General features: G+C 64.5%; 105 protein-coding genes and 1 pseudogene. 57 read left to right on the top strand and 49 right to left on the bottom strand.

Translation table 11 applies throughout. From position 1 onward, the window contains the following. Window positions 1-232 precede the first annotated feature (232 nt). The 3 genes from FJ546_RS27990 to FJ546_RS27980 form a co-directional block, all read right to left on the bottom strand. Window positions 233-715: a DUF2852 domain-containing protein gene (locus FJ546_RS27990; RefSeq protein ID WP_032932633.1), complete on the bottom strand. Its 483-nt coding sequence runs from the start codon at window positions 713-715 to the stop codon at window positions 233-235. Between the two features lie 120 nt (window positions 716-835). Further along, window positions 836-1,975, bottom strand: coding sequence for a benzoate/H(+) symporter BenE family transporter (locus FJ546_RS27985; RefSeq protein WP_140892261.1), 1,140 nt, complete (start codon window positions 1,973-1,975; stop codon window positions 836-838). A gap of 2 nt (window positions 1,976-1,977) precedes the next feature. Further along, complete coding sequence (locus FJ546_RS27980; RefSeq protein WP_140892260.1) at window positions 1,978-2,763, bottom strand: alpha/beta hydrolase; 786 nt, start codon at window positions 2,761-2,763, stop codon at window positions 1,978-1,980. A gap of 220 nt (window positions 2,764-2,983) precedes the next feature. Here FJ546_RS27980 and infC point away from each other — a divergent pair, with 220 nt between their 5' ends. The 8 genes from infC (at window position 2,984) to FJ546_RS27940 (ending at window position 9,955) form a co-directional block, all read left to right on the top strand. Continuing rightward, the gene (infC, locus tag FJ546_RS27975; RefSeq protein ID WP_010912915.1) at window positions 2,984-3,520 is read left to right on the top strand and encodes a translation initiation factor IF-3; all 537 of its coding nucleotides are present in this window, start codon (window positions 2,984-2,986) and stop codon (window positions 3,518-3,520) included. 163 nt (window positions 3,521-3,683) lie between these two features. After that, window positions 3,684-4,310 carry an isoprenylcysteine carboxylmethyltransferase family protein gene (locus FJ546_RS27970; protein WP_140892259.1) on the top strand — a complete coding sequence of 209 codons (627 nt, stop codon included), beginning with the start codon at window positions 3,684-3,686 and terminating at the stop codon, window positions 4,308-4,310. 181 nt (window positions 4,311-4,491) lie between these two features. Beyond that, window positions 4,492-4,695, top strand: coding sequence for a 50S ribosomal protein L35 (gene rpmI / locus FJ546_RS27965; protein WP_006201248.1), 204 nt, complete (start codon window positions 4,492-4,494; stop codon window positions 4,693-4,695). Between the two features lie 92 nt (window positions 4,696-4,787). Further along, entirely contained in the window at window positions 4,788-5,189 is a 402-nt protein-coding gene (gene rplT / locus FJ546_RS27960) for a 50S ribosomal protein L20 (protein WP_006201247.1), read from the top strand. 147 nt (window positions 5,190-5,336) lie between these two features. Continuing rightward, on the top strand, window positions 5,337-6,434 hold the full coding sequence (pheS, locus tag FJ546_RS27955; protein WP_140892258.1) for a phenylalanine--tRNA ligase subunit alpha: 1,098 nt from the start codon (window positions 5,337-5,339) through the stop codon (window positions 6,432-6,434). Continuing rightward, window positions 6,431-6,853, top strand: a complete 423-nt coding sequence (locus tag FJ546_RS27950) for a GFA family protein (protein ID WP_140892257.1) — start codon at window positions 6,431-6,433, stop codon at window positions 6,851-6,853. The genes pheS and FJ546_RS27950 overlap by 4 nt, the downstream gene beginning before the upstream one ends. Then, window positions 6,850-9,258, top strand: a complete 2,409-nt coding sequence (gene pheT / locus FJ546_RS27945) for a phenylalanine--tRNA ligase subunit beta (protein WP_140892256.1) — start codon at window positions 6,850-6,852, stop codon at window positions 9,256-9,258. Before FJ546_RS27950 ends, pheT begins: the two co-directional genes overlap by 4 nt. A 94-nt stretch (window positions 9,259-9,352) precedes the next feature. Beyond that, window positions 9,353-9,955 carry a nucleotidyltransferase family protein gene (locus FJ546_RS27940; protein WP_140892255.1) on the top strand — a complete coding sequence of 201 codons (603 nt, stop codon included), beginning with the start codon at window positions 9,353-9,355 and terminating at the stop codon, window positions 9,953-9,955. A gap of 252 nt (window positions 9,956-10,207) precedes the next feature. On the opposite strand, the gene FJ546_RS27930 is transcribed toward FJ546_RS27940, so the two are convergent. Continuing rightward, complete coding sequence (locus FJ546_RS27930; protein ID WP_140892254.1) at window positions 10,208-11,203, bottom strand: aldo/keto reductase; 996 nt, start codon at window positions 11,201-11,203, stop codon at window positions 10,208-10,210. 96 nt (window positions 11,204-11,299) lie between these two features. Here FJ546_RS27930 and FJ546_RS27925 point away from each other — a divergent pair, with 96 nt between their 5' ends. The 5 genes from FJ546_RS27925 to FJ546_RS27905 all read left to right on the top strand — a co-directional run bounded on the left by FJ546_RS27925 (window position 11,300) and on the right by FJ546_RS27905 (window position 16,363). Further along, complete coding sequence (locus FJ546_RS27925; RefSeq protein ID WP_140892253.1) at window positions 11,300-12,190, top strand: LysR family transcriptional regulator; 891 nt, start codon at window positions 11,300-11,302, stop codon at window positions 12,188-12,190. Window positions 12,191-12,380: 190 nt separating this feature from the next. Then, entirely contained in the window at window positions 12,381-12,953 is a 573-nt protein-coding gene (locus tag FJ546_RS27920; RefSeq protein WP_140892252.1) for a cytochrome b, read from the top strand. Window positions 12,954-13,021: 68 nt separating this feature from the next. Continuing rightward, window positions 13,022-13,597 (top strand): YceI family protein, encoded by a 576-nt coding sequence (locus FJ546_RS27915; protein WP_140892251.1) that lies wholly within the window; start codon window positions 13,022-13,024, stop codon window positions 13,595-13,597. A gap of 80 nt (window positions 13,598-13,677) precedes the next feature. After that, a complete protein-coding gene (locus FJ546_RS27910) occupies window positions 13,678-14,664 on the top strand; it encodes a Gfo/Idh/MocA family oxidoreductase (protein ID WP_140892250.1) in 987 nt (328 codons plus the stop codon). A 40-nt stretch (window positions 14,665-14,704) separates the two neighbouring features. Further along, entirely contained in the window at window positions 14,705-16,363 is a 1,659-nt protein-coding gene (locus FJ546_RS27905) for an FAD-binding dehydrogenase (protein WP_140892249.1), read from the top strand. Window positions 16,364-16,401: 38 nt separating this feature from the next. Here FJ546_RS27905 and FJ546_RS27900 read toward each other — a convergent pair whose 3' ends face one another. The 7 genes from FJ546_RS27900 to FJ546_RS27870 form a co-directional block, all read right to left on the bottom strand. Then, window positions 16,402-17,340, bottom strand: coding sequence for an alpha/beta hydrolase (locus FJ546_RS27900; protein ID WP_140892248.1), 939 nt, complete (start codon window positions 17,338-17,340; stop codon window positions 16,402-16,404). Window positions 17,341-17,459: 119 nt separating this feature from the next. Further along, entirely contained in the window at window positions 17,460-18,242 is a 783-nt protein-coding gene (locus FJ546_RS27895) for a carnitinyl-CoA dehydratase (RefSeq protein WP_140892247.1), read from the bottom strand. Then, a complete protein-coding gene (locus tag FJ546_RS27890) occupies window positions 18,235-20,313 on the bottom strand; it encodes an acetate--CoA ligase family protein (RefSeq protein WP_140892246.1) in 2,079 nt (692 codons plus the stop codon). Before FJ546_RS27890 ends, FJ546_RS27895 begins: the two co-directional genes overlap by 8 nt. Window positions 20,314-20,396: 83 nt before the next feature. Further along, complete coding sequence (locus FJ546_RS27885; protein ID WP_140892245.1) at window positions 20,397-21,560, bottom strand: acyl-CoA dehydrogenase; 1,164 nt, start codon at window positions 21,558-21,560, stop codon at window positions 20,397-20,399. Between the two features lie 4 nt (window positions 21,561-21,564). Beyond that, window positions 21,565-22,659 carry a carnitine 3-dehydrogenase gene (locus FJ546_RS27880; RefSeq protein WP_140892244.1) on the bottom strand — a complete coding sequence of 365 codons (1,095 nt, stop codon included), beginning with the start codon at window positions 22,657-22,659 and terminating at the stop codon, window positions 21,565-21,567. Then, the gene (locus FJ546_RS27875) at window positions 22,656-23,288 is read right to left on the bottom strand and encodes an HD domain-containing protein (RefSeq protein WP_140892243.1); all 633 of its coding nucleotides are present in this window, start codon (window positions 23,286-23,288) and stop codon (window positions 22,656-22,658) included. The genes FJ546_RS27880 and FJ546_RS27875 overlap by 4 nt, the downstream gene beginning before the upstream one ends. A 13-nt stretch (window positions 23,289-23,301) precedes the next feature. Next, window positions 23,302-24,225: a 3-keto-5-aminohexanoate cleavage protein gene (locus FJ546_RS27870; protein WP_140892242.1), complete on the bottom strand. Its 924-nt coding sequence runs from the start codon at window positions 24,223-24,225 to the stop codon at window positions 23,302-23,304. A gap of 136 nt (window positions 24,226-24,361) precedes the next feature. Here FJ546_RS27870 and FJ546_RS27865 point away from each other — a divergent pair, with 136 nt between their 5' ends. Further along, window positions 24,362-25,342, top strand: a complete 981-nt coding sequence (locus FJ546_RS27865) for a GlxA family transcriptional regulator (protein ID WP_140892241.1) — start codon at window positions 24,362-24,364, stop codon at window positions 25,340-25,342. Window positions 25,343-25,357: 15 nt separating this feature from the next. On the opposite strand, the gene FJ546_RS27860 is transcribed toward FJ546_RS27865, so the two are convergent. Continuing rightward, window positions 25,358-25,561, bottom strand: coding sequence for a hypothetical protein (locus tag FJ546_RS27860; RefSeq protein ID WP_140892240.1), 204 nt, complete (start codon window positions 25,559-25,561; stop codon window positions 25,358-25,360). 321 nt (window positions 25,562-25,882) lie between these two features. After that, window positions 25,883-27,208 carry a xylose isomerase gene (gene xylA, locus FJ546_RS27855; RefSeq protein WP_140892239.1) on the bottom strand — a complete coding sequence of 442 codons (1,326 nt, stop codon included), beginning with the start codon at window positions 27,206-27,208 and terminating at the stop codon, window positions 25,883-25,885. 113 nt (window positions 27,209-27,321) lie between these two features. On the opposite strand from xylA, the gene FJ546_RS27850 reads away from it, so the two are divergent. Beyond that, a complete protein-coding gene (locus FJ546_RS27850) occupies window positions 27,322-27,684 on the top strand; it encodes a nuclear transport factor 2 family protein (RefSeq protein WP_095771506.1) in 363 nt (120 codons plus the stop codon). Between the two features lie 197 nt (window positions 27,685-27,881). Here the strand turns inward: FJ546_RS27850 and xylB are convergent, their stop codons facing one another. Continuing rightward, window positions 27,882-29,336 carry a xylulokinase gene (gene xylB / locus FJ546_RS27845; protein WP_140892238.1) on the bottom strand — a complete coding sequence of 485 codons (1,455 nt, stop codon included), beginning with the start codon at window positions 29,334-29,336 and terminating at the stop codon, window positions 27,882-27,884. Between the two features lie 82 nt (window positions 29,337-29,418). Continuing rightward, window positions 29,419-30,741, bottom strand: coding sequence for a tetratricopeptide repeat protein (locus FJ546_RS27840; protein ID WP_140892237.1), 1,323 nt, complete (start codon window positions 30,739-30,741; stop codon window positions 29,419-29,421). Between the two features lie 103 nt (window positions 30,742-30,844). Between FJ546_RS27840 and FJ546_RS27835 the strand changes: the two genes are divergently transcribed. After that, window positions 30,845-32,176 (top strand): autotransporter outer membrane beta-barrel domain-containing protein, encoded by a 1,332-nt coding sequence (locus FJ546_RS27835; protein WP_246686988.1) that lies wholly within the window; start codon window positions 30,845-30,847, stop codon window positions 32,174-32,176. A 35-nt stretch (window positions 32,177-32,211) separates the two neighbouring features. On the opposite strand, the gene FJ546_RS27830 is transcribed toward FJ546_RS27835, so the two are convergent. Then, window positions 32,212-32,835 (bottom strand): LysE family translocator, encoded by a 624-nt coding sequence (locus FJ546_RS27830; protein ID WP_140892236.1) that lies wholly within the window; start codon window positions 32,833-32,835, stop codon window positions 32,212-32,214. A 518-nt stretch (window positions 32,836-33,353) separates the two neighbouring features. On the opposite strand from FJ546_RS27830, the gene FJ546_RS27820 reads away from it, so the two are divergent. From FJ546_RS27820 to FJ546_RS27810, 3 genes are all read left to right on the top strand, one after another. Further along, window positions 33,354-34,121, top strand: a complete 768-nt coding sequence (locus tag FJ546_RS27820) for a L,D-transpeptidase (protein ID WP_140892235.1) — start codon at window positions 33,354-33,356, stop codon at window positions 34,119-34,121. A 164-nt stretch (window positions 34,122-34,285) separates the two neighbouring features. Then, on the top strand, window positions 34,286-35,452 hold the full coding sequence (locus FJ546_RS27815; RefSeq protein WP_140892234.1) for a diphosphate--fructose-6-phosphate 1-phosphotransferase: 1,167 nt from the start codon (window positions 34,286-34,288) through the stop codon (window positions 35,450-35,452). Continuing rightward, on the top strand, window positions 35,452-36,168 hold the full coding sequence (locus tag FJ546_RS27810) for an MBL fold metallo-hydrolase (protein WP_140892233.1): 717 nt from the start codon (window positions 35,452-35,454) through the stop codon (window positions 36,166-36,168). Before FJ546_RS27815 ends, FJ546_RS27810 begins: the two co-directional genes overlap by 1 nt. A 41-nt stretch (window positions 36,169-36,209) precedes the next feature. Here the strand turns inward: FJ546_RS27810 and FJ546_RS31370 are convergent, their stop codons facing one another. Then, window positions 36,210-36,368 (bottom strand): hypothetical protein, encoded by a 159-nt coding sequence (locus tag FJ546_RS31370; RefSeq protein WP_181168116.1) that lies wholly within the window; start codon window positions 36,366-36,368, stop codon window positions 36,210-36,212. On the opposite strand from FJ546_RS31370, the gene FJ546_RS27805 reads away from it, so the two are divergent. Further along, window positions 36,367-37,911 (top strand): DegQ family serine endoprotease, encoded by a 1,545-nt coding sequence (locus FJ546_RS27805; RefSeq protein ID WP_140892232.1) that lies wholly within the window; start codon window positions 36,367-36,369, stop codon window positions 37,909-37,911. The two genes, FJ546_RS31370 and FJ546_RS27805, sit on opposite strands and share 2 nt — an antisense overlap. 71 nt (window positions 37,912-37,982) lie before the next feature. Here the strand turns inward: FJ546_RS27805 and coaA are convergent, their stop codons facing one another. Genes coaA through hisB form a run of 8 tightly spaced genes read right to left on the bottom strand, consistent with a single transcriptional unit; the run spans window position 37,983 to window position 43,451 of the window. Further along, the gene (gene coaA / locus FJ546_RS27800; RefSeq protein WP_095771496.1) at window positions 37,983-38,942 is read right to left on the bottom strand and encodes a type I pantothenate kinase; all 960 of its coding nucleotides are present in this window, start codon (window positions 38,940-38,942) and stop codon (window positions 37,983-37,985) included. Window positions 38,943-38,966: 24 nt separating this feature from the next. Then, window positions 38,967-39,290: a phosphoribosyl-ATP diphosphatase gene (locus FJ546_RS27795; protein WP_140892231.1), complete on the bottom strand. Its 324-nt coding sequence runs from the start codon at window positions 39,288-39,290 to the stop codon at window positions 38,967-38,969. Between the two features lie 35 nt (window positions 39,291-39,325). Then, the gene (gene hisF, locus FJ546_RS27790; RefSeq protein ID WP_181168118.1) at window positions 39,326-40,120 is read right to left on the bottom strand and encodes an imidazole glycerol phosphate synthase subunit HisF; all 795 of its coding nucleotides are present in this window, start codon (window positions 40,118-40,120) and stop codon (window positions 39,326-39,328) included. Continuing rightward, on the bottom strand, window positions 40,117-40,953 hold the full coding sequence (locus tag FJ546_RS27785) for an arginase family protein (protein WP_140892229.1): 837 nt from the start codon (window positions 40,951-40,953) through the stop codon (window positions 40,117-40,119). Before FJ546_RS27785 ends, hisF begins: the two co-directional genes overlap by 4 nt. Continuing rightward, window positions 40,950-41,693 (bottom strand): 1-(5-phosphoribosyl)-5-[(5-phosphoribosylamino)methylideneamino]imidazole-4-carboxamide isomerase, encoded by a 744-nt coding sequence (gene hisA, locus FJ546_RS27780; RefSeq protein ID WP_140892228.1) that lies wholly within the window; start codon window positions 41,691-41,693, stop codon window positions 40,950-40,952. Before hisA ends, FJ546_RS27785 begins: the two co-directional genes overlap by 4 nt. A 26-nt stretch (window positions 41,694-41,719) precedes the next feature. Then, on the bottom strand, window positions 41,720-42,370 hold the full coding sequence (gene hisH, locus FJ546_RS27775; RefSeq protein WP_140892227.1) for an imidazole glycerol phosphate synthase subunit HisH: 651 nt from the start codon (window positions 42,368-42,370) through the stop codon (window positions 41,720-41,722). Between the two features lies 1 nt (window position 42,371). Then, complete coding sequence (locus FJ546_RS27770; protein WP_140892226.1) at window positions 42,372-42,848, bottom strand: DUF2628 domain-containing protein; 477 nt, start codon at window positions 42,846-42,848, stop codon at window positions 42,372-42,374. Window positions 42,849-42,851: 3 nt separating this feature from the next. Continuing rightward, window positions 42,852-43,451 carry an imidazoleglycerol-phosphate dehydratase HisB gene (gene hisB / locus FJ546_RS27765; RefSeq protein WP_140892225.1) on the bottom strand — a complete coding sequence of 200 codons (600 nt, stop codon included), beginning with the start codon at window positions 43,449-43,451 and terminating at the stop codon, window positions 42,852-42,854. Window positions 43,452-43,688: 237 nt separating this feature from the next. Between hisB and hslV the strand changes: the two genes are divergently transcribed. From hslV to FJ546_RS27735, 6 genes are all read left to right on the top strand, one after another. Then, complete coding sequence (gene hslV / locus FJ546_RS27760) at window positions 43,689-44,240, top strand: ATP-dependent protease subunit HslV (protein ID WP_019862614.1); 552 nt, start codon at window positions 43,689-43,691, stop codon at window positions 44,238-44,240. Beyond that, entirely contained in the window at window positions 44,230-44,745 is a 516-nt protein-coding gene (locus FJ546_RS27755; protein ID WP_140892224.1) for a GNAT family N-acetyltransferase, read from the top strand. The genes hslV and FJ546_RS27755 overlap by 11 nt, the downstream gene beginning before the upstream one ends. Beyond that, the gene (locus tag FJ546_RS27750) at window positions 44,742-45,902 is read left to right on the top strand and encodes a hypothetical protein (RefSeq protein ID WP_181168115.1); all 1,161 of its coding nucleotides are present in this window, start codon (window positions 44,742-44,744) and stop codon (window positions 45,900-45,902) included. The genes FJ546_RS27755 and FJ546_RS27750 overlap by 4 nt, the downstream gene beginning before the upstream one ends. 49 nt (window positions 45,903-45,951) lie before the next feature. Then, window positions 45,952-46,551 (top strand): DUF2585 domain-containing protein, encoded by a 600-nt coding sequence (locus FJ546_RS27745; protein WP_140892223.1) that lies wholly within the window; start codon window positions 45,952-45,954, stop codon window positions 46,549-46,551. A 4-nt stretch (window positions 46,552-46,555) separates the two neighbouring features. Further along, window positions 46,556-47,866, top strand: a complete 1,311-nt coding sequence (gene hslU / locus FJ546_RS27740; RefSeq protein ID WP_095771485.1) for an ATP-dependent protease ATPase subunit HslU — start codon at window positions 46,556-46,558, stop codon at window positions 47,864-47,866. Window positions 47,867-48,032: 166 nt separating this feature from the next. Then, window positions 48,033-49,007 carry a DUF1402 family protein gene (locus tag FJ546_RS27735; protein WP_140892222.1) on the top strand — a complete coding sequence of 325 codons (975 nt, stop codon included), beginning with the start codon at window positions 48,033-48,035 and terminating at the stop codon, window positions 49,005-49,007. 6 nt (window positions 49,008-49,013) lie between these two features. Here FJ546_RS27735 and FJ546_RS27730 read toward each other — a convergent pair whose 3' ends face one another. The 3 genes from FJ546_RS27730 to FJ546_RS27720 are packed head-to-tail and all read right to left on the bottom strand — an operon-like array spanning window position 49,014 to window position 51,690. Continuing rightward, window positions 49,014-50,252 (bottom strand): FAD-dependent oxidoreductase, encoded by a 1,239-nt coding sequence (locus FJ546_RS27730; RefSeq protein ID WP_181168114.1) that lies wholly within the window; start codon window positions 50,250-50,252, stop codon window positions 49,014-49,016. Beyond that, the gene (locus FJ546_RS27725) at window positions 50,249-50,563 is read right to left on the bottom strand and encodes a MocE family 2Fe-2S type ferredoxin (RefSeq protein ID WP_140892220.1); all 315 of its coding nucleotides are present in this window, start codon (window positions 50,561-50,563) and stop codon (window positions 50,249-50,251) included. Before FJ546_RS27725 ends, FJ546_RS27730 begins: the two co-directional genes overlap by 4 nt. Window positions 50,564-50,598: 35 nt before the next feature. Further along, entirely contained in the window at window positions 50,599-51,690 is a 1,092-nt protein-coding gene (locus tag FJ546_RS27720; RefSeq protein WP_140892219.1) for a fatty acid desaturase family protein, read from the bottom strand. 166 nt (window positions 51,691-51,856) lie between these two features. Between FJ546_RS27720 and FJ546_RS27715 the strand changes: the two genes are divergently transcribed. From FJ546_RS27715 to FJ546_RS27680, 8 genes are all read left to right on the top strand, one after another. Beyond that, window positions 51,857-52,888 (top strand): LacI family DNA-binding transcriptional regulator, encoded by a 1,032-nt coding sequence (locus FJ546_RS27715; protein WP_140892218.1) that lies wholly within the window; start codon window positions 51,857-51,859, stop codon window positions 52,886-52,888. A 299-nt stretch (window positions 52,889-53,187) separates the two neighbouring features. Beyond that, on the top strand, window positions 53,188-54,129 hold the full coding sequence (locus FJ546_RS27710; RefSeq protein WP_140892217.1) for a sugar ABC transporter substrate-binding protein: 942 nt from the start codon (window positions 53,188-53,190) through the stop codon (window positions 54,127-54,129). A 103-nt stretch (window positions 54,130-54,232) separates the two neighbouring features. Next, window positions 54,233-55,309: an ABC transporter permease gene (locus FJ546_RS27705; RefSeq protein ID WP_140892216.1), complete on the top strand. Its 1,077-nt coding sequence runs from the start codon at window positions 54,233-54,235 to the stop codon at window positions 55,307-55,309. 2 nt (window positions 55,310-55,311) lie between these two features. After that, window positions 55,312-56,079: an ATP-binding cassette domain-containing protein gene (locus FJ546_RS27700; RefSeq protein WP_140892215.1), complete on the top strand. Its 768-nt coding sequence runs from the start codon at window positions 55,312-55,314 to the stop codon at window positions 56,077-56,079. A gap of 120 nt (window positions 56,080-56,199) precedes the next feature. Continuing rightward, on the top strand, window positions 56,200-57,195 hold the full coding sequence (gene iolG, locus FJ546_RS27695) for an inositol 2-dehydrogenase (RefSeq protein ID WP_010912862.1): 996 nt from the start codon (window positions 56,200-56,202) through the stop codon (window positions 57,193-57,195). Window positions 57,196-57,232: 37 nt separating this feature from the next. Next, window positions 57,233-58,027, top strand: a complete 795-nt coding sequence (locus FJ546_RS27690) for an SDR family oxidoreductase (protein ID WP_140892214.1) — start codon at window positions 57,233-57,235, stop codon at window positions 58,025-58,027. A gap of 183 nt (window positions 58,028-58,210) precedes the next feature. Then, the gene (locus FJ546_RS27685; protein WP_140892213.1) at window positions 58,211-58,447 is read left to right on the top strand and encodes a type II toxin-antitoxin system Phd/YefM family antitoxin; all 237 of its coding nucleotides are present in this window, start codon (window positions 58,211-58,213) and stop codon (window positions 58,445-58,447) included. 190 nt (window positions 58,448-58,637) lie between these two features. Next, window positions 58,638-59,729 carry a 3-deoxy-7-phosphoheptulonate synthase gene (locus FJ546_RS27680; RefSeq protein ID WP_140892212.1) on the top strand — a complete coding sequence of 364 codons (1,092 nt, stop codon included), beginning with the start codon at window positions 58,638-58,640 and terminating at the stop codon, window positions 59,727-59,729. A gap of 115 nt (window positions 59,730-59,844) precedes the next feature. Here FJ546_RS27680 and FJ546_RS27675 read toward each other — a convergent pair whose 3' ends face one another. Further along, window positions 59,845-60,480 (bottom strand): LysE family translocator, encoded by a 636-nt coding sequence (locus FJ546_RS27675; protein ID WP_140892211.1) that lies wholly within the window; start codon window positions 60,478-60,480, stop codon window positions 59,845-59,847. Between the two features lie 129 nt (window positions 60,481-60,609). On the opposite strand from FJ546_RS27675, the gene FJ546_RS27670 reads away from it, so the two are divergent. Then, window positions 60,610-61,305: a YafY family protein gene (locus FJ546_RS27670; protein ID WP_140892210.1), complete on the top strand. Its 696-nt coding sequence runs from the start codon at window positions 60,610-60,612 to the stop codon at window positions 61,303-61,305. A 9-nt stretch (window positions 61,306-61,314) separates the two neighbouring features. Here FJ546_RS27670 and FJ546_RS27665 read toward each other — a convergent pair whose 3' ends face one another. Continuing rightward, a complete protein-coding gene (locus FJ546_RS27665; RefSeq protein WP_140892209.1) occupies window positions 61,315-62,427 on the bottom strand; it encodes a Gfo/Idh/MocA family oxidoreductase in 1,113 nt (370 codons plus the stop codon). A 156-nt stretch (window positions 62,428-62,583) separates the two neighbouring features. Between FJ546_RS27665 and FJ546_RS27660 the strand changes: the two genes are divergently transcribed. From FJ546_RS27660 to FJ546_RS27610, 11 genes are all read left to right on the top strand, one after another. Continuing rightward, window positions 62,584-63,429: a MurR/RpiR family transcriptional regulator gene (locus FJ546_RS27660; protein ID WP_181168117.1), complete on the top strand. Its 846-nt coding sequence runs from the start codon at window positions 62,584-62,586 to the stop codon at window positions 63,427-63,429. Between the two features lie 232 nt (window positions 63,430-63,661). Beyond that, entirely contained in the window at window positions 63,662-65,596 is a 1,935-nt protein-coding gene (iolC, locus tag FJ546_RS27655; protein WP_140892207.1) for a 5-dehydro-2-deoxygluconokinase, read from the top strand. 50 nt (window positions 65,597-65,646) lie between these two features. Further along, window positions 65,647-67,497 (top strand): 3D-(3,5/4)-trihydroxycyclohexane-1,2-dione acylhydrolase (decyclizing), encoded by a 1,851-nt coding sequence (iolD, locus tag FJ546_RS27650; protein WP_140892206.1) that lies wholly within the window; start codon window positions 65,647-65,649, stop codon window positions 67,495-67,497. A gap of 121 nt (window positions 67,498-67,618) precedes the next feature. Beyond that, a complete protein-coding gene (gene iolE / locus FJ546_RS27645) occupies window positions 67,619-68,536 on the top strand; it encodes a myo-inosose-2 dehydratase (protein ID WP_140892205.1) in 918 nt (305 codons plus the stop codon). A gap of 40 nt (window positions 68,537-68,576) precedes the next feature. Further along, complete coding sequence (locus FJ546_RS27640) at window positions 68,577-68,795, top strand: hypothetical protein (protein WP_010912852.1); 219 nt, start codon at window positions 68,577-68,579, stop codon at window positions 68,793-68,795. A 4-nt stretch (window positions 68,796-68,799) separates the two neighbouring features. Then, window positions 68,800-69,612 (top strand): 5-deoxy-glucuronate isomerase, encoded by an 813-nt coding sequence (gene iolB, locus FJ546_RS27635; protein ID WP_140892204.1) that lies wholly within the window; start codon window positions 68,800-68,802, stop codon window positions 69,610-69,612. Between the two features lie 240 nt (window positions 69,613-69,852). Beyond that, entirely contained in the window at window positions 69,853-70,560 is a 708-nt protein-coding gene (locus FJ546_RS27630; protein ID WP_140892203.1) for a DUF1045 domain-containing protein, read from the top strand. Window positions 70,561-70,595: 35 nt separating this feature from the next. Beyond that, a complete protein-coding gene (locus FJ546_RS27625) occupies window positions 70,596-71,750 on the top strand; it encodes an alpha-D-ribose 1-methylphosphonate 5-triphosphate diphosphatase (protein WP_140892202.1) in 1,155 nt (384 codons plus the stop codon). Further along, a complete protein-coding gene (gene phnN, locus FJ546_RS27620) occupies window positions 71,747-72,376 on the top strand; it encodes a phosphonate metabolism protein/1,5-bisphosphokinase (PRPP-forming) PhnN (RefSeq protein WP_181168113.1) in 630 nt (209 codons plus the stop codon). The genes FJ546_RS27625 and phnN overlap by 4 nt, the downstream gene beginning before the upstream one ends. Window positions 72,377-72,566: 190 nt before the next feature. Beyond that, window positions 72,567-73,322 carry a COG4280 domain-containing protein gene (locus FJ546_RS27615; protein WP_140892201.1) on the top strand — a complete coding sequence of 252 codons (756 nt, stop codon included), beginning with the start codon at window positions 72,567-72,569 and terminating at the stop codon, window positions 73,320-73,322. After that, window positions 73,319-73,534 carry a hypothetical protein gene (locus FJ546_RS27610; RefSeq protein ID WP_140892200.1) on the top strand — a complete coding sequence of 72 codons (216 nt, stop codon included), beginning with the start codon at window positions 73,319-73,321 and terminating at the stop codon, window positions 73,532-73,534. Before FJ546_RS27615 ends, FJ546_RS27610 begins: the two co-directional genes overlap by 4 nt. A gap of 67 nt (window positions 73,535-73,601) precedes the next feature. Here the strand turns inward: FJ546_RS27610 and FJ546_RS27605 are convergent, their stop codons facing one another. From FJ546_RS27605 to FJ546_RS27555, 11 genes are all read right to left on the bottom strand, one after another. Continuing rightward, window positions 73,602-74,483 carry an SMP-30/gluconolactonase/LRE family protein gene (locus FJ546_RS27605; RefSeq protein ID WP_140892199.1) on the bottom strand — a complete coding sequence of 294 codons (882 nt, stop codon included), beginning with the start codon at window positions 74,481-74,483 and terminating at the stop codon, window positions 73,602-73,604. A 1-nt stretch (window position 74,484) separates the two neighbouring features. Beyond that, on the bottom strand, window positions 74,485-75,453 hold the full coding sequence (locus FJ546_RS27600) for an ABC transporter permease (protein WP_140892198.1): 969 nt from the start codon (window positions 75,451-75,453) through the stop codon (window positions 74,485-74,487). Then, window positions 75,450-76,478: an ABC transporter permease gene (locus FJ546_RS27595; RefSeq protein WP_140892197.1), complete on the bottom strand. Its 1,029-nt coding sequence runs from the start codon at window positions 76,476-76,478 to the stop codon at window positions 75,450-75,452. The genes FJ546_RS27600 and FJ546_RS27595 overlap by 4 nt, the downstream gene beginning before the upstream one ends. 3 nt (window positions 76,479-76,481) lie before the next feature. Continuing rightward, window positions 76,482-77,984: a sugar ABC transporter ATP-binding protein gene (locus FJ546_RS27590; RefSeq protein ID WP_246686987.1), complete on the bottom strand. Its 1,503-nt coding sequence runs from the start codon at window positions 77,982-77,984 to the stop codon at window positions 76,482-76,484. Between the two features lie 67 nt (window positions 77,985-78,051). Beyond that, a complete protein-coding gene (locus tag FJ546_RS27585) occupies window positions 78,052-79,119 on the bottom strand; it encodes a sugar ABC transporter substrate-binding protein (protein ID WP_140892195.1) in 1,068 nt (355 codons plus the stop codon). A 57-nt stretch (window positions 79,120-79,176) separates the two neighbouring features. Beyond that, on the bottom strand, window positions 79,177-80,241 hold the full coding sequence (locus FJ546_RS27580) for a substrate-binding domain-containing protein (RefSeq protein WP_246686986.1): 1,065 nt from the start codon (window positions 80,239-80,241) through the stop codon (window positions 79,177-79,179). Window positions 80,242-80,503: 262 nt separating this feature from the next. After that, a complete protein-coding gene (locus tag FJ546_RS27575) occupies window positions 80,504-81,268 on the bottom strand; it encodes a GntR family transcriptional regulator (RefSeq protein WP_095773141.1) in 765 nt (254 codons plus the stop codon). A gap of 82 nt (window positions 81,269-81,350) precedes the next feature. Next, complete coding sequence (locus FJ546_RS27570; protein WP_140892194.1) at window positions 81,351-82,070, bottom strand: E3 binding domain-containing protein; 720 nt, start codon at window positions 82,068-82,070, stop codon at window positions 81,351-81,353. After that, window positions 82,067-83,077, bottom strand: coding sequence for a C-terminal binding protein (locus FJ546_RS27565; protein WP_140892193.1), 1,011 nt, complete (start codon window positions 83,075-83,077; stop codon window positions 82,067-82,069). The genes FJ546_RS27570 and FJ546_RS27565 overlap by 4 nt, the downstream gene beginning before the upstream one ends. Before the next feature lie 34 nt (window positions 83,078-83,111). Continuing rightward, complete coding sequence (locus tag FJ546_RS27560) at window positions 83,112-85,496, bottom strand: thiamine pyrophosphate-dependent enzyme (RefSeq protein ID WP_246686985.1); 2,385 nt, start codon at window positions 85,494-85,496, stop codon at window positions 83,112-83,114. A 138-nt stretch (window positions 85,497-85,634) separates the two neighbouring features. After that, entirely contained in the window at window positions 85,635-86,855 is a 1,221-nt protein-coding gene (locus FJ546_RS27555; RefSeq protein WP_140892191.1) for a mandelate racemase/muconate lactonizing enzyme family protein, read from the bottom strand. Window positions 86,856-86,970: 115 nt separating this feature from the next. On the opposite strand from FJ546_RS27555, the gene FJ546_RS27550 reads away from it, so the two are divergent. From FJ546_RS27550 to FJ546_RS27535, 4 genes are read left to right on the top strand one after another with little or no spacing between them, the layout of a single operon-like run. Then, a complete protein-coding gene (locus FJ546_RS27550) occupies window positions 86,971-87,765 on the top strand; it encodes an SDR family oxidoreductase (RefSeq protein ID WP_140892190.1) in 795 nt (264 codons plus the stop codon). A 4-nt stretch (window positions 87,766-87,769) separates the two neighbouring features. Beyond that, window positions 87,770-88,615 carry a transketolase gene (locus FJ546_RS27545; protein ID WP_140892189.1) on the top strand — a complete coding sequence of 282 codons (846 nt, stop codon included), beginning with the start codon at window positions 87,770-87,772 and terminating at the stop codon, window positions 88,613-88,615. Next, a complete protein-coding gene (locus tag FJ546_RS27540) occupies window positions 88,615-89,604 on the top strand; it encodes a transketolase C-terminal domain-containing protein (protein WP_140892188.1) in 990 nt (329 codons plus the stop codon). Before FJ546_RS27545 ends, FJ546_RS27540 begins: the two co-directional genes overlap by 1 nt. 9 nt (window positions 89,605-89,613) lie before the next feature. Beyond that, on the top strand, window positions 89,614-90,795 hold the full coding sequence (locus FJ546_RS27535) for a mandelate racemase/muconate lactonizing enzyme family protein (protein WP_140892187.1): 1,182 nt from the start codon (window positions 89,614-89,616) through the stop codon (window positions 90,793-90,795). 4 nt (window positions 90,796-90,799) lie between these two features. On the opposite strand, the gene FJ546_RS27530 is transcribed toward FJ546_RS27535, so the two are convergent. After that, window positions 90,800-91,831 (bottom strand): LacI family DNA-binding transcriptional regulator, encoded by a 1,032-nt coding sequence (locus FJ546_RS27530; protein WP_246686984.1) that lies wholly within the window; start codon window positions 91,829-91,831, stop codon window positions 90,800-90,802. Window positions 91,832-92,076: 245 nt separating this feature from the next. Between FJ546_RS27530 and FJ546_RS27525 the strand changes: the two genes are divergently transcribed. Genes FJ546_RS27525 through FJ546_RS27510 form a run of 4 tightly spaced genes read left to right on the top strand, consistent with a single transcriptional unit; the run spans window position 92,077 to window position 96,492 of the window. Further along, a complete protein-coding gene (locus FJ546_RS27525) occupies window positions 92,077-93,087 on the top strand; it encodes an ABC transporter permease (RefSeq protein ID WP_140892185.1) in 1,011 nt (336 codons plus the stop codon). A gap of 54 nt (window positions 93,088-93,141) precedes the next feature. Next, entirely contained in the window at window positions 93,142-94,116 is a 975-nt protein-coding gene (locus FJ546_RS27520; RefSeq protein WP_140892184.1) for a substrate-binding domain-containing protein, read from the top strand. A 55-nt stretch (window positions 94,117-94,171) separates the two neighbouring features. Further along, window positions 94,172-95,734, top strand: a complete 1,563-nt coding sequence (locus tag FJ546_RS27515) for a sugar ABC transporter ATP-binding protein (protein WP_140892183.1) — start codon at window positions 94,172-94,174, stop codon at window positions 95,732-95,734. Then, window positions 95,731-96,492: an SDR family NAD(P)-dependent oxidoreductase gene (locus FJ546_RS27510; RefSeq protein WP_140892182.1), complete on the top strand. Its 762-nt coding sequence runs from the start codon at window positions 95,731-95,733 to the stop codon at window positions 96,490-96,492. The genes FJ546_RS27515 and FJ546_RS27510 overlap by 4 nt, the downstream gene beginning before the upstream one ends. A 104-nt stretch (window positions 96,493-96,596) precedes the next feature. Here the strand turns inward: FJ546_RS27510 and FJ546_RS27505 are convergent, their stop codons facing one another. The 6 genes from FJ546_RS27505 to FJ546_RS27480 all read right to left on the bottom strand — a co-directional run bounded on the left by FJ546_RS27505 (window position 96,597) and on the right by FJ546_RS27480 (window position 102,620). Next, window positions 96,597-97,514, bottom strand: a complete 918-nt coding sequence (locus FJ546_RS27505; RefSeq protein ID WP_140892181.1) for an aldose 1-epimerase — start codon at window positions 97,512-97,514, stop codon at window positions 96,597-96,599. Then, window positions 97,498-98,076: an SDR family oxidoreductase gene (locus FJ546_RS27500; RefSeq protein WP_140892180.1), complete on the bottom strand. Its 579-nt coding sequence runs from the start codon at window positions 98,074-98,076 to the stop codon at window positions 97,498-97,500. The genes FJ546_RS27505 and FJ546_RS27500 overlap by 17 nt, the downstream gene beginning before the upstream one ends. An 8-nt stretch (window positions 98,077-98,084) precedes the next feature. Continuing rightward, window positions 98,085-98,864, bottom strand: coding sequence for an SDR family NAD(P)-dependent oxidoreductase (locus FJ546_RS27495; RefSeq protein WP_140892179.1), 780 nt, complete (start codon window positions 98,862-98,864; stop codon window positions 98,085-98,087). An 84-nt stretch (window positions 98,865-98,948) separates the two neighbouring features. Then, window positions 98,949-99,944: an ABC transporter permease gene (locus FJ546_RS27490; RefSeq protein ID WP_140892178.1), complete on the bottom strand. Its 996-nt coding sequence runs from the start codon at window positions 99,942-99,944 to the stop codon at window positions 98,949-98,951. Window positions 99,945-100,003: 59 nt separating this feature from the next. Next, window positions 100,004-101,542 (bottom strand): sugar ABC transporter ATP-binding protein, encoded by a 1,539-nt coding sequence (locus FJ546_RS27485; RefSeq protein WP_140892263.1) that lies wholly within the window; start codon window positions 101,540-101,542, stop codon window positions 100,004-100,006. A 115-nt stretch (window positions 101,543-101,657) separates the two neighbouring features. After that, complete coding sequence (locus FJ546_RS27480; RefSeq protein WP_140892177.1) at window positions 101,658-102,620, bottom strand: sugar-binding protein; 963 nt, start codon at window positions 102,618-102,620, stop codon at window positions 101,658-101,660. Window positions 102,621-103,226: 606 nt separating this feature from the next. Between FJ546_RS27480 and FJ546_RS27475 the strand changes: the two genes are divergently transcribed. The 3 genes and pseudogenes from FJ546_RS27475 to FJ546_RS31770 all read left to right on the top strand — a co-directional run. After that, the gene (locus tag FJ546_RS27475) at window positions 103,227-104,360 is read left to right on the top strand and encodes a LacI family DNA-binding transcriptional regulator (RefSeq protein WP_181168112.1); all 1,134 of its coding nucleotides are present in this window, start codon (window positions 103,227-103,229) and stop codon (window positions 104,358-104,360) included. Between the two features lie 79 nt (window positions 104,361-104,439). After that, window positions 104,440-104,568, top strand: a complete 129-nt coding sequence (locus FJ546_RS31950) for a hypothetical protein (protein ID WP_281405664.1) — start codon at window positions 104,440-104,442, stop codon at window positions 104,566-104,568. 2 nt (window positions 104,569-104,570) lie between these two features. Further along, a pseudogene (locus FJ546_RS31770) lies at window positions 104,571-104,835 on the top strand (integrase); the annotation flags it as partial. Window positions 104,836-104,889: 54 nt separating this feature from the next. Here FJ546_RS31770 and FJ546_RS27465 read toward each other — a convergent pair. Then, on the bottom strand, window positions 104,890-105,985 hold a 1,096-nt coding region (locus FJ546_RS27465), incomplete at its 5' end, for a calcium-binding protein (RefSeq protein ID WP_181168111.1).

The raw sequence follows: 105,985 nt of genomic DNA, 5'->3' as shown, positions 1-105,985 counted from the left end.
GACACCGAAATAACGAGCCCATTCAAACCATAAAAACAAAACCCCGCCAAAATTGACGGGGTTTGTCAGCAGTCTGACGGCGCCGCTCGCGCGACGCCGTTTTTTTCACGATCGGGCCTGCCCTGCAGCGCCGCGCGTGCTCCGGGACGCGCAAAGGACGCTGTAACCCTTTAAGTTGGCGCATGACCTTTTCCGAAAACCGGTTCCGGTTTTGGGGGTCATGCGCTCGGCCTCAGTCGTCAAGCAGGTTCGAGCCCTTGCCGCGCTTGGTGGGAGTGGTGCCGGTGTTCGGATCGGTCTTCGCCGGAGCGGTCGACTTGTTGCGCTTCGCCATGAAGCGGTCGAACTCGTCCTGATCCTTGGCGCGACGCAGTTCGCGGGCATAGTCGTCGAACTCGGTCAGCATGTCGTCGAGCTTGCGGCGTTCCTCGGCGAGGCGCTCAAGCTCCTTTTCGCGCCAGTCGTCGAAAGCGACGTTGCCGGTGCGGGCGGAGCCGTTGCCCCAGCGCGCGGCCTTGTCGGAACCGCGGCGGCAGCCGGCGAAGATGCCGTCGGTCGCACGGTTGACGTCACGCTTGAAGCCGTCGAGCCGGTCGCCCCAGATGATGTAGGCGAGCATGGCGAAGCCGAGCGGCCAGAACACCATGAAGCCGATCACCATCAACGCGATGGTTGCCGGCGTCCAGGCCGGGCGGATCAATGCAGATGTGTTCATTTTCTCCCATTCCTTCGGTTGGAGACAGCCAATACCGGCTGCGTGGAATCGAAATGGGAAGGCAAAAACGGCGATTCAAGACAATATCCGCCAAAACCGGACAAGGGTCTGAAATGATTATCACTTTTTGAGCCTGTCGAGGAAAAGCACGACCAGCCCGGCGATCAGCCCCCAAAATGCTGCGCCGACGCCGAACAGGGTCAACCCCGAAGCGGTGACGACGAAGGTGACGGTGGCGGCCATGCGATCGCCCTCGTCCTTCAGCGCGATCGCCAGCGCATTGGCGAGCGAGGCCATCAGCGCCAGACCCGCCACCAGCACGATCAGGCTCTGCGGCAGGACGGCGAAGATCGCCACCAGCGAAGCGCCGAAAATCGCGAAGATGAGATAGGCGAGCGCATAGAAGGGGCCGGTCTTCCAGCGCTCGGCGGGGTCGGGATGGACGTCCGGCCCGGTGCAGATCGCCGCAGAAATCGCCGCCAGATTGGTCGTCGAGCCACCGAATGGCGCCGACAGCAGGGAAAACAGTCCGGTGACGCCGATCAGCGGTCCGGGTTCGGGATGGTAGCCGGCGGCGCGCAGCACGGCCAGCCCCGACAGGTTCTGCGAGGCCATGGTGACGAGATAGAGCGGCAGCGCCAGGCCGATCATCGCCTTGGCGGTGAAATCAGGCGCGATCAGCGTCAGCGTCGACAGTTCGGGGGTCGGCAGGCCGCCGACACGGCCGGTGAGAAATGCGGCCAGACCGCCGCCGACCAGCACCGACAGCACCGACAGCGCCGGGTGGAACACGCGGATCAAGAAGAAGGCCGCGATCAGCGGCAGGATCAGCCAGGGGTCGACGGGAACGGTCTTGACCGCATTGAGGGCGAAGGTGACGACGATGCCGGCCAGCATGCCGGAAGCGACCGAGGGCGGTATCCTGGAGATCAATTGCGTCAGGGGCCGGAACAGGCCGGTGGCGATCAGCAGGATGGCGGTGGTGATGAAGGCGGCGACGGCCTCGCCGATCGAAAAGCCGGTCGACGCCGCCATCAGCGCCAGGCCTGGCGTCGACCAGGCGGTGATGACAGGCATTTTCGTGCGCCACGACAGCCACAGGCTCTCGATCGCCATGGCCAGGCAAATGGCCGTCACCCAGCTTGCCGTCTGAATTTGCGACGCGCCGACCGCGTGGGCGGCGGCGATGACGATGGCCAGCGTGCCGCCGAAGCCGACGATTGCCGCGACGAAGGCCGAGATCGGAATGGAAAGGCGCATCGTCACTTGCCCCGCCCGGCCATGTAGCCGACCGCCCGCACCAGCATGTCGAGGTCCTGCGGCCGCGACAGGCGGTGATCGCCGTCCGGAATAAGCGACAGCGTGACATCGTCGGACGGCAGCAGGCTGACCAGCTTCAGCGCGTGGCTCGACGGCACGTCCGGATCGGCCAGCCCTTGCAGGATGTGGACCGGGCAATGCGTGTCGATCGGACCGGTCATCACCCGGTTGGCGCGCCCGTCCTCGATCAAAGCGCTTGTATAAATGTAGGGCTCGGCTGAATAATCGGAGGGCTCGGCGAAGAAACCCTTCTCGGCGAGGCTGTGCTTTTGCGCCTCGGTCAGCGCTGGCTCGACCAGCTCAGAGGTAAAATCAGGCGCCGGCGCCAGCAGCACCAGACCGACGACGCTTGCGTCGCCCGCCTTGCGCAATTCCTGCACCATGCGCAGCGCGATCCAGGCGCCCATCGACGAGCCGACCAGGATCTGATTGCCCTTGGCAAACTTCCGGAACACCGCAAGGCTTTGCGAAAGCCATGTCGAAATCGTACCGTCGGCAAAGGCGCCGCCGGATTCGCCGTGGCCGGAATAGTCATGGCGCAGGAAGGCGCGACCCTCTTTCGCCGCCCAGTCCGAGAGCGTCTGCGCCTTCGTGCCCAGCATGTCCGACTTGTAGCCGCCGAGCCAGACGATACCGGGCGTCGAACCCGCGCTGTGGCGCACCGCGATGCGCGATCCATCGACGTTGACAAAGGTCGGGGGGAGAAAGGTTGGGGGCGTGACGGTCATGGCTTTTTCCTCAGGCCCCTCTTCTGGCTCGGGGTCTTGTGGCACAGCCGCGGGCGTGGCGAAAAGTGCTCGCGCTGTTTCTTTGTTTGGTGCAGGCGGCGATCAGGGTGATTTTCTGTCAACGCTGTGCTATTGACTCCGCCCGCGCGCTCACCACATTGGCGCGTCCACGCATCAAGACTGACAAATCCTGAACGAAACGGCCAAGGAGACCACGACCATTCGCAGACCTTTCAAAGCAGCGGCGCCGACCAAGGATGGGCCGCGCTCCAACCGTGACATCCGGGTTCCCCGGGTCCAGCTTATCGACGCCGAAGGCCAGAACCGCGGCGATGTTTCCATCAACGACGCATTGCTGCTCGCCGAAGAGGCCGGGCTCGATCTCGTTGAGATATCGCCCAATGCGGTGCCGCCCGTCGTAAAGATCCTCGATCTCGGCAAGTTGAAGTACGCCAACCAGAAGAAGGCGGCCGAGGCGCGCAAGAATCAGAAGGTCATCGAGATCAAGGAGATCAAGATGCGCCCGAACATCGACAGCCATGACTACGAGACCAAGATGAAGGCGGTGCGCCGCTTCTTCGAGGAAGGCGACAAGGTCAAGCTGACGCTGCGCTTCCGCGGCCGCGAGATGGCACATATGGAACTCGGCATGCAGCTTCTGAACAAGGTGCGCGAGGAAGTGGCGACCATCGCCAAGGTCGAGGCGGAGCCGAAGCTCGAAGGCCGCCAGATGATGATGGTGCTGGCGCCGCGCTAAGGTGTGCTGAATATCAACATCTGAGATCACGATAAAGTCAGGCGCGACCAGCGCTCCAAATCCGCCTGAATTGTCTTGCAGAGCGTCCCGGCGATCGGCGGGACGCCTGTTTCTTGGCTAAAGCTGCGATCGCCGGCTAAGCTCTTCGACGATCGGACACCCCTTGGACAACGAACTCAAATACGGGCTGGGCAATTACCAGCAGATGCGTCGGCTGGTGCTTGCCGTGCTCGTGGCGGTGCTGTTTCTGGCGCTGCTGTTCGGTCAATCGACCTTCCCACCCGACACGTCGGTGCATGAAACAATCGAGATGTTCGGCGTGCTCCTGATTTTCCTCGGCATCGTCGGCCGCCTTTGGGCGACGCTCTATATTGGCGGGCGCAAGTCCTCCGAGGTGGTGACGGGCGGGCCGTACTCGATCACCCGCAACCCGCTTTATGTGTTCTCGACCGTGGCCGCGGCCGGCGTCGGCGCGCAGATTGGTTCGTTCTCGGGCATTATCCTGTTCGCACTGCTATGCGCGGGGGCCTTCCACATCGTCATCCTGCGCGAAGAGAAATTCCTCAAGGAGGCGCTTGGGGCGCCCTATCAGGCCTATCTGGCGAAGGTGCCGCGCTTCTTTCCGAAGCTTTCCCTCTATCAGGAGGGCGACACCGGCAGCTTCAGGCCGCGCCTGCTGCTGACCACGCTGCTCGACGGCCTGGTGTTCCTGATCGCGCTGCCGGCCTTCGAACTGATCGACGGCGCGCAGCAGTCGGGCATGCTGCCTGTGTGGTTTACGCTGCCCTGATCGGGACAGAGCGCCGCACGGCTTCAGGTGTTGCGTACAGGCCGTCTTTGACGTATAGGACCGCCGTTCAAGAAAACCGCCCGGCAGGGCATGCCGTGGCGGTTTCATTTGCTTTTCGGGCTTTGGTCGGCCCGGAGCGAACAAGAAGCGCGATAGTGCGCCAACAAGACGGAGTAGCAAAATGCCCAAGATGAAGACCAAGTCGGCCGCCAAGAAGCGGTTCAAGATCACAGGTACGGGTAAAGTCCTGTCGGCTGCGGCCGGCAAGCGTCACGGCATGATCAAGCGTTCCAACAAGTTCATTCGAAATGCCCGCGGCACGATGGTTCTGGCTGAACCGGATGGCAAGAAGGTCATCAAGAATTTTCTGCCGAACGGCCTCTGAGCATTCGGTCTGGACACGCATTAGTTTTACGCAATCCGAACGGAAAACCGCAAGACACTTTTCCAGGGAATTGCTTTTAAGGAGATCATGACATGGCACGCGTAAAAAGAGGCGTCACCTCGCACGCCAAGCACAAGAAGGTCCTGAAAGCCGCCAAGGGCTTCTACGGCCGTCGCAAGAACACCATCCGCATCGCCAAGCAGGCGGTGGAAAAGTCGCTGCAGTACGCCTACCGCGACCGCAAGAACCGCAAGCGCTCGTTCCGCGCGCTGTGGATTCAGCGCATCAACGCCGCGACCCACGAGCATGGCCTGACCTATGGCCGCTTCATCGACGGCCTCAACAAGGCCGGCATCGAGATCGATCGCAAGATCCTGTCCGACATGGCCATCCATGAGCCGCAGGCTTTCGCAGCGCTCGTGGCCAAGGCCAAGGTCGCGCTCGAATATCTGAAGAACACCACGCCGAACGCTTTCGAAAGCGCTGTCGCCTAAGACCAGCGCTTCCCAAGCATTCGCAATTCTGATTATGGGGAACCCGCGCTGGCACGGCTGGCGCGGGTTTTTTTGTCTCTGATGCCTGAACTTTCAACTTAAAAGTGACTTTCACTTAAGTTGACTTCCAACGTAGCGAGTTTGACCGTGAACGACGCAACTAGTGCCCTGGATACGCTCGAAAATTCACTGCTGGCCGATATCGCATCGGCCGCCGATGAGCCGGCCATCGAGGCCGTGCGCATCGCCGCCTTCGGCAAGAAGGGCACCGTGTCCGAGATGCTGAAAACGCTTGGCGCCATGACCGCCGAGGAGCGCCAGCTCAAGGGCCCCGTCATCAACGGCCTCAAGAACCGCGTCACCGAGGCGCTGACGGCCCGCAAGGCCGAACTCAGGGATGTGGCGATCGCGGCACGTCTCGCCGCCGAGAAGGTCGACGTGACGCTGCCGGTGCGGCAGTCGCCGGCCGAGCGCGGCCGCATCCATCCGATCAGCCAGGTCATCGACGAGATCGCGGCGATCTTCGGCGATCTCGGCTTCGCCATCGCCGAAGGTCCCGATATCGAGACCGACTACTACAATTTCACCGCGCTGAATTTCCCGGAAGGACATCCGGCGCGCGAGATGCACGACACTTTCTTCTTCCAGCCGGGCGAGAAGGGTGAGCGCAAGCTGTTGCGCACGCACACCTCGCCCGTGCAGATCCGCACCATGGAGAAGCAGAAGCCGCCGATCCGCATCGTCATTCCGGGCAAGACCTATCGCCAGGATTCCGACGCCACGCACTCGCCGATGTTCCATCAGGTCGAGGGTCTGGTGATCGACAAGACAGCCAATGTCGCCAACATGAAGTGGGTGCTGGAAGAATTCTGCAAGGCATTCTTCGAGGTACCCTCGGTCAAGATGCGCTTCCGGCCGTCCTTCTTCCCGTTCACCGAGCCAAGCCTCGAGGTCGACATCCAGTGCGACCGCTCGCGGCCCGGCGAAGTGCGCTTCGGCGAAGGCTCCGACTGGATGGAGATCCTCGGCTGCGGCATGGTGCACCCCAATGTGCTGCGCGCCGGCGGGCTCGATCCCGACGAGTATCAGGGCTTTGCCTGGGGCATGGGCATCGACCGCATCGCCATGCTCAAATACGGCATGCCGGACCTGCGCGCCTTTTTCGACGCTGACGTGCGCTGGCTGTCGCATTACGGTTTCCGGCCGCTCGACATGCCGACGCTGTTCGGCGGCTTGAGCGCATGACAGCGCTCCACATCGGCGGCTGCCGCTGCGGCGCCGTGCGGTTCGAGGCCTCGGCCGAGCCGCATCACGTCAGCTATTGCCATTGCGGCGATTGCCGGCGGGCCAGCGGCGCGCCGGTCTCGGCCTTTGTCGGCTTCCTGGCCGATAAAGTGGCGTTCACCGGCAAGGCGCTGAAGATGTACGAGAACGGCCCGGTGACGCGCTCGTTTTGCGGCGTCTGCGGCGCGCCCATCGCCTATGTCGACGAGCGGCTGGCAGACGACATCTACTTCATGCTCGGCGCCATGGATGCGCCGGCCGATTTCAAGCCAACGCTGCATGCCTATGTCAGCGAGCAGCTTCCCTTCCTGCATATGTCCGACGATCTGCCGAGACATCCGAAATCAAGCGTCAAAAGACCAGACGGAACAGCCCCATGAAATTCACCCTCTCCTGGCTCAAGGATCATCTCGAGACCGTCGCCACGCTCAACGAGATCGTTGAGCAGCTGACGTCGATCGGCCTCGAAGTCGAGCATGTCGACGACAAGTCGAGCCTGAAACCCTTCGTCATCGCCAAGGTGCTGACGGCGGTGCAGCACCCCGATGCCGACCGGCTGCGGGTGCTGACCGTCGATACCGGCGACGGCAAGCCCCCCGTCCAGGTCGTCTGCGGCGCGCCGAATGCCCGCGCCGGCCTGATCGGCGCTTTCGCCGCGCCCGGCACCTATGTGCCCGGCATCGACGTGACGCTGGCGGTCGGCAAGATCCGCGGCGTGGAGAGCCATGGCATGATGTGTTCCGAGCGCGAGCTGGAACTGTCCGACGAGCACAACGGCATCATCGACCTGCCCGAGGATGCGCCGGTCGGCGCCAGCTTCGCGTCCTATGCGCATCTCGACGATCCGGTCATCGAGATCAATCTGACGCCGAACCGACCGGATGCCACCAGCGTTTACGGCATTGCCAGGGATCTGGCGGCAAGCGGGCTCGGCACGCTGAAAAGCGCCGCGGTCGAAAAGATTGCCGGCAAAGGCCAGACGCCGGTCAAAGTGGTGATCGAGGCGCCGGAACTTTGCCCGGGCTTCGCCTTGCGGCTGGTGCGCGGCGTCAGGAACGGCCCGTCGCCGAAATGGCTGCAGCAAAGGCTGATCGCCATTGGTCTCAGGCCGATCAGCGCGCTGGTCGACATCACCAACTACGTCACCTTCGATCGCGGCCGGCCGCTGCATGTGTTCGACGCCGGGAAGGTCGCCGGCAACCTCGTCGTGCGCCGCGCCAGGGACGGCGAGAAGGTGATGGCGCTGGACGGTCGTGAATACACGCTGACGCCCGACATGTGCGCCATCGCGGATGACAATGGCGTCGAATCCATCGCCGGCGTAATGGGCGGCGAGCATTCCGGCTGCGACGAGAACACGACGGAGGTGCTGATCGAATCGGCGCTGTGGGATCCGATCACCACCGCCCGCACCGGCCGCACGCTCGGCATCATCACCGATGCCCGCTACCGTTTCGAGCGCGGCGTCGACCCTGAATTCATGGTCCCTGGCGTCGAGCTGGCGACCAGACTGGTGCTCGATCTCTGCGGCGGTGAGCCGGCCGAGACCGAAGTCGTCGGTTATGCCGGCCACAAGCCCAAGATCGTCTCCTTTCCGCTGTCGGAAGTGACGCGGCTGACCGGCATCGAGGTGCCGAAGGCGGAAAGCCTCGACATCCTGTCGCGCCTCGGCTTCATGCCGCAGGGCTCGGGCGATGTCGTCGATGTGGCGGTGCCGTCCTGGCGTCCCGATGTCGACGGCAAGGCCGACCTGGTCGAGGAGGTTATGCGCATCCACGGTGTCGACAACATCGCCCCGCAGCCGCTCGGCGCGCATGACGCGGTCAATTCGAAGATCCTGACCACGCTGCAGGTCCGCACCCGCACCGCCAAGCGCGCGCTTGCGGTGCGCGGCATGATGGAGGCCGTCACCTGGTCGTTCATTCCGGCCAGGCATGCCGAGCTGTTCGGCGGCGGCCAGACGGCGCTGAAGCTTGCCAACCCGATCGCCGCCGACATGTCCGACATGCGGCCGTCGCTGCTGCCGGGGCTGATCGCCGCCGCGCAGCGCAATGCCGACAGGGGCATTGGCGATGTCGCGCTGTTCGAGGTCTCGGGCACCTATGAGGGCGACGGCGCCGACCAGCAGCGCCGCGTCGCCGCCGGCGTGCGCCGCGGCACCGCCAAGCTCGACGGCTCGGGCCGCAGTTGGGCCGGCAATTCCGGGCCGGTCGGCGTGTTCGACGCCAAGGCCGATGCGATCGCGGCGCTCGAAGCCTGCGGCGCGCCGGTCGAGCGGCTGCAGATCGAGGCGGGCGGTCCAGCCTGGTACCATCCCGGCCGGTCCGGCACGATCAAGCTCGGGCCGAAGACCGTGCTCGGCACGTTCGGCGAATTCCATCCCAAGACGATGGAAGGGCTCGACGTTTCCGGCCCGCTCTGCGGCTTCGAAGTGTTCGTCGACGCCGTGCCCGAGCCGAAGGCCAAGCCGACGAAGACCAAGCCGAAGCTGGAACTCTCCGCCTTCCAGGCGGTGAAGCGCGACTTCGCCTTCGTCGTCGACAAAGCGATCGAGGCCGGCACGCTGCTGCGCGCAGCACTTGCCGCCGACAAGAAGCTGATCACAGCCGTCACGGTCTTCGACATCTTCGAAGGAGCGTCGCTCGGCGCCGACAAAAAATCGATCGCCATCGAAGTGTCGATCCAGCCGGTCGAGAAGACGCTGACCGACGAGGATTTCGAGGCGCTGGCCAAGCGCATCGTCGAGAATGTCGGCAAGCAGACGGGTGGCGTGCTGCGCGGCTGAAGCAATTCCAGGAAAAGTGTATGGCTGTTTTCCGTCCGGAATTGCGCTGGAACCACGGCTTGCAGGCAGATGGCGAATCGTCCTCCAAAGGGCGATGGACCATCTGCGCTATTCCGGGCTGCCGTTCGAGGCACAGCGAAAGGCATTCCTCGACATCGTCTTGAGGGACCCGCTCGTCCATGAGGCGCTGGCGCGCGCCCGTACGCTTGAGCTGCCGGACTGGCTGGTGGTTTCAGGTGCGCTTTACAATACAGTCTGGAACCATCTGACCGGCAAGCCGTCGGGTTACGGCATCAAGGATGTCGACCTGTTTTATTTTGACGACAGCGACCTGTCCTATGAGGCCGAGGACGCTGTCATCCGCCGGGCGGCGCGGCATTTCGAGGGGCTGGCGATGCCGGTCGAGGTGCGCAACCAAGCGCGGGTGCATCTGTGGTATCCGCAGAAATTCGGGCAGCCCTGCCCGCGCTATACGAGCGCGAACGAATCCGTCAGCCATTTCGCTTCCAAGACGCATGCGGTTGGGGTGCGCTACGATGCCGGCGGGCAGCTTGATCTGGTGGCGCCATTCGGGCTCGACGACATTTTTTCGTTCCGCATCGTGCCGAACCGGGTGATGGACAACCAGCGAACGCATGAGGCGAAGGGCACGCGGGCGCGGGAGTGCTGGCCGGAGATATCGGTTGTGCCTTGGTGAGCGGACACAATTTTGAACGTTGGCGCGAGGCACCCCCCTCTGTCCTGCCGGACATCTCCCCCTCAAGGGGGGAGATTGATCGCTTCGCCGCCTCGCTCATCTTGTTAGCGGTTGGCGATTGGCGAAAGCGGAGGAGAGCTGATCTCCCCTCTTGAGGGGGAGATGTCCGGCAGGACAGAGGGGGGTGCCTCGCGCCGACCTCTCAACAAAAAGAGGCGCCCGAAGCCCCTCTTTCCGTCTCCTGCTGCGCACTTACCCATTCACCAGCGCCAGCAACTCCTCGGTGTAGCGCTTGCCGACCACCTTATCCGGCGACAGCGCATCGCCGATCGCCGCCACCTCGGCTGCGCTCAGTTCAATCCCGGCCGCCGCCGTGTTCTGCTCCAGGTGGCGGATTTTTCGTGCACCTGGGATCGGTACGATGAAATCGCCCTGATGCAGCACCCAGGCCAGCGCCAGCTGCGCCGAAGTCACGCCCTTTTCCGCCGCCATCCTTTCCAGCGTGGCGATAACCTTGGCATTGGCTTGCATGGCCTCGGCCTGGAAGCGCGGCAAGGTCCGGCGCCAGTCGCCATCGTCAAGCGTTTCGGGCCTGGCGATCTTGCCCGTCAAAAGACCACGGCCGAGCGGGCTGTAAGGAACGAAGCCGATGCCGAGTTCGCGGCAAACGGCGAAGACCTCCTCTTCCGGGTCGCGGCTCCACAGCGAATATTCGCTCTGCACGGCAGCGATCGGATGCACGGCATGCGCCCGGCGGATGGTCGCCGCACTTGCCTCCGACAGGCCGAGCGCGCGCACCTTGCCCTCGCGCACCAGCTCGGCCATGGCGCCGACCGTATCCTCGATCGGCACGTTGGGGTCGACGCGGTGCTGGTAATAGAGGTCGATGACATCGGTACCCAACCGCTTCAGCGAGGCCTCGGCCACCGCCTTGACGTGCTCGGGGCGGCTGTCGACGCCGGCCATGCGGTCGAGGCCGATGCCTTCCTCCAGAATCTTGAAGCCGAATTTGGTGGCGATCGTCACTTTGTTCCGCACCGACTTCAGCGCCTTGCCGAGCAGGATCTCGTTCTCGTAAGGGCCATAGACTTCCGCGGTGTCGAAGAAATTGACGCCGATCTCGACGGCGCGGTGCAGCGTGGCGATCGCCTCTGCCTCCGGCTGGCCGCCATAGGCGAAGCTCATGCCCATGCAGCCGAGGCCGACGGGATAGACGTTCAGTTCAGTTCCTAGCTTGCGGGTTTGCATCACGCGTCTCCTTGTTGTGATGCAGCAGAAATAGCGCCTTGCGTTGTGTTCGATAATCGGCTCTCATTTGCACGGGCTGTTCCAATAGATAGATCAATGAACCGAGCACATCTCTCACAACTGGCCGTGCTGGCGACCGTTGCCCAATGCGGCAGTTTTCGCGGCGCGGCCAGGGAATTGGCCATCGCGCCGTCGGCGGTCAGCCATGCGGTGTCAAGCCTTGAGGCGCGGCTCGGCGTGCGGCTGCTGGCGCGCAGCACCCGCAGCGTCGCGCCGACGGAAGAAGGCGCGCAGTTGCTGGAGCGGTTGCGCCCGGCCCTATCGGAAATCGACCTGGCGCTGGAGACGGCGATTGAGGCGCGCGACCGGCCAGCCGGGAATCTGCGGCTCAGCGTGCCGCGCACGGCAGCGCATCTGGTGCTGACACCACGGCTCGGCGCCTTTGCCGCGGCCTATCCCGATATCGTGCTGGAGATCGCCATCGAGGACCGCTTCACCGATGTGGTGGAAGGCGGTTTCGATGCCGGCGTGCGGCTTGGCGAGAGCCTGCAGCGCGACATGATCGCGGTGCGTATCGGGCCGGACATTCGCGGCGCTGTGGTCGGCGCGCCATCCTATTTCGCGGCCATGCCGAGACCGCATCATCCGCGCGACCTTGCCGATCATCGCTGCATCCGCTTCCGCTTCTCCAGCGGCGTTCTCTATCGCTGGGAATTCGCGAAGGGCGGCGAGGAAATCGAGATCGCCGCGCAAGGGCCGCTGATCCTCGACGAGGATCATCTGATCGCGCAAGCGGCGATCGGCGGCACAGGCCTCGCCTTCGTCTTCGAAGACTATGTCCGCGCGCCGCTGGCCGACGGCAGGCTGATCCGCGTGCTGGAGGATTGGTGCCCGCCCTTCGACGGGTTCTTCGTCTATTACCCCAGCCGCCGGCAGATGCGCCCGGCGCTCAGGGCATTTGTGGATTTCTTCAAGGTGAGTGGGTAGGGAACGCCCCTCACCTCCCCTTTGTGGGGACGGTCGGCTCGCAGTCGCAGCGAGGCGGAGATTGCGAGCCGGGGTGGAGGTAGCGCCTACGAGGCCCCCCACCCCGATCCGCTTTGCGGATCGACCCTCCCCACAAGGGGGAGGGTGAGGGACGCCGGAAGAAAGCCGACCCGGCATTCGTTCACTCGCCATGCAGACTTCTATCACAAACACGCCAACCCGCTATGGCTGGGCGACGATCCTCCTTCACTGGCTGATCGGCATCATCTTCATCGGGCAGTTCGCCCTCGGCTTCGTCATGGTGCGGCTGACCAGCCAGCGCACCGCTTTCGAGCTGATCCAGCTGCACAAATCCCTGGGCTTTCTGCTGCTTGGCCTCATCATCCTGCGCATCGCGTGGCGGCTCGGCAACGCGACGCCGCCTTTGCCCGCTTCGGTCGGCGCGCTGGAGCGGCGAACGGCGCCGCTCGCGCATCTGGCGCTCTATGCCTTCCAGATCGCCTTGCCCTTGTCCGGCTGGGCGCTGGTTTCCGTGTCGACGCTGGAAATCCCGACCATGCCGTTCAACCTGTTCGTGATGCCCAATCTGCCGCTCGCCGAATCCGATGCCGCCGAAAGTTTCTGGGCGGCCGCGCACTGGTATCTCGCCTATGCGGGCATCGCGCTGGTCGCGCTACATGTCGCGGCCGCCCTGCGCCACCACTTCGTGCTGCGTGACAGCGTGCTCACGCGCATGATCACGCCTTCGTCAGAAGGGGAATAGAGCGGGGACCTCGTGCGTTTGTGAGGTGAGGACGCCAAACGCGTTGCCTCCAGGAAAGGAACAATCCCATGCATGCGCGCATCCTTGGATTCGCGGCTTTTGCCGCATGCCTTGCCGTGCCCGCAGCCGCGGCGGTGGCATTGAGCGACGCCGCCGGCAGCTACACGGTCAGCCCGGCAGGCTCCAGCATCCGTTTCACCATAGGCAAGGCCGGCGGCGGCGGCTTCGACGGCGCCTTCGCCCGCTTCAAGGGCACGATCCGCATCGACAATGGCGATGTCGGGCGCTCGAAGGTCGATCTTACCATCTATCCGGAAAGCGTCGGCACCGGCCAGAGCCGCATCGATGCCTTCCTGCGCTCCGACGCGGTGTTCGATGCGGCCAACAGCCCGGAGATCCAGTTCCGCTCGACCAGTGTGACCCGCACCGGCGATACGTCAGCCCTTGTCACCGGCAGGCTGACGGCGCGCGGCAAGACGTTTGCGGAAAAGTTCACCGCCGAACTCGACGGGTTGAAGGGCGGCACAATCAAATTCCATGTCATCGGCAAGGTGCTGCGGTCGCGCTACGGCATGGATGTCGGCACGCCGCTCTATTCCAACGTCGTCAACTTCGACATGACGCTGACGGGGAAGCGGGGCTGAGCCAAGGACAGCCTCGGTCATTGGCTTTTCCGTCGATTTCGGGCAAACCTCGCCTGATGTAACCGACATGGAGAAGCGTGATGTTCCGATGGGGTGTATTGTCGACGGCCAAGATCGGCCGCGAGCAGTTGTTGCCGGCAATCGTCGAGGCGGAGAACGGCGTGCTGTCGGCGATCGCCAGCCGCGACCTGTCGAAAGCCAAGGCCTTGGCCGAGCGGTTCGGCGCGCGCCATGCGTTCGGATCGTACGAGGAATTGCTGGCCTCCAAGGATATTGACGGCGTCTACATCCCGCTGCCGACCTCGCAGCATTTCGAATGGACGGCGAAGGCGATCGAGGCGGGAAAACATGTGCTGGTCGAGAAGCCGCTTGCGCTCGACGCCAAGGATATCCCGCCGCTGATCAAGCTGCGCGATGCCAAGAAGGTGCTGGTCTGCGAAGCCTTCATGGTCATCTACCATCCGCAATGGATCAAGGTGCGCGATCTCGTCGCCAGCGGCGCCATCGGCCGGCTGCGCCATGTGCAGGGCGCGTTCTCCTACTACAATGTCGACCCCAACAACATGCGCAACCAGCTCGACCTCGGCGGCGGCGCATTGCCCGACATCGGCGTCTACCCGACCGTGTCGACGCGCTTCTCGACCGGCAAGGAGCCTAGCCGCGTGCAGGCGACGATCGAGCGCGACAAGAAATTCGGCACCGACATCTACTCCTCGATCCGCGCCGATTTCGGCGATTTCGAACTGTCCTTCTATTTGTCGACGCAGATGGCCGCGCGTCAGGTGATGGTGTTCCACGGCGAGAAGGGTTTCATCGAGGTCTTTTCGCCCTTCAATGCCGGGCTCTACGATCATCACCGCGTCGAACTGCACAACCAGAACCACACCGAGGCGCAGGTGTTCCGCTTTCCCGGCACGCAGCAGTACCGGCTGGAGGTCGAGACTTTCGCGCGCGCTGCACAGGGCGGCAAGGAGCGTGTCTTCACGCTGGAGGAATCCGTGCTCAACCAGAAGGTCATCGACGCCATCTTCCGCGCCGGCGGCAAGGATGGCTGGGAGGCTGTCTAGGTCTTTGCAATAAAGTAGTCGGCTAATTCTGGGAGGAAAAATGGCTGACGACGCGGACGTGATCATTGTCGGCGCCGGCCTTGCCGGGCTGGTTGCCGCCGCCGAGCTTGCCGAGGCAGGCAAGAGGATCATAATCGTCGACCAGGAGCCGGAGCAGTCGCTGGGTGGCCAGGCATTCTGGTCGTTCGGCGGGCTTTTCCTCGTCGATTCCCCCGAGCAGCGGCGCATGCGCATCCGCGATTCGCATGATCTGGCGCTCGAGGACTGGATGGGCACCGCCGCTTTCGACCGGCCGGAGGATTTCTGGCCGCGCAGATGGGCGGAAGCCTATGTCGGCTTCGCCGCCGGCGAGAAACGCTCCTGGCTGCTGCAGCGCGGCCTGAAATTCTTTCCCGTGGTCGGCTGGGCCGAGCGCGGCGGCGGCAATGCCGTCGGCCATGGCAATTCGGTGCCGCGCTTCCACATCACCTGGGGCACCGGCCCAGGCGTGATCGAGCCGTTCGTGCAGCGCGTGCGCGAGGCGCAAAAGCGCGGATTGATCAGCTTCAAGTTCCGCCACCGGGTCAACGAATTGACGCGGACGGGCGCCGTCGTGACCGGTGTGCGCGGCGATGTCCTCGAACCCAGCACCGTCGAGCGCGGCCACAAGAGCTCGCGCGACATATCGGGCGATTTCGAGCTGCATGCGCAAGCGGTGATCGTCGCTTCCGGCGGCATCGGCGGCAATCACCAACTGGTGCGGGAAAACTGGCCCAGGCGACTGGGCACGGCGCCCAAGCGCATGATCACCGGCGTGCCCGACCATGTCGACGGCCGCATGCTGGCCATCACGGAACAGGCCGGCGGTTCGATCATCAACCGCGACCGCATGTGGCACTATGTCGAGGGCATCAGGAACTGGGCGCCGATCTGGACCGAACACGCGATCCGCATCTTGCCGGGCCCGTCGTCGCTCTGGCTCGATGCCAGGGGAAAACGCCTGCCGGTACCGCTCTATCCCGGCTTCGACACGCTGGGCACGCTCAGCCACATCATGAGCACCGGCTTCGACTATTCCTGGTTCATCCTGACCAGGAAGATCATCCAGAAGGAGTTCGCGCTGTCGGGTTCCGAACAGAACCCGGACCTGACCGGCAAGAGCTGGCGCCAGGTGCTCGGCCGCGCGACATCAGGCATTCCGGGTCCGGTGAAGGCCTTCATGGAGAAGGGCGAGGATTTCATCGTCGAGGCCGACCTTTCGAAGCTGGTGGCGCGCATGAACGCGCTGGCCGGCGGCGAGCCGCTGCTCGAGCTCGCGCAGGTGGAACGCGAGATCGGCGCCCGCGATCGCCAACTCGACAATCCGTTCTCCAAGGACATGCAGATCACCGCGCTGCGCGGCGCCCGCGCCTATCTCGGCGACAAGCTCATCCGCACGGCCAAGCCGCACAAGATGCTCGATCCGGCAAACGGCCCGCTGATCGCGGTGCGCCTCAACATCCTGACCCGCAAGACGCTGGGCGGCCTGCAGACCGATCTCGACAGCCGCGTGCTGGGCGCGGATGGCCAGCCGGTCGCCGGGCTCTATGCGGTGGGCGAAGCCGCCGGCTTCGGCGGCGGCGGCGTGCACGGCTATGCCGCGCTGGAAGGCACGTTCCTCGGCGGCTGCATCTTCTCCGGCCGCAGCGCCGGCCGGGCGGCGGGACGCTCGGTGGCGTGAACGACGTCACCGTGGCCCGTCGTGAGACGGGAAACCGCTCACCGGAGCCAGGCGCCTCGTCCAAGAGCCGCGACCGCGTCGACAATCCGCGTGAAACTTTCACGGGCGCGACCGACCGTGTGGCGAGCCCTGAGATAGCCGTGCACCAGACCCGGTTCCTCGAACCAGGTGGCTCTCCCGCCCGCCGCGATGATGCGGTCACGATAGGCCTCGCCGTCCGAAGACAGCGGGTCACACTGCGCGGTGATCAGCACGGTCGTCGGCAGTTTGGCGAAGTCGGTATCGGCAAGCGGCGCCAGCGTCGCATCGCCGCTGCGGTCCTGCCCGCCGGTGCGGATGTGCTTGTAGAATTCGAGATCGCGCATGGTCAGCATCGGCGCTTCGGCGTGTATGACATAGGAGCCCTTCGAGCGGTCGCCGCCAAGGCCGGGATAGATCAGCACCTGGCCCGCCGGCCGTTTCACATGGCCGCGCGTGGCGTGGCTGACGGCAGCGCAGAGATTGCCGCCGGCGCTGTCGCCGCAAAGCAGGATGGGTCGGTCGCCGGTGGAGGCGGCCCATGCCAAGGCGCTCATCGCGTCGTCAAAGGCGGCCGGATGCAGATGCTCCGGTGCCAGCCGGTAATCGACGGAGACAGTTTCGTAGCCGGTGCGGGCGCAGAGCTCGGCGCAGACGTCGTCATGGCTGTCCAGCCCGCCAAGAATGAAGCCGCCGCCATGGATGTAGAGCACTGTCGCCGCCGGTTGCGGGGCGCTTCGGTAGATGCGGATCGGTATATCGTGCGTGGGCGTTGCAATGGCCGAGGTTTCAGCCGTCACGCCCTGGGGATAGCCGGCAAAGAATTCCCGGCACATACGGTCATAGATCTCGCGCTGCTGCGCGATCGTGTAGTCGATCGTATCGGGCGGATAATAGGAATTGGTCCGCTCGATGAAGGCCCAGGTCTCGGCGTCGATGAGGGTCTTGTAGTCGGCCATGGAACTCCTTTACCTCCTCCTTGATGGGGAGGTCGCCGCGGAGCGGCGGGCGGGGGTGGCGGCGCTTCACCCCATCCCGGACCTTCGGTCCGACCCTCCCCATCAAGGGGAGGGTAAAATCACTTCCCTTTCCACACCGGATCGCGCTTTTCGGCGAAGGCGCGGAACCCTTCCATATTGTCCTCGGAGCCGTAGAGCGCGTCGACCGTCGCCAACTGCCGGCGCGTCACCTTGTTCATGGCGTCCTGGAAGGTCAGCGCCTCGGCCACCCGCGCGGTCTCCTTGATCGCGGCGAACACCAGCGGCGGGCCACTGGCGAGCAGGCGGGCGACCTCCCAGACGCGGTCCTCGAGCTTTTCCTTGGGCAGCACTTCGTTGACCAGGCCCCAGCGATGCGCTTCGGCGACATCCATCCAGCGGCCGGTGAACAGGAGATCCATGGCGACATGGTAGGGGATGCGTTTCGGCAGCTTGATCGTCGCCGCGTCGGCCAACGTGCCGGCGCGGATTTCGGGCAGCGCGAAGGAGGAGTGGTCGGAGGCGTAGATGAGATCGCAGGACAGCGCGAGTTCGAAGCCGCCACCCACCGCCATGCCGTTGACGCAAGCAATGACCGGCTTGTTCAAGTCGCGCAATTCCTGCAGGCCGGCGAAGCCGCCAACGCCATAGTCGCCGTCGACCGCGTCGCCGCCGGCGGCCGCCTTCAGGTCCCAGCCGGCGCAGAAGAACTTGTCGCCGGATGTCTTGACGATGGCGACGCGCAATTCCGGATCGTCGCGGAACGCCTTGAAAGTTTGCCCCATCAGCCGCGAGGTCTTCAGGTCGATGGCGTTGGCCTTGGGCCGGTCGAGGGTGACCTCGAGGATCGAGCCTTCGCGGCGGGTCGAAATGACGTCAGACATTCTTGTTCTCTCCCAGCACCAGCAGCGCGTCGGCGATCCAGGCACCCTTGCCTTCGACGCAGACGATCAGGGGGTTGATGTCGAGTTCCTCAATCTCGCCGGCATTCTTCTGCACGAAGCCGGCAATGCCCGCGATGGCGTCGATGGCGGCTGCGACGTCGGCCTTCGGTCGGCCGCGATAGCCTTCGAGCAGCGGGAACAGCTTCAGGCCGCGCAAAGCCGCCTCGATGTCGTCGCGGGTCGCCGGCAGCATCAAGGTGACGCTGTCGCGCAGCAGTTCGACCAGCACGCCGCCAGTGCCCAGCGTCATGACAGCGCCGAACATCGGATCCCTGGTGAAGCCGACGATCAGTTCGGCGACGCCGTCGCGCACCATGCGCTCGACATAGAGGCCGGTGCCGAGCGGCAGCAGATCATGCGCCGCCGTGCTGACGGATTCGGCGTCCTTGAGGTTGAGCCTGACGGCGCCGACCTCGGATTTGTGGGTGACGCCCAGCGCCTTCAGGGCGACGGGAAAGCCGAGCGCCATCGAGGAAATCACCGCCTCGACCGCATTGCCGGCGCGCTCGCCCTTGGGCACGGGAAGCCCGGCGTTGATCAGCCGCGCCTTGGCCTCGGCCTCGTCGGGCGTGACATGCGCGCCGCCGGCGGCGCCGGCAGCGGATGTGTCGACCGGCTGCGCCTGGGGTTCGGCCCATGCCCAGCCGATGAAGGCGGCTGCGCCTGCGGCATCCATGGCTTCGGAAATGCCGAACAGCGGCACCATGCCGCGCGCCATCAGCTCCGCGGTGTATTCCTCCGGCAGGTTCTCCGGCAGCGAGGAGACGATCGCGCCATGCGCCCTGTTGGTCTTCAGCGCCGATTCGAAGGCGCGCAACGTCGCCCACCAGTCGGTGACCGAGCAACGGTCCGGGCGCGGAAAGTCGAGCACCAGCATGTTCAAGTCGAAGCCGCCCGACACCATGGCGGTGAAGGTGGCCGTCATCGCCGGTTCGTTGTTCCAGATGAAGGTGTGGTAGTCGAGCGGGTTGGCGACCGCGACCAGCGGCCCGAGCGTCGACTTGACATGGGCACGGTGTTTTTCCGTCAGAACCGGGAAATTGACCCAGCGGCCCTCGGCGCTGTCGGCCATGACGGAGGCTTCGCCGCCAGAACAGCTCATCGACGACAGGCGATAGCCCGGGAGCGGGCCAGTGATGTGCAGCAGCTTCAGTGCCTCGATGAAGGCGGGAATGGAATCGACGCGCGCAATGCCGAGCCGCCTCAGGAAAGCGCCTGACGCCGCGTCCGAGCCGGCCAATGACGCGGTGTGCGAGACGGTGGCCTGCCGCGCCTGTTCGGAGCGACCGACCTTCATGGCGATGATCGGCTTCTTCAGCTCGCGTGCCCGCGCAGCCAACCGTTCGAAGCCCGCTACCGAATCGAAGGCCTCGATGTGCAGGCCGAGCGATGTCACCCGCTCATCCTCGATCAGGCCGAGCGCCATTTCGGAGAGGCCGGTCTGCGCCTGGTTGCCGGCGGTCATCAGGAAGGCGATCGGCAGGCCGCGCTTCTGCATCGTCATGTTGATGGCGATGTTGGAGGATTGGGTGATGATGGCGACGCCCTTGCCGCCCTCCTCCAGCCGGATGCCGCCATGCTGATCGGGCCACAAAAGCGCGCCATCGGCATAGTTGATCAGGCCGTAGCAATTCGGCCCGATGATCGGCATCTCGCCGGCGGCCGCGACCAATTCGGCCTGCAGCCGCTCGCCGTCATCGTCATAGGCTTCGGTCTCGAGGAAGCCGGCGGCAAAGCAGACGGCGCCGCCGGCGCCGCGTTCGGCCAGCGCCTTGACGACCTCAATGGTCAGATGCCGGTTGACGCCGATAAAGGCGGCATCCGGCGCGTCGGGCAGATCGGCGACCGAACGATAGGCCTTGCGTCCGGCAACCTCGTCCTTGGTCGGGTGCACAGGCCAGATTTCGCCGGCAAAACCCATCTTGATCGATTGTGCGACAACAGCGGCGGCCTGCACGCCACCGAAGACGGCGATCGATTTCGGGCGCAGGAGACGTTCGAGTTTATGCATGGTCATCTTTTCGTTTGAGCATCCCAGGACAAACGATCTCGTTTGCCCGACAAAACCGAATCTCGGCTTTGGGCGATCATGCTCTAAGCACCGAACGGACGCAGCAGCGCCCGCGAAATAATATGTCGCTGAATCTCCGACGTGCCCTCCCAGATGCGTTCGACGCGGGCGTCGCGCCAGATGCGCTCCAGCGGCAGGTCGTCCATCAGCCCCATGCCGCCATGGATCTGGATGGCCTCGTCGGCAACGTATGCCAGCATTTCGGTGGCCTTCAGCTTGGCCATGGCCATGTCCTGGTCGGTGACGGTGCCCTGATCGTACTTCCAGCCGGCTTCGAAGACCATGAGGTCGGCGGCCTTCAACTCGGTCGCCATGTCGGCGAGCTTGAACGACACGCCCTGGAACTTGCCGATCTGCTGGCCGAATTGCTGGCGCTGCGCGGCATATTCCACCGCATGGCCGAGCGCCCGCTCGGCGCGGCCGAGGCAGGTGGCGCCGACCTGCAGGCGGGTGGCGCCAAGCCAGGAATTGGCGACGTCGAAGCCCTTGTGCACTTCGCCGAGAACCTGGCTGGCCGGCAGCCGGCAATCGTCGAATTCGAGGATGGCGTTGGTGTAGCCGCGGTGCGAGACGTTGCGGTAGCCATCGCGCACCGTGAAACCCTTGGTGCCCTTGTCGACAAAGAAGGCGGTGATCTTCTTGCGCTTGCCACGCGGCGAATCCTCTTCGCCGGACGCCATGAAGACGATGGCGAAATCGGCGAGATCGGCGTGGCTGATGAAATGCTTGGTGCCGTTGAGCACCCAGTCGTCGCCGTCCTGCACGGCTGACGCCTTCATGCCGCGCAGGTCGGAGCCGGCGCCCGGCTCGGTCATCGCCAGGCAGTCCCATTTCTCGCCGCGGATGCAAGGAAACAGATATTTTTCGCGCTGCTCGGGCGTGCCGGCCAGGAGGATGTTGGAAGGCCGCGCCACGCAGGTCCAGTGCAGCGCGTAATTGGCGCGGCCGAGTTCCTTTTCGTAGAGCAGCCAGGTCACCGTATCGAGCCCTGCGCCGCCGACATCCGCCGGCATGTTGGCGGCATAGAGCCCGGCCTCGATCGCCTTGGCCTTGAGTTCCTCGATCAGCTCGCGGCGCAGCACACCGGTGCGCTCGACCTCTCGCTCATGCGGGTAAAGCTCATTCTCGACGAAGGCGCGCGTCGTCTCGACGATGAGTTTCTGCTCTTCCGAAAGACCGAAATCCATCGTCTCAGCCCTTCTTCTTTTTCTTCGGCTTTTCCGCCTTCTTCACCGGCCTGGAGGCCTTGGCCCTTTCGGCGGCCTTGGAAGCCGCCGGCTTCTTCGCCGCCAGCTTGGCCAACTGCCTGGTGTAATCCTTGTGCAAGGCGCCGGCGCCCCAGCCCTTGCCCTTGTTCTGCTTCGACAGCGCATCCATGATCGCGACCAGATTGTCGTCGCGGATCTTTTCCAGTTCGCGGATCGACAGGCCATGCGCCTGGTCGTCCGACTGGGTGGCGATCAGGTCGACCAGTTCGTCGTTGAATTCCGGCACGTCCATCAGCTTGGTCCACGGCCATTTCAGGCATGGCCCGAACTGCGCCATGAAGTGGCGCATGCCGGCCTCGCCGCCGGCGACGCGATAGACCTGGAACATGCCCATCTGCGCCCAGCGCAGGCCGAAGCCGTAGCGCATGATGTCGTCGAGTTCCTCGACGGTGCAGATGCCGTCCTTGATCAGCCACAGCGCCTCGCGCCATGCCGCCTCAAGCAGGCGGTCGCCGACGAAGGCCTCGATCTCCTTGCGGATGACGACAGGCTTCATGCCGATCGAGGCATAGATCTCCTTGGCGACTTCGATCGCCTCGGGGAAGGTCTGCTCGCCGCCGACGATTTCGACCAGCGGCAGGAGATAGACCGGGTTGAACGGATGGCCGACGACCAGCCGCTCCGGGTGCTTCTTCATCGCCACCTGCATGTCGGTCGGCTTGATGCCGGAGGTCGAGGAGCCAACAATGGCGTTGGCCGGCGCATGGGCGTCGATCTCGGCCAGCACCTTGTGCTTGAGGTCGAGCCGCTCCGGCACGCTTTCCTGGATGAAATCGGCGTCCGCGACCGCCTCGGCGATGGTCTTGGCGAAGCTGAGCTTGCCCTCTTTCGGCAAGCCGCCGGGCACCATCTGCTTGTAGGCGCGGCGCGCGCCCTTCATCACTTCCGAGACCTTGCGCGAAGCTTCCGGATCGGGATCGAAGATCGACACGTCGATGCCGTTGAGCAGCAGCCGCGCCACCCAGCCGGCGCCGATGACACCGCCGCCAATGGCGGCCGCCTTGTTGATGATGCTCATGCGCAAGCTCCGGTTCTTGTCCTGGCTGTTTCGGGATCAATGAGAAGCACGCGCTCGCCGGCGCGGATCACGGATGCGTCGTAGGCCTTGCGGGCGAAGACCTCGAGCACGAAGGTCCGGAAGAACTCGATCGGCAGCGTCTCGTAATCGGGATCGAAGCTCGACTGGTCCCAGCGCTCGCAGAACTGGTCGCAATCGTCGAAATAGGCGTGGCCGGCAAAGCGGTCGCGCGCATGGCGGTTGCCGCCGAGATGATGGGCGTAATAGAGCCGCTGGAAGTCGCCGTGTTTCTCGACGACCCAGGTACATTGCTCGCGCACGAAGGGCTTCAGGATCGAAGCGGCGTATTCGTCGTGATTGTAGGGCGCGTAGATGTCGCCAATGTCATGCAGCAGCGCACAGGCGATCCAGTCGGTGTCGGCGCCGTCGCGCCAGGCGCGCGTCGCCGCCTGCAACGAATGGCCGAGCCGGGTGATCTTGTAGCCGGACAGACCCTCGTCGAGCTGGACCAGCGCGTCGAGCAGCCGCTCGCCGGTCTTGGCGGCATAGTCGGTCTCATGGGCGGTCAGGAACTCGTAGTCTTGCCTGTCGCCATCCTTCATCGCGGTGAATTTGACGGTAGTAGCCATCGCCAGCCCCCGCCTATGCCGCGGCTGCGATCGGCGCGCGCTTGGTCAGGTTGAGCTTCTTGCGCACTTCCTCCGGGCCGAGGATCCTGGCGCCGAGATTGGCGACGATGCTGGCAGCGCGCTCGACGAGCTGCGCATTGGTGGCCAGCACGCCCTTGTCGAGCCAGAGATTGTCCTCCAGACCGACGCGGACGTTGCCGCCGGCGATCACGGCCGCCGCGGCATAGGCCATCTGGTTGCGGCCGATGGAAAAGGCCGACCAGTTCCAGGTCGACGGCACGTTGTTGACCATGGCCATGAAGGTGTTGAGATCGTCCGGCGCGCCCCACGGCACGCCCATGCAGAGCTGCACCAGCGCGTCGGGGTTGAGCACTTTTTCCTCGACCAGCTGCTTGGCGAACCAGAGATGGCCGGTGTCGAAAGCCTCGATCTCGGGCTTGACGCCGAGCGCCGTCATCATGCCGCCCATGGCGCGCAGCATGCCGGGCGTGTTGGTCATGACATAGTCGGCTTCGGCGAAGTTCATGGTGCCGCAGTCAAGCGTGCAGATTTCCGGCAGGCAGTGGCGCACATGCTCCATGCGGTTGGTGGCGCCGCCCATGTCGGTGCCTTTTTCGTTGAGCGGCAGCGGCGCTTCCGGCGAGCCGAACACCATGTCGCCACCCATGCCGGCGGTGAGGTTCAGCACGACGTCGACGTTGGCATCGCGGATACGCTCGGTCACTTCGCGGTAGAGATGCACATCGCGTCGCGGCTTGCCGGTCTCGGGGTCGCGGACATGGCAGTGGACGATGGCCGCGCCGGCCTTGGCCGCGTCGATGGCCGAATCGGCGATCTGCTTGGGCGAACGCGGCACATGCGGAGAGCGATCCTGCGAGCCGCCGGATCCGGTCACGGCACAGGTAATGAAGACCTCACGGTTCATCGCAAGCGGCATGGAATTCTCCTCCCAATTCGAACAGCCATGCATGTCGCCCAAAAGTGGGAACCGGTTTTGGGACAACGACATGCACAGGGACCCGCATAACATTGCGCGACTTGCAGGCGGCTGCTTTGCGCTTTACGAAGGCTGCATGACAAAAAACGAAAAAGCGACAATCTTTCGCGCCGAGCAGGCGCCGCTCAAGGTGACGTTGCTCGTGTTTTCCGGGGCATCCATCATGTGCGTGGCGTGCGCCGTCGATCCGCTGCGGGCCGCCAACCGCATCGCCGGCGAAATCCTGTTCGACTTCAAGCTGGTTTCGGTAACCGGGGAGGCGCCGGTCACGACATGCGGCCTGCCCGTGGCGGTCAGCGGCCGATTCGATGCGACGGAACCGACCGATGTCCTGGTCGTGGTCGCGGGCTTCGGTACGCAGAACTATGCGACGTCGGCCTTGCTCGCCGGGTTGCGCCGCGCGGCGCGGTCGGCCCGCGCCTGCGGCGGCGTCGAGGCGGGCACATGGCTGGTGGCGCGCGCCGGCCTGCTGGAAGGGCGCAGCGCCACCACCCATTGGGAGGACATGGAGGATTTTTCGTCCGCCTTTCCGGGCGTCGACGTGCGCCCCGACCGATACATCATCGATGGGCCCGTCTTCACCACGGGCGGCGCGTCGCCGACCCTGGACCTGATGCTGCACCTGATCCGCACCCGGCTCGGCATGGCCGTGGCGCTCGATGTGGCAAGCGCGTTCATCTACGATCAGGCGCGCGTGGCGACCGATGCGCAGCCGCTGGTCTCGCTCGGCCGGCTCGATGGCTACGATCCGCGCCTGGCGCAGGCCATCCGGCTGATGGAAGCGCATGTCGACCGGCCGCTGACCATAGAAGCCATCGCCAAGCGCGCCGGCGTGACGGCGCGGACCCTGGAGAGCATCTTTCGCAAGTCGATCGGCGAGACGCCGGGCGCCTATTATCTGAGGCTGCGGCTGGGGGCCGCGCGCCGACTGGTGGTCGACACGCGCGTGGCCATGGCGGATGTTGCCGGGCGGACGGGATTCTCGTCCGCCGCGGCATTTTCCAGAGCGTTTTCAAGAGCGTTTGGCGAGGCCCCCGTGAGGTTGCGCCGGGGCTAAGTCAGTTCAGGGGAATCAGGCGGCGTTTTGCCTGTCGCTGCCGGCATCGATCTGCGAGCGCATCTGTCTCACCAGCCGGATTTCAAAGCGGTTGCTGACGGCGCGATCCCATTCGTTTTTAACGTCGTCGGTCGGCCGCGGCAGCGCCATCAGCCGGTCGATGATCGATCCGGTCTCACCGGATGAGAGCAGGGCGTCGATTTCGCGTTCATGCTGCATATCGGTTCGCCTCCTTCCTTTTCACCCGCCACAGGTCCCTTTTATACGAGATACGTGACGGCAGTTTGAAGGCAAGAGCGAGGTCATTGAGGGGCGGCGCGGGCAAAACCTTTTGGCATTGCGGCGCAGTGCTACAAGGCCGGCGCAGCCCTCAGCGCGGTGTTCCGGCGACAGGCTCGTCCCCACGCGTCCACGGCCACCGCCGATCGCCGGCGAGGTGGTCCAACGCCTCGCCGAGCTCTATCATGCTTACGTGGTTCCACCCCGCGCGGAATGCAATTTTCAGCTCTGCGGCGCCCGAATCGGGCACCGCAAGACACCTCAGACGTAGCGGTTGACGATGTTTTCCAGCAATTCCTGACGGCCGGAGCGCGGCTGCGGTTCGATCTTCTTCTTGACCACGCGCTCGGCGATGTCCTCCAGCGTGCGCTTGCCCGACAGCATTGCCTTGCCTTCTGCCGTGTTCCAGCCGGCATAGCGCTCGGCCAGCGGCGCCGACAGCGCCTTGTCCTCGACCATGCGGGCCGCGGCCTTGAGGCCGCGCGCACAAGAATCCATGCCGCCGATATGGCCGATCAGCAGGTCCTGCGGGTCGAGCGACTGACGGCGCAGCTTGGCGTCGAAATTGGTGCCGCCGGTCTTGAAGCCACCGGCCTGCAGGACCTGGTAGTAGGCCAGCGCCATTTCCGGCACGTTGTTGGGGAACTGGTCGGTGTCCCAGCCCGACTGATAGTCGTTGCGGTTCATGTCGATCGAACCGAAGACGCCGAGCGCATTGGCGAGCGCCAGTTCGTGCTCGAAGGAGTGGCCGGCGAGGATGGCGTGGCCCTGCTCGATGTTGAGCTTGACCTCCTTCTCCAGGCCGAAGCGCTTGAGGAAGCCGTAAACGGTTGCGACGTCATAGTCGTACTGATGCTTTGTCGGCTCCTGCGGCTTCGGCTCGATCAGGATGGTGCCCTTGAAGCCGATCTTGTGCTTGTAGTCGACGACGAGGCTGAGGAAGCGGCCGGCCTGTTCCTGTTCGCGGGCAAGGTCGGTGTTGAGCAGCGTTTCATAGCCTTCGCGTCCGCCCCACAGCACATAGTTCTCACCCTTCAGCCGCTTGGTGACGTCGATGCAGCTTTTCACCGTTGCCGCCGCATAGGCAAAGACATCCGGATCGGGATTGGTGGCGGCGCCCGACATGAAGCGGCGATGCGAAAACAGGTTCGCCGTGCCCCAGAGCAGCTTGACCCCGGTCTGCTTCATCTTGCCGGCGAAATAGTCCGCGATCTCGTCGAGGCGGGCGGCACTTTCTGAAAAGTCCTTGCCCTCGGGGCGGACATCGGCGTCGTGGAAGCAGAAATAGGGTGCGCCGAGCAGCGAGAACATCTCGAAGGCGACATCGGCCTTGAGCTTCGCCAGTTCCATCGTGTCGATGCCGCCGGCCTTGGGCAACCAGGGGCGGTCGAAGGTCTGGCCGCCGAACGGGTCGCCACCCGGCCAGGCAAAGGAGTGCCAGTAGGCGACGGCGAAGCGCAGATGGTCTTCCAGCCGCTTGCCGGCCACCACCTCGTCAGGATTGTAGAAGCGGTAGGCCAGCGGATTGGTCGAATCCGGCCCCTCATATTTGATCTTCTGGATGTCGCCGAAAAATCCGCTGCTCATGATTTCTGTCCTCTCTCGAATAGTTCGCCCTGATTACCTCAGGCGTAATTGGTTTCGGTCCCAGGCTGGTCGAAAAGGCTGATGTCAAAGCCATTAAACAAAGGAGACAGACCATGACCGACCTCAACAAGATCGCCGAAGGCTACATCACCGCCTGGAACGAAAGCGATGCCGGCCGTCGCGCCGAATTGCTGAAGGCCACCTTCACCGAAGACGTCAGCTATCGCGATCCGGTCATGCAGGGCGACGGCCATGACGGTGTCGCGGCGCTCATCGACGGCGTGCAGCAACGCTTTGCCGGCTTCCGCTTCTCGCTGAAGGGCACGCCGGACGGCTTCGCCGACAAGATCCGCTTTTCCTGGAACCTCGGGCCTGAAGGCGTTCCTTCGGTGATCGAAGGCACCGACATCGGCGTCATCGAGAACGGCCGCCTGAAGAGCATCACCGGTTTTCTGGACAAAGTGCCGGCGCAGTGAGCCTAGCTGAGTAAGGGAGGTGCCAGGCACCCCCCTCTGCCCTGCCGGGCATCTCCCCCTCAAGGGGGGAGATTGGCTGTCACCATCGTCTCCGCCAGTCGCCGAGGCTGACAGATAGCTTCCTTCAAAGGAACTGCTGATCTCCCCCCTTGAGGGGGAGATGTCCGGCAGGACAGAGGGGGGTGCCTGGCGCCGACTCACGCGGTTACGGCCCTGATTGCCGGATAGAGCGCCCGGTAGCGGTGGTAGGCGTCCGCATAGGCGCCGCCGAGCTTGGCATCCGGTTCGATCGTGGCATCCGTCCTTGGGGCGGAGCAGACGACCAGCGGATCGGCACCCGTCGCCGCGATCAGACCGAGCCTGGCAGCACCGAAGGCGGCGCCGAAATCGCCGTCGGCGGGAATGTCCACCGGCACCTGCAGCGCGGTGGCGATCGATTTCAGCCAGTAGCGCGAGCGTGAGCCGCCGCCGATCGCCGTCACTCGCGTCAATGTGGTGCCGGCTGTCTCCAGGGCTTCGAGACTATCACGGAAGGCGAAGGCGACGCCCTCGAGCACCGCCTGCGTCAGCACTGCGCGGCTCGATTCATGCGCCAGCCCGGTGAAGGAACCGCGGATGGCGGAATCATTGTGCGGCGTGCGCTCGCCAGAGAGGTAGGGCAGGAAGGATACACCGGTCGGCGCCTTCAGTGCGTCGCCGAGTTCGGCGGTCAGTTCGCCCGCACCCTTTCCAGTGATCTCCGACAGCCAGTTGAGCGAATCGGTCGCCGATAGGATCACGCCCATCTGGTGCCAGGTGTCGGGCAGCGCATGGCAGAAGGTGTGGACAGCACTTGCCGGGTTGGGCAGATAGGACGCGTTGGCGGCAAACAGCACGCCCGACGTACCGAGAGAGACAAAGGCATGGCCAGCGCCGACCGTGCCCATGCCGCAGGCCGAGGCTGCATTGTCGCCGGCGCCACCGGCAATCGGGATGCCGGCCTCGACGCCCCATTTCGACGCCAATTCAGCGCGCAAACCGCCGGCCTTCTCGGTGCCCTCGACCAGCGACGGCATCTGCTTGTCGTCGAGCGACGTTGCCGCCAGCAATTCGGGCGACCAGCGGCGCTCCCCGACATCAAGCCAGGACGTGCCGGCGGAGTCGGACATTTCGGAAATGTGCTCGCCGGTCAGCCAAAGCCGCAGGAAATCCTTCGGCAGCAGCACCTTCGCTACTTTGGCGAAGATGGCGGGTTCGTTGTTCTTCATCCAGGCGAGCTTGGGCGCGGTGAAGCCGGGGAAAACGATGTTGCCGGTGAGCTTGCGGAAGCGCGGATCGGCGTCGAGCGCCGCCGCCTCGACATGGCTGCGCGTGTCGTTCCACAGGATGCAGGGGCGCAGCACTTTGTCAGCTGAATCGAGCAAGGTCGCCCCGTGCATCTGGCCGGACAGGCCGATGCCTTTCACCGCCGCGAATTGCCTGGGATGCGAGGCTCTGAGTTCGGCGATCGCGTCTTCGCAGGCGCGTACCCAGTGGGACGGATCCTGTTCGGACCAGCCGGGACGCGGCCGCGAAACGTCAAGCGAGCCATGGCCCGAGCCGACGACGGTCTGTCCGGCATCGATCAGCAGCGCCTTGACGCCCGACGTGCCCAGGTCGAGGCCGAGATACATGTCATCCTCCCATGCCAATTATTTTTTTCGGATCTCGAAAAAATCTGGCTGAGCCAGTTTTTAAGGCAAGTTCGGCTTGCGGTCAATTCTCTGACAAATCGGCCGCGCGTCGCGCCAGCAGCACGGAGAGTGGGCTATCCGGCCGCGCCATCGAACGCTCGGCCGTGAGCGCCCCGGCGAGCGCGCGGTCACCGGCCCGCAAGGCCGCTTCGATCAGCGTCAGGTCGATGACGTCGCGCTGTGCGTGGCTGCCGCCGAAGCGGTTGGCGATCGCCCGGATCGGCCGGATCAGGTGCACGGCCTCGCTGTAGTTGCCCTCGCCGAACGCCTTGATCGCCAGCGTCAGCGGATGGCCAACATCGCGCGTGAAAGCGGCGTTGTCGCCATTGCCGCGCATGGCCTCGCGCTGGGCATCGAGCAAGGTCCGCGCCGGGGCGTCGAGCCCGGCGCCAACGAAGGCCATCATCGCATGCGCATCGTTGAAGGCATAATCGCCGGCACCGGCCTTGGGCCAATTGGCGGCGAGCGCCGTCCAGCGGTCACCGACATCGATGCCGCCGAGATGCAGCCGCCACAGGATTGCCGACGCATCGACCATATTCAGCGCCATCGCCGATGGCGTGCCATAGATCGGTCCGTCATAGAGCGCCAGCACCTGGTCGATCTCGCCGAGATCGTAATGGAACAGCGCCAGGTGCCACCAATTGTGCACCTGCAGGAAGCTCTCCTTTGTCCAGGCTTCGGGATTGGCGCGCATCCAGGCGATCCCGTCCCTTTGCCGGCTTTGCATTTCCATCACATGCGCGACCGCATGCTGCGCCCAGCCGTCGCGCGGCTCGATCTCGACCGCCGCGCGACCGAGCTTTTCGGCCCTGGCATAGTCGCCCATTTCCTCCAGCCCGAAGGCCTGCATTCCGAGAATAGCGTGGTAGCCCGGCATGCCGCCCTGCCATGACGGCAAGGCGCGGGCGATGCGGTCACGCAGCATGCGGGCATTGCCGGTGAAGAAGTCGATCTGGTGCCCGACCTGCAGCGCCAGCGCGTCGAGGGGGGTCTCGATGGCGATATCCTCGAGGATCCTGGCGGCGTCATGCCAGCGCCCGTTGGCGAGGTGGCCAAGGGCCAAGACATGCGCCTCTTCGCGCATCGTCGCGGCAAGCGGCAGCGCCGCCTCGTGGCAAGCCCTGGCCACCGCCGTAGCGTCGCGCTCGGTGGCGAGGCCGAAGAGATAGCCCTTGAAGACATGCGCCATGACGAAACCGGGATCCTCCGATATGGCACGGTCGACGGAGGCGACGGGATCGCCGATGAAGCACAGCAGTTCACGCACGGCCTGGGTGTAGGGCGTGAACCCCGCTTCGGTGGCGCCCGAAAATGTCAGGCCGAATGCGTCCCTGATTGCCATGCAACATCCTCTGATCGACCTGGGACAAGCCCCAGACCCTGCGGGCCAAGGCGATCTTAAATCATGAGCCACGGACGTGCCAATCATGCACCGCATAAGGTCCATGCCAGCAGCCTTTGCAGTTCATCAACCGACGACGCCGGCCGCGGCGCCACCGACGGTCGAGCCCCCTCCGCCGGTGGAACCGGTGCCGCCGGCGGCCGAGCCGCCACCGCCGCCGCCCTCCGAACTGCCGCCGACGCCGCCGCCGAGCGAGGGCGATATCAACAATCCGCCGGTCGACCCGACACCGCCTGTCCAGGCCAGCGACCGGCAACCCGAACCACCGCCGCCACCACCACCGGCGCCTCCGGCGGATCCGCCGCCGCCGCCGCCGGTGCCGACCGAAGCGCCCGCACTTCCAGTGCCGACACTGCCTGGCCCGCCGCCTGTCCAGCCGGCGCCGCCGACACCCGGAGCGAGGGCGGTGCAGGCAGCCGTGATCCCGCTCTACCGCATCGAGGTGCCGGTCTATTCGGCCTTGCCGCCGGTGGCCGAACATCTGGCGATGACGACGCTCGGCACCTTCCACGAACGGCGGGGTGAGCAAGGCCTGCTGTCGAACCCCGAGCTATCGCCGGTCTGGGGCCGCATCTATGGCCAGGACGCCAAGATGGGCTGGTCGGGAACGGTGTCGCCCTCCTTCGACGGCACGCTGTACGGGCTCCAGGCGGGCTTCGACGTGTTCGGCCGCGACACCGCCTCGGGCGGAATCGATCGCGCCGGCCTGTTCGTCGCCTATGCCAGCATGAAGGGCGATTTGCGCGGCCAGGCGCTGGGATGGAACGATCTGTCCGTCGGCAGCCTCGACGTCACCGGCACCAGCGTCGGCGGTTACTGGACCCGGATCGGCCAAAGCGGCTGGTACCTTGACGGCGTCCTCATGGCCACCTTCTTCGGCGGCGACGCGACGTCGTCGCGCGACATCGGCATCAATGTCGGCGGAACAGGCGTCACCGCTTCGCTGGAAGGCGGCTACCCAATCGCGCTGGCGCAGGGCTGGACGCTTGAACCGCAGGCGCAACTGGTCTGGCAGCATCTGTCGCTCGACGACACCAACGACCGTTTCTCGTCGGTTTCCTTCGACACCGACGACAGCGTCAGCGGCCGGCTCGGTGCACGGCTGCAGGGCGAGACCACCATCAACGGCGTGGCGCTGCAGCCCTACCTCAAAGCCAACATCTGGCACGATTTCGGCGGCATCAGCCATGTCAATTTCGACACCACCGACATCTCGACCGAGGGCCGGTCGACCTCCTTCGAGTTCGGCGGCGGCGTGGTCGCTGAGGTAACCGACAAGGTCAGCCTCTTTGCCACCGGCGACTACACGACCAATCTGGGCGGCGACAAGCGCCGCATCCTCGAGGGCAATGTCGGTATCAACGTCAAATGGTGAGGCCCTCGGGGCCTCATGGCGTCTCCGTCGGGACATCAATTACCCGAACGCATCGCCACCGTGGCGATGCCGGCGCCGACCAGCAGCGTGCCGCCGGTGCGGTTGAAGATGCGGATCGCCTTGGGATTGCGCACGACGTTTCGGGCGCGGGCCGCGATCAGCGCATAGCCGAAGGCATTGGCGAAGGCGAGCGCCAGGAATGTCGTCTCGAAGATCAGCATCTGCGTCCAGAAATCGGCGTGCCGGTCAACGAACTGCGGCAGGAAGGCGACGAAGAAGGTGATGCTTTTCGGGTTGAGCGCGGTGACCAGCCAGGCATGCGCCATCATCTTGGCCGAAGACACCGCGTCGGTGCGCGGCTCGGCCTTCAGCGCGCCGCCGGCGCGGAACAGTTTCACGCCGAGATAGATCAGATAGCCGGCGCCGATCAGCTTCAGTATGGTGAAGACGGTCGCCGAAGCGGCGAGCAGCGCGCCGATGCCGAGCATCGACAAGGTCATGGCGGTGAAATCGCCGAGCGCCACGCCAACCGCCATCGGCAAAGCGGTGCGCCAGCCCTGGCCCAGCGCATAGGACACGACCAGCAGGATGGTCGGACCCGGAATGATGAGCAGGATGGTCGACGCGGCGGCGAAAGCGGCCCAGTTCTCGAAGGACATGTCTGTCTCCCTTGGGTTAAGGAGAAGGATAAATCCTCAGCCTAGGGGCAATGTAAAGAGGCCTGATTTCTGTTTTTACGAAAATCCGGGCGGAAGACCGCCACGCACTTTCCCTGCCATTGCCGCGGTATCAATTGCGCCAAAGACAGGTCGGCGTCAGTTCGCGCCGCCCAGCGTGCTCACGATATCGGCCAGGCTGACATCGGCACCGAGAACCAAGGCGGCCGCGACAATGGCAGCGGCAAAAAAGCGTGATGTCGATTTTTAACGTCTTGCACATGCAGGCCCCTCGCTGATCGCCTGATGCGTAGGAAAGGCTGGCGCCGGGATTATGACCCGACCTGGGTCTTTTTGTGCTGGAACGCCCGGTTGCCAGTCCATTCGGGACGGCCCGATGCCGCCAGCCAGGCGCAAATGCAGGCAGCGCAAGGCATTCACGCTTTATCAACCATGAATGATGAAAATGCCCGCTATCCGGCCGGACCGTGCTTCCCGCCGACAGCGTAGGGTTTGGGTATATGCGTGAGTTGCCGCAAGGTCTGACGCCGCCACGAAACGGCGACGCAATCGAAACCGATCATCAACTTTCCCGCCGCGCCATCCTGTCCGGAGCAGGCGCGCTTGCGCTGCTGGGTGCGGCCGGCTGCTCGACTTCCGGCGGCGGCATGCCGGCGCTCGAACTCGACAATACGGTCACCGGTTCCGTGCCGCCGATGCGGCCGGCAATCAGCGTCGACAGGAACATCACCAGCCCCGACCTGATGTACGCCGCTTTGACGGACAATGGTTTCAACCTGCCTGAAGTGCCTTATCTCAAGGTCAAGCCGGAATTCCGCCGTCAGATCGTCGTCGACACGACGGGCGAGGCGCCGGGAACCATCGTCGTCCATCTCAAGGAGCGCATGCTCTATCTCGTCCAGCCGGGCGGCGACGCCATCCGCTACGGCGTGGGCATCGGCAAGGACGGCTTCCGCTGGTCCGGCCGCGCCAACATCCAGTATGGCCGTGAATGGCCGACCTGGACGCCGCCGCCGGAGATGATCCAGCGCAAGCCCGAACTGGTGAAGTGGCAGGGCGGCCAGCCCGGCGGCCTCACCAACCCGCTCGGCGCGCGCGCGCTCTACATCTACCAGGACGGCAAGGACACCGGCTACCGCATCCACGGCTCGCCCGAATGGTGGAGCATCGGCCAGGCGATGTCGTCGGGCTGCGTGCGGCTGATCAACCAGGACATCATCGACCTCTACAGCCGCGTCTCGAAGAAAAACCCGGTCGTCGTCATCTGATTGTTTGGGCGGCCTACGCCGGCGCTTCTATCTTCCTGTTCGAGCATGAACTTTCCCCGAAAACCCGTTTCCACTTTTCGGGATCATGCTCGCGAGTCTCCCGTTGCGTGATGCGGCAAGACAGGCCAAGGTGCCTTGAAAACATCGCTCGGGAGACGTCAGGAATGGCCGGAACTTTTGTTATCGCGCAAGGCGGCGGCCCGACCGCCGTCATCAACCAGACGGTCGTTGGTGCCACGCTGGAGATCCGCAAGCGGCATCCGGGCGCCAAGGTCCTGGGATCCATCCATGGCGTGCGCGGCATTCGCGACGGCAATTATGTCGACCTTTCGGGCATCCCCGAGGATCGGCTGCGGCTGATAGCGGGAACGCCAAGCGCGGCACTCGGCTCGACGCGCGACAAGCCGGATGCCGCCTATTGCAACGTCATTCTCAACGGCCTGAAGAAGGCCGGCGCCGACGCCTTCATCTATATCGGCGGCAACGACACGTCGGGCACACAGCAGATCCTGACCGACGCCGCCGGCGGCTCGATCGCTTTCGTCCATGCACCGAAGACCATCGACAATGATCTGGAAGAGAACGACCATACGCCGGGATTCATCTCGGCGGCCGAGTTCGTCGCCGGCGCCTTCCTCTCGGTCGATCTCGATTTCCGCGCTTTGCCCGGCATCTATGTCGGCATCGTGATGGGCCGGCATGCCGGTTTTCTCACGGCAGCGGCGGCCGCCTGGCAGCTCGATCCCGACAGCGGCCCGCATCTGGTCTACGTGCCGGAGCGGCCCTTCTCGGCCGCGGGCTTCATCGACGATGTGCGTGCCACGCTCGACCGCCACAAGCGCTGCATCGTCGCCGTGTCGGAAGGGGTAAGCACCGCCGACGGCAAGGCGCTGGTCGAAAGCCTGGTACCGCCGGACAAGCTCGAGCGCGACGCGCATGGCAACGTCAAATTGTCGGGCAGCGACCTGCCGGCAGCCCTCGAGCGCGCCTTGGCCGAAGGCCTGCCGGGCAAGCGGGCCCGCGTCGACGCGCTCGGCTACATGCCGCGCGGCTATGTCGGCGCCATCAGCGCGGTCGACGCGCAAGAGGCGTTCGATGCCGGCGCCTTCGCCGTGTCCGTCGCCGAACAGGGCGGCGGCTCCGTGGCGCTGCAATATGACGGCGCAAAGACCGTTCTGAAGAAGGTGCCGCTGAAGAACGTCGCCGGCAAGACCCGTCACATGCCTGACGATTTCATGAAGCCCGACGTCAACCAACTGTCCGAGGCCGGCATGGCCTATCTCAAGCGGCTGGTGCCGGAGAAGTACAAGGTCGGGAAGCCTTTCGTTTAATGGAGTGGTTCAGCAAGAGCATTGTCGACGACAGGACGACGATGCTGACCGAGCCGTTCGTGCATAACTATGTGCGCGCCAACATCTGGCATCTGCGCGGCCGCGACGCCGACCTCCTGGTCGACACCGGCATGGGCATCTGCCCGCTGGCGCCGCAGATCGAGACGCCGCAGGGCAAGCCGCTGCTGGTCGTCGCCACCCACATCCATCTCGACCATGTCGGCTCGCTGCATGAATTTCCGTGGCGGGCCGGACCGAGGATGAGCGCCGCGCAATTCGAAAGCATGGATGAGGCGGCGACCTATGCCTACATGTTCCATGATCTCGAAGGCGCCGTGTCGAAATTGCCGGCGCCGGGCTGGAAGGCCGCCGACTACAAGATCCCCTCGGCACCGCTGACGAGGGTGCTTGACGAGGGCGACGTGGTCGATCTCGGCGACCGGCAATTCCGCGTGCTGCACCTGCCCGGGCATTCGCCGGATTCGATCGCGCTTTTCGACGAGGCCGACGGGCTCTTCTTCAGCGGCGATGCCATCTACGACGACACGCTGATCGATTCGCTGCCGGATTCCGATCGGGCCGCCTATGCCAGCACCATGCAGCGCCTGCTCGCCCTGCCGATCCGCATCGGCCATGGCGGCCACGGACCGAGCTTTGACGGCAAGCGTATGCGCGAGATTGCGACCGACTATCTGCGCCGTCATGACGATCCGTAAGCGCTCCCTGAATTAAATCTTCGTAAGGTCGGCCAAAAACCCTAATTCGGGCCGATCGGCACCCTAGATACCTCGGTGTCGATCCGGCCGGCCGCCATGTACGGCGAGACGGGCAGTCCGGCCGTCGACACGCCGACGAGCGCTTCTCCCAAGAGCTGCCCGCGGCGCCGGAACAACCCTCGCCCGGACAGAACGACCATGTCACCTCTTGGTATTCTTCGCAGACATCGCGTCGCCGCCCTGCTGGGCGCTGCGCTGATCATCTCCCCCGTCGTCGTCTCGTTTGCCCAAAGCGGCGGCAACGCCGGCCTGAGCAACGCCGTTGCGACGACCCAGACCCCAATCGTGGGGATCAAGGCCCCGAACGGCTCGTTCGCGCCGGTCGTGGCCACCACCAAGCCGGCCGTAGTGACGGTCACAACGGTCATGAAGGCACAGGCTGAAACCATGGGCGAAACCTCGCCTTTCGACGGCGGTTCGCCTTTCGACGACTATTTCCACCAGTTCTTCGGCAATCAGGGCGCCCCAATGCCCAAGACGCCGCCGCAGCAGGCACCGCGCCAGGAAGCCCTCGGATCCGGCTTCATCGTCGGCACAGATGGCACCATCGTTACCAACAATCACGTCGTCGACGGCGCCTCTTCCATCAAGGTGACGCTCGACGACGGTACCGAGCTTCCAGCCAAGCTTGTCGGCCGCGATGCCAAGAACGACCTGGCGGTGCTCAAGATCAAATCCGACAAGGCCTTGCCGACGGTCAAATGGGGCGATTCCGACAAGCTGATGACCGGCGACCAGGTGCTGGCGATCGGCAACCCGTTCGGCATCGGCACCACGGTCACCGCCGGCATCGTTTCGGCACGCGGCCGCGACCTGCATAGCGGGCCGTTCGACGATTTCATCCAGATCGACGCGCCGATCAACCATGGCAATTCCGGTGGTCCGCTGGTCGATGTCAACGGCAATGTCATCGGCATCAACACGGCGATCTATTCGCCCAATGGCGGCAGCGTCGGCGTCGGCTTCGCCATTCCGTCCGACCAGGCCCAGAAGGTGGTCGCCAAGCTGATGAAGGGCGGCAACATCGAATACGGCTATCTCGGCGTCGAGATCCAGCCGGTGACGCCGGACGTAGCTGCCGCCATCGGGCTCGATCATGCTGGCGGCGCACTGGTCTCGCAGGTCAATGACGGCTCGCCGGCGGCCAAGGCCGGCATCGCCACCGGCGACGTCATCACCGGCTTCGCCGGCCAGGACGTGAAAGACCCCAAGGACCTGTCACGGGCCGTCGCGGACGTCTCGCCGGGCGCCAAGGAACCGCTCGAGGTCTGGCGCAAGGGCAAGGCCATGCAGATCTCCGTCAACGTCGGGCAAAACAGCGAAGATGTGAAGACGGCATCGGTCGGCGATTCCGGCGCGCCAGGCGCCGAGCAGGGCGCGCGCGTGCCGGCGATCGGGCTCGGCCTGCTGGACATCACGCCCGACATTCGACAGCAGCTGAACCTCGCCGACAACGAGCGTGGCGCGGTGGTCGCCAGCGTCAATCCCGACAACGCGGCGGCCGCCGCCGGTGTCCAACCCGGCGATATCATCGTCGCCGTCAACCAGGCCCCGGTGAAGAGCGCCAGGCAGGTCACGCAGGCGATCACGCAGGCGAGCAAATCGGGCCGCAAGTCGGTGCTGCTTTTGGTCGAACGCGAGGGCAGCCAGATCTATGTCGCCGTGCCGTTCGCCAATGGCTGAGCCGCGATGCGGATGCCATGAATGCCGTGTGGCGGGCCGGTGACTGGCCCGCCACATTTCCTGGAATTGCTTTAAAGTTTGCGCAGCGCCACTTCCTCGACCAGATGGTCGGCGCCCTTGCGCAGGATGAGGTCGGCGCGGGCGCGGGTCGGCAGGATGTTCTCGCGCAAATTCTTCAGATTGATGTTGGACCACAGGCCTTCGGCGATAGCGCGCGCCGCTTCCTCCGAAAGCTGCGAGTAGCGGTGGAAGAAGGAGTCCGGATTGCGGAAAGCGGTCTCGCGCAGCCGCATGAAGCGCGAGATGTACCATTCGTGGATCAGCTTCTCGTCGGCATCGATATAGATGGCGAAGTCGAAAAAATCGGACAGGAAGGGCACGATCTTGCCGTCCTGCGGCAACTTGCCCGGCTGCAGGACATTGATGCCTTCGAAGATCAGGATGTCGGGCCGGTCGATGGTGACGAACTCGCCGGGAATGACGTCATAGGTGAGGTGGGAATAGACCGGCGCGCGGACATCCGGCAGCGCCGACTTGATGCCCGAGAGGAAACGCAGCAGCGCGCCGACATCGTAACTGTCGGGAAAGCCCTTGCGTTCCATCAGGTTCTCGCGGCGCAGCACCTCATTGGGCAGCAGGAAACCGTCGGTGGTGATGAGATCGACCTTGGGGCTCGACGGCCAGCGCGCCAGAAGCTCCTTCAGCACGCGCGCGGTGGTCGATTTGCCGACGGCGACGGAGCCGGCGATGCCGATGATGAACGGCGTCTTGACGATGTCGACGGCGTTGAAGAAGGCCTGGCGCTGCCGGAACAAGAGCTGGCTCGCCTCGACATGGGCGGACAGAAGCCGCGACAGCGACAGATAGATGCGCTTGACCTCCTCGAGGTCGACCGGATCGTTGAGCGAACGCAGGCGGCGGAACTCGTCCTCGCTCAGCGTCAGCGGGGTGTCGGCGCGGAATTGCGACCATTGCTCGGCCGAGAAGAAACGAAAGGGGGAATATTTCTCGGTTGGCGCGAGCTGATCCATCGAGATACCTGCCCTCCCCCGCGGTCAGCCCTTGGGCCGTGACGCCTTCTCGGCGATGCCCGAACGCCCGGTGCGGCTTTCGAGCTCCTTGAGCACGTCGCTCAGCGGAACATCCGAGAGGCCGAGAACGACGAACCAATGATATATAAGATCGGCACTTTCGGAAACGAGGCCCTGTCTGTCGCCCTTGACGGCGGCAATCACCGTCTCGACCGCCTCCTCGCCGAGTTTCTGGGCCGCCTTGTCGATGCCGCGCGCGAACAGTTTCGCCGTCCAGGAATCCGGGTCGCCGGAATGGGCGCGGTCCCTGATGATTGTCTCCAGATCGGAGAACGAAAATTCAGCCATGGCGCCTGGGGCCCTTTTCTTAGCCGGAACAGCCTCTAGGGCCGATCGCCCGAGGAGTCCAGCCGCATCGGCAGCCCGGCGGCGGCCATATGCGCTTTGGCCTGGGCGATCGTGTAGGTGCCGAAATGGAAGATCGAGGCCGCCAGCACCGCGCCGGCATGGCCGTCGCGAATGCCTTCGACGAGGTGATCCAGCGTGCCGACGCCGCCCGAAGCGATGACCGGCGCGCGCACCGCATCAGCGATCGCACGTGTCAGCGCGATGTCGTAGCCGGCCTTGGTGCCGTCGCGGTCCATCGAGGTCAGCAGGATCTCGCCGGCGCCGCGATCGACCATTTGACGCGCGAATTCGACCGCGTCGATGCCGGTCTTCTCGCGCCCGCCATGGGTGAAGATCTCCCAACGGTCGGCCTCGCCGATACCGGACACTTTCTTGGCGTCGATGGCGACGACGATGCACTGGTTGCCGAACTTGTCGGCGGCTTCGGCGACGAAATCCGGGTTCTTCACCGCCGCCGTATTGATCGACACCTTGTCGGCGCCGGCCAGAAGCAGCTTCCTGATGTCGGCGACCTGGCGCACGCCGCCGCCGACGGTCAGCGGCATGAAGCACTGCTCGGCGGTGCGGGCGATGACATCGAAGATGGTTTCACGGTTGTCGGACGAGGCGGTGATGTCGAGAAAGCAGAGCTCGTCGGCACCGGCGGCGTCATAGGCCTTGGCCACCTCGACCGGGTCGCCGGCGTCGATCAGGTCGACGAAATTGACGCCCTTGACGACACGGCCGTCCTTGACGTCGAGGCATGGGATGACACGGGCTTTCAGCATCAGCGGCCCTCTATCGTGGCAATGAGATCGTTGAGCAGCTCGCCGACCAGCGGCGGGACGTCGCCCTGCGCGTCGAAGGCCGGATCGTAGGCGGAAATAGTGATGCCGACGACCGGCACCGCAAGCGCCATGGCGCAAGCCGCGTCGCGCAATTGTTCAGGGCTTGGCCCGCCTGACGTGATGTAGCGGTTGGCCTGCAGCTCCTTGGGGTCGTGCACGTCGAGATCGAGATGCATGTGCACGCTTTTGGCGCCCGCGGCCTTCAGCTTCGCGGTTGCCGGCCCCACGCCGGGACATTCGGTGCGGATCACCGGCAAAGTCTTGAGGAGCCCTTCCTCGGCCGGATCGAGATCGCGGGCATTGAGGAGCACGCAACGCGAGGGATCGATCGGCTTGAAGCCGGGAATGGCTGATGCCATCGGGCGCCAGCACAGGCCAAGCACGGTCGCCAGCGCCATGCCGTCGAGAAAGCCGTAGACGGAGGTCTCGGGCGTGTTGAGGTCGCCATGCTGGTCGGCCCAGATGATCGCATCGGCGCCCTCGCCGGCGACCGCACCGGCCGATGTCAGGCAGTTTCCAGCGAGCACGATGGGGAACCGTCCCCTGTCGATGGCAATGCGGACCTCGCCAGAGACGGCGTTGCAGACGGCGAAACCTGTGGCGATCTCGCGTTCCTGGTCGTCACCGACCCTGCCGATATCCGCGACCGCGACCTCGTGGCCGGCAATGGTCAGGGCGTCGACCAGGCCGCCTGCGATCAGCGCGTCCGGGCCCTGGCCCATGCCGCCGTGATAGTGGCCGCTGTCATAGGAGGCCAGGATGATGGTGATTTTCACGATTTTGCCCCCGGCCGACCCTGCAGGATCGCCAGCGCCTCGGCCGGATCGATGCGGCCGTCATAGAGCGCGCGGCCCGAAATGGCGCCTTCGAGCTTCTGTGCGTCGGGCATGGTCATGCGCACGATGTCGGCGATCGAGGCGAGGCCGCCCGAAGCGATGACCGGGATCGACACCGCCTCGGCGAGGCCGATGGTGGCGTCCCAGTTGATGCCGGTCAGCACGCCGTCGCGTTCGATGTCGGTGTAGATGATGGCGGCCACGCCGGCGCCCTCGAATTTCCTCGCCAGTTCGACGACGCCGAGGCTCGACGCCTCGGCCCAGCCCTCGACGGCCACCTTGCCGCCCTTGGCGTCGATGCCGACGGCGACCTTGCCCGGGAAAGCCTTGCAGGCCTGCCTGACCAGGTCGGGATCGCGCACCGCCACCGTGCCGAGGATGACGCGGGCCAGCCCCCGGTCGAGCCAGTCCTCGATCTGGGCCAGCGTGCGGATGCCGCCGCCGAGCTGCACCGGGTTCTTCGTCGCCTTGAGGATGGCGCCGACCGCCGCGCTGTTGACGCTCTGGCCCTGGAAGGCGCCGTTGAGGTCGACGACGTGCAGCCATTCGAAACCCTGATCCTCGAAGGCTTTTGCCTGCGCGGCGGGATCATCGTTGTAGATGGTCGCGGTCGCCATATCGCCGTGCTTCAGGCGCACGCATTGGCCGTCCATGAGGTCGATGGCAGGAAACAGGATCACGATTCAGGCGCCTTCTTGCTCATGCTCTAGGGCCTCCAGCGCAGGAAATTGGTGATCAGCGCCAGGCCGAGCGCCTGGCTCTTTTCGGGATGGAACTGCGTGCCAACGAGATTGTCGCGGGCGACGGTCGCCGTCACCGGACCACCATAGTCGGCGACGGCCACAACCTCGTCCGGCTTTTTCGCGTCGAGATGGTAGGAATGGACAAAATAGGCGTGCAGCCCGTCTGGCCCGGTCGGGATGCCGGCAAACAGCGGGTGCTGGCGCCTGAGCTCGATCGTGTTCCAGCCGATCTGCGGGATCTTCAGCGCGGGATCAGTGGGCGTGATCTCCTTGACGTCGCCCGATATCCAGCCGAAGCCATGGGTGACGGTCTTTTCCAGGCCGCGCCCAGACATCAGCTGCATGCCGACGCAGATGCCGAGGAAGGGCCGGCCCTTGGCGATCGCGACGTCCTCGACCGCCTCCCACATGCCGTCGACGGCACGCAGGCCGGCCGCGCAGTCGGCATAGGCGCCGACGCCAGGCAGGACGATGCGGTCGGCGCTGCGCACCCGGTCGGCATCGGCCGTCAGGTCGATTTCGGCCGATATGCCGGCTTCGCGCGCGGCACGCTCGAAAGCCTTGGTGGCCGAGCGCAGATTGCCCGAGCCGTAGTCGATGATTGCTACCCGCATGTCAGTGCCGTCCCGGTATGTGGGTCAGGCCCAGCGCCATGCCCGGCTGCGCCGGGCGCGCCAGGGCGGCATCGGGGACGATGCGCGGCGGCGGCGTGATTTCCTCCGCGTGCCCCTCGACCTCCAGCGCATAGCGGATGTCGGCATCGCCGAGCCGCCCGGCCTGAACCACGCCCCATTCATGCCAGCCGCGCCGGCGAAGGGCCGCGATGCGCAGCCCCTGTCCTTCCAGGCCGACATAGAACGAAACCAGGAGCGACAGCAGCGAGCTTGCCAATCCAAGGCCAAGGTTTTCCCCAGCCATCGAAAGCAGGCCCATGACGACGAAGGCAAGTCCGGCTTCGATCCACAGCCGGTGCCAGGCGAGCCAGAGCGGCGGCACCAGCAGGCCGAGCCAGGTGAAGCCGTCGCGGATCAGGGCGGTTGCATCGACCTTCTCGCTACGGCCGGGCGGTTGCATCACGACATAGGTGGCCATGGCCTATCCCTTCAACGATCCCTTGGTGGAGGGAACCGCGTCCGGCTGGCGCGGGTCGGGCTCGAGTGCGGCACGCAGCGCACGCGCCACCGCCTTGAAGCAGGTCTCGGCGATGTGGTGGTTGTTGGCGCCGTAATGGTTGGTGACATGCAGCGTGATGCCGGCATTCTGGGCCAGCGCCTGGAAGAATTCACGCACCAGTTCGGTGTCGAAGGTGCCGATCTTGGGCGACGAGAAAGACACGTTCCAGACCAGGAACGGCCGGCCGGACACGTCGATCGCCGCGCGCGTCAGCGTCTCGTCCATGGCAAGGTCGATCGAGGCATAGCGCATGATGCCGCGCCGCTCGCCCAGTGCCTTGGTCAAGGCCTGGCCGAGCGCGATGCCGGTGTCCTCGACCGTGTGGTGGTCGTCTATGTGCAGGTCGCCCTTGGCCCTCACCGTCATGTCGATCAGCGAATGGCGCGAAAGCTGGTCGAGCATGTGGTCGAAGAAGCCGACGCCCGTGGCGATATCGGATTTGCCCGAGCCGTCGACATGGACCGACACCGAGATGTCGGTTTCCTTGGTCTTGCGGCTGGCTTGGGCGGAACGGGGCGCCATGACCTTGTCCTTGTCTCAGGGGTTCAAAGCTCCGCGGACGAGCTTCGAACAATCACCGGCTTGAAAACGAAAGCCTTCTATCAGCATGATCCGGCGATTGCCAGTTGCCTCGGACAGAGGTATCGGCCTTGCCGGAGAGGCGATTTGCAATCATTGGTCCCATGCATACATATGGCCGATAAAATCACTCGTACCGCGCCAATCGCCTTTTGGGATCGCGCGAATCGGAGCCAATAAATGTCTGATAATCTGACCATGCACGCCACGACCATCGTGACGGTGCGCAAGGGCAACAAGGTGGTGATCGCCGGCGACGGCCAGGTCAGCCTTGGCCAGACCATCATGAAGGGCAATGCCCGCAAGGTCCGCCGCATTGGCAAGGGCGGCAATGTGATCGCCGGTTTCGCCGGCGCCACCGCCGACGCCTTCACGCTGCTGGAACGGCTGGAAGCCAAGCTCGAACAATATCCCGACCAGCTGACGCGCGCCTGCGTCGAGCTCGCCAAGGACTGGCGCACCGACCGCTATCTGCGCCGGCTGGAGGCGATGATGCTGGTGGCCGACAAGTCGGTCTCGCTGGCGCTGACCGGCACCGGCGACGTGCTCGAACCCGAACATGGGGTCATGGCCATCGGTTCGGGCGGCAATTACGCGCTGGCCGCGGCGCGGGCGCTGATGGACACCGACAAGGATGCCGAGGAGATTGCCCGCAAGGCGATGCAGATCGCCTCCGACATCTGCGTCTACACCAACAACAATTTCGTCGTCGAAACGCTCGATGCCGCTTGAGCAGGCCGTGCTCTACGATTTTCGGCCGGTGACGGAAAAAGACCTGCCGATGATCGCCGGCTGGCTTGCCGAACCGCATGTCGCGGAATGGTGGGACGACCCCGAGACGGAAATCGCCGAGATTCGCGATCATATCGACTCGATTTCGGTCGAGCCGCTGATCGTGGAACTCGACGGCAAGCCGATCGCCTATCTGCAGAGCTACGACCCGCATCTGGAAGACGACCACCCCTATGCCGACCAGCCGTTCGGCACGCTCGGCATCGACCTGTCGATCGGACCGCCGGAGCTGGTCGGCATCGGCCACGGCTCGGCGATCATGCGGCAATTCGTCGAGCAGCTGTTCGAGGAAGGCGTGCCGCGCGTCATCATCGACCCCGACCCGGGCAATGCTCGGGCCATCCGGGCCTATGAAAAGGCTGGCTTTGTTGCCTTTGACACCCGAACATCGGAGTTCGGCCCGGCGTTGATGATGGCGCGAGACGCGCCGCAGGAGCCCAATTGATCAGCGCCGGAACACTCGACAAAGCAGTCGCGAAAGGTTTGATCTCGCAGACCCTGCGCGATCAGTTGGAGGCGATGGAACGCGCGGGCGCGCTCGCCCCCAAGGCCGGGCGCGCCGATGACGAGGGCGACGAGGAAAACCTGCGGCTGGTCGGCGGCGGCAACGATCTGTTCGTCACCGTGGGAACCGTTCTGCTTAACGCCGGCTTCTTCTTTGTCCTTACCACCTTGCTTCCAGGCCAGACATTCTGGATCGCTGGCATCCTCGCGGTTTTCGCCTGGGGGCTCGCCGAAATTGTCACGCGTCAGCACCGGATGAAATTATCGTCGTCCGTGCTTGCCCTGATTTTCATGGCCGCCATTCTGGCCGCTCTGGCGCTACGAGTGGAGGCCGGCTTCGGCATGCGCAAGCCGGAGACTATCTGGCAGTTGCTGGCGTTGCGCCAGACGGCGTCCCGGGCCGGATATCTGTTCCTGGGTGGAGGAATAATTGCGGCCGCGATCTATTTCTGGCGCTTTCGCGTCCCCATCATTGCCGGGGCTATCGCCATCGCCTTCACCCTGCTTGCCTTCCTGCAAACGGCGATAATCCTGTATGACAGTGTGACAACGGGTGCGATTGCGCCGCCACGCCTTGAGGATGTTCCCGAATTGCTCCACGCGGCACTCTACATGCCGCTGGTCTGTGGCCTAATCGTGTTCGCAACGGGTGTGGCTTTTGACATTTACGATAGGGATCGACGCAAGATCTGGTCCGATTGCGCTTTCTGGCTGCATGTCGTCTCGGCGCCTATGCTGGTGCATCCGCTCTTTATCATGGCGACCGGGCAGAACGTCGTATTCGGACATATCGCGCCGGACGCGAATGCAACGATCATGCTGACGGTCCTGATCCTTGGCTTCCTCTATGTCGCGCTCGCCATAGACCGTCGTTCGCTTCTGGTTCCCACGTTGGCTTACTTCGGCTCGCTGGGTATCTATTATCTGGTGAATTCAGCCTCCGATTCGACGGGTATCCCGCCTTTTGCCTTGATTCTGGTCGTTGTCGGCGCGCTGATTATTCTGTTCGGGGCTGGCTGGCAGCGTATCCGGCGGATTGTCGTCAAACCCACTTTGCCGGCGGCCGTGATCCGCCGGCTACCGCCGCTGAAGGCGTGACGGGCTTTGTGATGGTCGAGACGGCGACGCGCATGAGGGGGAATAGGGCATGATTGCATCCGTCGAGGACAAAGAGCTCTCGGCCTACGAAAACAGCTGGCGGATGGGGCTGCTGATCGTTGCCGGCCTGATCATCGTCCAGGCCGTGACGCTCTATCTCATGGGCCATCCGCCGATCTGCACCTGCGGCTATGTCAAGCTGTGGCACGGCGTGGTGAACAGCTCCGAGAATTCCCAGCATATTTCGGACTGGTACACCTTCTCGCACATCATCCACGGCTTCCTGTTCTACGCACTGGCGAGGTTCCTCTTTCCGCGTTCGCCGATCGGCTTGCGGCTGGCCTTCGCCGTCCTCATCGAGGGCGGCTGGGAATTGCTGGAAAACAGCCCATTCATCATCGACCGCTACCGCGCCGGCACCATCTCGCTCGATTATTACGGCGACAGCATCATCAATTCGGTGTCCGACACACTGGCCATGGTGCTGGGATTTGTGATGGCGCGAAAGCTACCTATATGGGTGATCGTCAGCCTCGCCATCCTCTTCGAACTGGGTACCGGCTATCTCATCCGGGACAATCTTACACTCAACGTGATCATGCTGCTGCATCCGTTCGAGGCCATCAAGCAGTGGCAAAGTGGAATTTAGTGATATGAGCACATTCTCCCCCCGCGAAATCGTTTCGGAACTCGACCGCTTCATCATCGGCCAGAAGGACGCCAAGCGCGCCGTGGCCATCGCCTTGCGCAACCGCTGGCGCCGCCAGCAGCTGGAAGGCCAGATGCGCGAAGAGGTGATGCCGAAGAACATCCTGATGATCGGCCCGACCGGCGTCGGCAAGACCGAGATCTCGCGCCGCCTGGCGCGCCTGGCCGGCGCGCCCTTCGTCAAGGTCGAGGCGACCAAGTTCACAGAAGTCGGCTATGTCGGCCGTGACGTCGAGCAGATCATCCGTGACCTCGTCGAGATCGCCATCGGGCTCGTCCGCGAAAAGATGCGCGAGGACGTCAAGGCGCGCGCCCACATCAATGCCGAGGAACGCGTTCTGGAAGCGCTGGTCGGCAAGACCGCCAGCCCGGCGACGCGCGACTCTTTCCGCAAGAAGCTGCGCGACGGCGAACTGGACGACAAGGAAATCGAGATCGAAGTGGCCGACACCGGCAATGGCGGCATGCCTGGATTCGAGATTCCCGGCATGCCGGGCGCCAATATCGGCGTGCTGAACATCAACGACATGCTGTCGAAGGCGATGGGTGGCAAGAAGACCAAGCTGCGCAAGACGACGGTGAAGGAGTCTTACGATCTCCTGGTCAGCGACGAGTCCGACAAGTTGCTCGACCAGGACGAGGTGGTGCGCCGGGCGCTCGATGCCGCGGAGAACGACGGCATCGTCTTCCTCGACGAAATCGACAAGATCGCGGCGAGATCCGACATTTCCGGCGGACCTTCGCGCGAAGGCGTGCAGCGCGACCTGCTGCCGCTGGTCGAGGGCACCACGGTGGCGACCAAATACGGACCGTTGAAGACGGATCACATATTGTTCATCGCCTCGGGCGCTTTCCACGTCTCGAAGCCGTCCGACCTGTTGCCGGAATTGCAGGGCCGCCTGCCGATTCGCGTCGAACTGCGGGCCTTGGAGAAGCAAGATTTCGTCCGCATCCTGACCGAGACGGAAGCGAGCCTGATCAAGCAATATATCGCGCTGATGAAGACCGAGGGTGTCGACCTGACCTTCACCGACGACGCCATCGATTCGTTGGCCGGCATTGCCGTCGACCTCAATGACAGCGTCGAGAATATCGGCGCCCGGCGACTGCAGACGGTGATGGAGCGGGTGCTGGACGAGATTTCGTATGACGCGCCAGACCGCAACGGCACGTCGGTCACCATCGACGCCGCCTATGTGGAAAAGCATGTCGGCGACCTGTCGCGAAACACAGATTTGTCGCGATTCATCCTTTAAAGCACGGCACCGGTTGATCCGGTGCCGGTTCAGGCAGCCGGCAGAACAATCATGTGTGGCCAGATGGTACCATCTGGCCACCTTTCGACTTGCCGGGTGAAGGGGCTCTCGACTCGACCCAGGGCACTACCCTAGTTTGCGCGGCAATACCTTTAGGCGGCGGCGCATGAAAAAATTCATCCCAATCATTCTCAGGCCGGTCGTTCTCGGCTTGATGCTGGCGGCGACGCTGTTTGCGGCTGAAGCAGCGACACTCGTGCCGCCGGGAAACCGCAATGCCGAGCAGCCCGACATTCCCGGCGCCTCGAGCCGGCGCACGCAGGCGACCAGCACCACCTTCCAGGCGAAATACCGCAAGGTCTATGCCTTGCTGCAGAACGACCCCGAGCTGCGCGGCAAGATCAAGAAGGCCGCGGCCGCCTATGGCATCGATCCGATGCATATCGTCGGCGCCATCGTCGGCGAACACACCTACAATGTCGACGCCTATGACCGGCTGCAGACCTATTACGTCAAGGCGATCTCCTATCTCTCCAGCAAGCTGTCCTTCGCCTATGACGGCGAGGACATCACCGATTTCGTGCAGCGGCCGGAATTCAAGAAATGCGCGGGGATGTCGGACAGCTACGACCTCTGGGAATGCCGCGAGCAGGTCTGGAACCATGCGTTTCGCGGCAAGAACGTCGGCGGCGAGGACTTTCCCGATGACCGTTTCGGCGCCACCTTCTTCCAGCCCTATTATGCCGGCCAGACTTTTGGGCTCGGCCAGCTCAACCCGCTGACAGCGCTGCAGATGAGCGATCTCGTGCACAAGGTGTCAGGCCTGCCGAAGCTCGATGTCGGCGATCCCAATTCGGTCTACAAGACCATCATGGATCCGGACCTGACTCTGCCTTATGTCGCCGCGACGATCAGGAAATCGATCGATGCCTATAAGAGCATTGCCGGCTTCGACATTTCGGGCAATCCGGGTCTGACTGCCACGCTCTACAATGTCGGCAATCCAGAGCAGCGCGCCGAAGCGCTGAAAGCGGAAAACGACAGGCGTCGCGCCGCAGGCGAACCGGAAAAACTGCCTGAGGAGAATTATTACGGCTGGCTGGTCAACGACAAGCTGCCGGAGCTGAAGGCGCTGTTCTAGATCGTTTCACGCCGCCAGCAGCGACTTCAGCTTGACGGCCTGTGATCCCAGTGCTTCCGGTGCCGGCCTCGCGCGCTTGCCGATCAGCATTTCGGCCAGCCGGATGTCGCGGGCGACCGCATTGCCGGGGCCGATGCCGCCGGCCGCCACGAGCCGGCCGTCCTTATCCAGATGGAACAGGATAAAGGCGCCTTCACCGAGATCGCGTCGCACCGTGCTGCTGCCTTCGTCCGAAAGCCCTGCGATCTGCAGGGTGAGCCCATATTGATCCGACCAGAACCACGGTACGGCCGCATGCGCCTCGCCGGCGCCGAGCATATTCCTTGCCGCCAGCGCACCTTGCTCCTGCGCATTGCGCCAGGCTTCGAGCCGCACGCGGCGGCCGCCGTAGACTGCAAGTGGGAACGAACAGCAGTCGCCGGCGGCGAAGATGTCGGGATCGCTGCTGCGCAGCTCGGCATCGACCGCAATGCCGTTGTCGATAGTCAGGCCGGCTTCGGCCGCGAGCCCGGTCACCGGCACCGCGCCGATGCCGATGATTGCGAGGTCGGCCGATATTTCGTGCCCGCCGGCGAGCGTCACACGCACCTCCTTGCCGTCGTCGGCGATGGAGGCGATGCCGTCGCCGCACAGTATGTCGACGCTTTCGGCGATGTGCGCCTGATGGATGATTTCGGCGATCTCGGCCGGCACGCCGCGCATCAGGATGCGCGGCTGTGCCTCGATGACGGTGACCGCAGCGCCGAGCTTGCGGGCCGCCGCGGCGAGTTCGAGGCCAATGAAGCCGCCGCCGACAATGGCGATACGGTTGCCGGCGCTGAGATGGGCGCGAATGGCCAGCGCATCGGCGAAGGTGCGGAGATAGACGCAGCGCGCCCCCAATCCCGGCATCGGCAGTTTGCGCGGGGCCGAGCCGGTGGCCAGCAGGAGCTTGTCGTAGGGCAGCACCGAACCATTGGACAGGCGCACCCTGTGCGCCGCACGCTCGATCGCCACAGCCTGGACGGAATTGATATGCCGGATCGACCTCTCGGCCAGCACCGCGTCGCTGGCGATGGCCTTGATTTCGGGCGCATCGCTGGCCATCGCCTCCTTGGACAGAGGCGGCCGCTCGTAGGGCAGATGCGGTTCGTCGCCGATCAGCGTCACCGGCCCCTCATAACCGAGATCGCGCAGCGCCAGAGCCGCCCGGCCGCCGCATTCGCCGGCGCCGATGATGACCATTCCCCGCGCCATCTCCATCATCCGACCTGAACGAGGACTTTGCCGGCGTCGACCTTGACCGGATAGGTTCTCAGGTTGACGCAGACCGGGGCGCCCCTGGCCGCGCCGGTCTTGTAGTTGAAGCGGCCATTGTGCTTGGGGCATTCGATGATGTCGTCCATCACCAGACCGTCGGCGAGGTGTACCTTCTCATGCGTGCAAAGCCCGTCCGTGGCGAAATATTCGTCGTCTGGGCTGCGATAGATGGCGAAGGTGCGCCCGCCATGATCGAAGCGCATCACATCCTCTTCATCGATGTCGTCGGCAGCACAGGCCTCGACCCAGTCGCTCATTTCAGCACTCCCCGTAAAAAATGGATTCGCCGCGATCATTCCGCCGCGGCGGCGACGGCATCGCCGTGGAATTCCTCGCGGTACGGCATGGCGGTCGGCGGCAGTTCGCGCTTGAGGAAATAGTCCTCGTTGCGCAGCTGGCGCAGGAAGACCGGGATCATCTCGCGGTAGCCGGCCAGGATCGACGGCGTCGGCGCCGGCAGATCGTGCTTGATCAGCGCGTGCAGCTTCGGCAGCGCATGGTAGGGCACCATCGGGAACATGTGATGCTCCACATGGTAGTTCATGTTCCAGTAGATGAAGCGGCTGATCGGGTTCATGTAGACGGTGCGGCTGTTCAGCCGATGGTCGATGACATTGTCGGCCAGGCCGCCATGCTGCAGCAGGCCGACCATGACGTGATGCCAGGCGCCATAGAGCCTGGGCAGGCCGACCAGCATCAAAGGCAGGAAGGAGCCGGAATAGAGCGCCAAGCCGATGGTTGCGGCATAGATCGCCGTCCAGATGCGGGCGATGCGGATCGCCTTGCCCTGTTCCTGCTCGGGAATGAAGGTCTTTTCGGCCGCGCTGATGTTGCCGGCGGCGTTGCGCAGCATGTCCGACATCGCATGCCAGGCGTCGAGCACGCCGACAAAGCCGAGGAGCGCGCGCACTAGGTCCGGCGGCCGCATGACCGAGATTTCGGGGTCGCGGCCGACAATGATGGTGTCGGTGTGATGGCGCGTGTGGCTCCAGCGCCAGGTCACCGGATTGCGCATGATCATGAAGCAGGCGATCTGATAGATCGCATCATTCATCCACTGCGTCCGGAACGCCGTGCCGTGCCCGCATTCGTGCCAGCGGGAATCCGTGGATGAGCCGTAGAGGACGCCATAGACGAAGAAGAACGGCACGCACCACCAACTGCCCCAGAACCAGGCGCCGCCGGCGCCGCTGGCGATGAGCGCGGCGAGCCAGATCGCGGTATCGCGGATCGCCGGCCCGTCGGAGCGCTGCATCAGCTCCTTCATCTGCTTGCGGGGCACGTCGGTGTGATACCACTCGGCCGCCGACAGGCCGTTTTCCACGGCGAGTTTGGCGTCGCGGCCGATCAGGCTGTAGTCCCGCCGGGACGGCGCAGTTGTCATGATTGCCTCCTCGGCAAGGCACTCGTCCAGGCGAATGCCGGTTGCCCATATGCCTTCCAGCCTGAAAATACCGTTTGCTCGTGATAGACTCAATCTCACAAAGATAGTTTCTATCATTTCCTATCAGAATGATGTATCAATGTTCGGCAATCGAACGAGGACGATCATGGCGAAACGGCCGACGATATCCGATCTGGCGCGCATCTCCGGCGTCAGCGTCGCCACGGTGGACCGCGTGCTCAACAATCGCCTGCCGGTGCGCGAGGAGACCGCGCGGCGCGTCTATGAGACCGCGACCGAGATCGGCTATCACGCGGCCGGACTGATCAAGCAGCGGATGCGCCATGAACTGCCGGAGTACCGGCTCGGCTTCCTGCTTTTGCGAGGTAACGATGTCTTCTACGGCGATTTCGCAGCGGAGCTCGAACTGGCGGTGTCGCAGTCGCAGCGGTTCCGCGGCGCCGCAACCGTCGACTTCGCCAGTTCCCTGGTCCCCGACGAGATCGCGGCCCAGATGCGCAAGCTGGCGGCGAAATCGAGGGCCATCGCCGTTGTCGGCCCGGACCATCCGACCCTGACGGCGGCGGTCGAGGCGTTGAAGGCGCGGGGACAACCGGTCTTCTCGCTGCTGTCGGACTTTGCCGCCGGCATCCGCGAGGGCTATGTCGGCCTCGACAACCGCAAGGTCGGTCGTACCGCGGCCTGGATGATCGCCAAAGCAGCGCGGCAGCCCGGCAAGGTCGCCCTCTTCGTCGGCAGCCACCGTTTCCATGGCCACGAGTTGCGCGAGATCGGCTTCCGCTCTTTCTTTCGCGAGCATGCACCCGACTTCAGCGTGCTGGAAACGCTGGTCAACCTGGAGGCGAACCAGGTAACCCATGATGCGATGATCGATCTTCTGGCGCGCTATCCGGATCTTGCAGGCTGCTACGTCGCGGGCGGCGGCATGGAAGGCGCGGTCTCGGCGCTGCGGGCAGCAAGGCCCGTAAATATGCCGGTGGTGGTCTGCAACGAGATCAACGCCGAGTCGCGCGCGGCACTCGCCGACAACATCCTCACCATGGTGATCTCGACGCCGCTGGCCGCGCTCTGCCGCGAGCTGGTCGATCGGATGGCGCATGCCATTGAAACCGGCGCGGCCAACGCGCCTGGCCAGACCTTCCTGCCCTTCGACATCTATCTGCCGGAAAATATCTGAGCTTTCCGGGCGGGAGCAACCGCCAGAATGATAGAATCCCTCAGAACGATCCGAAAATCCGGCGGCAGGCCGCGGAATCGCCCTTGACGTTCCGCTGGAATGGAATAAATATTTCACCCACTGTACATTTTGGTTCTTTCGTTCCGGGAACCTCTGTTTCAGACAGAGGGTTTGGCGTTCCAGCCCAAGCAGGGAATGCCCCACGGAGCGAAGCGATATCAGGGAGAGATTCCCCGGGGAGATCGGGGATTCCGGATAAATCGGTGCAACCGGACACCAAAAGTGGAGGAGAGATTAAAATGAAGAAACTGCTTTTGGGCGTCGCTTTCGCGGCGCTGATGAGTTCATCGGCTTTGGCCGCCAAGATCGGCGTATCGATGGCCAAGTTCGACGACAACTTCCTCACCGTGCTGCGCAATGGGATGATCGCCCAGGCCAAGGGCATGAGCGGCGTCGAGCTGCAGGTCGAAGACGCACAGAACGACGTCGCCAAGCAGCTCGACCAGATCAAGAACTTCGCCGCATCGGGCGTCGACGCCATCATCGTCAACCCGGTCGACACCTCGGCCACGCAGGCGATGTCGGATGCTGCCGCCGCCGCCAAGATCCCGCTGGTCTATGTCAATCGCGAGCCGGTCAATGTCGACAAGCTGCCCGACAATCAGGCCTTCGTCGCTTCGAACGAGGCCGATTCCGGCACGCTCGAGACCAAGGAAGTCTGCCGCCTGTTCAAGGAAGCCGGCAAGAAGGAAGCCAATGTCTATGTGATCATGGGCGAGCTTTCCAACCAGGCCGCCGTGCAGCGCACCAAGGATATCGAAGAGGTGATCGCCACGCCGGACTGCAGCTTCATCAAGATCATCGACAAGCAGACGTCGAACTGGGATCGCGACCAGGCGCAGAACCTGATGACCAACTGGCTGTCGACCGGCAAGAAGTTCGACGGCGTCATCGCCAACAATGACGAAAGCGCCATCGGCGCCATCCAGGCGATGAAGGCCGCCAACATCGACATGAAGTCGGTTGTCGTCGGCGGCGTCGACGCCACGCAGGATGCGCTTGCCGCCATGCAGGCCGGCGACCTCGACGTAACCGTGTTCCAGGACGCGGCCGGCCAGGGCGCAGGCGCGCTGGACGCGGCGCTGAAACTGTCCAAGGGCGAGAAGGTCGAGCACAAGGTCTATGTGCCGTTCCAGCTTGTGACCCCGGCGAACATCGACAAGTTCCTGAAGAAGAACTGAGCCGCGGATATCGAGAGCGGCGCTGCTCAGGCAGCGCCGCTCCCCCTTCCCTCGGCGCCTGAAGGCGATCGAGGCGCGACCGTGGCTGACGGAGGATAGAAGATTGGCACAGACATCTCATGGCGTCGGAGGGCTCACCTACGATGCGAAGAAGCGCGCGTGGCCGGCCGAATTCAATGTCTTCCTGGCGCTCGTCATTCTCGTCGTCATCTTCGAATTGATCGGCCGCATCTTTCTCGGCGACAGTTTCCTGTTCAACACCCGCAGCGACGTCTCGGGGATCTTCAACGAGGCCCGCCTGCAGATCATCATCCTGCAGGTGTCGATCGTCGGCATCATCGCCATCGGCGTGACGCAAGTGATCATCACCGGCGGCATCGACCTGTCGTCGGGCTCGATCGTCGGCGCGACCGCCATGATCGCCATGAGTTTCGCCCAGGTGGCGACCGTCAACGGCAATCCCAACCCGAAGGCGATGTTCCTGGCGCAAGGCTGGACCGACCTGCCTGTCATCGTGCCGCTGCTGGTGGCGGTCGGCTGCGGTCTGCTCGCCGGCCTGGTCAATGGTGCCCTGATCGCCTACACGCGCATTCCGCCCTTCATCGCCACGCTCGGCATGATGGTGACCGCGCGTGGCATCGCCAAGTGGTGGTCGAAGGGCCAGCCGATCTCGTTCCCGACAGACAGTTTCGCGGCGATCGGCAAGGGCCTGATGCCCGTCATCATCTTCCTGTCGCTGGCTATCCTGTTCCAGCTGATCATGACCTACACCAGATATGGAAAGCACTGTTACGCGATTGGCTCCAATGAGGATGCCGCACGCATGTCCGGCATCAAGATCGCCAACCACAAGATCCTGGTCTACGTCATCGCCGGCATCCTCGCCGCGCTCGCCGCCGTGGTGCTCTGCTCCAAGAACCTCACCGCCCAGGCCGGCATGGGCGTGATGTACGAACTCGACGCCATCGCCATGGCGGTCATCGGCGGCGTCTCGCTGTCGGGCGGCCGCGGCTCGATCATCGGCACGGTGATCGGCTCGCTGATCTTCGGCGTCATCATCTCCGGCTTCACCTTCCTGCGCCTCGACGCCTACTACCAGGAGATGGTCAAGGGCGTGATCATCGTCGGCGCGGTCGTTCTCGACCAGTGGCGCCAACGCCTGCGGGCATTGAGGGCTTGACCATGTCGGACATCGTGTTGAAGACCGAAAAGCTGACCAAGCGCTATGGCGGCGTGCACGCGCTGGAAGGCGCCAATTTCGAGCTGCGCAAGGGCGAGCATGTCGCCATCATGGGCGACAATGGCGCAGGCAAATCGACCTTCGTGCGCCAGATCACCGCTGTCGAACAACGCACCAGCGGCCAGATCTGGTTCGACGGCAAGGAAGTGAATTTTGCCGGCCCGATCGAGGCCCGCACGGCGGGCATCGAGACAGTGTTCCAGAACCTGGCATTGGCAGACGACCTCGACGTGCCGTCGAACCTGTTCCTCGGCCGCGAAAAAGTGCTGTTCAATCTCGGGCCGTTCTCGATCCTCGACCGCAAATACATGCGCAAGGCAACCGAGGCGGCGCTGGTCCGCACCGCGGTGAAAATCCCCAATCTCTCCAACACCATCCGCCACATGTCGGGCGGCCAGCGGCAGTGCGTGGCGATCGCAAGGACGGCCACCTTCGCCTCCAAGCTGATCATCATGGACGAGCCGACGGCAGCCCTTGGCGTGCAGGAGACGGCGCAGGTCGAAAACATCATCCGCACGCTGAAGGACAATGGCGAACCGCTGATCCTGATCAGCCACAATATGCGACAGGTGTTCGACCTGTGCGACCGCATCGTGGTGTTCCGGCGCGGCCGCATCGTCGCCAATCTGCGCAAGGAAAACACCGACGGCCAGGACATCGTCTCCTACATCACCGGCGCCAAGACCGGAGAGGCGGAACTCGCGGCCTAGGCGCAGGGGTCACCCGATTCCGGGACGATCTGCCGCGCCAGGAAAATACCCCAGCCGCCTTTCCCTGACGGGAAGGTGCGGACACAACTCTCTCGAACCCATCCCTCAGAGGAAATATCCATGACTGTTCGTTTCGCCCTCCTCGGTGCCGGCCGCATCGGCAAGGTCCACGCCCGCGCCGTCGGCTCCAACCCCGATGCAAAACTGGTGGCGGTGGCCGATGCCTTCGAGAAGGCGGCAAAAGAGCTGGCGAGCGCCTATGGCGCCGAGGTGCGCACCATCGACGCCATCGAGAAATCCAAGGACATCGACGCCGTCGTCATCTGCACGCCGACCGACACCCATGCCGATCTGATCGAGCGTTTCGCCAAGGCCGGCAAAGCGATCTTCTGCGAGAAGCCGATCGACCTGAACGTCAAGCGCGTCGAGAAATGCCTGGCCGTGGTCGAGAAGGCCAAGGCGACGCTGATGGTCGGCTTCAATCGCCGCTTCGACCCCCACTTCGCCGCCGTGCGCAAGGCAATCGACGACGGCGCCATCGGCACGGTCGAGATGGTCACCATCACCTCGCGCGATCCGGGTGCGCCGCCGATCGACTACATCAAGCGCTCTGGCGGCATTTTCCGCGACATGACCATCCATGATTTCGACATGGCGCGCTTCCTGCTCGGCGAGGAGCCGGTGGCGGTCTCCGCGCACGCTTCGGTGCTGGTCGACAAGAAGATTGGCGAGGCCGGGGATTTCGACAGCGTCAGCGTTATCCTGGAGACGGCTTCCGGCAAGCAGGCCGTGATCTCCAATTCGCGCCGCGCCACCTATGGCTACGACCAGCGCATCGAGGTGCATGGCTCGAAAGGCATGATCGCGGCGGAAAACCAGCGGCCGGTGTCGATCGAACTGGCCAATGAGAAGGGCTATACGCGCCCGCCGCTGCACGACTTCTTCATGACCCGCTATCTCGACGCCTATGCCATCGAGATCGCCTCGTTCATCGCCGCCGCGACGTCCGGCAAGAAGGCGGCGCCGAGCGGCGCCGACGGCCTGGTGGCGCTGAAGCTGGCGGATGCGGCGCTGAAGTCGGCAACGACAGGCAAGACCGTTCGTCTCGACAAGTAAGAACCGGAAATCGGACCCAAGCCACAGGAGCAAAGCGATGAGCGCATCCGCCGATCGCAATTCACAGACACGTGCCATCGTTACCGGCGGGGCGCAAGGCATCGGCTTTGCCGTCGCCGAAGCGCTGGCCGACGAAGGCTGCCGGGCATTGGCGCTGATCGGCCGGTCGCAGGAGAAGGGGGACAAGGCGGTCGCCCACTTCAAAAAGGCCGGCGTCGACGCGATCTTCATCAGCGGCGACGTTTCGAAGGTGGCGGACTGCAAGCGCGCGGTGGCGACCGCGCTCGCGCATTTCGGCACGCTGAACGCGCTGGTCAACGCCGCCGCCACCTCGGCGCGCGGCTCACTGGTCGAGACCTCGGAAGAGCTTTTCGACCAGATCTTCGACACCAATGTGCGGGGTCCCTTCTTCCTGATGCAGGGGCTGGTCACGCATCTCCTGGAGCGCAAGGCGCCGGGCTCGATCGTCAACGTGCTGTCGATGTCGGCGCATGCCGGCCAGTCCTTCCTGACACCCTATTCGACCAGCAAGGGCGCGCTGATGACGCTGACCAAGAACGTCGCCAATGCCTATCGCTTCAACCGCATCCGCTGCAACGCCGTGCTGCCGGGCTGGATGGATACCGAGGGCGAGGACATCGTGCAGAAGAAATGGCACGACGCCCCGGACGACTGGCTGGCGAAAGCCGAGGCCGCGCAGCCGATGGGCCAGTTGGTCAAGCCGGACCAGCTCGCGCGGCTGATCAGCTACATGGTCAGCCCGCAATCGGGCGTCATGACCGGGTCGTTGGTCGACTACGACCAGAGTGTTGCGGGGTCGTCGCCGGAATAGTCTCGACCGTCAGCCGCACGTCCGGAAACAGCTCGGCCATACGTCGGCGAGACGAACCAAAATATTGGTGCGGACGTAACCGGCTCCGCACCCAAGCAACGAAACGCGGCTTCAAAAGGTCCCCGTTGCGGCGGCATCGCCATTCCCGCATATTCATGTAGTCAGAACGCTCATGAGGATGGGATGCTATCTGGATCCAAAGATACCAACTGGACTGTCACCGCGGCAAAAGCCCGGTTTTCGGAAGTTATTGAGCGAGCGCAGTCCTCGCCGCAGACGGTCACCAGAAACGGCAAACCAGTCGTGGTTATCGTCTCGGCTGAAGAATGGCGTCAGAAAACCACGCGAAAAGGCACACTTGCGGAGTTCCTGCTGGCCTCGCCGCTGCGCGGTGCCGATCTCCTCGCATCAAGCACGTGACAAACGCCCCGGCTTCGACTATATGAGCCGCATGATCCACCTGTCCGCCACCTATTGGTACTTTAGCAGCTCGCTGGCGGCGGGAGGATTGCGCTCGATCTGAAGATTGCAGCAACAAGATCCGAACAGCCGCCAGACCTGGCGGCTTTTTTGTTTCAGCCGGCAGGTCTCCTAACAGGAGCAGAAAGCCGTGTTGACCACCACAGACGACCTCCGGGTCAAGGAAATCCGAGAACTGAGCACGCCGGACCAGGTGATGCGGGAGATCCCGCGCACGCTGACGGCGACGCGCACCGTGAGCGCCTCACGCAACGCCATCCATGCTATTCTGAACGGCACCGACGACCGATTGCTTGTCGTCGTCGGACCTTGTTCGATCCACGATCCGGTCGCGGCCGTTGACTATGCCAGCCGTCTGGCGGCGCTGCGCGAGACCCTGTCCGACCGGCTCGAGATCGTGATGCGGGTGTATTTCGAGAAGCCGCGCACGACGGTCGGCTGGAAAGGCCTGATCAACGATCCCGACCTCGACGGCAGCTTCAACATCGACAAGGGGCTACGGATGGCGCGCAACGTGCTGTCGGCCGTCAACAATCTCGGCCTGCCGGCGGCGACCGAATTCCTCGACATGACCACGCCGCAATACATTGCCGACCTCGTCGCCTGGGGCGCCATCGGCGCGCGCACCACCGAAAGCCAGATCCACCGCGAGCTGGCCTCGGGCCTGTCCTGCCCGGTCGGCTTCAAGAACGGCACCGACGGCAATCTCAGGATCGCCGGCGAGGCGGTGAAATCGGCCGCCCAGCCGCATCATTTCATGGCGGTGACCAAGGGCGGGCGCAGCGGCATCGCCACGACCACCGGCAATGAGGACTGCCACGTCATCCTGCGCGGCGGCGTTCAGCCCAATCATGACGCGGCGAGCGTCGAGGCGGCCTCGGTCGAACTCGCCCGCATCGGTGTCGCGCCGCGGCTGATGATCGACGTCAGCCACGCCAACTCGGCCAAGAAGCCGGAGAACCAGCCGAAGGTGGCGGCCGATGTGGCCGGCCAGGTGGCGGCGGGCGACGAGCGCATCATCGGCCTGATGATCGAGAGCAATCTCGTCGCCGGCCGGCAGGACGTCGTGCCCGGCAAGCCGCTGGTCTATGGCCAGAGCATCACCGACGGCTGCATCGACTGGGCGACCACCGAGACCGTGCTGCACGGCCTTGCCGGCGCCGTCGAATGGCGGCGGTCGGCACGCCGCGCCATGCTGGAAAGCCGGCAGGGCGCCGCCTGATCCGATGACGATGTGGGAGGGGCGGCGCTGGAGCATGATCCCGAAAAGTGGAGACCGGTTTTCTCGGACAAACGGTTTCCGTTTGTCCAGAGATCATGCTCCAACAAAGGGCAGATTACGCCGCCCTCAGCCCTTCCCAGGCGGTGAACACCGAGACGGCAAAGAGCAACAGCCCGGCCGCCCGGCCGGCCAGAATGGTCGCCCGCGGATTGGCGATCAAAAGCTTGCGGCTGCGCCCGGCTGATATCGCGAGCCCACCATAGATCGCGGCCTGCGTGATCACCGTCATAAGCCCCATGACAGTCGCCTGCACCCAGATCGGGCCGTAGTCCGGCTTCAGGAACTGCGGATAGACCGCAAGCACGAACAGATAGGCCTTCGGATTGATCAGGCAGGTCACCAGGCCCTGGCGAAACGCCTTCCATGCGGAGCGGCTGCCGACAGGCCCATCGCGACCGACGGTGATGGAGCTGCGCATCAGCGTGATGCCGATGAAGGCCATGTAGGCGGCGCCGGCAATCAGCAGCGGCTTGAACAGGATCGGCACGAAATGCATGAGAAGGCCAACGCCGATCGCCCCGTTCAGCGTGTGCACCATACCGCCGACCATGATGCCGCCGGTCGCGGCCAGGCCCCTGTCGCGGCCGCCGGTCAGCGCATTGGCCAACACGAACAGCATGTCCATGCCCGGAACGGCGATGATGCCGAACAGCAGGATAAAGAAAAGCCAGAGATTTTCCGCGTAACCCATGTCAGTTGCCTGTCGCCTCGTTCCACCAAGCCGCAGCGGAACCTGTTGATTTTCAATTCGATAGGCAGTCCTATAGGTCGACCCAACTGACAATGGTGTGTCAGTTGCGGTCGGAGCGGGGTGAGGAAAATGCGCAAGGCGTCACGCCTGTTCGAGATCATCCAGATCCTGCGGCTGGCGCGGCAGCCGGTGACGGCCGCCATGATCGCCGAGCGTTTGGAAGTGACGATCCGATCGATCTATCGCGACATCGCCGCACTTCAGGCGATGCGCGTGCCGATCGAAGGCGGGCGCGGCATCGGCTACATACTGCGCCCCGGTTTCGACCTGCCGCCGCTGATGTTTTCGATCGAGGAGATGGAGGCGATCGTGCTGTCGCTGGCGCTGCTGGAGCGCACGGGCGACGAGGAGCTCAAGCAGGCGGCCAAGCGCGTCAGCAGCAAGATCGCCGGCGCGGTGCCGCCGCCGCTGCGCCAGACATTGGACGCCAATGCGCTGCACGCCTGGGGTTTTGCCGCACCCTCGGCCGGCACGATCGACCTGGCGCTGGTGCGCCGCGCCATCCGCGACGAGGAGAAGCTCGATCTTTCCTACCGCGACGAAGCAGGCCGGACCACGCAACGCATCGTCCGGCCGATCGCGCTGATCTATTACGCTGAGTCCGCCAACATCGTCGCCTGGTGTGAGCTGCGGCACGCCATCCGCAATTTCCGCAGCGACCGCATCGAGGATTGCCGCGCGACCGGGCTGCACTTCAAGGGCGAAGGCGACCGCCTGCGGCAGATCTGGGTCGACGGCTGGGAGACCCCGGCCATCGGCGGTTAAGGTGAGCGGCTATTGCCGCACACCCACCCAACGCTTCTCCTCGAAGGAGCGTGCCATGGCGTGCACGGTGCGCTCAATCTCCAGACCTTCGGCGAATTCGATGAGGCGCGCCGGCCCGCCGGCAAGCCGCGTCAGCAATTCGTGGCATTCGATGATCTTGAGGTCGTTGAAGCCCAGGCCGTGGCCGGGCGCCGGCAGGAAGGCGTCGTAGGGCTTGTGGTGCGGCGCGACCAGGATGGTGCGGTAGCCCTGCTCGGTCGGGCGATCCGCGGTGAGATAGAGCTGCAATTCGTTCATCCGCTCCTGGTCGAACAGGATCGAGCCCTTGGAGCCGAAGATCTGGATGGCGATGCGGCCCTTGCGGCCCCAGGCCGAGCGGTTGACCTGGAGCGTGCCGGCAATGCCGTTTTCCAGATGCATCAAGACGCTGGCGATGTCGTAGGTCTCGACCGCGCGGCGTCCGCCGCCGGCGAGCTTGCGGTCGGCATAGGGCTTGGCCATGTCGCAGATGACGCTGGCGACGCGGCCGAACAGGACCGAGACCAGCGACAGCGGATGCACGGCGAAATCGTCGAGCGCGCCATAGCCGGAAGCGGCCTCGTGCTTCCAGAAGAACAGCGCCTCGGGATCGGCCATGAAATCCTCGTCCATCTCGATGCGCAGATGGTTGACCTCGCCGATGATGTTCTCGTCGAGCAGTGCGCCGATGTGACGGATGGCCGGGCTCTGAATATAGTTGTAGCCAAGGGCAGCGACCTTGCCGGATGTCTTCGCCGCTGCCGCCATCGCCTCGGCTTCGGCAAAGCTCGGCGCCATCGGCTTTTCGCACCACAGATGCTTGCCGGCCCGGAGAATGGCGATGGCCATTTCCGGATGGAACTGGTTGGGCGTGGTCAGCGAGACGATGTCGACCTCGGGATCGTCGACGACGGCGCGCCAGTCGCCGGAGGCCTTGGCAAAGCCGAACTCGCCGGCCTTGCGACGGGCAAGCTCCTCATTGACCTCACCGAGATGGACGAGCCTGGGCTTGGCCACATCTGGGAAGACGGCGCCGACGGCACTCCACGCGATGGCGTGACACTTGCCCATGAAACCCGTGCCGATAAGACCGACGCCGACCATTTTCCGTTTCCTCCGCTGCCTGAAGCACTGCGTGGATGAATTAGTCCATTTTCTCCAAGAATGGAATGTCTGCCTCATTTTTTATGGCGTTCTTGCGCAGGCTCGCTATGATGGGGCAGAGAGGACGCTTCACGGATGAGCTTGGACGGGCCGACGATGGACGAACGGATACCTCGCGACTTCGAGACGCTGCGCGCTACCATCCTCGACCGGCGCGAAAGCCTGCCGAAGCGCATCGCCCAGATCGCCGCCTACGCGCTCGACAATCCCGACGACATCGCCTTTGGCACCGCCGCCAGCATCGCCGCCTCGGCCGGCGTGCAGCCCTCAACCCTGATCCGCTTTGCCCAGCAGTTCGGTTTCGACGGCTTCACCAGCCTGCAGCAGGTGTTCCGCGAGCGGCTGCGCGAGCGCAACTCATCCTATGACGAGCGGCTGCAGGCGCTGCGCGCCAAGGCCGAGGGCGCCGCCGGCCACCGAGCAATCTTCGACGGATTCGTCGCCGCCGCCAGCACCTCGCTCAACGACATTTCGCGCACGCTGGATGACGCGCATCTGGAAGACGCGATTTCGCTGCTGGCAAAGGCGCAGACCATCTATGTCTTAGCCAGGCGGCGCTCCTATCCGGTGGCGACCTATATCGCCTATGCGCTGGGCAAGCTGAAGATCCGCAACCAGTTGATCGAATCGGCCGCCGGCCTGAACGCCGAGATGATCGCCTTCGCCACGCCCGCGGACGCCGTCATCGCCATCTCCTTCTCGCCTTACGCGCCGGCCACCATCGAGGAAGCACGCACCATTTCGGAACAGGGCGTGCCGATCGTCGCCATCACCGACAGCTCGTTTTCGCCGCTCGCCCAGTTCGCCAGGGTCTGGTTCGAGGTTGCCGAGGCGGATTTCGCCGGCTTCCGTTCGCTGTCGGCGACGATGGCGCTGGCCATGGCGCTGACCGTCGGCGTCGGCGAGAAGCGGCGCGATATGGGCCGCAAGCGCAAAGGCTGAGCCTACACCCTTTCTTCTTTGACCATGATCTTTTCCGAAAACCGGCAGCCACTTTTCACTTACGCGGTCCTTTGGTTCGGGATCATGGTCAGGCGATTTTAGATGAAGGAATGCTCATTCCATATTGACTATGGATTGGAATTATTATTTCATATTCCCGGCACCACGCTGCCGCTCGCGCGTGTTACCCAAACAATGTTGTTGCTGACAACAAGACTGACGGGAGGATCCAATGAGCGAAGCCGTGGACGCCAAACAGGTGCCGCTCGACGTCATCACCATCGGTCGCGCTTCCGTCGACCTCTATGGCCAGCAGATCGGCTCGCGGCTGGAGGACATCACCTCCTTCGCCAAGTCGGTCGGTGGCTGCCCGGCCAACATTTCGGTCGGCACGGCGAGGCTCGGCTTGCGTTCGGCGCTGCTGACGCGTGTCGGCGACGAGCAGATGGGCCGCTTCATCCGCGAACAGCTGAAACGCGAAGGCGTCAACACCGACGGGCTGAAGACCGACAAGGAGCGGCTGACCGCCCTGGTGCTGCTTTCGGTCGAGAGCGAAGGCGTTTCGCCGATGATCTTCTACCGCTCGGACTGCGCCGACATGGCGCTGGCGCCGGAAGACATCGACGAGGCCTTCATCGCTTCGGCACGTTCGATCGTCGTCACCGGCACGCATTTTTCGCGCCCCAACAGCGACGCCGCCCAGCGCAAGGCGATCCGCATCATGAAAGCCAAGGGCGGCAAGGTTGTCTTCGACATCGACTATCGCCCCAATCTGTGGGGCCTGGCCGGCCATGCCGAAGGCTTCGAGCGCTACGTCAAATCGGACCGGGTCTCGGCGCAGTTGAAGACGGTGCTGCCCGATTGCGATCTCATCGTCGGCACCGAGGAAGAGATCATGATCGCCTCAGGCGCCGACGACTGCCTGAGCGCGCTGAAGACGATCCGCGCGCTGTCGGCGGCCACTATCGTCTTGAAGCGCGGCGCCATGGGCTGCATCGTCTATGACGGACCGATCAGCGACGATCTCGAGGATGGTGTCGTCGGCAAGGGTTTTCCGATCGAGATCTACAATGTGCTGGGTGCCGGCGACGCCTTCATGTCCGGCTTCCTGCGCGGCTGGCTGGGTGGCGAAGACCATGCGACGGCGGCGACCTGGGCCAATGCCTGCGGCGCCTTCGCCGTGTCGCGGCTGCTGTGCGCACCGGAATATCCGACCTTCGAGGAGCTGCAGTTCTTCCTCAAGAACGGCAGCAAATACAGGGCGCTGCGCAAGGACGAGGCGATCAACCATATCCATTGGGCAACGACCCGCCGGCGCGATATCCCGTCGCTGATGGCGCTCGCCTGCGACCACCGCGTGCAGCTCGAGGACGTGGCGGTGAAGGCCGGCGCCGATCCGGCGCGCATCCGCGATTTCAAGGTTCTGGCGGTCAAGGCGGCGGCGAAGGTCGCCGCCGGCCGCGACGGCTACGGCATGCTGATCGACGAGAAACATGGCCGCGAGGCGATGTTCGAATTCGCTGGGCATTCCTTCGCCTGGCTCGGCCGTCCCGTGGAATTGCCGGGCTCGCGGCCGCTGCGCTTCGAGTTCTCGCAGGACATCGGCTCGCAGCTGGTGGAATGGCCGGTCGACCATTGCATCAAGTGCCTGTGCTTCTACCATCCCGACGATCCGGCGGCCTTGAAGGAAGAACAGCAGCAGAAATTGCGCGCGCTGTTCGAGGCGGCGCGGAAAGTCGGCCGGGAACTTCTCATCGAGATCATCGCCGGCAAGCACGGCAAGCTCGACGACACGACCATTCCACGCGCGCTGGAAGAGCTCTATGCGCTCGGCATCAAGCCGGACTGGTGGAAGCTCGAGCCGCAGGCGTCGAGCGGCGCCTGGGCGAGGATCGAAGCTGTGATCCTGAAGCATGATCCGTGGTGCCGTGGCATCGTGCTGCTTGGCCTGGAAGCGCCGCAGGACGAGCTGGAAGCAGCGTTCGCCGCCACCGCCAAGGCGCCGATCGTCAAGGGATTTGCCGTCGGCCGCACCATCTTCGTCCATGCGGCCGAGGAGTGGCTGGCCGGCAGGATGTCGGATGACGAGGCTGTCGCCGACATGGCCTCGCGCTTCGAACAGTTGACCGAGGCGTGGCTTGCCGCGCGCGGCCGCAAGGCAGCATAAGAAGGCGCGGCACAAGAAGGTACGGCATTGGGACTGCGGAGGAAAACACCATGAACAAGACAATCCGCCTGACGATGGCGCAGGCGCTGACCCGCTTCCTGTCCCGCCAGATGACCGAGATCGACGGTGGAAAAGTGCCGATCTTCGGTGGCGTCTGGGCGATCTTCGGCCACGGCAATGTCGCCGGCATGGGCGAGGCGCTCTACCAGGTTCGCGACGAATTGCCGACCTTCCGCGCCCACAACGAACAGGCGATGGCGCATGCGGCGATCGCCTATGCCAAGGCCAATTTCCGCCGCCGCGTCATGGCCGCGACCTCTTCGATCGGACCCGGCGCGCTCAACATGGTGACGGCGGCCGCACTTGCGCATGTCAACAGATTGCCTGTCCTGTTTTTGCCTGGCGATGTCTTCGCCAACCGTATTCCCGACCCTGTGCTGCAGCAGGCCGAGGACTTTTCCGACGGCACGGCGACGGTCAATGATTGCTTCCGTCCGGTGTCGCGCTATTTCGACCGCATCACCCGACCCGAGCAGATCATTCCGGCGCTCAATCGCGCCATGCAGGTTCTGACCGATCCGGCCGATTGCGGTCCGGTGACGCTGTCGCTTTGCCAGGATGTGCAGGCCGAGGCCTATGACTATCCCGAAAGCTTCTTCGCCGAGCGCGTCTGGCACCAGCGCCGGCCGCGCCCGGACCGCCACGAACTCGCCGCCGCTGTGGCGGCACTCAAGGGCGCGAAGAAGCCGCTGGTGATCGCCGGGGGCGGCGTTCTCTATTCGCAGGCTTCGGACGAACTGGCCAAATTCGTCGAGGGCGCCGGCACTCCGGTCTGCGAGACGCAAGGCGGCAAATCCTCGCTGCCGGACGATCATCCGCTCAACATGGCGGCGGTCGGCGTCACCGGCACCTCGGCGGCCAATCGGCTGGCCGAAGACGCCGATGTCGTGCTCGCCATCGGCACGCGCCTGCAGGATTTCACCACCGGCTCGTGGGCGCTGTTCAAGAATTCCGGCAAGACCATCATCGGGCTCAACGTCCAACCTTTCGACGCCGGCAAGCACCGCGCCCTGCCACTGGTCGCCGATGCGGCCGAGGGGCTCGCAGAACTTGGCGCGGCGCTGAAAGGCTGGAAGGCGCCTGCCGCCTGGACCGACAATGCGGCCAAGGGCAAGAAGGCCTGGCAGGCCGACGCGGCCAAGGTGACGGCGTCGACCAACGCCGCCTTCCCGTCCGACGCTCAGGTGATCGGCGCGGTGCAGCGCGCCATGGGCTCCGGCGTGACGCTGCTGCATGCCGCCGGCGGTCTGCCCGGCGAACTGCACAAGCTTTGGCAGGCCGGCGCGCCCGGCTCCTACCACGCCGAATACGGCTTCTCGACCATGGGCTACGAGATTGCCGGCGGGCTCGGCACCAAGATGGCCAAGCCCGGCGAAGAAATCGTCGTCATGATCGGCGACGGCTCCTATCTGATGCTGAATTCCGAGATCGCCACTTCGGTGATGCTGGGTTTGAAGCTGACCATCGTGCTGCTCGACAACCGGGGCTATGGCTGCATCAACCGGCTGCAGATGGCGACCGGCGGCGCCAATTTCAACAACCTCTTGAAGGACTCGCGCCACGAAATCCTGCCCGACATCGACTTCGCCGCGCATGCGGCGAGCATGGGCGCGATATCAGAGAAAGTGCCGTCAATCGCCGGCCTGGAAAACGCGTTGCAGAAGGCCAGGACGAACGACCGCACCACGGTGCTGGTCATCGACACCGACCCGCTGGTCTCCACCGACGCCGGCGGCCATTGGTGGGATGTGGCTGTGCCGGAAGTCTCCGCGCGGCCGCAGGTGAACGCGGCGCGCAAGGCCTATGACGAGAGGCGCCAGATGCAGAGCGTCGGCGATTGATGCTAAGTCGGCGCTACCCCCATCTCCCCCTTGTGGGGAGGTCGGACCGAAGGTCCGGGTAGGGTCGGCGCCGCCCCCCACCCCACAAGGGGGAGGGTAAACACTAAACTGGAGTGACGACTTGAAAGCCAAACTGGGCATGTCCCCCATAGCGTGGTGGAACGACGATCTTGCGGAACTCAGCGATGACGTGTCGCTTGAGGAGTGCTTGCGCCAGTCGCGTTCGGCCGGCTTCACCGGCATGGAGATGGGCCGGCGTTTCCCCAACGATCCCGCCGTCATGCTGCCGATCCTGAAAGCCGCCGACGTGACGCTGTGCGGCGGCTGGTTTTCCGGCACGCTGGTCGATGAGGAGATGAGCAGGAACAAGGATCGCATCCAGCCGATGATCGAGCTGTTCAAGGCGGTCAACGCGCCCTGCATCGTCTATGGCGAGGTCGGCCGCTCGATCCAGGGCGACCGCTCGAAGCCGCTGGCCACCAAGCCGAAACTTTCAGGTGACGAGATGAAGGCCTATGCAACGCGCCTGACTGAATTCGGCGAATGGTGCGCCGAACAAGGCATGCCGCTGTCCTACCACCATCACATGGCGGCGGTGGTGGAGACGGAGCCGGAGCTCGACGCCTTCATGCGCCATTCCGGCGAAGGCATTCCTCTGCTGCTCGATGCCGGACATCTGGCCTTTGCCGGCGGCGATGTGCTACGCGCCATCGACAACCACCACAAGCGCATCAGCCATGTGCATGTGAAGGATGTGCGCATGGGTGTGATCGACAAGCTGGACCGCACGAAACAGTCCTTCCTCGACGCCGTGGCGCTCGGTGCCTTCACCGTGCCGGGCGACGGCTCGCTGGACTTCGGCGCCATTGTGCAGCGCTTCGCCGACCATGGTTATGAGGGTTGGTTCGTGGTCGAGGCCGAGCAGGACCCGAAGAAGAACCCGCCGCTCAAGATGGCGCAGGTCGGCCACAAGGAGCTGATGCGGGTGATGACATCCGCCGGCTACACGGTCGAAACCCAGGGTTTTCCGAATGCCTGACGCGACTTCACGGCGAGGCAGGTTGCTGTAGATTGGCCCGATGAAAGATTCCGAGCACCCCTTCTTCCGCCCGTTGTGGCGGCGTGTCGCCGTCGTCGCGGTCTGCGTCATCTGGTCGATCATCGAGTTCGCCACCGGCACGCCATTCTGGGGCACCATCGCGCTCGGCTTCGCCGGCTATGCCGTCTGGCAGTTCTTCTATCTCTACAAGCCCGCCGACGAGAACAAGGCGACGGCCGAGTCCGAACCGAAGGAGTAATCCGATGTCCAAGCTGCTCGTCAAAGCCGACAAGGGCTGTGGCCGCGTTGCCCATGTGACGCCGAAAAGCGCCGGCTGGACTTATGTCGGTTTCGACCTGCATCGGCTGCAATCCGGCGAAAGCGCCTCGGGAAAGACGGAAGACCGCGAGGTCTGCCTGGTCTTCGTCACCGGCAAGGGCACCGCGAAAGTCGACGGCAAGGATCTCGGCCTGCTCGGCGAGCGCATGTCGCCCTTCGTGGGCAAGCCTTGGTCGGTCTATGTGCCGGAGGGATCGGACTGGTCGGTGACGGCTGACACCGATCTCGAACTCGCGGTCTGCTCGGCCCCCGGCCTCGGCGGCGGCCTGCCGGTTCGGGTGATCGGGCCGGACGATCTCGGCCAGGAGGTGCGCGGCAAGGGCACCAACACGCGCTACGTCACCAACATCCTGCCGGAAGGCAAGCCTGCCGATTCGCTGCTGGTGGTCGAGGTCATCACGCCCGGCGGCCACACGTCGAGCTATCCGCCGCACAAGCATGACCAGGACAATCTGCCCGCCGAATCCTATCTCGAGGAGACTTATTACCACCGCCTCAACCCGCCGCAGGGCTTTGCCTTCCAGCGCGTCTACACCGACGCGGACAAGCATGGCCATCGCGCGCTCGACGAAGCCATGGCGATCGAGGATGGCGATGTCGTGCTGGTGCCCAAGGGGTATCACCCCTGCGCGGCCTGCCATGGCTACGACCTCTACTACCTCAACGTCATGGCCGGGCCGAGACGGACGTGGAAATTCCACAATGCGCCCGAGCACGAATGGTTGATGAAGGCCTGACCGGTCCGAGATTCCTCCCCAACCTATTGGTCCAGCTCGGAAAAATCGTCGGCTAAGGACTTATGGGGTCGATTTGCCTTCGAAAACCCTGCAAAGCTTCGTCAATCCGTCATGGAAATCACCTATGGCAGCGGGTCTAGTGCATGTCGCCCAGAAGTGTCTAGCGGTTTTGGGGGCGACGATATGCACCCAACGAAGACTTAAAGCGCGCGTCGCGGCGCGCTTTAACGAGGACCTCTCATGCGATATGCCATCTACTTCACCCCCCGGCAGGACGAACCGCTGGCGCGGATCGCCGCCAATTGGCTGGGCCGTGACCCGTTCGGCGCGGCGACAGCGCCGGTTGAAGCCGTGGCCGATTTGTCGGCGGCGGAAGTTGCCTTCCACACCGCCTCGGCCCGCCGCTATGGCTTCCACGCGACGCTGAAGGCACCCTTCCGCCTGGCCGCCAACGAGACCGAGACTTCGCTGCGCGCTGGGCTCGACCATTTTGCCGAAGCGACGCCCGTTGTGACGATCCCGCGTCTCGTCGTCAGCCAGATCGACAGTTTCTTCGCGCTGGTGCCGGAGGGACCGCTGCCGCCGCTCAACCGTTTCGCCGACCAGGTGGTGCGCGATTTCGACCGGTTCCGCGCGCCGCTGACCGAGGCCGAGATCGAGCGGCGCAGCCCGGATTCGCTGAAGCCGGCCGAGTTCCGCAATCTCTGCCAATGGGGCTACCCCTATGTCTTCGAGACCTTCCGCTTCCACATGACGCTGTCGGGCCGCGCCGGGCCACAGGAAAGCCCACGTTTGCGCGCAGCAATCGACAGCCTGTTCGCGGATGTACTGCGGCAGCCGGTGGTGGTCGACGCGCTGACGCTGTTTGTCGAACCCGAACCGGGCGCGCCGTTCATGGTGCTTTCGCATCACGCGCTGGGACGCCGCCCGGCAAGAAAAACCGCCTGAACACCCCTGCTCGAAGAACCAAAGGACTGCCCGAAATGACCGCCGAGACCGTTCTTTCCAACGCCCGCATCGTGCTTGCCGACGAGATCGTCGAGGGGTCGCTGGTGCTGCGTGACGGCTTTATCGCCGACATAGATGCCGGCAGCAGCCGCACCAGCGGGAATATGGCCGGCGAGGACATGGGCGGCGACTATGTCATTCCCGGGCTGGTCGAGCTGCACACCGACCACCTGGAAGGCCACTACGCGCCCCGGCCCAAGGTGCGCTGGAACCCAATCGCCGCGGTGCTTGCCCATGACGCGCAGGTGGCGACGGCCGGCATCACCACCGTGCTCGACGCCTTGCGCGTCGGCATGGACGAGGACGCCGACCTGACCTTGGCCGATATTCGCAAGCTGGCCGATGCCATCGAGGACAGCGTCGCGCAGGATCGCCTGCGAGCCGATCACTTCCTGCATCTGCGCTGCGAGGTTTCGGCGCCGGATTGCCTGCAGGCCTTCGCCAATTTCGACCGGGACGACCGGGTCAAGCTGGCTTCGCTGATGGATCATGCGCCCGGCCAGCGTCAGTTCGTCAATCTCGAAACCTATGCCTACTACTACCAGCGCAAGCTGAAGCTGACCGATCGCGACTTCCAATTGTTCTGCGAGAAGCGGATGGCGGAATCGGCGCGCTATTCGGCGCCGAACCGCGCGGTGATCGCGGCTGCCTGCCATGAGCGCGGCATCGTGCTCGCCAGCCATGACGACGCCACTTCGGGCCATGTCGACGAGGCGATCGAGCAGGGCGTGCGCGTTGCCGAGTTCCCGACCACCGAGGAAGCGGCGCGCGCTTCGAAGGCCGCGGGCCTGGGCGTCCTGATGGGTGCGCCGAACGTCATGCGCGGCGCCTCGCATTCGGGCAATGTCTCGGCTCGCACGCTGGCCGGCGACGGCCTGCTCGACATCTTGTCATCAGATTATATTCCTTTCAGCCTGATCCAGTCGGCCTTCTTCCTCGGCGACATGGTCGAAGGCATTTCGCTGCCGCAGGCGGTCGCCATGGTGTCGAAGAACCCGGCTGAGGCCGTTGGCCTGACCGACCGCGGTATCATCGAGCAAGGCCGCCGCGCCGACCTGGTGCGCGTGCGTGTCGATGATCATGTTCCGGTGGTGCGCACCGTCTGGCGGCAAGGGCGCCGGGTCGCATGATGGTGTCGGCCTTGATCGAGCGTGAATTGTCCGCTGAAATGTTCCCTGTCCGTCATGGCGTCTTTGTCGCCGTCGTGGGGCCAAGCGGCGCCGGCAAGGACACGGTGATCGGCTACGCCCGTACCCTCTTCGCCGATGAGACCCGGCTGGAGTTCGTGCGCCGCGTCATAACCCGGCCGAGCGATGCGGCGAGCGAGGATCACGACACGCTGGCCGACGCCGCCTTCGTCGAGGCCGAGGCTGACGGCGCCTTCGCCATTTCCTGGGAAGCGCATGGCTTGCGCTATGGCCTGCCTGCCGATGTCGACTGGTCGGTCGCCAATGGCCATGTGGCGGTGGCGAACGTGTCGCGTGCGATCATTCCCACCTTGCGCGAGCGCTACGCCAATCTGGCCATTGTCGAGATCACTGCTTCGCCTGACGTGCTGGCCGAGCGGCTGGCGATGCGCGGCCGCGAGTCGCGCGGCGAAGTGCTGGCGCGCCTGGCGCGCAGCGCCAATGTGACCCTGACCGGCCCCGGCGTGACCACGATCGACAATAGCGGCCCGCGTGAGGTGGCCGGCGAGCGCTTCGCCGAGCTGCTGCGCAAGGCAATGGCCTTCTCCGACATGTCGGGCATGATCTGATAGGTGTGCGTCCCGCAGCCGCAGCGTGCGCTGCTCGATTGGCCCCAAGCGCCGCCCATGGACGCTCACTTGCTTTCCCGCGGCTTCCGGAGCGCTATGTGGTGCTGACCACAGAAGTGATTCCGGGCCACGCGTCCTGGAACAGCCGCTCAGAGTATCCGGGGCGAACGAGACAGGACAGGAAGCTTTGATGCAGACGCTTACGCCCATCCTCCCGACGGTCACGGCGGCATTTCTCGCCTCCTTCGTCGAGGTCGTCGAAGCCTTCACCATCGTGCTTGCGGTCGGCGTGACGCGCAGCTGGCGCCCGGCGCTGACGGGCGCCGCCTTGGCGCTGGCGTTGCTGGCGGCGCTGGTGCTGGCATTCGGACCGCTGCTGGCGCTGGTGCCGATCGCCACGCTGCAGTTCGTCGTCGGGGTGCTGCTGATCCTGTTCGGCATGCGCTGGCTGCGAAAGGCGATTCTGCGCAGCGTCGGCGTCATCGCGCTGCATGACGAGGACGCGGCCTTTTCCAAGGAGACCGCCGCCCTCAGCCAGCAGGCCAATGACCGCCGCGCCGACTACCTCGCCGGCCTGGCCTCGTTCAAGGCGGTGCTGCTCGAGGGTGTCGAGGTGGTGTTCATCGTCATTGCCGTCGGCGCCGCCCATGGGCAGACGCTCTACGCCAGCCTGGGCGCGCTGGCAGCCTTCGTCCTGGTGATGCTTATCGGCCTGGCGGTGCACCGGCCGCTGGCGCGCGTGCCGGAGAATGCGCTGAAATTCGTGGTCGGGCTGATGCTGACCAGCTTCGGCATCTTCTGGACCGGCGAAGGCATCGGCGCCGACTGGCCGGGTGCCGATCTCGCTCTGCTCGCCATCTTCGCCATCGTCGCGCTGGCGTCCCTTGCCATGGTGCGCTGGCTGCGCGGCACCTATCCCGTATCAGCCGGAGGGTTCGCCCGATGAGCGTCATTCGCCTTGTTGCCAGGGAATTCCTCGGCATGTTCGTCGATGACGGCAATCTGGCGCTGCTGGCACTGGTGCTGGTGGCAGCCGTCGCGGTGGCGGTGAAGCTGCTGGCCCTGCCGCCGCTGCTCGGCGGCGCGCTGCTGCTGGTCGGCTGCCTCGCCATCCTGCTGCAAAGCGTTCGCCGCGCCGCACGTGCGGTCAAACGGTAAAGACGGCCCGCACGGTTGCGACCTCGAACATCGTTTCGATAGCGAAACGATGTTCGAGCGACACTGGCTATCCTTTGAACGCCGGCAGCGTCAGGCCCTTGACGCCGACATCGAGCGCGAACAATCCGCCCGGATTCTTCTGGCGGACGAAGTGGCTGGCCGGACGCTTGAGCACCGCCGAGGTGACATAGAGGATGTCGAGGTCCTTGCCGCCGAATTCGCAGCACGTCGGCAGGTCGGTCGGCAGAACCACGGTCTGCATCAATTCGCCATCAGGATCGTATCGGCAGACCTTGCCGGTCACCGGGACGGTCACCCAGTAGCAGCCCTCGGCATCGACGGTGGCGCCGTCGGCGACGCCGCCGGTCATCGTCATGTCGATGAAGGTGCGGCGATGCTCGATATCGCCGGTGGCCGCATCGAAATCATAGGCCCACACCGCGCCGGCATGGCTGTCGGAGAAATACATGGTCTTGGAATCCGGGCTCCAGGCGAGCCCGTTGGAGCAGCCGATGCCGTCGATCATCTTGTGCACGGAAAGGTCGGGATCGAGCCTATAAAGCGCGCCGATGAATTCGATCGGCTGACCCGGCACCTCGAACATCGAACCCGACCAGAAGCGGCCCTGGCGATCCGGCTTGCCGTCGTTGAAACGGGTATTCGGCATATGCGCTTCCGGATCGACGATCGCCTCGAACGTGCCGGTCGCCGGGTCGAAGAAGTGAAAGCCGTTGGCCATGGTCAGCACAAGGCCGCCCTTTTCGCGCAGGCCGAGGCAGCCGAGATATTCCGGTGCCTCGAAGGTCTCGTCCTTGCCGGTCGCGGGGTCGTAGCGATGGATCAGCTTCTTCCAGATGTCGATCCACCACAGCACGCCGGCCTTGGGATCCCAGAGCGTGCCTTCGCCGAGTTCGGCCCTGGCATCGACGACGCAAGTGATTTCGACCATGTCAGCCCTCTTTTCTCCGCAGCCTGCCGCCGAGACCGGCAAAGGTTTCGCTGCCGATCGTGACGGTGAGCAGGATCACCGCGCCGTAGACGATGAGCAGCGCGCCGCTCGACAGGTTCAGCGCCGGCAAAAGACCGGTGAGGATGGTGAGCACCATGGCGCCGGCGACGGTGCCCAGATAATGGCCGCTGCCGCCGAGGATGGAGGCGCCGCCGATGGCCACCGCCGCGATCGAGGTGAACAGATAGGCGTCGCCCATGCCGAGATAGGCCTGGCCGGAATAGCCGGTCAAAAGCATGCCGGCGAAAGCGGCGGTGAGGCCCGAGATGACATAGGTGAGGATGGTGGTGCGCGCGGTCGGCACGCCGGAGAATTCGGCGACCGTGGCGCTGGTGCCGAGCGCGTAGAGATGGCGGCCGAACGCCGCCTTGGAGAGCAGCAGCGCCGCCACCAGGGTCAGCACCAGCCAGATCAGCGCGATGACCGGAAAACCACTGAGCCGCCCCACCGACAGGAACTGGATAAGGGCCGGCGCCGACGGCGTGGGCGAGCCGCCAGTCAGCACCAGGATCAGGCCTTGCAGGATCACGTTCGTGGCCAGCGTCATGATGATCGGCGGCACGCCGAACTGAGCAACGCCGATGCCGTTGATGAGGCCGATGAAGGCGCCGCCGGCAAGCAGCAGCGGTATGACCCAGACCAGCGGCAGATCCTGCCCTCCGCACAGCAGCGCCATGATGATGGCGGCCGAATTCAGCACCCAGGGCACCGACAGGTCGATGCCGCCGCCGATGGTGACGAAGGTCTGGCCGAGCGCGACGATGCCGACGAAGGCGGCGAGCACCACGGTGGAGCGCATGTTGGAGACGGACAGGAATCCCGGCGAGAACAGCGCCGTGACCAGGAGCAGCGCCAGCATGCCGGCATAGGCGAGCACGATGAGGCGGTTGCGGGCGAGGAAAGCGCTCATTGGACACGGTTCCTTGCGGCTTTCTCGGCGACGGAACTGGCCAGCACCGAGAGCAGCAGGATGACGCCGGAGGCGACCGGCTGCCAATAGCTCGACACATGCAGGACGAAGACCAGATTGCCGATTAGGGTGAGCACGAAGGCGCCGATCAGCGTGCCGGCAAGATGGCCGCGGCCGCCGAACAGGCTGACGCCGCCGATGACCGCCGCCGCCACCGAAGGCAGGATATAATCCTTGCCGATGGTGGGCGAGCCGGCGCCGGTCTGCGTCGCCAGGAACAGCGCCGCACCGGCCGCGAACAGGCCGGACAGGCCATAGGTGACGAGGTTGACCCTTGCGATCGAGACGCCGGACAGGAAGGCCGACTTTTCGTTGGAACCTGTCGCCTGGATGGCGATGCCGACCCGCGTCGCCCGGAACCACCACCAGAACAACAGCAGCGCCAGCAGCATCCAGACCGGGCTGGTCAGGCCGAGGAGCTGTGCGGAAGCGAAGCCGACCCACCATGAGGGAATGCTGCCGCCATCGGTCGGCAGGATGATCATGGCGACGCCGTTGAGGATCGACCAGGTGGCGAGCGTGACTAGGAAGGGCTGCAGCTTGAGCAGCGAGATCAGCAGGCCGTTGAGTGCGCCGATCAGGAAACCGAGTGCCAGGATGATCAGCGCCCAAAGTGCCGTGGTCGACGGATCGTCGGTAAAGCGCGTCGCCGCGATCACCGTGCCGAGGCTGATCATGCCGCCGATCGACAGGTCGATGCCGCCGCGCAGCAGCACGATGGTCTGCCCGGTCGCCGCCAGCATCAGCGTCATCGCCGCCGCCGTGTCGAGGTTCAGCTCGTCCAGCGAGAAAACGCCGGATTGCAGGCTGCCATAGATGCCGACAATCAAGGCCAGCATCAGGCAGGCGACCAGGAACGGCGCGCGGTCGAGCAAGCGGCCGCGCCAGTCGATGACCGGTTTGGTGGGCTTCGTCTCGGCCGGCCTCTCCGCCATCTCCACAGTCTGCTCCACGGACATCACCATGATTCAGGCCGCCCTGGTTTCAAGCATGGCGGCGCGCAGGATTTCCTCCTCCGAAATGTGATCCCCTTCCAGCGTCGCGGCAATGCGGCCGTTGCGCATCACCAGCACGCGGTCGGCGACATGGACGAGTTCCGGCATGTCGCTGGAATGGAACAGGATCGCATAGCCCTTGGCGGCGAGGTCGCGCATCAGCTGGAAGATCTCGCCCTTGGTGCCGACATCGACGCCGCGCGTCGGATCGTAAAGCAACAGCACGCGCGCCTGCGTCAAAAGCATCTTGCCGAAGATGACTTTCTGCTGGTTGCCTCCAGACAAGGTGCCGGCAAGCTGTTCCGGCGTGCCGGCCTTGATACGCAGGAAATCGACCATTTCCTTGACGAGCGCCGCTTCCTTTTGCCGGCTGAGCAAGCCGTTTTCGGTGAAGCGCTTGATGACCGACAGCGTCAAATTCTCGCGCACGCTCTTGGTCAAAAGCAGGCCCTGGCCGCGCCGGTCCTCCGGCACCAGCGCGATGCCGTCCTTGCCGGTCAGCGCCTGGCGCGGATTGCCGATCGAGACCGGCTTGCCCCACAGTTCGATCGAGCCGCTCGCCTTGGTGGCGCCGAACAGCGCCTGAAACAATTCGCGCTGGCCATGGCCTTGCAAACCGCCAACGCCGAGCACCTCGCCCTCGCGCAGCGCGAAGTCGACGCCGGAAAGCCGGCTGCCGCTCGAAAACCCCTTTACCCCGAGAGCGATGCGATCGGTCGCGGTGGACACACGCTCGGGATAGAGCCGGTCGAGATGGCGGCCGATCATCTGGGTGACGATCTCATTGTCGGACACGGCATCGGCCGCATGCGCGGCGACGGTGCTGCCATTGCGGAAGATGGTCAGCCGGTCAGCGATGGCGCGCACTTCGGCCATGCGATGCGAGATGAAGATGACCAGCCTGCCCTCGGCGGCGAGCTGCCGGGTAAGGTTCAGCAGCCATTCGGCTTCCCGTGCCGGCAGCGCCGAGGTCGCCTCGTCGAGGATCAGGATACGCGGGTCCTTGGCCAGGCCCTTGGCGATCTCGACGATCTGCCGCTCGGCCAGGGTCAGCCGTCGCAACTCCTGATCCGGGCGAAGCGCCGGAAAGTTGTATTTTTCCAGCAGCGCCAGCGTTTTGCGGCGCATCTCCGTGCGATTGACGGTGCCAAGCCACGTGCGCGGCTCATGGCGAAACCAGATGTTCTGTTCGACGCTGAGATCAGGGATCAGCGACAACTCCTGGAAGACTGCGGCGATGCCGCGTGCCTGCGCCGCATCCGGATCGGCCGGGCGATAATCCTGGCCATCAACCAGGATCGAGCCGCCATCATGCTGTACGGCGCCCGACAGGATCTGGATGAAGGTGCTCTTGCCCGCACCATTCTCGCCAAGCAGGGCATGCACCTCGCCGGCGCGGGCGCTGAACGTCGCCTCGCTCAGCGCGACAATGCCGCCATAGCGTTTGGACAGGCCGTTGACAGTGACAAGGTCCATGCATGCGCCTTCGAAAAGCTCTCCCGACATCTTGCGATGCCGGGAGACAGGGTCGTGGTCACGGATGTTACTTGCTGCCGGCGGCTTCCGCAGCGGTGATCTCTACCCAATCGGGCGTGATCGGCAGCGTCAGGCCGGGCGCCTGGTCCGGGAAGGCATTTTCGCCAATGGCGATCTTGATCATCTTGGTGCCTGGATAAAGCTTGGACTCGAAGGGATCGGTGGTGACGAAATCGCCCTTGACCGAGACGGAACGTTCGGCCGGCTTCTTGCCGGTGTCGAGAATATCGACCGCCAGCTTGATCGCTTCCGAGGAGAGATAGGCAGGGTTGGATCCCAGGATGCACTTGGCGCCTTGCGTCTGCGCGCAAGTGACGGCGGCGACATTGTAGGAGAAGCCGACGACCGGGACGATCGGCCGGCCAGCATCCTTCAGCGCCTGGATGGCGCCAGAGCCATAGCCTTGCGTCATGATGCCGTCGATCTTCGGATTGGCGGCAAGCAGCGCCGCCACACCCGACTGTTCCGGTCCGAGCGCATAGTTGCCGTTGTAGTAGCCGACGACCTTGATGTCGGGATATTTGGCCAGCACCTTCTCATAGCCCCCCTGCAGCTGCGCCGAGATCGGCGCCCCGGCGAGGCCGCGGTCGAGGATGATGTTGCCCTTGCCGCCAAGCTGCGTGGCCATCCACTCGGCCATGACGGCGGGGATGCGGTCCCAGTCGGAAGCAACGGCATAGGCGCAGGGTTCGGTCACCACCTGGTCGAAGGAGATGACGACGATGCCGGCGTCGCAGGCTTTCTTGATGGTCGGGTTCAAGGCCGAGTCCGAACCGGCATCGACGAGGATGGCGTCCGGCTTCTGGCGGATGATGTTGTTCAGCGAGTTGATCTGCGCCTGGACGGTGTTCTCGACATTCTCGATCTTGAGGTCGACGCGACCCTTCAGCGGCCCTTTGTTGACCGAGACGGTGGCGACGCGCTCCATCTGCTGGCGCCAGTCATTGCCGACGAAATTGTTCGAAAGATAGATGGTGTAGGGCTTCTTATCCTCGGCGTGGCCAGTCTGCATGCCGGCAGCCATCATGGTGGCGGCAAAAGCTGCTAGGCCGATGTTACGGCTCAATGATTTCATGATTTTCTCCTCCCGTTTCTCGTTTCGCGCCTGACGTGGCGCATCGCAATCACCAAATCAGGTTCCCGAGGCCTCCTTGGGGGTGATCTCCACCCAGCTCGGCGATACCGGCAGGGAAAGCCCTGGCGCGAGATCCGGAAATACGGTCTTGCCGAGCTCGATCTTCACCGCCGAGGAATTCGGCGCGTATCTGGCGTCGACCATATCCGTGGTCAGGCCGGGTGAATTGAACAGCACGGTGGTGTCGGCGGGCTTCTTGCCAGTGTCCAGTATGTCGACCGCGAGCTTGATCGCTTCGGCCGACAGCGACGGCGGATTGGCGCCGAGCCAGCATTTGGCTCCCTTGATCTCGGCGCAGGTGACACCGGTGCCGTTGAAGGCGGCGGCGACGATCGGCACCATCGGCCGGTCGGCATTCTGCAGCGCCTTGATGGCGCCGGTGCCGTAGCCCTGCGAGAAGATGCCGTCGACTTCCGGATGCGCGGCAAGCAGGCTGGCCACGCCTTCCTGCTCGGGCCCGGCGGCATAATTGCCGTTGAAATAGCCGACGATCTCGATGCCGGGATATTTCTTCAGCACGGCACCAAAGTTCTTCTCGAACTGTTCCGAGATCGGCGCGCCTGCGAGGCCGCGATCCATGAAAACCTTGCCCTTGCCGCCAAGGATGGAGGCCATCCATTCGGCCTGGTTGTTGGCCATGATGTCGAAATCGGAATGCAGTTTGTAGGCGCATTCCGCCGACACGGTTTGGTCGAAGCTGACGACGATGATGCCGGCGTCGCAGGCTTTTTTGATGGTGGGATTGAGCGCCTCGGCCGACGACGCATCAATGAGGATGGCAGCCGGTTTCTGGCGGATGATGTTGTTCAGCGAATTGATCTGCGCCTGAACGGTGTTCTCGGCATTTTCGATCTTGAGGTCGACGCGGCCCTTCAGCGGCCCCTTGTTGACGGCGACATTGGCGACGCGTTCCATCTGCTGGCGCCAGTCATTGCCGACGAAATTGTTCGAGAGATAGATGGTGTAAGGTTTCTGGGTCGCTGTGTGGCCCGGCATCGCAGCCATCGACGCCGCGAACCCGGCAAGCGCCACGAAGCAGACGCTCAAGCTCCTTGGTTTCATGGTCTTCCTCCCTGTATTTCCTGCCCAGCCGGTGATGGACTGCGCCATCTTAGTCGGATGAAGACGACAAATTGATACCGGTACCAATCGCTGTTGTCAATTTGCCCAGACTTCCCAAAGGCTGCGTCCGCGAGCCGAATTCGCCGGAGCTCCTCTCTTGCGACGTCTCCCGTGGCCAGCACTTCAGCCTAGCTATCATGCTATTATAATTTTATGAGCCTGTCTATGCGACGTCAGCAGAAAATCCCGCCTCCGGCGCGCTTCAGGACAGGTCGTTCGGCGCGTCGTAAGTGATGCTGAAGATATCGGCGGGGTGGCGGGCGACCGAGAATTCGATGCTGCGCTGGTCCGCCGACTGGTAGAGCATCTCTACCGTCAGCACCGGACTGCCGAGTGTTATGCCGAGGTCGGCGGCAACCGCCTCGTCGGCGATCTCGGCGCGAACCGTGACATGCGCCACGTCGAGCCGCAGGCCGAGATGTTTCTGCACCGAACGGAAGATCAGCACGTCGGAAAAATCTTCCCGCTTCAGGCGCGCACCGATGTCGGGCGGGAAATAGGTGGTGATCTGCGCCTTGCGCTGTTCGCCGATCGACAGAACGCTGCGCAGGCAATAGCCGGCCTCGTCCTTGCCCATGCCGAAATGGCGCTGGAGCACGGGCGAAACCTCCTTGCGGTAGGATTTCACCGTCAGCTCGGCATCCTTGGTGAAGGCCGCCATGTCGGCGAAATTCTTGAACTTCCAGCTCAGATTTACCGAGGGGCTGCGCGCCGCGACCACGGCAGGCTTGGCCGAACGCTTGCGGATCAGCCCGTCGGCCTCGAGATCGCGCAGCGCCTGGCGAACCGTGATCAGGCTGACGCCAAAATGCTCGGCAATGGTCGCTTCCTTCGGCAGTTCGCCGCCGACGGGGAAGGTGCCGTTGCCGATCGGCTCGCGCAGAATGTCGGCGAGTTGGCGGTAAAGCGGCCCGTTGGCGCGGCCGAGCGTGCGCCTGGGAAGACTGTCTATGGTCGGGTGGTCCATGTGCCTCGTCGCGCCTGTGTCGAAGCTTTTATAATAGCTTCCTGCGCCCGAGGCTAGGCAAGGCTGTTGACGATCAACCGTCTCAGACAAAGAGCCGAAGCGGCTGTTCGATCGCCGATTTCAGGGTCGCGAGCCATGCGGCAGCGGTAGCCTCGTCAACGCTTGCCGCGTCTATCGTCAGCAGGCATTCGGCATGGTCGCCCGGCGTGTCGGGCGAAACGGTCAGGCGCATGGCACGGCCCGGCAGAAGCGGCGTCATCACCGGCCTGATGTCGCTGGCCGACAGCAGCCGCAGGGATAGGGTCGCTGGAGTTTCCGTCTCATCCCGGCTGTCGGCCAATGCCGCAAGCCGCATGGCGCGCAGCGATGTCAGCGGCGTTTCGGGGGTCATGGCGAATACGGTTTGCCGGCCTGCCAGTTCCAGCGCCACGGAAGCGCCACCGGACCTGGCTGCCTGCGGCATCGCGACAAATGCTCGACCGGCGGCACGCAGCAGCACGTCGTCGATGGCCAACACATGCCCCGACCTCTCAAGCGCCGCCAGCAGGTCTTGCAGCGCGCCGAGGGCAACGGAAGTGGCAAAGGCGGCGATGCGGGGCGCGGTCGGGGACAGGGCCGCTGCCGGGGCGGCGACATTGGGCGAGACGAGCGGCGCGGCAACCGGAACGAAGGCTTGCACATCGGCGGCCAGGATGCGCCCGCCAGGACCGCTGCCGCGAAGTGTTTCGAGCGGCAGGGAACGCTCGCGCGCCAGGCGGCGGGCATAGGGCGAAACCGCCAGCCGGATCTGCGCGATGTTCATTTCAGATACTCGGAATTCACGCAGTTGGTCAGCCGTCCCTCGGTGAGATAGGCGTGGACCACCTCGATCGATTTCAGCCGGAGGTCGCGCATCGACGCCGGGCTGTAGAAGGCGGCGTGCGGTGTGACGATCAGCCGGTTGGCGATCCAAGGCTCCCGGGCGCGCCATGCGGCGAGCAACGGATGATCGAGATCGCCGGGCTCGCTCGGCAAGACGTCGAGGCCGGCGCCGGCGACGATGCCCTCGCGCATCGCCGCTTCCAGCGCGTCGAGATCGACGATCGGACCGCGCGCGGTGTTGATGAGGACAAGGCCTGGCTTGGCGGCGGCGAAGGCGGACGCGCCAAGCAGCTTGCGGGTCTCCTCGCTGAGCGGCGTATGGACGCTCACCACATCCGCCCGCCCCATCAATTCACGGAGCGAATGGACGCATTCGTAGCCGGTCGACAGGTCGACACCGGACAGAAGATGCGGGTCGTAAAACACCACTTTCATATCGAAGGCGGCGGCGCGACGGGCGGTCGCAAGTCCGATGCGGCCGAGACCGACAATGCCGAAGGTGGCGCCCTTGTGCCGGCGTACCAGCGGCGCCTTGGAAAAATGCCAGCCTTCGGCGCCATGGCTGGAAAGCTCGGCGCCGTAGGCCGATGTGCCGCGCGTCAGCGCCAGCATGAGGCCGATGGCGTGATCGGCGACCTCGGTGGTGCCATAGTCCGGCACGTTGCAAGCCGGAATCTTCCGCGCACCCCAGCCCGCCGTGTCGATGTTGTCGAAGCCGACGCCGGAACGCACCGCTATGCGCGCCTTGGGAAAGGCCGATGGCGCGGCGGCGACATTGTGGGTGGGCGAATAGTTGATGACGGCGTCGACCACCTCGCAGACGGCAGGATCGAGTGCGGCTGCCTTGTCGTTGGTCGAACGGGCGAGGATGAGCTCCATATCGGGATAATGCTGCCGCTCGAGTTCAGCCTCGTCGGCGGCTTGCCAGTTGGTGCACAGGATCTTCATGCCAGCCCCTTCGGATTTCAAGTTCGGTGACGGGTTATTTCTTGATGCCGCCGATGCGGCCGCCCATCGGCACCACGGCGCCGACCGGCTGATCGATGGCGTTGAGCGTGCCGCTGACCGGCGCCTCGATCTCGACCACGGCCTTGTCGGTCTCGATCTCGGCGATCAGTTCGCCTTCCTTGACCTGATCACCGACCGCCTTCAGCCATTTGACGACGGTGCCTTCGCTGACGGTGAGATCGCCGAACGGCATTGTGACCGGCTCGTCGTCGCTGGGAGCGGCAGCCGCTGAAGCGGCGGGCAAAGATCTGGCTGGAGCAGGCGTTGGCTTAGCCGGCGCAGCACTCTTCAGGCCGACCGTGTACCAATGGTCCGGCACCGGCGGTTGGCCTGATATGACGTCGCGCACGCCCTGGGCGATGCGCGCCGTGTCGACCAGCATGGCGCGCTCCAGCACCGGCGCGAAGGGATGCGAGGTCGGCGCGGTATGCAGCCTTCCCGGTGGGGCGTCGAGCTCGTCGAAGGCGAGCTCGTTGATGGCCTGGGCGATCTCGCCGCCAAGGCCGCACATCGCCCAGGCTTCGTCGACGATGAGCAGGCGATGGGTCTTTCGCACGCTGGCGACGATGGTGTCGATGTCGAGCGGCATGATGGTGCGGGGATCGATCACCTCCGCCTCGATGCCTTCGGCGGCGAGCGCCTCGGCTGCCTCCAGCGCGCGCTGCACCATCTGGCCGGCGGCAACGATGGTGATGTCGGTGCCTGCCCGCGCAGTGCGCGCGACGCCGAAAGGCACAAAATGCTCGCCGACCGGCACCTCGCCCTTGGAGGCGAACAGCACCTTGGGCTCAAGCATGATGACCGGATCGCCGGCCCTGAGCGCGGTCTTCATCAAGCCCTTGGCATCGGCAGGGGTCGACGGCACGCAGACGATAAGGCCCGGCATATGGGCAAAGACCGGATGATAGATGCCACTGTGATGCGGCCCGGAGCTGCGCAGCGCGCCGGCGCCGACGCGCACCACCATTGGCGCGCTCATCAGGCCGCTGGTCATGTAGCGCAGCTTGGCCGCCTGCAGGAAGATCTGGCCGGCGGTTTCGAAGGCGAAGTCGGCGAACATCAGGTCCGAGACGGTGCGCGCACCGGTGGCCGAGGCGCCGACGGCAGCGGCGGTGAAACCCTGCTCGGAGATCGGCGTGTCGACCATGCGCTCGGCGCCGAATTCCTGCCAGAGGTTTTTGGTGTGAGCGAAACTGCCGCCGCGCTCGCCGGTGCCCTCGCCGAAATAGAGGATCGCCGGATTGGCGCGCATTTCCTCGGCGATGCCGTCGCGCACGGCCTCGAGCCATCCCTGCGTGCGGGTCTCGCCGACGGCTCGCCAAGCCAAGGCGGCGGGTGGATTGATCGGATCGGCAAAGACATGCAGGCGCACCGTCGCCGGATCGGGCTCGGCCGAGTTGCGGGCGAAGTTCAGCGCCTCCTCGACCAGCTTCTCGATCCGTGCCTCTATTGCCGCGAGCGCCTCGGCATCGGCGATGCCATAGCCCTCGATCAGTTTCTTGCGGAACAAGTCGATGGGGTCGCGCCTGATCCAGGCGTCGAGTTCCTCCTGCGTGCGATAAGTGCCGATGACCGGATCGCCCTCATGGTGACCGACGGTGCGGTAGGTCTTGGCCTCGATCAGCGTCGGCCCCTTGCCGGAACGGGCGCGCTCGGTGGCCTCCTTCATCGCCAGCCAGACGGCGAAGACGTCGTTGCCGTCGACCGCGACCCCAGGCATGCCGTAGGAGGCGGCCTTGGTGGCAATCTCTGGGTTCAGCGTGATCGACTTCAGCGGCGTAGCGGTGGCGTAGAGGTTGTTCTCGCAGATGAAGACCGCCGGCGCCCGCTGCACGGCGGCGAAGTTGAGCGCCTCGTGGAAGCCGCCATGGTTGGCGGCGCCATCGCCGAAGAAGGCGACGCCGATGTCGTCGCGGCCCTGCTGGCGGGCGCCCATGCCGATGCCGACAGCATGGCCGATGCCGGCGGCGACGATGCCGTTGGTGCCGAACAGGCCGACCGAGCGGTCGTAGAGATGCATGGTGCCGCCACGGCCGCCGCAAATGCCGTCAACCTTGCCGAACAGCTCGGCCATCACCCGGCCGGGATTGGCGCCCTTGGCCAGCGCGTGGCCGTGGCCGCGATGGGTCGATGTCACCCAGTCGGTTGGCCGCAGATGCGCGCAGACGCCGACGCCCGTCGCCTCCTCGCCGATATAGAGATGCAGGAAGCCGGGTGTTTCGCCCTTGCGGCAGGCGATCTGGGCGATGCTTTCGAAACGGCGCAACAGCACCATGCGTTCGAACAGATCGAGCAGGATTTTTGGATCGGGCAGGTTTGGAGCGCCCTTGAAATCGTCGCGTGCGCGCGCCGCAGACATTGCCACCAAAGCCTCCCTGAAATGCGTCCGACGCCGGGCGACAGAGCACCGGCGGCGAGCTTGTTGGCCGCTCGCTTCGGCGCATCATAGATTATAATAGCATAATGTCTACTGGCTTCGGACTGAGCCGTGCGATGGCTAGAGTCTGGTGATCCGAACGGTCGCGTCGGGCCGCTGAAACAGCTCCGGCCGCAGGCTGAGACCCAGCCCCGGACCTTCGAGCGGCGCGACGTGACCGTCCTTGACAGGCGGAATGTCGGCGACGATCTCGGTGTACCAGCCGGTGAAATACGCGCGCACCGCCTCCTGGTAGTTGACGTTCGGCAAGGTCGCCGACAGCGCGCAACTGGCGGCATAGACGATCGGCCCGGTGCAATCGTGCAAGGTGACAGGCAGTTCGCTGGCCTCGGCCATGTTGGCGATCTTGCGCGCTTCGGAGAGGCCGCCGCACCAGGCGAGATCGATCATGATCACGCTGGCCGCGCGCTTGTCGATCAGCTGCTTGAACATCTGCCGCGAGGCGAGCCGCTCGCTGGCCGCGATCGGTATTGATATATGGCGGGCAAGCTCGGCCATGGCGTCGAGCTCGTTGTAGCGGATCGGCTCCTCCAACCAGGCGACGTCATAGGCTTTCAGCGCCTCGGCGATGCGCAGCACCGGCGGCAAGGTCCACAGTCCGTGCAGCTCGACCATGATTTCCATGTCGCGGCCGACAGCGTCGCGGATTTTCTGGAAAGGTTCCAATGCCTTGTCCAGATCGGCCAGCGAAACGCGCGTGCCATTCGATGCCTCGGCGGCGATGTCGAACGGCCAGATCTTCATCGCGCCGATGCCTTCCGACTTCAGGCTCCTGGCGAGATCGCCGGCATTGTAGCGCCAGGCGAGCAGGTCCTCGTACGGGCCTTCGCTGGAATCGCCAGGCTTGAGCGACCAGTCCTCGCCGCGCTCGAACAGGGCGTTCCTCTTGGTGGCACGGACATGCTTGTAGCCGGCGCAGGTGTTGTAGATCGGCACGCTCTTGTGGGTGCGCCCGCCAAGCAGCCGCCAGACCGGCTCGCCGAGCGCCTGGCCGTAGATATCCCACAGTGCGATGTTGACGGCGGAGTTGCCGCGCAGCTCGGCGCCGGAATCGCGGGCGCCGACATAGACGCTGCCCAGCATACGATCGTGCAGTTCGATGTCGCGCGGATCCTTGCCGAGGAGATAGGACGCGACATTGTCATGGATGTAGGCGGCGACCGGCCCCGGCGCCCAGAACGTCTCGCCGGTGCCGATCAGGCCGGCATCGGTGTGGACGCGCAGCCAGAACAGGAAGGGGAATTCCGCCAGCTGCAGCGTCTCAAGCGCGACGACTTTCATTGTTCTCTCCCCATTGCAGCGACCATGCGGTCGACGAGACAATAGCACATCGCCGTTGACAGCCATTTATGGTACCGGTATCAATCGCGTCAAGATGGCCACCGGGAGAGTTTTCTTGCCAGCCGAAAATCACAGCACGCCGCCACGAAGGGCACTTGTCACCGGTGCCGCCGGCGGCCTCGGTCGCGAGGTAGCGATCCAGCTGGCGCGGCGCGGCTGTGTCGTCGCGGTCACTGACATCAATGGCGAGGGGCTCGCTGAAACCGCCAGGCAGATCGGCGAAGCTGGCGCGAAAAGCGAGAGCATCGTCAGCGACTTCACCGGGGAAGGCGCGCCGGAGGCGGTGGTGGAGAAAGTGGTCGCGCGCTGGGGCGGCATCGACATCCTCGTCAACAATGCCGGCTATGGCGTGATCGAGCCCTTCCTCAACGCCACCTTCAAGGCCTGGACGCGCACGCTGGCGCTCAATGTCACGGCCCTTGCGATGGCCTGCAAGGCCGCTGGGCGGGTGATGCGCGAGCAGCGTTCGGGGCGCATCATCAACATCACCTCGCCGGGTTCGCGCATGGCGCTGCCCGACTATACCGCCTACACGGCGAGCAAGGCCGGGGTCGATTCCATTACCCGCGCCGCAGCGGTGGCGCTGGCGCCCTATGGTGTGCTGGTCAACAGCCTGGCACCGGGCATGATGGACACCGAAATGCAGCGCTCGACCGAGGTCGACCTGGCCCGTGCCAATGGCCGCAGCGACCTGCAGGCCTTCCTCGACGAGCGCACCCGCCGCATCCCGCTCGGCCGCCGCGCCGAGATCGCGGAAGTCGCTGAAGCCGTCGTCTGGCTCTGTCTCGATGCGCCGAAATACATGACCGCCGAGCGGCTCAACATGTCGGGCGGGCTCGACAAGGACTGATCGGATGCTGCGAAACTCCCCACCCGGCAGCGCCGATATCGGCGCGCTCGAACGCAAGGCGATACAATTGCGTCGTCACATGCTGACCATGGCGCGCGGCCAGGGCCAGGGGTATATCGGCCAGGGCCTCGGCATCGCCGATGTGCTGGCCGCGCTCTACTTCCACGAACTGCGCTACGACCCGCACAATCTGGCGTGGGCGGACCGCGACCGCTTCCTGCTATCGACCGGGCATTATTCGATCGCGCTTTGGGCGGCGCTGGCCGAGGCGGGCATCATCCCGGTCGAGGAACTTGCCACCTATGGCGCCGACAACAGCCGGCTGGAAATGTCGGCGCTCGACACGACGCCCGGTGTCGAGGTCATCGGCGGCTCGCTCGGCCATGGCCTGGGGCAAGGCGTCGGCCAGGCGCTGGGCCTGCGCATCGACAAATCCGAGGCGCGCGTCTTCGTCGAACTGTCCGATGGCGAAATGCAGGAAGGCTCGACCTGGGAAGCGGCGATGTCGGCCAGCCATTTCAAGCTGGACGGGCTGGTGGCGCTGGTCGACTGCAACGGCATCCAGGCCGACGGGCCTGTCGTGCTCGACATGGAGCCGGTGGCCGACAAATGGCGCGCCTTCGGCTGGCAGACATCGGAGATCGACGGCAACGACATGAAAGCGGTGGTCGGCGCGCTGGCCGATGCGCGCGAGCGCAGCGGCAAGCCGAAGGCGATCGTGCTGCGCACGCTGCCTGGCAAGGGCGTGCCGCGCATCGAAGGCTCCGAGAAATCGCATTTCTTCCGCATCGACTTGGCGCAATGGGACGGCATCATCGCCGAGTTCGAAAAGACCGTGGGAGCAGGCTAATGAGCGGCGCGGCGACGGAGGCTGGCCGCACGCTGGCCATGGGTCAGGACGAAGCGGTTGGCGGTGGCCGGCAAAGCGTGGAGGCGCCGTTTGGCAAGGCGCTGACGCGGCTCGGCCACAGCCGTCCCGACATTGTCGGGCTGACCGCCGACCTCGGCAAATACACCGACATCCTGCCGTTCCGTGACGCTTTCCCGGACCGCTTCTTCAATGTCGGCATGGCCGAGCAGAACCTGGTCGCTGTAGCCGCCGGGCTGGCGCGTACCGGCAAGGTGCCGTTCGCCACCACCTATGGCGTGTTCGCGACAAGGCGGGCCTATGATTTCGTCGCCATCGCACTCGCCCACTCCAACCTTAACGTCAAGATCGTCGCCGGCCTGCCGGGGTTGACCACCGGCTATGGCGGCACGCATCAGGCGACCGAGGATCTGGCACTGATGCGCATGATCCCCGGCCTGACCATCATCGACCCCTGTGACGCGACCGAGACCGAAGCGGCGACCGAAGCGATCGCAGAGCGTCGCGGGCCGGTCTACATGCGGCTGCTGCGCGGTTCAGTACCTGTGGTATTTGAAGCCGGCTATCGTTTCGAAATCGGCAAGGCGCGGCAAGTCCGCGACGGTTCCGATGTCGGCATCATCTCGACCGGCTTCATGACGGAGCGGGCACTGGATGCGGCGGACGCCTTGCGAAAACAAGGCATCTCCGCCGGCGTGCTGCACGTGCCGACCATCAAACCGTTCGACGCCGAGGCGGTGGCCGCGTTCGCGGCTAGCGTCAGCCACATCGTCACCGCGGAAAACCATGTTGTCGTCGGCGGCCTGGCCAGCCTCGTCGTCGAGACCTTGTTCGACGCCGGCATTGCGAAGAAAGTCACGCGCATCGGCTTGCCCGACCGTTACATCGAATGCGGCGCGGTGCCGACCCTGCAAGCGAAATACGGCCTGACATCAGAGGCTGTCATCGCCGCGATCATAGCCCTGGCTTAGGACGACCGCATGAAAATCACCGAAATCGAGACCTTTGCCGTCGGTGCCGGCTGGAAGAATTGGCTGTTCGTCAAAGTCCATACCGACAAGGGCATCCATGGGATTGGCGAAGGCACGCTGAACGGCTTCATCAAGACCACCGAAGCCGGCGTGCACGAGCTCAAGCATCTCGCCATCGGCCAGGACCCGCGCCGCATCAATGCGCTGGCCAAGCGCATGCTGGACAGTGTCTCGCTCGACGGCGGCCATATCCACCGCACGGTGATCGCGGCGGTCGAGGTTGCCTGCTGGGACATTCTGGGCAAGAGCCTCGGCGTGCCGATCCACCAGTTGCTCGGCGGCCAGGTGCGCGACAGCGTGCTCGGCTACGCCAATGGCTGGTACCGCACCGAGCGCACGCCGGAGGCCTTCCTCGAAGCCGCCAAGGCGGTCCTGGCGAAAGGTTTCAAGGCGTTCAAGCTCGACCCGTTCGGCACCGCGCAAGGTTTTATCTCGCGCGAGGAATTGGAGCTTTCCTACGCGATCTGCCGAAAATTGCGTGATGAACTGCCTCGCGACACGCTGATCCTGATCGACGTGCATGCGCGCTTCACCGAGATCGCCGCCCTGCAGGCCGCGCAGAAATTCGCCGATCTCGACATCTTCTGGTGGGAGGAGCCGACCTCGCGCGACCGGCAAGACACGGTGCACGAAGTGGCGCATCGATCACCGATCCCGGTGGCGACCGGCGAAATGTACGACACGGTCGGGCAATTCTACACGCTGGCCGCCGGTGGGGGCGTCAACATCTTCCAGCCCGAACCGATGTCGCTCGGCGGCATTGCGCCGTCCATGCAGGTGGCCAACCTCGCGCTTGCGCATGGCAGCCACATCGCCCCGCACCAGAGCGGCGGACCGGTGGCGACGGCGGTGTGCCTGCAGCTGGCGGCCGCGGTGCCGAACTTCCTCATCCAGGAGCACTTCGACGCTTTCAACGACCCGTGGACGCGCGATCTCGTGACCTGGCACCCGACCGTCAACCCGGCCAATGGCCATCTGTCGCTGCCCGGCGCGCCAGGGCTCGGCATCGATCTCAACATCGAGGCGATCAAGAACCACCCTTACGATCCCAACGCCTATCTCAACGTCCACGCGGAGGGCTGGGAAAAGCGCCTCGGTCAGCGGGAAGAGACGGGGCGGCGTGGCCTCTAGTCCGTCACGCGCTTTCGCGATCGACGATCTCGAAGCCGAGGCTGGTGATGGTCGGCACCTTGGTGTCGCCGCCGAGTCTTGCCAGCAATTGCCGCACCGCACGGCGGCCCATCTCGTAGCGGTTGACCTTCACCGTGGTCAGCGGCGGATAGAGCTGCGCGGCGAGATCCATATCGCCATAGCCAGCGATGGCGATCCTGCCCGGCACGGCCCAGCGCCGGCGGTGGCATTCCTGCACGGCGCCGACCGCGAGCGTGTCGCTGGAAAAGAAGATGGCATCGATATCCCGGTGGCGGGAGGTCAGCGTCACCAGCGCCTCGGCACCGCCCTGCGCGGTGATCGGCACTTCGACCTCCATATCGGCATGGTTCTTGATGCCGAGCTCCGTCAGGGCGGCATGGTAGCCGGTGCGGCGCTGCCGCAGGCGGTCATTGCCGTGGATCGGCGTCGAGACGAAGCCGATGCGCTTGTAGCCCTTGGCTGCCAGATGCATGGTCATGGCATAGGCGGTCTCGAAGTTGGAGATGCCGACCACCATGTCGATCGGCTTGCGCCCCTTGATTTCGGAAATTTCGACCACCGGGGCGCCGCTGCTCTTCAGCAAGGCACGCGCCGCTTCGCTTTGCACGAAGCTCTGCAGGATCATGCCGACCGGGCGCCAGCCGAGCAGGTTGCGGATCGACTTCTCCTCGGCCTCCTGCGTGAACTCGCCTTGCACCAAGAGCATCGAATAGCCGCTCTCATGGCATTCGTCGGACATGCCTTGCACCTGTTCGGCAATGCCCGAATTGATCAGCGGCGGCACCACCGTGCCGATCATGCGGCCGTTGCCGCGCATGCTGGACGCAAGCCGGTTGGGTACGAAGCCGGCCTGTTCGATCGCCTCCAGCACCTTGGCGCGCGTCTCCGGCGAGACCATGTCGGGATTGGACAGCGCGCGCGACACCGTCATCGGCGCCACGCCGACCCGCTTGGCGATCTCGCGGACGCCGAGGCGTTGCGGCTTCTTCTCGCCCGCCGGCGGCTTGTCGACCATCACCATGCTCCAAGAAAGCGCTATCCACCAAGGCAATGTCCTGCGGATCACGCCGAAACGTCCATTCATAGCGGTTGCCGCGAGTGCTTTCCAGCGATGGACCGCAGCTATGCACCGCCGGAAAATTTCATCGTTGACAAGTTATAATATTATAATCTTAATGGCCGAGAGGAGCGCGCCTGGATCGGCGCGGGCGCATGGGCCGGCCGCAAGAGCCGGCAACGGTCGCTGCCAGGGAGGTCGGGATGAACAGCGCGGCTCAGGTGAGCTCGCCGCCCAGGGACGCGCGATCGTTCCGGCGGCGATTGATCGGCTTGATTGCCGTCGGCGAGGTCGGCGTGCTGGCGGCCATGGCTTTGCTGATCGCCTTCTTCTGGCTGCTCGAGCCGGCCTTCCTGTCGGAGCGCAACATCCGCGCCATTCTCAACGTCGTCTCCTTTGTCGGCATCATCGCCATCGGCCAGACCATTCTGCTGGTCGCCGGCGAGTTCGACCTGTCGGTCGGCTCGGTGGCTGGTCTCTCCGCCGTGGTCGCCGCCAAGCTGATGACCGCGGCCGCCCTGCCGGTGAGCGTCGGCATTCTCGGCGGCATCGGCGTCGGCGCGCTGATCGGCCTCCTCAACGGCCTGATCGTCGTCAGGCTGGGCATCCCTGCCTTCATCCAGACGCTCGGCATGCTGTTCATCGGCCAGGGCCTGATCCAGGTGGTGACGGGCGGCTATCCGGTCTATCCGCTGCCCGAGGCGATCAACACCATTGGCGGCACCGATCTCGCCTTCGGTCTCGGCTGGAGCTTCGCCTTCTTCATCGTCGCCGCCCTCCTTGCCGACTTCGTGCTGCGGCGCACCGTGCTCGGGCGCAACATGTATGCCACCGGCGGCAACAAGGAAGTGGCGCATCTCGTCGGTATCAACACCAGCGCCTACAAGATCGGCGCCTTCATCACCGTCGGCGCGCTGTCGGCGATCGCCGGCATGTTCGTCATGGCCGATCTCGGCAGCGGCGGCACTTCGATCGGCAGCGGCTGGGAACTGACGGTCATCGCCGGCGTCGTGGTCGGTGGCGTCAGCCTCTTCGGCGGCGCCGGCACGGTGGCCGGCGGCGTCGTCGGCATCCTGATGCTGAAGGTGGTGCAGAGCGGCCTCGTCGTCATTGGCGTCAACTCCAACTGGCAGCAGATCGCGGTCGGCGTGATCATGGTCATGGCTGTCGGCCTCGACATAGTGCGCCGCCGCTACTTCATCGCCGGCGCCTGAGAGGCCGCGGATATTGCGCCGGCAAAAATGCCGGCGAACCAAGGGAGGTAAGGCATGAAAACCCATTTGAAAAAGCGGCTGATCCGAACCGCATTGGTGGCGGCGGCACTCGCCACCTCGCTCGGCTCGGCGAGCCTGGCACGGGCGGCGGACATTCACCTGCTCTGGGTGCAGGCGATGAAGGATCACCCGGTGCATCGGCTGATGCAGGCGGGCTTCCTCAGCAAATGCAAGGAACTCGGCTACACCTGCGAGGTGGTCGGCGACCCAAGCGCCACCAACTGGGATATTCCGGCGACCTTGCCGCTTGCCGAGGCCGCCCTTGCCCGCACCAAATACAACGCGATCGGGGTCTACGGTCCCGATCCGGCCATCTATTCCTACATCTCCAAGCTGGCCAAGGAAGGCTTCCCGATCGTCACCTGGCACGTCCTGCCGCCCGAAGGGACCGTCAACGGCCTGAAAGCGGCAACGGGAGAGAACATCGCCGAAGCGGGAACCAATGCCGCGATCGCGATCGGCGACAAGCTCGGCGGCAAGGGCACCGTGGCGTTGACGCAGGGCGCTTCCAACGACACCGAAAACGCCATGTCGGATGCCTTCCGCAAGACCATCGCGGCGAAATATCCCGGCATCAAGGTGCTCGACACTCAGATGGAAGGCTTTGAACCGTCGGCGGCCGAGGCAAAAGCGGTAGCGATCCTGCAGGGCAATCCCGATGTGACCGCCGCCTTCGGCACCACCGGCAACAGCATCCAGACCTGGTCGGGCGCCGCCCGCAAGGCCGGACGCGACGTCGTCATCGTCGGCATGGACTATATCAGGCAGAATCTCGATCTGGTGAAATCCGGCGCCGCCTACGGCATCGTCGCGCAGCCGCTCTATGAAGAAAGCGCCAAGGTCGCCGAACTTCTCGGTGATCTCGCCCAGGGCAAGACCGTGCCCTACAGCAATCCGCTGCCGGCAAAGGTGATCACCGCAGCTGATCTGGACCCCTATTACAAGATGCTGGATAGCGCCGGCCAGTAACACCTGCCGCCGGGCCCGCGCCTTGCAGGCCCGGCGCTTTCCGAAGGGATGCGTCTTGTCGATCATCACCCCAGCGCCGCTGTTTTCGGCCACCGCCATCGCCAAGAATTTCGGCGGCGTGCAGGCGCTGCGCGGCGTCGATTTCGATGTCGTGGCCGGCGAGATCCACGCCTTGCTCGGCCAGAACGGCGCCGGCAAGTCGACGCTGGTCAAGATCCTCAACGGCGTGCACCCGGCCGGTTCCTACACCGGCATGATCCAGCTCGACGGCCGGCCCGTCAGCTTCGCTTCGCCGGCCGATGCACGATCGAACGGCGTCGGTTACGTGCCGCAGGAAATCGAGGTGCTCGAACAGCTGTCGGTCGCCGAGAATGTCTTTGCCGGCCGCACCGGGCTGGGCACAGGCATGCTGGTCCATCAGCGCAAGCTCGAGCAGCGGGCCGGCGAAATCTTTGCCGACCTCGGCATCGACATCAACCCCAGGGCCTATGTCGCGTCGCTGACCTCGGCGCAGCGTCATCTGGTGATGATTGCGCGTGCCATCGTGCTGAAGCCACGCGTGCTGATGCTGGACGAGCCGACGGCCTCGCTCTCCGGCACCGAGGTCGATGCGCTGTTCGCCGTGCTGCGTCGCCTGAAGGCGCAAGGCGTGGCGATGATCTACATCACCCACCGCCTGCCCGAGGTGCTGGCCATCTGCGACCGCGCCACGGTGCTGCGCGACGGGCAGGTGGCGGTACGGGTCGCGCGCGAGGATTTCGATGCCGAGACCTTCATCTTCTCGATGTCGGGTCAAAGGCTGCAGCGGCTGTTTCCCGAACACGCGGCGCCCGTCGGCGCGCCGACGGCGCTGGAGGTTCGCCATCTCACGGTCGCCGGCCACAGCGGCGCGGTCCATGGCGCCAGGGATATCAATCTCTGCGTGGCGGCGGGCGAAATCGTCGGGCTGGCAGGGCTGCTGGGCTCCGGCCGCAGCGAAATCCTGCACGGCATCTATGGCCGCGTTCCAGCCGACGGCGAAATCCGCGTCGCCGGCCAAAGCGTGTCGATCAAATCGCCCAGGAATGCCCGCGCGGCCGGCATTGCGCTGCTGACCGAGGATCGCAAGCGCGACGGCCTGCTGTTCAACCTGCCGGTCGGCGCCAACATCACCATCGGCAATCTCGCGCCGCTGTCGCGGCATGGCATGGTGCGCGGCGGACTGGAGCGAAGCTCCATCCTCACCGCCATGCGCGCGCTCAACGTCAAGGCGTCCTCGCCGCAGGCTTCGGTCACCCATCTGTCGGGCGGCAACCAGCAAAAGCTGCTGTTCGCCCGTGTGCTGATGCGGGCACCGAAAGTGCTGCTGCTCGACGAGCCGACCAAGGGCGTCGACGCGGCGACCCGGCATGAAATCTACCGGCTTGTGGTTGAGCTCGCCGAGAAAGGCGTAGGTTTGCTGATCGTCGCTTCCGAATTGGAAGAGCTGATTGGCCTTTGCGACCGCTGCCTCGTGGTCGTCGACGGGCGCATCGTCGACGAATTTGGCCGCGGCGAAGGCGGCGAGGATCGCGTGCTGCGCTCGGTGACGGCGGCGCAAGCCGAACGCCACGCCATCGCTTCACAGGCCTCAGCATGATGTTCGCCGGCAAACGCGTCTTCGTCACAGGGGCTGCCACAGGCATTGGCCGGGCGACCGCGGAGTACCTCGCCGACGAGGGCGCCAGGGTTTTCGGCGCCGGATTGGACAGCGAAGAGGGCAAGGCCCTTGCCGGCCGCTATGACAAGAGCCAGTTGATCTTTCGCGAGTGCGATCTCACCCGCGAAGCGGAGGTTCAGTCGGCGGTGACGGCAGCCACCGAACGGCTTGGCGGGCTCGACGCCGTCGTCAACTGCGCCGGCATCTACCCCACCGGCAAGCGGCTTGAAAACGTTTCCGACGCGGAGTGGGAAAAAACCATCGCCGTCAACCTCACAGCCATTTTCCGCGTCTGCCGCGCGACCTTGCCGCTGCTGCGCGCGGCCGGCGGCGGCTCGATCGTCAACATCGCGTCCGTGCACGCCGATGCCACGGTTCCCGGCGTGCCCGCCTATGCCGCGACGAAGGCGGCGGTCGTCGGCCTGTCGCGGCAGATGGCGCTCGACTATGCCGTCGACCGCATCCGCGTCAACGCCGTGCTGGTCGGCTCGGTCGCCACCCGCATGACGCTGGACGGGCTGGAAGCGGCCGGCGGCGCCGAAGCGCTGGGCCTGTCCTTCGAGCCCAACAGGATCGCCCGCATCGCCAACCCTTCGGAGATCGCCAGCGCGATCGGCTTCCTGATCTCCGACGCCGCATCCTTCGTCACCGGCAGCGCCATGCAAGTGGATGGCGGCCTGCTGGCGCGGCTTCTCTAGGGCTCAAGCGCAATCGGCTGGTCACTGAATATCCAATTATCCTACCCCTTCAGTTTGCCGCGCGCAGGCGCTAGCCTACCGGGCACGGAATTCCGCAGCCATGGCTAGCGGGGGCAGGCCCCGGCCTCAAGCGCAAAGGGCGTGAAACAGACGGTGCCGGCGGCACTTTCGCCTTGGGCGAGGACGATGACGCCCTCATCCGGATCATCCCATCGGCCGCGGTTGAAGGCGCCGGAGGCGTTGGTCTGCGGCTCGACGCAGAAATATGGCTTTGCCGGATCGGCGTAAAGCATCAGGTGCTTGAAGATCGGGTCGGCCGCCCTCATGCGCAGTCCCGCGCCGCGTGCCGGGAAGCGCAGCGTCGCCTCGCCGCCCCAGCCGCCATAGTCGTTGTTGCGCCAGCCGCCCGGCAGGGATCTGCCTTCGGCAAAGTCGAGTTCGGGCGGCAAGGTGACGGGATCGCCCGAAATGCCATCGGGCTCTTCGAGATAGAAGCGTTCGGCCTTGAACTGCACCGTCACGTCCGGATCGCGATCGAACCAGGGATGCAAACCAAAACCGAACGGCAGGGCGACTGAACCGGTATTGGTCAGCGTCATGGTCACGCTCAGTCCCTCGTCCGAAACCGCGAAAGCCTGGGTCGCGCGGTAGGAATGGGGCTCGGCTCCGGCGGCGATGTCCAGCGACAGGGTTGCGTTGGCGGGACCTGACCCGGTGACCGTCCAGGCGTGTTGCCAACCGCTGCCATGGACGTTGAATTTTTCGGGCGGATTGTTGGGCAGGACCTGCCAGCGTCTAGCCCCGAAGTCGAAGGCGTTGCCGGCGATGCGGTTGGCATAGGGCGTCATCGGAAACATGGCGACGCCAAGCACATTGCCGGATTTGCGGTCACCTTCCGAGAGCCGGCGCATGAGATCGATGCCGCGCCAGCGCAACGCGCTCACGCTGCCGCCGATCTGCGGCACCAGGGCGACTTCGAGCGCTCCCGATCCGATGCTCAGCAATTCAGAAATTGCGGGCATAGCCTGCCGTCCAGCCACCGTCGACGCCCAGCATCTGGCCCGTCGTGTAGGTGTTGAGCGGATCGCAGAAGAACAGCACGGCCGCGACCGCTTCCTCGATGCAGCCGGCGCGGCCGACCGGTGTGTGGCTGAGCATCGCCTTGTCGCCCGAGACCATGGTTTCGTCCGCGACCGCGCCGAAGCCGACGGCATTGACCAGCACCTTCGGCCCGAACTCCATGGCCAGCGCACGCATGCCGGCCAGAATCGCCGCGTTCTCGATGGAAAAGCGCGGATGTCGGCGCATCGGCATGCCGGCGGTGGCCGAGATCAGGAAGATGATGCGCCCGCCGCCGCGCTCGGCCATGGCCACGGCCGCCCTGCGCGCATCGGCGTGCTGGCGGCGTGGATCCTGCATCGTCGTTCCCGGGCGCAGCGGATTGGACATCAGCAGGATGTCGGCGGCATCCCCGGCTTCGACAACCGTGCCGCCATTGGCACGCAGCGCGGCAAGCACGGCGTCGACGATCGGGTTAGTCTCGCCATCGAGGGCCACAGCGGCGCCGTTGAGATCGATTTCCATCGCGCCACTCACATCATGTATCCCGCCGTCCAGCCGCCATCGACGGCCAGCACCTGGCCGTTGACGTAGCTGGCGGCCGGCGAGGCAAGAAACAGCACCGCCTCGGCGATCTCCCGCGGCTCGGCCGGGCGGCCGAGCGGCACATGGGCCAGGAATTCCTGCGTACGGCCGGCGAACTTGCCGTCATCGCCGTAAAACAGCTTGGCGGTCAGCGCCGTCATCACCGAACCCGGGGCGACCGCGTTGGTCAGGATGCCCTTGGCGCCGAGTTCGATCGCCATCGACCGCGTCAGATGGATGATGCCGGCCTTGGCGGCGACGAACGGGCTCTGCAGGCGCATGGCGGCAAGGCCGACGACCGAGGCAATGTTGACGATGCGCCCGCCCCTGCCGGCGGCGAGCATGGGGGCCAGTGCCGCGCGGCTCATAATGTAAAGGCCGTCGAGATCGATGCCGGTGATGCGGTCCCATTCCTCGGCCGGGAATTCGTCGATTGTGACACGATGCGCCAGCGTGTTGACGCCGGCATTGTTGATGAGGATGTCGAGGCGGCCGTAACGCCGCATGATCGCGGCGATCGCGCTGTCGACCGATGCGGCATCACGGATGTCGGTGGCGCAGGCCATGGCATCGATCAAGCCGGCCGCGACCTGGCTTGCGCCCTCGCCGTTGATGTCGGCGACGACGACCGCGGCGCCATTGTCGGACAGGCGTCTGGCGATGGAACTGCCTATGGCGCCCCCCGCTCCCGTGACCAGCGCCACCTTGCCTCGCAAATCGCAGCGCATGTCCCGCACACCCCCGAGCAATACCGGGTTATGCTATTATAATATCTACACAAGTCGGGCAAGCGGCAGCGTTGCCCCGCGCGATTATTCCGCCGGCGCGCCGGCAACGTTCTTGCGGGCGGCATCGACCATCAGCCGCCGTGCGCGGAACACGCCCCATTGCTGGTCGACGAGCACGCCGATGAGAATGACGCCGCCCATGACCGCGAAGTTGAGGGAGGACGGGATGCCGAGCAGATTGACGAGGTTCTGCAGTTCCTGCAGCAGCACGGTCCCGAGGATGACGCCGATCAGCGAGCCTTCGCCGCCGCGCAGCGAGAAGCCGCCGAGCACGGCGGCGGCAATGGCGTAGAGTTCATAGAACTGGCCGTGGCTGGCCGGCGAGATCGAGCGCGTGTACATGGCGAAATAGATCGCCGACAGCGCCGTCAGCACACCGCAGATGACATAGGCGGCCATGACGATGCGGCCGGTGCGGATGCCGGAATATTTCGCCGCCTCCTCATTCTTGCCGATGGCGTAGAGATAGCGGCCGAACACCGAACGGTGCAGCACCACCCACATGACGATGGCGATGGCGATCAGCGCGATGAAGCTGTTCGGCACGCCCCAGGAGCGGCCCGCTGTGAGGAATTCGAGCTCGGGGAAATTCTGGCCGAAGGCGAAGCCGGCGGTGCCGTCGGCGGTGTAGAAGCGGGCGACGCCGCGGTAGATCAAGAGGCCGCACAAGGTAACGACGAAGGGTTGCAGCTTCAGCTTGGTGATCAGCCAGCCATGCACCAGGCCGATGATGGCGCCAAGCGCGATGATCAGCACGAAGGCCAGCGGCCAGTCCAGTTCGCGCACGGCGATGAAGTCGATGAAAAGCGTTCCCAGCAGCGCCACCACCGAGCCGACCGACAGCTCGATGCCGCCGGTGATGATGACGAAGGCCTGGCCGATGGAAAGAATCCCGAACAGGCCGATCAGGTTCGAGGTGTTGGCAAGGTTGATCGGCAAGAGGAAGCGCGGATTGATGATGGCCACGACTGCCCCGACCACCAGGATCAGGATCAGCAGGCCGAGATCTTTCTTGCTCATAGTCTTCTCCCCAATGCCTGCCTGAGCAGGTTGCGCGGTCTCGCGACCCCGGCGCAAAACTATTTCGGCTGCTTGCCCACCGCCAGCAGCAGCACGTTTTCCTGGCTGAACTGGTCCTTGTCGAGAATGCCCGAGATCTGGCCCTCATGCATGACGGCGATGCGGTCGGACACGCCGATCACCTCCTCCATGTCGCTGGAGATCATCAGCACGGCGACGCCGGCATCGGCCAGCGCGCGCATCAGCCCGTAGATTTCCGCCTTGGCGCCGATGTCGATGCCGCGCGTCGGCTCGTCGAGGATCATCACCTTCGGGTTCATGGCCAGCCACTTGCCGAGCACGACCTTCTGCTGGTTGCCGCCCGACAGCGTGCCGGTGCGCGTCTGCACCGACGGCGCCTTGATGCCGAGATTTTTCTTCTGTTTCTCGGCGGTTGCCGTTTCGGCGCTTGCCGAGACCAGCGAGCGCCTGGCATGTGCCGGCAGATTGGGCAGCGAAATGTTCTGTGCGATCGAAAGGTCAAGCAGGATGCCGGTCAGCTTGCGGTCTTCCGGCACCAGGAAAATGCCGTGCGCGACGGCATCGGCCGCCGACCCCAGCGCAAGCGTCTTGCCGTCGAGCTCGAGCGTGCCGCCAAGGCTGCCGTCGATGCCGAAGAAGACGCGGGCCAGCTCGGTGCGGCCGGAGCCGACAAGGCCGGCAAGGCCGAGGATCTCGCCACGCCGGACATCGAGGTCGACCGGCCGGCTGGGATAGGTGGGGGTGCGGATGGCCTTGGCCGCAAGTGCCGTGGCGCCGGGTGCCCGCGCGGCCTCGGAGGCCTTTTCGCGTTCCTTCAGCATGCGGCCGATCATCAGCTTGACCATCTGGTCGTGATTGATGTCGCGCTTGCCCAGCGTGCCGGCCAGCATGCCGTCGCGCAGCACGACGACGCGGTCGGCGACGCGCTCGACCTCGTGCAGGCGGTGCGAAATGAAGATGACGCTGATGCCGTCGGCCTTCAGCGCCTTGATGACGTCGAGCAGTTTGTCGGTCTCGGCGAGCGGCAGGCTCGATGTCGGCTCGTCGAGTATGACCAGCCTTGCCTTGATCGACAGCGCCTTGGCGATCTCGACCATCTGCTGCTGCGCCAGCGACAGGTCGGCGACCTGCGCATCGGCGGAGAAATTGGCGCCGACGCGCTTCAACAGCGGCGCCACCATCTCGCGCAGCTTCGAGCGGTCGACGAGTTTCAGCGGCCCGGCGCGCAGCGGTTCGCGGCCGAAGAAGATGTTGGCGGCGACGTCGAGATTTTCGAACAGGTTGAGTTCCTGGTGGACGAAGGCGATGCCGGAGCCCAGGCTGCCCTCGACGGTCAAGCTGCTGTGCGCTGTGCCGTCGACGGTGATCGTGCCGGTGTCCGGCGTGGTGACGCCGCCGAGGATCTTCATCAAGGTCGACTTGCCGGCGCCGTTCTCGCCGACGAGGCCGATGACCTCGCCCGGCCTGACCTCCATGGAGAAGCCATCCAGCGCGACAACGCCCGGATAGGTCTTGCGCACGCTCTCGAGGCTGAGGAACGGCGTCGTCGCTGCGATGGATGTATCGGAATAGTTCATCATGCCTGACAGCAGTTAGCGGGCCGGCCTTCCGGCAGACTGACGGTCCTCGAAGGGTTCGTCAATGCGCGCAGCCGGCTCAAGCGAAGTTGAGCCGGCTGAACTGCCTGTGGTCTTACTTTCCGGACATCGCCTTCAGGTTGGCGGCGTAGGCGTCGACATCATCCTTGCCGATGATCTTGGTCGGGATGATGATGAGGTTGCCGGCCGGGATGCCCGACTTGTCGCCCTTGAGATAGGCAGCCATCAGCTTCATGCCCTGATAGGCCCATTCGAAGGGCTGCTGCACGACGGTGGCGGCAACGGTGCCTTCCTTGACGCCGCCCAGCGTGATCGGATCGTCATCGAAGCCGACGACCGTGATCTGGCCGAGCTTGCCGGCATCGCGCAGCGCTTCATAGATGCGCGGCGTGTTGTAGGAATAGAAGCCGACCATGCAGGTGACGTCGGGGCTGGCGACCAGCGCGTCCTCGACATTCTTCTTGGCACGCGCCTGGTCGATATCGTCGCCGCGCACGTCGACGAGCTCGATCTTGGTGCCGGCCAAACCGTCCTTCATGCCCTGGATGCGCTCCTTGGCATTGTCGGCGCCGAGCAGGCCGACGAAGCCGAGGCACTTGCCGCCATTGGGCATGGCCTTCTTGGCGATTTCGGCCGCCTGCTTGCCGGCGTCGACATTGGACGAGCCGATATAGGCGACGCGCTTGGTCTGCGGTGCGTCGCTGTCGGTGGTGAACAGCGCGGTTTGCGAGGCGATCTTGTTCAGGCCATCGGTCGAGGTCTTGGGATCGACGGCCGAAACCATGATGCCCTTGACGCCGGCCGTCACCAGATCATCCATCAGCCGCTGCTGGATGGCGACCGAGGATTGCTCGGGATATTTGAGTTCGAGATTGTAGTCGGGCAGTTCGCCCTGCGCCTTCTTGACGCCGGCTTCGGCCGCTTTCCAGAAATCGGAAGCGCCGTTGACGACGAAAGCCAGTGTCGGCTTGTCGTCGGCGCGCGCGATGGCCGTCGCCGTCAGGCCGACAACCAGGGCCGCGGCGGCCACGGATGCATTGCGTATCAAGGACTTCATGTTCAACCTCCCGTTTGGGTCCAGCCTTCGGGCTGGACCGTCTTGCTCACTAGAATTGCCTGCTCACCTGAATTTGCCGTTTGCGGCTTGGATACCCCTCCTCCTCAGGGTGTCCCGGCACTCAAAGGAATGGCCTCGTTCCAGCCACGGTCACGGACTTTAGAGACTCATTCTTCGTTCGTAAATAGTCCGATTTGTCTGACATATCACATATCCGAGACAGAGCTTGCGGAGGCAACCCCCGCTCGCCATCGGGCCATCGACGTTCGCTTTCCCGCCGCCCCGGAACCCAGCAAGGCCAGGCGCGACGGATTGACGTTACAGTGCATTTTTGTATTAGTAAACAGTATTAGTTTTCAGCCAATATCCAAGCACGGATGGCACCGCCGCGAACGGCGCGCCAACGAACCCATGCCTTGGCCGCATGGAGCCAAAAAGCCATGCAGTCCTTGCTTTCGCTGCACATAAGGAGCCTGATGATCGATGGACCGCGCGGCTACTAATAGATATAACCGATGCGGCTGCTTCTATAAATCGACGCCGCTGAGCCATCTTGTCGGGCCGGCAGGCGGCCGCTAAACAGGCTGAATTGGGGACAGGACTGCCATGAGCGAGACGACGGATCCGGTTACCGAGACGGTAAAGCGCCGCAAGGCGCCGGCCAAGCCCAAGGGGCGGGTCACCATGACCGACATCGCGCGGGCGGCCGGCTGCTCGCAGGCGACGGTTTCCTTCGTGCTCAACAATTCGCCCGGGATCAAGCTGTCGCAGCAGACCCGCGAGCGGGTGATCGAGGCCGCGAGGGCGCTGGGCTACAGCGCGCCCGCCTTCTCGGCGCTGCGCAACCCCGTTGCCGCCTTTGACGGGCCCGCTTTTAATGGGCCCGCTTTTGATGGGCTTGACGGGGTGATCGGCTTTGCCGTCGACCAGCTGGCGACCAGCCCTGAGGCGGTGGTGGCGATCGAAGGCGCGCGCCAGGCTTCTTGGAATGCCGGCAACGTGCTTCTGGTGGCGCAGACCATGGGCGACGCCGTGATGGAGCCGCGCGCCATACAGGCACTGACCCGGCGGGGCATTTCGGCGCTGATCTACATGACCATCTTCACCCGCGAGATCACCGCGCCCGACTTCCTCTACAGCCTCGACATTCCGGTGATCCTGCTCAATTGCTACACGGCCGACTACGCCTTCCCCGCCGTGGTGCCGTCCGAGATCGCCGGCGGCCAGAATTCGACAAGGCATCTGATCAGCCACGGCCACCGCCGCATCGCCACCATCACCGGCGAGCCGTGGATGCAGGCCGCGCAGGACCGGCTCAAAGGCTACCGGCGCGCGCTCGCCACCGCCGACATCCCTTTCGACCCGGAGCTGGTGGTCGAAGGCGACTGGTCGGCAAGTGCCGGCTATGCCGCGACGGTGAAGCTGCTGGCGCTCAAAGACCGCCCGACCGCCATCTTCTGCCAGAACGACCGCACCGCGATCGGCTGCTACGAGGCGCTGAAGGAAGCCGGCCTGCACATTCCCCAGGACATCTCCGTCGTCGGCTATGACGACGAGGAAATCGCCCGGCACCTCTTTCCGCCGCTGACCACCTCGATCCTGCCGCATATGGCGATGGGCCAATGGGCGATCGAACAGCTCGAGGCGCCAACGGCGCCCGGACAGGGGCGCTATCCCATCACCAAGCTGGAGTGCCCGCTCGTGGAGCGGGAGAGCGTACGTGCGGTGGCGGGAGGCTGAGGCAAGGCCGAGCATGCCGTTGCGCGGAGCGGCCGGCTCTCGGAGGCTTGGAACTGGGTTCGCGCCGGAAGGTGAGACCATGGCGGCAAAAGTCCTCGCGATCCTCGTGGCGATCTACACCGTCGGCGCCCTGGCGAAGTTCGGCTTCTTTTTCGTGCTCACCCACCGCCGACGCCGCGACGCGCTCGACCGGGAAGCAGCAGGGTGAACAGCGTGTCCGCGCGCCTTGGGTTCACTGAGGCAACCATCGCCGCTTTGGTTGGACACTCACGCGGCTCGATGACCAGCCGCTACATCCAAACTGTGGACACTGCGCTCATCATGGCGGCCGACAGCATCGCTGGCTACATTTAGGGTCTGTTGGATGGTTCCGCGCTCACTCACACTCGATCGCCAATCCAGGAAGGCGGCACTCGCTCACTTCCTGGGCGAGCCGACACCGGGAGGAAGCACTAATGAACGCTCGGCGGTATGATTGGGCTTCTTCCTACCGCACATCCCGGCCGATGCCGCCGATTTTTCATTTTCCTCAAACCACGAAGAAATCGGCGTTGGTGAGCGCGAGGTTTGCGGCCAGCGTGGCAAAATGGGTTGAGCCGCCCGCCACACTGCCGTTGCTGTCATAGCTGAGCCAGCCGGTGTCGGTTTCGTAGATGATGTGATCGTTGTCGTCGCCGGCAAGACCGGTGGTGTTCTTGATGAACTGGTCCGCGGTCAGCGTGCCGTTGCCGCCAAGCGCAGCAAAGATCGCATTATCGACCCATATGGTGTCGTCGGCCACCGAGAAGTCGGTGATGGTATCGACATTGGTCAAGGCGTTGAGCGCGGTGGTGAAGACGAAACTATCGTTGCCCTGCGCGCCGCTCAGCGTGTCGTTGCCACCAAGGCCATTGATGATGTTGTTGCCGCTGTTGCCGCCGATGACGTTGGCAATCGAATTGCCGGTGCCGTTGATCGAAGCCGAGCTACGCAGCTGCAGGTTCTCCAGCTCCTGGCCGGACAGGTTGAAGCTGACGTAGGCCTGCACATTGTCGGTGCCCTGGCCAGCCACATCGACCACGCGGTCACCGGCATTGTCGACATAATAGGTGTCGTTGCCCTGTGCGCCACTCATCGTGTCGGCGCCGCCAAGGCCGTCGATGATGTTGTTGCCGCTGTTGCCGCCGATGACGTTGGCAACCGAATTGCCGATGCCGTTGATGTTCGCTGCACTGCGCAGCTGCAGGTTTTCCAGCTCCTGGCCGGACAGGTTGAAGCTGACATAGGCCTGTACGTTGTCAGTGCCCTGGCCGATCACCTCGATGACATGGTCGCCGGCATTGTCCACATAATAGGTGTCGTTACCGAGGCCGCCCTGCATGGTATCGGCTCCGCCCTTACCATCCAGCGTGTCGTTGCCGCCGAGCCCGATCAGCGTGTTGATGCCAGCATTGCCAGTGACGATGTTGGCAATGGAATTGCCGGTGCCGTTGATGGATGCCGCGCCGGTCAGGGTCAGGTTCTCCAACTCCTGGCCGGAGAGATTGAAGGAAACGGAACTGAAGACTTTGTCGGTGCCCTGGCCGGTCACGTCTATGACTTTGTCGCCGATATTGTCGACATAGTAGGTGTCGTTGCCGAGGCCG

Origin of the sequence: Mesorhizobium sp. B2-4-19, assembly GCF_006441315.1 — a bacterium.
Taxonomy (GTDB): Bacteria; Pseudomonadota; Alphaproteobacteria; order Rhizobiales; family Rhizobiaceae; genus Mesorhizobium.
The sequence above is the reverse complement of the archived record's forward strand: the minus strand, read 5'-3'. Positions and strand labels throughout refer to the sequence as shown.

Bases quoted from the DNA above. Each gene is read 5' to 3' on its own strand.
- FJ546_RS27990 (WP_032932633.1), bottom strand. From the start codon at position 715: ATGAACACATCTGCATTGATCCGCCCGGCCTGGACGCCGGCAACCATC.
- FJ546_RS27985 (WP_140892261.1), bottom strand. From the start codon at position 1,975: ATGCGCCTTTCCATTCCGATCTCGGCCTTCGTCGCGGCAATCGTCGGC.
- FJ546_RS27980 (WP_140892260.1), bottom strand. From the start codon at position 2,763: ATGACCGTCACGCCCCCAACCTTTCTCCCCCCGACCTTTGTCAACGTC.
- rpmI (WP_006201248.1), top strand. From the start codon at position 4,492: ATGCCCAAGATGAAGACCAAGTCGGCCGCCAAGAAGCGGTTCAAGATC.
- rplT (WP_006201247.1), top strand. From the start codon at position 4,788: ATGGCACGCGTAAAAAGAGGCGTCACCTCGCACGCCAAGCACAAGAAG.
- FJ546_RS27950 (WP_140892257.1), top strand. From the start codon at position 6,431: ATGACAGCGCTCCACATCGGCGGCTGCCGCTGCGGCGCCGTGCGGTTC.
- pheT (WP_140892256.1), top strand. From the start codon at position 6,850: ATGAAATTCACCCTCTCCTGGCTCAAGGATCATCTCGAGACCGTCGCC.
- FJ546_RS27940 (WP_140892255.1), top strand. From the start codon at position 9,353: ATGGACCATCTGCGCTATTCCGGGCTGCCGTTCGAGGCACAGCGAAAG.
- FJ546_RS27930 (WP_140892254.1), bottom strand. From the start codon at position 11,203: ATGCAAACCCGCAAGCTAGGAACTGAACTGAACGTCTATCCCGTCGGC.
- FJ546_RS27925 (WP_140892253.1), top strand. From the start codon at position 11,300: ATGAACCGAGCACATCTCTCACAACTGGCCGTGCTGGCGACCGTTGCC.
- FJ546_RS27920 (WP_140892252.1), top strand. From the start codon at position 12,381: ATGCAGACTTCTATCACAAACACGCCAACCCGCTATGGCTGGGCGACG.
- FJ546_RS27915 (WP_140892251.1), top strand. From the start codon at position 13,022: ATGCATGCGCGCATCCTTGGATTCGCGGCTTTTGCCGCATGCCTTGCC.
- FJ546_RS27910 (WP_140892250.1), top strand. From the start codon at position 13,678: ATGTTCCGATGGGGTGTATTGTCGACGGCCAAGATCGGCCGCGAGCAG.
- FJ546_RS27905 (WP_140892249.1), top strand. From the start codon at position 14,705: ATGGCTGACGACGCGGACGTGATCATTGTCGGCGCCGGCCTTGCCGGG.
- FJ546_RS27900 (WP_140892248.1), bottom strand. From the start codon at position 17,340: ATGGCCGACTACAAGACCCTCATCGACGCCGAGACCTGGGCCTTCATC.
- FJ546_RS27895 (WP_140892247.1), bottom strand. From the start codon at position 18,242: ATGTCTGACGTCATTTCGACCCGCCGCGAAGGCTCGATCCTCGAGGTC.
- FJ546_RS27890 (WP_140892246.1), bottom strand. From the start codon at position 20,313: ATGCATAAACTCGAACGTCTCCTGCGCCCGAAATCGATCGCCGTCTTC.
- FJ546_RS27885 (WP_140892245.1), bottom strand. From the start codon at position 21,560: ATGGATTTCGGTCTTTCGGAAGAGCAGAAACTCATCGTCGAGACGACG.
- FJ546_RS27880 (WP_140892244.1), bottom strand. From the start codon at position 22,659: ATGAGCATCATCAACAAGGCGGCCGCCATTGGCGGCGGTGTCATCGGC.
- FJ546_RS27875 (WP_140892243.1), bottom strand. From the start codon at position 23,288: ATGGCTACTACCGTCAAATTCACCGCGATGAAGGATGGCGACAGGCAA.
- FJ546_RS27870 (WP_140892242.1), bottom strand. From the start codon at position 24,225: ATGCCGCTTGCGATGAACCGTGAGGTCTTCATTACCTGTGCCGTGACC.
- FJ546_RS27865 (WP_140892241.1), top strand. From the start codon at position 24,362: ATGACAAAAAACGAAAAAGCGACAATCTTTCGCGCCGAGCAGGCGCCG.
- FJ546_RS27860 (WP_140892240.1), bottom strand. From the start codon at position 25,561: ATGCAGCATGAACGCGAAATCGACGCCCTGCTCTCATCCGGTGAGACC.
- xylA (WP_140892239.1), bottom strand. From the start codon at position 27,208: ATGAGCAGCGGATTTTTCGGCGACATCCAGAAGATCAAATATGAGGGG.
- FJ546_RS27850 (WP_095771506.1), top strand. From the start codon at position 27,322: ATGACCGACCTCAACAAGATCGCCGAAGGCTACATCACCGCCTGGAAC.
- xylB (WP_140892238.1), bottom strand. From the start codon at position 29,336: ATGTATCTCGGCCTCGACCTGGGCACGTCGGGCGTCAAGGCGCTGCTG.
- FJ546_RS27840 (WP_140892237.1), bottom strand. From the start codon at position 30,741: ATGGCAATCAGGGACGCATTCGGCCTGACATTTTCGGGCGCCACCGAA.
- FJ546_RS27835 (WP_246686988.1), top strand. From the start codon at position 30,845: ATGCCAGCAGCCTTTGCAGTTCATCAACCGACGACGCCGGCCGCGGCG.
- FJ546_RS27830 (WP_140892236.1), bottom strand. From the start codon at position 32,835: ATGTCCTTCGAGAACTGGGCCGCTTTCGCCGCCGCGTCGACCATCCTG.
- FJ546_RS27820 (WP_140892235.1), top strand. From the start codon at position 33,354: ATGCGTGAGTTGCCGCAAGGTCTGACGCCGCCACGAAACGGCGACGCA.
- FJ546_RS27815 (WP_140892234.1), top strand. From the start codon at position 34,286: ATGGCCGGAACTTTTGTTATCGCGCAAGGCGGCGGCCCGACCGCCGTC.
- FJ546_RS27810 (WP_140892233.1), top strand. From the start codon at position 35,452: ATGGAGTGGTTCAGCAAGAGCATTGTCGACGACAGGACGACGATGCTG.
- FJ546_RS27805 (WP_140892232.1), top strand. From the start codon at position 36,367: ATGTCACCTCTTGGTATTCTTCGCAGACATCGCGTCGCCGCCCTGCTG.
- FJ546_RS31370 (WP_181168116.1), bottom strand. From the start codon at position 36,368: ATGGTCGTTCTGTCCGGGCGAGGGTTGTTCCGGCGCCGCGGGCAGCTC.
- coaA (WP_095771496.1), bottom strand. From the start codon at position 38,942: ATGGATCAGCTCGCGCCAACCGAGAAATATTCCCCCTTTCGTTTCTTC.
- FJ546_RS27795 (WP_140892231.1), bottom strand. From the start codon at position 39,290: ATGGCTGAATTTTCGTTCTCCGATCTGGAGACAATCATCAGGGACCGC.
- hisH (WP_140892227.1), bottom strand. From the start codon at position 42,370: ATGCGGGTAGCAATCATCGACTACGGCTCGGGCAATCTGCGCTCGGCC.
- FJ546_RS27770 (WP_140892226.1), bottom strand. From the start codon at position 42,848: ATGGCCACCTATGTCGTGATGCAACCGCCCGGCCGTAGCGAGAAGGTC.
- hisB (WP_140892225.1), bottom strand. From the start codon at position 43,451: ATGGCGCCCCGTTCCGCCCAAGCCAGCCGCAAGACCAAGGAAACCGAC.
- hslV (WP_019862614.1), top strand. From the start codon at position 43,689: ATGTCTGATAATCTGACCATGCACGCCACGACCATCGTGACGGTGCGC.
- FJ546_RS27755 (WP_140892224.1), top strand. From the start codon at position 44,230: ATGCCGCTTGAGCAGGCCGTGCTCTACGATTTTCGGCCGGTGACGGAA.
- FJ546_RS27745 (WP_140892223.1), top strand. From the start codon at position 45,952: ATGATTGCATCCGTCGAGGACAAAGAGCTCTCGGCCTACGAAAACAGC.
- hslU (WP_095771485.1), top strand. From the start codon at position 46,556: ATGAGCACATTCTCCCCCCGCGAAATCGTTTCGGAACTCGACCGCTTC.
- FJ546_RS27735 (WP_140892222.1), top strand. From the start codon at position 48,033: ATGAAAAAATTCATCCCAATCATTCTCAGGCCGGTCGTTCTCGGCTTG.
- FJ546_RS27730 (WP_181168114.1), bottom strand. From the start codon at position 50,252: ATGATGGAGATGGCGCGGGGAATGGTCATCATCGGCGCCGGCGAATGC.
- FJ546_RS27725 (WP_140892220.1), bottom strand. From the start codon at position 50,563: ATGAGCGACTGGGTCGAGGCCTGTGCTGCCGACGACATCGATGAAGAG.
- FJ546_RS27720 (WP_140892219.1), bottom strand. From the start codon at position 51,690: ATGACAACTGCGCCGTCCCGGCGGGACTACAGCCTGATCGGCCGCGAC.
- FJ546_RS27715 (WP_140892218.1), top strand. From the start codon at position 51,857: ATGGCGAAACGGCCGACGATATCCGATCTGGCGCGCATCTCCGGCGTC.
- FJ546_RS27710 (WP_140892217.1), top strand. From the start codon at position 53,188: ATGAAGAAACTGCTTTTGGGCGTCGCTTTCGCGGCGCTGATGAGTTCA.
- FJ546_RS27700 (WP_140892215.1), top strand. From the start codon at position 55,312: ATGTCGGACATCGTGTTGAAGACCGAAAAGCTGACCAAGCGCTATGGC.
- iolG (WP_010912862.1), top strand. From the start codon at position 56,200: ATGACTGTTCGTTTCGCCCTCCTCGGTGCCGGCCGCATCGGCAAGGTC.
- FJ546_RS27690 (WP_140892214.1), top strand. From the start codon at position 57,233: ATGAGCGCATCCGCCGATCGCAATTCACAGACACGTGCCATCGTTACC.
- FJ546_RS27685 (WP_140892213.1), top strand. From the start codon at position 58,211: ATGCTATCTGGATCCAAAGATACCAACTGGACTGTCACCGCGGCAAAA.
- FJ546_RS27675 (WP_140892211.1), bottom strand. From the start codon at position 60,480: ATGGGTTACGCGGAAAATCTCTGGCTTTTCTTTATCCTGCTGTTCGGC.
- FJ546_RS27670 (WP_140892210.1), top strand. From the start codon at position 60,610: ATGCGCAAGGCGTCACGCCTGTTCGAGATCATCCAGATCCTGCGGCTG.
- FJ546_RS27665 (WP_140892209.1), bottom strand. From the start codon at position 62,427: ATGGTCGGCGTCGGTCTTATCGGCACGGGTTTCATGGGCAAGTGTCAC.
- FJ546_RS27660 (WP_181168117.1), top strand. From the start codon at position 62,584: ATGGACGAACGGATACCTCGCGACTTCGAGACGCTGCGCGCTACCATC.
- iolC (WP_140892207.1), top strand. From the start codon at position 63,662: ATGAGCGAAGCCGTGGACGCCAAACAGGTGCCGCTCGACGTCATCACC.
- iolD (WP_140892206.1), top strand. From the start codon at position 65,647: ATGAACAAGACAATCCGCCTGACGATGGCGCAGGCGCTGACCCGCTTC.
- FJ546_RS27640 (WP_010912852.1), top strand. From the start codon at position 68,577: ATGAAAGATTCCGAGCACCCCTTCTTCCGCCCGTTGTGGCGGCGTGTC.
- iolB (WP_140892204.1), top strand. From the start codon at position 68,800: ATGTCCAAGCTGCTCGTCAAAGCCGACAAGGGCTGTGGCCGCGTTGCC.
- FJ546_RS27630 (WP_140892203.1), top strand. From the start codon at position 69,853: ATGCGATATGCCATCTACTTCACCCCCCGGCAGGACGAACCGCTGGCG.
- FJ546_RS27625 (WP_140892202.1), top strand. From the start codon at position 70,596: ATGACCGCCGAGACCGTTCTTTCCAACGCCCGCATCGTGCTTGCCGAC.
- phnN (WP_181168113.1), top strand. From the start codon at position 71,747: ATGATGGTGTCGGCCTTGATCGAGCGTGAATTGTCCGCTGAAATGTTC.
- FJ546_RS27615 (WP_140892201.1), top strand. From the start codon at position 72,567: ATGCAGACGCTTACGCCCATCCTCCCGACGGTCACGGCGGCATTTCTC.
- FJ546_RS27610 (WP_140892200.1), top strand. From the start codon at position 73,319: ATGAGCGTCATTCGCCTTGTTGCCAGGGAATTCCTCGGCATGTTCGTC.
- FJ546_RS27605 (WP_140892199.1), bottom strand. From the start codon at position 74,483: ATGGTCGAAATCACTTGCGTCGTCGATGCCAGGGCCGAACTCGGCGAA.
- FJ546_RS27600 (WP_140892198.1), bottom strand. From the start codon at position 75,453: ATGAGCGCTTTCCTCGCCCGCAACCGCCTCATCGTGCTCGCCTATGCC.
- FJ546_RS27595 (WP_140892197.1), bottom strand. From the start codon at position 76,478: ATGGTGATGTCCGTGGAGCAGACTGTGGAGATGGCGGAGAGGCCGGCC.
- FJ546_RS27590 (WP_246686987.1), bottom strand. From the start codon at position 77,984: ATGGACCTTGTCACTGTCAACGGCCTGTCCAAACGCTATGGCGGCATT.
- FJ546_RS27585 (WP_140892195.1), bottom strand. From the start codon at position 79,119: ATGAAATCATTGAGCCGTAACATCGGCCTAGCAGCTTTTGCCGCCACC.
- FJ546_RS27580 (WP_246686986.1), bottom strand. From the start codon at position 80,241: ATGAAACCAAGGAGCTTGAGCGTCTGCTTCGTGGCGCTTGCCGGGTTC.
- FJ546_RS27575 (WP_095773141.1), bottom strand. From the start codon at position 81,268: ATGGACCACCCGACCATAGACAGTCTTCCCAGGCGCACGCTCGGCCGC.
- FJ546_RS27570 (WP_140892194.1), bottom strand. From the start codon at position 82,070: ATGAACATCGCGCAGATCCGGCTGGCGGTTTCGCCCTATGCCCGCCGC.
- FJ546_RS27565 (WP_140892193.1), bottom strand. From the start codon at position 83,077: ATGAAGATCCTGTGCACCAACTGGCAAGCCGCCGACGAGGCTGAACTC.
- FJ546_RS27560 (WP_246686985.1), bottom strand. From the start codon at position 85,496: ATGTCTGCGGCGCGCGCACGCGACGATTTCAAGGGCGCTCCAAACCTG.
- FJ546_RS27555 (WP_140892191.1), bottom strand. From the start codon at position 86,855: ATGAAAGTCGTCGCGCTTGAGACGCTGCAGCTGGCGGAATTCCCCTTC.
- FJ546_RS27545 (WP_140892189.1), top strand. From the start codon at position 87,770: ATGCTGCGAAACTCCCCACCCGGCAGCGCCGATATCGGCGCGCTCGAA.
- FJ546_RS27540 (WP_140892188.1), top strand. From the start codon at position 88,615: ATGAGCGGCGCGGCGACGGAGGCTGGCCGCACGCTGGCCATGGGTCAG.
- FJ546_RS27535 (WP_140892187.1), top strand. From the start codon at position 89,614: ATGAAAATCACCGAAATCGAGACCTTTGCCGTCGGTGCCGGCTGGAAG.
- FJ546_RS27530 (WP_246686984.1), bottom strand. From the start codon at position 91,831: ATGGTCGACAAGCCGCCGGCGGGCGAGAAGAAGCCGCAACGCCTCGGC.
- FJ546_RS27525 (WP_140892185.1), top strand. From the start codon at position 92,077: ATGAACAGCGCGGCTCAGGTGAGCTCGCCGCCCAGGGACGCGCGATCG.
- FJ546_RS27520 (WP_140892184.1), top strand. From the start codon at position 93,142: ATGAAAACCCATTTGAAAAAGCGGCTGATCCGAACCGCATTGGTGGCG.
- FJ546_RS27510 (WP_140892182.1), top strand. From the start codon at position 95,731: ATGATGTTCGCCGGCAAACGCGTCTTCGTCACAGGGGCTGCCACAGGC.
- FJ546_RS27505 (WP_140892181.1), bottom strand. From the start codon at position 97,514: ATGCCCGCAATTTCTGAATTGCTGAGCATCGGATCGGGAGCGCTCGAA.
- FJ546_RS27500 (WP_140892180.1), bottom strand. From the start codon at position 98,076: ATGGAAATCGATCTCAACGGCGCCGCTGTGGCCCTCGATGGCGAGACT.
- FJ546_RS27495 (WP_140892179.1), bottom strand. From the start codon at position 98,864: ATGCGCTGCGATTTGCGAGGCAAGGTGGCGCTGGTCACGGGAGCGGGG.
- FJ546_RS27490 (WP_140892178.1), bottom strand. From the start codon at position 99,944: ATGAGCAAGAAAGATCTCGGCCTGCTGATCCTGATCCTGGTGGTCGGG.
- FJ546_RS27485 (WP_140892263.1), bottom strand. From the start codon at position 101,542: ATGAACTATTCCGATACATCCATCGCAGCGACGACGCCGTTCCTCAGC.
- FJ546_RS27480 (WP_140892177.1), bottom strand. From the start codon at position 102,620: ATGAAGTCCTTGATACGCAATGCATCCGTGGCCGCCGCGGCCCTGGTT.
- FJ546_RS27475 (WP_181168112.1), top strand. From the start codon at position 103,227: ATGAGCGAGACGACGGATCCGGTTACCGAGACGGTAAAGCGCCGCAAG.
- FJ546_RS31950 (WP_281405664.1), top strand. From the start codon at position 104,440: ATGGCGGCAAAAGTCCTCGCGATCCTCGTGGCGATCTACACCGTCGGC.